Source organism: Gimesia sp., assembly GCF_040219335.1.
GTDB lineage: Bacteria > Planctomycetota > Planctomycetia > Planctomycetales > Planctomycetaceae > Gimesia.
Genome location: NZ_JAVJSQ010000010.1, coordinates 1 through 115,343, shown reverse-complemented (window position 1 = coordinate 115,343; position 115,343 = coordinate 1). Strand labels below are relative to the sequence as shown.

Genomic DNA, 115,343 nt, shown 5'->3' with positions numbered 1-115,343 from the left:
CAGTTTTGACAGCAACTATACGGACAGTATCGAAGGTATCTCACTTTCTGAATCGGGGTCCGGTCTGCCTGCTTATATCGCGCCGGGAGGAAAAATAAACAGTGCCTTGTGGATTGACTCCACCGGGACCACCTATCTCAGGAATACAAGTAACACCGATTTTGCCAAGTGGAACTACGACGTCGGATTTACCTGCGCGTTCTGGTTCAAGGCAGATTCCCTCAACACATGGAAACTCGTAGAGCGAAATGCAGCCTCTGCCACGGACTGGAGCGTCACACTAAATAGTGGCGGAACATTAACTTTCTATAGGCGTGACTCTTCCACAAGTTTTACGGTAACCTCATCTGGATCGGTCTCAGCAAACACCTGGAACCATGTGGCATGCGTCTACGACCCAGACAACAACCTGATCAAAATCAGCCTGAACGGCGCGGCTTTCGATACCGCTGCTGTCAGTGCAACAGGAGCCACACCTTCCGAGTCAAGCGCGGTATTCCGCCTCTACGGTGGTGGCGCATTGTACGCGGTCTGGTTCGACGAACTTGCTCTGTTCTCGGACGCCCTGTCAATCTCGGAATGTCAGGCTCTCTACAACAGCGGGGACGGAGATCAGTACCCATTTCCTGACGCCGGTGAAAACGAAGTCCAAACCCTCACTCTGGCAGGATCTCCCACATCTGGCAGCGTGAATGTCAGTTACCAGGGGGTCGGTGTCGACATCCCTTACGACGCAACCGCAGCGGAAGCAGAGGCTCTGCTTGAATCCATCTCAACCATCGGATCTGGCAATGTCAGTGTGACAGGCGGCGACTGGCCGGGAACGGCACTGGTGGTGGAATTCATCGGGGCTCTATCCGTGACGAATGTTGAACTGCTGGAGATCGACACTTCCAGCCTGGTGATGTCTGTTTCAGAAACCACTAAAGGTGTCACAGACCCGACAGGAACCGTAGAAACAACGGTCACCCCGCTGTCACAGTCCACCACAACCCCGAACTCAGGCCCGAACAACTGGGACGTCGCGGCCAACTGGAATACGAACACGGTGCCTGTCAATGGAGATACCCCTTACATCGCAGACAGCGACATTGACATCCTTTACGGCCTGGATCAGTCCGCCGTCACGCTGGCGGCGCTGCACATCGAGCAGACTTTCACCGGCACCATCGGCCTTCCCCGCATTAACACCGATGGTGGGACTGAAAGCTCTTACTACGAATACCGGGAAACCTATCTCAAGATCGGGGCGACAGAGCTGTTCATAGGCGAGAAAGAGGGCGACGGTTCGGAGCGAATCAAGATCAATCTCGGTTCGGTTCAATCCACGGTGCTGATCACCGATTCCGGGGAAAGCCCCGACGGCAATACCCCGCCGATCCTGCTGCTGGGGACCCACGCCAGCAACGTGATTAACGTCAACCGTGGTTCGCTCGGCGTCGCTTACTACCCGACCGAGGTCTCGACCGTCGCAACGCTCCGTCAGGCGTTCTTCGACGATGCGACCGACGATACGACGGTTTATCTCGGGGCCGGGGTGACCGTCACGAACATCACCAAAACAGGTGGGGTGCTCGACATCAACTCTGGAACCACATCATTCCAGCAGACTGCCGGCACCACCACCATTCACGACGGCGCACATACGGTGCTCAACATCCTTGCGGGGCTGGTGAATTACAACTCCACCGGCACGCTCGCAGCGGTCAATCTGTCCGGGGATGCGGTGCTGGTCTTCGATCAGGACGCCCGGCCTAAGACCGTCACTGTGATCAACAAGTACAGCGACGACTCGGAGGTCTACGACGAGTCCGGTAGCATCGCCAGCCCGGTGATCCAGCTCCATAACTGCGGTGACATGAGCACGCTCTTCATGGGTAAAGATTTCAAGCTGACCTTCAGCGCGACGACATAGGAACGTTATGAGCGAGATTCACCAAGGTGTCGGCTCGGTTTTCTATCCGGGCATTAAGCAGATCGTGAGTGCGAGTTATTCCCGCTCCCACGGCATTACGCCCGACGTCTGTCAAATCGAGATGGCACCGCAGTCGCTGGACCCAGCCGACGCGGACTACACCCCCATCGAGCCGGACGGGTTCCTCGTGTTTCAGTTCGACGCTGAGTCCGTCGAAGTTAACTCACTGGGCAACCGCTCGACGAAGACGACGCAGATCCTGCTGCAGGGGTGCCGCCCCGACAAAGCGGCGGTCCGGCGGACAGCGAGTTCGAGAACATGGTCGATACCGATCTACGACCGCCGCTGGAAGTGGAAGTTCGGCAGCTTTTCGGGCCACTGGAACGTCAAAAAGAACGGTATCATCGAAACTCGCAAAGAGCGGACGGCCCGACAACTTGCGGACATGTGCCTCGAAGCGATGGGCGAGCAGCGCTACGACACCACGGCCCTCGACCAGTTGGAAGATACGAAGGGTCTGCCATACCGCAAGCGAGTGAGACCTGAAGTCCATTGGGACCGCATCCCGCCGGCACAGGCTCTGAACGAACTGGTCACCCCTCTGGGGTATCGCGTCTGCCTGGGCTGGGATGACCGCGTGCGAATCTGTAAGTACGGCGAAGGGGCACTGCTGCCGGAAGAGGATCTGATGACGGCGGGCTTCGACGCCGCGCTCCCCGAAGTCCCCGACTCGATCACGGTTGTCGGAGGGATCACGTATCATGAAACGCTCTGGGAACTGGAAGCGGTGGGCCTGGATCTCGACGGCGAGTGGAAGCCCATCGACCACCTGAGCTATACGCCGTCGGAGAAATACGGATGGCTGCTCTCGGAGCCGCCGAACTTCCATGGCGTCGAGCAGAAGTACGACGAAGTCAAACAAAACAACGTGCCTGATGCCGACATCATCGAGTACCGCAAGCAGCAGCTGAAGCTCGCACAGGAGACGGTGTTCCGGTGCTATCGGCTCAAGTACCCTGCCGGGACACAGGAGAGCGAAACACTCCGTAAAAAGTACGACACGCTCGGAAAGAAAGTGGCAAAGGAGATCGACAAAGGTATCCGTCGCGGCGATAAAAAGTCCGTTGACAAACTGATTAGTGATTACGAGGAAGCCGCTCGCGAGCTGTTCAAGAAAGCCGAGCCGATACTCCCCGGACCGAAGCAGAAGAACCCGAAGACGGGGAAGCTCGAAGATTACAAGCTGACTGAGTTCAACCAGGTGCTGCCCTGCTTCGAGACGCGGTCCGGCCTCACTGTCGACCCAGTCACGGGGGATCTGAAGAGAAAGGATGTAATCGCACTCGGCGAACGTTGGAGCGAGCGTCGCGGCTACAACACGCCGCCGAACGTTTACTTCGACCGCAATCAGTTCTCGATTATCCCTGCTCAGGGAATCATCAGGTTCAACGAGCCGATCTACCGCCTCGCGGTCGGAAAGGTCCCCGTCGATAACAGCAACAAAAAAGAGAAGCGGAAACTCTTCGTTCCCGGCAACCTCTACGCGCTGATCGCGGTGCCGCTTAAGTCAGTTCTCGGTGAACCGGCCCGCTACGAATATCTGTACGAGGTTCCGAAGAAATACCGCACCACCCCCGCGAAGCTGCCGGACCTGCCGAACGGCGTGCGAAAGATCCCCGGCGGCACCGACACGAAAGTGATCATCGATAACCAGATTGTGCAGGCTTACCGGGCGGTGTTCGAGATCAAGAAAAGCAAAACGACCGGAGAGTACCGTGCCACCCGGAAGGATCTCCTCGACAACTCGAAAGCAGAGAAGTTCGAGGAACTCGCACTGGCTGACATTGACGTCGCACTGCTGAACGTCACCACCAGCGACGCAGGCTCCGGCCAGTACGCCGGACTGAAGCCGATAAACCTCGACGGAGCGATCCAGCAGGTGTCGATCAGAGTGACGACGCAAGGCGGTATGACGACAACGATCTCCCGGAACCGGGAAACGAGCACTTACGTTCCGAGCTTCGATGAGCGGCAGCGATCACAGGACCTGAAGCAGATCGTGAAAAATCATCGAAACACTGTCGACAAAACAGAGAAAGTGGACCCGAAGGGGGAATGATGCTCAACTCAGCACTGGAATCTCCGGGGCAGTGGTTCGACTGCCTGAACATCGGGGACGATTACGAAGCGAAGGACGACCGACGGAAAGATAAAGACCTCGTGATACCGGGGCACTCTCTCGTCGAGATCGTCGGCGTGCGAACCATTAACGAGGATCACTTCGTGTTCGAGGTGCGGCTGCCTGTCGGCAGTTACGCGCCGGGACAGACCAGCGGCGATGTGGAGTATGTCACCGAGCGACGGAATTACGCATTCACAGGTCCTGCCGACATCATCAAAGGATACCAGGGGCGACTGACGTTCCCGCCCTGCCTCTGCCGCTTCGAGGGAGAGTTGACCGACACGTCGAAGATTCATGGCAGGTACATCAGGCCGGAGAATTCCGACCTGTCGGACGCGACACTGGATCTGTATGAGAATCTGTTCGGCAAGGGTGTGCTGCAGCGGCTGATCGGCGACCCGAAGGGGCACCTGAAGCTCCCTGATGCTCAGGTCAGCCAGAGTCAGGCCCCAGCGTGGAACGCATCAGGGATCTACAAGTACCACACCGGCGAGAAGACTAAGGGGAAATCCGACGATAAAGACGTCACAAAAAACCTGCTCGCGATGATCACACCAGCCGAGCAGGATCCGTCGCCAAGTGTGATTTTCCTGACGAAAGAGGCGGTCACGAATCAGACGTTCCAGGAAGGCAGCGTGTCAGTCGATCTGCTGGAGTACGTCGACCCGGCCAGCCCCGACTGGAATCATAAGTTCCTGCTCGACTTCTCTGGGGTGTTCGGCCACGAATACGCTTTCTCGATCACGGACGGCTACGGCAACACGGTCGGGCCGTTCATCATCACGACAGACGGCAGTGATATCAAGGCGGCCCTTGAGGCCCTGTTCTGGGTGGGAGAGGGTAACGTCACGATCCACACACCGGGGCCGCTGACAGGTCGGTTCATTATCGAGTTTGTCGGCGATCTGGCAGGAATTCGCGTCCCCCCGCTCTACTGGCAGCGAGTGGTCACCGTGGGCACGCCGCCGGTGAATCTGCTGGGAGGTGTCCCAGAGATTCCGCCGATCACCCAACAGGACCTGATTGAGTACGACTATCGGATTCTCCCCGGCACGCACACGGTGCAGATAACACAGGCGTCCCGACCGCTGACGCGCGACCAGATGTGGTACGGTCATTCATTTGGGTACGCCGCCGGATTCTGGGGCTACGGCTGGGGATATTACCCCGGTGGCGGCTACAGCTATGGTGGCGGCTACGGTGGCGGCCCCTTCGGGTACTTCGGCGGCAACTACTGGGATGGTCTCGGGCGGGGTCGCGGCAGCATTTACGACGGATACTACGGCCCCTATGGGAATTACACCTACCTGCTGGACGGCCCCTTTGATCGGGATGACTCCGGCACCGTTGTTGGTGAATCGTTAGTAAATCCGGCCACGGGGCTCCCGTACGAAATCAGGTACAACCAGCACGGTTACAATCAGTACGGCTTCGATGTGGACGGTTATGACCCCGCCGGGTTCGACGCAAACGGCCTCAACGCGGACGGCGAAACGTGGGCCTACTATGGTGTGTGGGGGCATCTTCACTCGGGGCAGTCGCACGCGAATCATAAGAACGACCACGGCATTATCAATCAGGCGACTGCTAATGTTTTTCAGCACATCTCGGCGGGTTCGTTCGGCGTGGCGTCGTGGGTCAGAGGTGGCGACTACGTCGTGACCGAGATTGAAAACCGTGAATTCTGGCTCGACACGAACGGCGAGCCGGCACGAGCAGCTGCTTACTAAAATACATTTTGAAAAGAAACCCCAGACGATGCAACAAGACGCGGGCATCTTACATGCCCTGAATCAGTTTCGACGATTTGACAACAGTGAAGTAGCGGCGGCACAATTCATCGAGCGGATCTTCGCGTGTAATAATTGCCCCAGACGGAGTGGGCAGCGATGTCAGACGCACGGGTCGAATTGTGCCGACTTCGCAAAACCGCAGAGCAACAGCTGCCCGGTATGGGAGGGGAAGGCACTGCCGTCAGTGCCTGTTCAACCTGCCCCGGATCCGCAGCGACCGCAACGCTCTGAGAGACCCGAAGCCAGGCGACAGCAGGTTCAGAACCTCGTGATCATCTCCTGTTACTTCAACCCCCTGTCCGATCCCAGAGTGGCGGAAAATGCGCGTCGCTTCCGCGAATCGATCAATGTGCCGGTGCAGTTCTGCGAGTTGTCGTTTGATGGCGAGTTTCTGTTTGATGATTCGATCAAGGTCAGCGGCGATGAAGCCGCCCGTTTCATCTGGCAGAAGGAACGGCTGTTGAATATCGCAATCGAGCAACTACCGGAAACGGTTGATGCGGTAGCGGTGGTCGATGCCGACCTGATCTTTCCGAACCGCAACTGGTTTCGCGACACGCTCCGGAGACTGCAGACCGCCGATGTCGTGCAATGCTTCGATTCGGTCGAATATGAAACAGAGACAGGGAGCGTCGAGAAGTCTTACCCCAGTTTCGCGAAGTCGTCCAAAGACAGGCCGGGGATGCCGGGCGGTGCGGTGGCGTTTCGGCGGTCCATCCTTGGGAATGGCGGACTACACGAAGAGAACATTCTCGGCGGCGGCGACAGCGTGATGATGCGACGCTGGGAGAAAAGCGGACTCAAAATCGACAGCGTTCCCGGAGTGGTACGGCATCTTTATCACGGCGATCACGGTGACCGTCAGCAGGTGAGTCGATACGAGGCCTTGAAAAAGGCAGGCTTTGATTTTCAGAAGCACATCGACAGCACCCCGGGCAAGCCGCTCACCTGGTCTGCTGTCGCTGGGGTCTCCGAAGTCATGAGGGTCGCCCGGCGTTTTTTCGAGTCCCGAACTGGATGCAAAACAGAGGGCGATCCTGAGCCTGATCTTCAGGGGCGGGTTACCCCGAAACTGATCCCTACAATCACCGCGAGCATCGAACCGAAAAAGCAACGGGAGACATTCTCCTGTGATGTGATCCTGCCATACAACCTGCCGAACTACCATTATCTGGAAGACTCGATCAAGTCCGTGCTCAATCAGAACTTTGTTGAGACGACGATTCACCTGATCAATGACGGGATGGGTTCAGATCCTGTCGGCTGGGAATATTCCCGATTGAATAATGTCAGGCTTTATAAAAACGCCGACGGACCCGTGGGGCCATACGTCACATTAAACCGCCTGTTCGATCACCTGGAACACGATTACTTTGCAAACCAGGACTCGGACGATATCTCCCTCCCGATGCGGTTTTACAAGAGCTTTCAGACCATCGGTCAGGGCCACCAGATTGTCGGTGGTGCGATGGAGCAGTTCGTCACCTACGACGACAGCAGCGAGAGAATGAGAAAGTCCCTGTCGATGAAGCCCTATCATTATTCGGGGATCGTGCGGTTCGGCAGTCCTTCGGGAAACATCGTCAATTCAACAGCTCTGATCAGCAAGTCTGTCTACGAAAGTTGCAACGGCATGGCCCCCTGGAAAGCAGGGGCTGACAGTGAATTCTATGAGCGTGCGATTTTGGCAGGGTTCAAAGCGGCGGCCCTGAGCGACGTTGTCGCACTGAGAAGACTCCACAATCCGTCGCTTTCAAACGACCAGGTAACCAGCGGGCATGGATCAGATTTCCGCGAGCAGATCAAGCAATGGACCGTAGAGAGCATTGAACGGCAGAAGCTGAGGCCGGATCACTCTATCGGCGGTTTGGCCAAACATCGAAACGACAAAGCACTTGAAGTCCTGAAGGGGAAATGATGCCAAACGAGATCAATCACAGCAGAACCCGCAATTCGTCATTCTATGACCAGAAATACGGCTCCGGTAACGGCTGGAAGTACGACACGGACAAAGTGACGCGCTGGCTGCAGGAAAGCATCGTGTCCCGGTTCGGCCTGACTCCCGGCGACCGGGTGTTAGAGCTGGGTTGCGGTGAAGGCCACCATTCCGCTCTGCTGGCCTCGTTCGGCCTGGACGCGTACGGAGTCGACTTTTCCGAGAAAGGCATCGAGGCGGCGAAGGAGAGGGGCTCTGGTGCGACATTCATCGCTGCCAACGCTCTGGATCTCGGGAGGTTCTTCGATCACGGCTACTTCGACCTGATTTTCGTGCGGGGAATGAGCTGGTATCACTACGAGCTGAGCGGCGTTTCCCGCATGGGGATCGACATCGAAGAAGAAACCGGCAAGCTGTTTGAGTTCCTGAAGCCTGGAGGCACCTTTGTGCTTCAGATCCGGACAGACTTCTCCGGGAACAAGCCGGCGGACAGTGTGTTTGACTGTCGCCTGTCGGAGTTCAAAGGGCTGTTTTCTCAGTTCGGAAAGATCATCCACGCTTCGAACGTGGCGGGCGTGGAGCTGACTGACGATGACCAGGCTGCAGGGGTTAAAGGCGGAATTGTAATGGCCGTACGAAAGCACGGCCAGTTTCTACTATAAATCCCTGATTTCAGTCAGAAATATCATAGTGAAGACTCAGCCAGCTCTCGTACCAAAGTCTCTACTTTTTTCACATCCGGAATCGCCAAAAAACCAATGTCGGTCTGTTGCCGCTGTTGGTTATTGTCGACTGCGACCTGATGTTCAAAAATCAGATCCCCTGCACCGTCGTCCCATTGTGTACGTCGCAGGTTACGGAGTTGCTCCGGTTCGAAAGATCGAATTGCGGTAGCCAGTTTTTTCTCAAATATAATGGCGCGATCCGTGGTGAGCACGTAAGCTGTATTCCTGGCTTTCTTCATCATCCAGACAGGTGAAGTAAGCATCCCGATTCCAATCAGCACAAATGGAATTCCAAATAATGGAAAGAAATCGAACCCTTTGTTAAAGTCAGGCATTTTAAAACCGGACGCACCCGCGATCCAGAACAAGGCAAAAGCAGTCCAGGGAATTCCAAACAACACCATCGGCCAGGCACGCATGCCGAAGCGTTTTGGGTCTGGGTTACCGACCCAGGAAATCCGCTCTTTTTCATTGAGTTCGGCCTGGATCAGAGATTGCAATTTGACTGGTAATCCCCAGAGAGTTTCCGTTGGTGTCGGCATCTTACCTGACCTGTGAATTGGCATGCTGAAAAGTAACTCTGATTCGATCAGAGTGGCTACAGTCCCAAAGAATAGCAAATCAGACAGCGATTGGAATCACTGATGCATAGAAAAAAAGACTTACCTGAGAGTTACAAAAGGGCAGCTGCAATCTCCAGTTTCATTGATGTAATGCATGCCTTGTTTACACGCCGTTCGCACATCCAGACATAGCTGAGTTAACCATTTAGCAGAGACCTCACCTCGTGCGATCGCATATAAGGCAAATGCATATCCTAACATGTTCATACTCAAATATCCCTGACGTGACATACTCCAGCCGGACACGGGACCATCGTCCCAGTAGTTTTCCTGCATGACCATATTGGCAGGAAAGAGCCCCATTCCCTTATATACCGTGATTAGATCCGTCAACATTTCTTGATCTTCTTCATCAGGTGAAATCCGTCGCTCTCCCAGGAGGAGCACATGCCCGATTTCGTGTGCGAGCGTTGCGACTGCTCTGAGAGGGTCTTCCAGAGTATTCAATTCGAGCCCGATCTCATGCTTGTTTCCTACCTTGCCGTACAGACCAGCAGATCCCTCAGTCATCATCCCTTCGAACTCGGGTCGAGCTTCCTCGTAGAACCTGAATCTCAAGCCAACGGGATCGACGTCCATATACTCTGCGACCCGATTCATCAGGCTGCGAATACTTCCATGTGTGAGATCATAATCATCAGGAAAAAATTCAGCAGTGGGTAAAATGAAAGTCCCTTTCGTCAGACGTTGCATGCCAAACTCGTCAATAAGCCAGGTAAAGCGTTCTTCAATCCAGGATTTCTCCTCTGCAGTAACTGGACAAGTCGGCTTTGAACGGAACCAGCCAAACATGAAACAGCCCTTTCTACCAGATTGACAGAGACTCATTTACATGCGCTGTCTAATTCAGAAGCGTTGGTCAGTCTCCAATTTAATTGACATCCAGTCACACATGATAAAGCAGATCTGATCGCAGGACGTATTTGGTTCCCTCTCCAGCCACTGGTGTCCCAGAGTGCCACAACTTGTGTGCAAATAATAAACAGCAACCGGCCTGTGGTTTGACACGAATATCATTTTTCCGAAATACCGTTTCTCCCCCCTGCTCAACCGTATTGAGATAGATCAGAAAAGTAAAACGGGATTCATATCCTGGAAGCTGCTTTGTGCCGTCCTTATGCATGTTAAATTTTTGAGGCCCGCTGTATTTGTAGAAACGAATGAAAGGACTCAAACCCACGGCAGTTCCCAGGTCTGATTCTGGCAAGGTGTACTGCTGGAGCTTTTCCCATAGATCGTCAGCAGTCTTCTGGGATTCGATATCCGCCCGCTCATTGGTACGAATCTGATCCATCTGCTTTCTAACTCCGTAGACATCAACGTCTGCGGGCTCATAGCCGAGGTATTCACTATAATTGATATAGTCCTGGCACTCTGCTGCTGAAAAAAAATGCTCGATCCAGAAGATCTCCTGATCGAGCATTGTTACAGGTTGTTTCATAATGAGCCCTAAATCAGCTTCCACCCCTTGCGATATTCGCGACGGATGTACTGATCTGATTCCGGAGCGTTCGTGGCACGCATGGTCTGTGTATCCCAATGCAGCTTTTTCCCCGTGCGGTAAGCGACATTCCCCAGATGATTTGCCTCGGTTAGCAGACCTGCATATTCGAAATTGCAGGTCGTGGGCGTGCCGGTTTTACAGGCATGAATCCACTCAGCATGATGTCCCAGAGACTTGGGGATATACGGTTCAGGTGGTTTAAAGTCGGCATATTCATTCTCAGGCAGTAAAACATGTTTACTGTAGTCAGACAGCAACATCCCTTTTTCGCCGACAAAGAGAACCCCGTTTCCCCATTGGGGAATTTTTCCCTCTTCCCAGAGTTTGGGCTTATTGGTTCCCTGGTACCAGCCTACGGTGACGGGTGGCAGATCTCCACGTTGACCATACTCGTAAACCGCCTGCATAGAAGCAGGTGCGATCTCTTTCTGGATGGGTGGACCAGCGGCTTCAATGGTCAACGGGTAATCGAGTTTCAAAGCCCAGAAGGGTAGATCGATCCAGTGGCTGCCCAGGTCGGACATGGTCCCGTTCCCAAAATCCCACCATCGGTACCATTTGGGCCCCGGGAAATAGATATTGTTGAACGGCCGCTCCGGAGCGGGTCCCAACCAGAGATCCCAGTCCAGCCCCTTCGGAATCTCATCGCTGTGACTGGGACGTTTTTCGGAATAGACGAGATCTTTCGCAGCCCGGGCAGCTTCTTCTGAAGGATGCCAGCCCCAGGCACGGGAAACCCAGACATGTGCTTCCTGAACAGGACCAATGGCTCCGGTCTCAATTAACTCGACCACACGCCGATAGTTCTCGCCGGCATGAATCTGAGTTCCCATTTGTGTTGCCACACCTGCCTCACGCGCCGCATCCCGGATCACGCGCGCTTCCCAGACACTATGTGTCAATGGCTTTTCACAATAGACATGTTTTTTCATCTGCAGGGCCGGCAGTGTTGCAAAAGCATGGGTATGCTCGCACGTGCTGACCACGACTGCGTCGAACTGATCGGGGTGATCATAGACTTCCCGAAAATCTTTGAACTTCTTAGCCTTGGGGTGGCTCTGTGAGGCTCGAAACAGATTCTGTTCATTGACATCACAGAGCACGGTAATGTTTTCAGAGGAAACATTGCGCAGATTACTGCCCCCCCTGCCCCCGGATCCAATGATGGCGATATTCATTTTTTCATTCAAATTGGTCCCACGAACAATGGCGGGGGCACCAAAACCGATGGCGGCAGCCGCAGACGCAGAGGTTGCCAGAAATCGTCTGCGGTTCATGATAGAATGTGTCTTGTCTGTTTGGCTGGATTTATCTTGCACTGTAGGCTTCCCCCCTCTGAAGAATATGGCCATCCCGCTGGAAATACGTTTAATTAACTTACTTAAACTATCGCAAGATCGATCACGCATCGCAAGACAAATCGACTGGCTCACAGAATTTCTGCAGCAGTCTCAGTTCTGCGTCGAATCAATCACTGGCAGGCAATCCGGACAGGTCCCCTGTGCGTCCAGGTCGTCCTGTAACCAGTGGCTTCCACATTTCACGCAAACCGCGATCTGTCCGGGTGATTCTTCCAGCAGATTCAGATAGTCGATCACCTGCCCCTCGATCTCGGCATTTCCGATCAGACCACGACTAAGAACCAGTACTGCATTGAGGAGCGCTGCTGCTTGAGAGGGGAAAGACTGCGAACATCGGTCGAGGGAGACCCCACCACTCAAACGCTTTCCGATTCGAGCATCGGCTTCAACTGACCAGCGAGAACCAGAACACCAGTCCCCCGCTGAATTCTGCGCCAACAGAATTTCGATCCGATTCGTCTCTGGTCCGGTCACAGGAATACGGACGACCTCTGTCTCACCCTCAGTTCTGATTCTGGCAGGCTTCGGTTTCGGCTTCGGGACGGATCTTGTCTGCTCGCGACCTGAAACATCGGATGAAAGCTGCATTTGCTCAACATCCACTTCTTGAGAGTTCGATTCAAGTGCATGCGACAACTGTGAAAGCAACTGCTTGTGTTGCGATTTGGCTTGTCTCACTTTTCGGCGCAATTGACTCAATGAACGTTCTACCTTGACCAGTTCGGGTGCCAGTCGAATCAAGCTCTCTACATCAACATCAGTTTCTGTTGGCCCTTGATCAGTAACGGATGGTAACTCTTCATCTGAGAAATCCAGTGGCTCACCATGGTGCCAGCGACAATAAGCCTGACGCCAGAGATGCCAACCCGTGGTATCAAACAGATAAGGGTTCTCCGCAATCGGGGTCTGCGACTCACAGGCGTTGATGCCCTGCTCAATAATCGTTTCCCGGGGTTCCGTAGCCAGGATTCCCCTCATTTCCAGTAATTCGCTTTCCATGAATTCAGGTAACGCAGCGAACTCAGTCCGGCAGTCTTCGTCGGCATTCACACCGGCGTTGATCCAGGTTTGTAAATCACTCCGCTGTTCCGGGGTCAGATCAGCAACGCGATCGGGACTGAACTCGATGCCCCACTCAGCCAGTTGTCCACTGATGGTACGATAAGTGTTCGAAACATAATCAGGTTGGCTCAGGTATTGATTCATATACGTATTCTCCCTACAGAAAAAGGGTTATTGAAAATAAGAAGCCGTTATCGGCGTTGTGTGTTAATCAGGCGCAGTGCACCGTGTAAGTCGCGGTCCCGTCAGCGCACTGTTCCAGAGAAAGGCGGACGCCGTCTGTCTGGATTGAGACAGGTAGATAATCGCCCAACAGTTCGATAGAGATTTCATCAGGCAACATGCCTTCCTGTCTGGGAACCGTTGTTGATCCGTAGGGAGTATGAATCGTTTCATAGGTCGTCGCGGATTCGAGTTCCCTCAGAGCCTGCTGCTCGACATGCTGCAGGTCTTCCCAGGCCTGCTCGGCCAGCGAGAAACTGTGCTGCTGATTCAGAGACTCGCGTTGGAGTGCATCAAACGCATTGAGTGATTCTCTCCAGCCTGCCAGGGCTGCTTCATAGGACTGCGCCATCGAAAGACAGACCTCGGCCTCTTCCAGATCTCCCTGCAGACGCTTGAGCCGAGACTTTTCCTGATTCAGCTTTCGCATAAGCTGATTGATCTGCCGCTCCTGATCATTCAGTAAATCACGGCAATGCTGCACATCGGTGGTCGCCTCGATAGACGACAGACCATCGTACTCATCTTCAATCAGTACCAGGTTTGCGAAACTCTGTTTCAGCTGTGCGGGAAAATCTACCTGCGACATACAAGCATGATCCTGACCTGTTACTGCCGCCCCTTGTTCATTAATGCAATGGATTGAGAGAGCATGATCATTCTTTTCCGTTTCGTGTTTCATTCCTGCCTTATCCAAAATCAAAGGTCTCAAGTCCTGTTTTATTCATTCACGTTGACTCAGTTGACTGACTGTATTTCTCAGAGATCTTTCTGAACCTCTCCCATCGTGTCGGGAGCGATGAACTCGAGAGTCACACTGCGATCTTCGACTCCCACACAACCGACATAGACATCACCCAGGCACCCTGCTTCACCAGGAGTCAGTGTGAGAAACTGCGTGACGGGTTCTGCCACCAGCGTGATGCCGCGGGAAAGGTAGTAATCCCGTTTGATCCAGCCCTTCCGTTCCAAGGCACGCAGGTGACACATCACGCCATTGGAGGAGCGAATACCGAAGCGATCCGCAATTTCGCGCACGGTGGGTGAGAGTCGATGTTCGGTGATTTCCTGTTTAATGAAGGAATAGATCGCGTGCTGTTTCTCAGTCAGTTTCTGACGTGCAATGAGTGCTGCTGATTCCATGTGTCTGTCTCCCGTTTGAAGGTGATTGGATGTGCGTTACGTGAGGAATTATAGCGGTAAAAAAGCGATCTAATTTTTTCAGAGGAGGGCTCAAAACAGGTAAACGTCAGATCCCGCTATCTGCCGCCGATTGACGATTTCCGGTGAACTTTCCCGCCAATTTTCGCTCGGAAAAGATCCCAATTTTTTATTTTTTTTCGCGTACGAACTTCAGATCAAAAGGGGACATGAGAAATATTGTCATGCGGACTCACAAAATCACACGTTTACTCAAACAGAGAAATCAGGAAAACTTGGATTTCCTGTTTGTGAACATTCTTTACTTTGTTTACAATATCAACTCTTCTTGCTCTGACGTCTTAAACAACAGAGTGCGACCGTTTCATTCCTGCCTCGACTAAGGTGCCAGCCGTGACGATTCAACTGATTCGCATTTCCGTTCTAAGTTGTCTGTCTCTGATTGTGTTGTCCCTCAACGCAGTCACTCACGCCGAAGAAATGCCTCGTGTCCCCGCAGGCTTCACAATCGAACGCGTCACTAACAGTGAACTCACCAAATACCCGATGATGGCGGGCTTCGACGATCACGGTCGACTGTTCATTGCTGAGAGTTCGGGTGAAAATACGCGGGCCCCGCAGTTGATCAAAGAACCTAAAAGCATGATTCGCATGCTGGAAGATCTGGACGGCGATGGACGTTTTGACAAGAGCACCGTCTTTGCTGATAAGCTGACGCTACCCATGGGTGCGCTCTGGCATGATGGATCACTGTATGTCGCCAGCCCTCCTAACATCTGGAAACTCACTGACCATGACGACGATGGCGTTGCCGATGAGCGTAAGATCATCGTCGATTCGTTTGGCTTCTCCGGAAACGCTGCCAGCATTCATGGCTGCTTTCGCGGACCGGAAGGACGACTCTACTGGTGTGATGGCCGCCATGGTCACGAATTCAAAGACAAGTCGGGAAAAGTCACCAGCAAAGGACTGGCTGCCCGAATCTTCTCCTGCAATCCTGATGGTTCTGATATTGAAGTCCACTGCGGTGGTGGTATGGATAACCCGGTGGAAATTGACTTCACGCCAGAAGGGGAAATGATCGGCTCTGTCAATATCCTGCTCACACGTCCGCGGGTCGACTGTCTGGTTCACTGGTTGGAAGGGGGCGTGTATCCCCACTTTGAAGACTGTGTGGCTGAGTTCAAACGCACGGGGGACCTCTTGGGCCCGATCACCCGCTTTGGACACGTCGCAGTTTCGGGGATGCTGCGTTATCGATCGACTCAGTTCGGCCCTGAATACCAGGGAAACATCTTCACGTCCATCTTCAACACTCACAAGGTGATTCGTACGCAACTGGTGCGCAGTGGTGCCACCTTTGAAACGAAAGAGGAAGACTTTCTCGTCTCTGATGACCCCGACTTCCATCCCACCGATGTCATCGAAGACGCGGACGGCAGTCTGCTGGTGATCAATACCGGAGGCTGGTTCCGCATCGGCTGTCCGCAGTCGCAGATCTCTAAACCAGATATCCATGGCGCCATCTACCGCATTCGAAAATCGGATACTCCCCCGGTACAGGATCCCTACGGACTGGCGCTCGACTGGAACTCCTTGTCTCCCGAACGAAAAATTCAACTCCTGAATGACTCACGTCCATTTGTGCAACGAAAGGCCATCGATGAACTGACCAAAGCCGGCGATCATGCCGTTCCGATGCTGTCCAAAGTTGTTGCTGCTCCCGCAGGCTCTTTCTACAACGATACCAGTAAACGCAACGCGGTCTGGACCCTGACACGCATTGGCAGCGACAAAGCACGAACCGCGATTCAGAACGGTCTGAATTCCTCGGCTTCCGTGCAGATGACGGCGGCCAAGAGTCTCGGCACACTGCGGGATGCGAGTTCCGTCACCCAGTTGACTCAGCTCCTGAAATCTGAGAATCCGGCAATTCAACGAAACGCGGCTACCGCCCTGGGACGCATCTGTGAAGCGGGACAACGGGGCGATACGATCTCCAACGCAGAACTGAAAACCGTTGTCGAGTCGCTTTTCCAGGCGATCAAAGGAACTCCCGATCGTACGCTGGAACACGCCCTGATTTATGCACTGATCCGCATTGACCAACGTGATCTGATTCTGGCGGGCCTGAGTGACTCTAGCCCGGCTGTTCGTCGCGCGGCCTTGATCACCCTGGATCAGATGAACTCGGGTAACCTGACACGCGAACTTGTTACTCCCCTGCTCGACACCGACGATCCGGCACTGCAGAAAGAAGCGTTGACCATTATTGGCGAACATGAAGGCTGGGCTGGTGAAACACTGAGCCTGCTGAAGACCTGGCTGAGTGAAGATGCCCTGAGTGCAGAACGAGCCGCCGTCCTGCGAGGCTTCCTGATCGCGCAAGCCGCTGACCCGGAAGTCCAGACATTGATTGCCCAGGCTTTAACGAATTCAAACACGTCGCGTTCCGCGAAGGGCATCCTACTGGAAGTAATTCAACGTTCCGCGTTGAAAGAGTTCCCCGTAGCCTGGAGACAGGCATTGGAATCAACGCTGAAATCCCAGGACCCAGAACTGCAGATCCTGGTGATTCGTATTGCACAAACTAATGATCTACCAGAGTTAAGTGGTTTATTAACATCACTGGCACTCGACACTCAGCAGCCAGCCACACTCAGAATTGAAGCATTGTCGGCAGCCGGTTCTCAATTGAAATCTGTCGAGGCTGAACCCTTCGATTTTCTGATTGCACGCATGAGCGAAGAATATCCACCCCTGGATCGACTGGCAGCAGCCCGGGCTCTGGCTGGTCTGCCATTATCTGCGGGTCAACTGATTCAATTATCAAAACAGCTCGATGCCCCAGGTCCCCTGGCCTTGCCCGTGCTGTTAAGAGCCTACACCAAAAGTAACGCTGAACCGGTTGGGCTGGCACTGATCAATGCATTGAATGCTTCATCCGCTGCCACGAATCTCTCTGCAGATGAGCTGGCCAGTCTGCTCAAGAAGTATCCGGAACCGGTCCAGAAAGCAGCAGACCCCCTGCTGAAAAAACTGGGCGTCGACCTCGCTCAGCAGAAAGCACATCTGGAATCACTGAAACCGCTGCTGACTCAGGGGCAGATTGAGGAGGGGCGAAAAATCTTCTTTGGGAAGAAAGCGGCCTGCTCCGGCTGTCATGCTGTCGAGGATCAGGGGGGCAAAGTGGGCCCCGACCTGACGCGTATCGGAGCGATCCGCACCGGGACTGACCTGCTGGAAGCAATTGCGCTCCCCAGCGCCAGCTTTGCCCGCGGATATCGTTCTTACCTGGTGGTCACAGATTCCGGTCGAATTTATACCGGCGTCATCAGCCGCGAATCGACGGATACCGTTTACCTGCGCACTGCTGACCTCTCGGAAGTGCGCATCGCCCGCGATGAAATCGAAGTCATGAAGGAATCACCAACATCCATCATGCCCAAGGGCCTCGAACAGCGCCTGACCCCACAGGAAATCCGGGATTTACTTGCTTACCTCCAGAACCGCAAGTAAAGTGGAACTCAGAAACGTTTTCTGAATTCTTTACCGTTAAAGGTGCGCTATGTTTAATGGTTCTTTCTGGCTGCGTCTGCTGTTCTGTCTGACGCTGGCATTTAATCTGATTCCAACTTCCGCAGCTCAGTCTGCCGAAAAAGCGAAACGTCCTAATATTCTGTTTGCGATTGCCGACGACTGGGGTTGGCCTCATGCCGGCGCTTATGGCGACCCCGTCGTTAAAACTCCCACCTTCGATCGGCTCGCCCGCGAAGGAGTGTTGTTTCAGAATGCTTATGTTTCGTCCCCGTCCTGCACGCCTTCCCGTGGTGCCATTCTAACTGGTAAATATCACTGGCAACTCGCTGCGGGAGCGAACCTGCACTGTATTTTTCCGGATCGTCTCACGACCTATCCGGAGATTCTGAAGTCACACGGTTACACCGTAGGACATACAGGCAAAGCCTGGGGACCGGGGCGTACCGAAACCCGCTCTCGCGAACTGGCTGGAAAACGATTCAAAAATTTTCAGGACTTCCTCAACCAGCAGGACGGCGATGAGCCCTTCTGTTTCTGGTTAGGCAGTAGTGATCCCCACCGCCCGTACGCACCAGGGTCCGGAGTAGAAAGTGGCATGGATTTGAGCAAGATCAAGCTGCCCGCCTGCTTCCCTGACGCAGAGGAAGTCCGTAGCGACGTCGCCGACTATTACTTTGAAGTCCAGCGATTCGACCAGCTCGTGGGAGACGCGCTGAAACTGCTGGAAGAAAAAGGCGAACTGGACAATACCATCATCTTCATGACCGGCGACCACGGTATGCCTTTCCCCCGTGGCAAGAGCTGCCTGTACGATACCGGCACTCGCGTTCCCCTGGCGGCGCGCTGGCCCTCTCACATTAAGCCCAATCGGAGTGTGACGGACTTCGTCAGTCTGATTGACCTGGCCCCCACATTCTACGAAGCCGCTGGTGTCGAAATTCCCCAAGACGTCACCGGCAAGAGTCTGATGCCGGTTCTGGATGCATCCGGATCGGGACGCATCGTAGCTGACCACGATGAAATCTTCTTTGGCAAGGAGCGACACGTTCCCTCACAGGAAGAACCTGACATGGGAGGCTACCCCTGCCGTGCGATTCGGGCGGACGATTTTCTTTACATCCACAATTACCGGCCTGATCGCTGGCCCGCGGGAACACCCAACTACACCAAGGCAGCCATTCCGGGCACCTGGTATGGGGATTGTGACAATGGCCCGACCAAGACCTACATGGTTACCCATAAAGATAAGGATGCGGAACATCGCCGACTGTATGAACTGGCCTTCGGCAAGTTGCCTGCAGAAGAATTATATGATCTGCGGAATGACCCTGATCAGCAACAGAATGTGGCCCAGGATCCCATGTATCAGATGATCAAAGCCAGGCTCGCGAAGGAACTGCATCAAAAGTTGGTTGCAACTCATGATCCCCGCGAACTGGGACAGGGAGACGAACTGGAAAAGCATCCCTACCTGGGCGGCGGCCCGAAACACCCGAGCCTGGAAAAGAAACGCAAGAAAAAACCGCGAAAGAAAACTCCGAATCCTGAATAGCTTTTGGGGAACTGTCTGATTCACTGTCGTGACTCTAGCCTGGATCGCATCTGGTTCTGTTCTGTATCATCAATCAGATGTGAAGACCTTAAATAGTCGATAATTTCTGCACGCTGATGAAACGTCAGTGAATTTAACCAGTAGTAGTAACGGCGCTGACCGCGAAGAAACCAGAGAGATACCAGAGTTGAAGGAACCAAACAGACAAATCCCCAATTCTGAGTATAAAAGCCATAAGCGATTCCGGTTACCCCAACGAAAATGAAGAATAACAAGATCAGATTCATAAACAGATCACGTTTATCTGGATCTATGATCTCTTTGAATATCCTCTGACGTTCTTCCTGATATTCCTCCTCCGTCAACATAACTTCAAGTGCTCTCCTGAGATTCGTAAGCTTGGCTCGAAAGTATGCCCGAGAGTCACAATTCCGGACCTGTGGATACATCTGCTGAAACATCAGATGATATCCCATCTCCTCGCTATCCGCCTCATTTTGGAGATCATCACTTTGCGACATCGGGCTTTCTTTCAAACTGAATGCTGGACCTGATCAAAGATGTCGCCACTGTAGAATAGCAGCAATCAGATTTGACTCTTCTTCATCATGATCCAGATTTGTCATCTGCAGGGACCTCCCCCCTGCTCTTTGAAACGCACTGCAGTTAACCTCCAGGTCATCCAGCAGCAAGGTGTCCTCGAATTCAAGCGCATGCGCACTCAGCCAGCTGCCGTAAAACCGTTTTGGGTTTTCTCGTTTCAGCACACGTTGGCTACAGGAACAGAGCACTTCATCAAACAATTGAGCAGCTTGACGGAACGAGAGAGTTTCCTCTTCCACGGATTGAGTTGTTAACGGTCTCTGCGCGTTTGCGTCTTGAAGTGCCTCCTGAAAACAGTCCATATTGTCGGTCGCCAGGACGATTCCAATTCCCCGCTGCCGGATCTCACGCAACATCTGAACCAGCCGCTGATTGACCTGCATTAACTGACAGTCCTCTACCAGCTTGCGTCTCAGATAGTCAGGGGGAAACGAGTCATCCGGATCGATATCCAAGCTGTCTAAGATCTGGTGCGCAGAAACATCTCCCCGCATCCAGTCATGGATCAGTGACTCGTCTTGAAACAGGACTTCGGCTGCGTCCGTCAGTTGGGCGTGCAGGGGATGGTCGCTGTTATGGAGGATAGAGAGCCAGAAGGGGTCGCGGGACAGCACGCCATGCCAGTCTACAAAGATCACTTTGTCCCAGACTGGTTTACATCGTGGCGGCATGCTCTGTTTTCCTGGTTTGTGAGTCTAATCCAGTTTCTTAGGCTTCTGATTTGGGGGCTGATCGGTCTGAGCGGCCTGATAGAGTTGCTCGATGAACTCGTCAGTCATTCCCGTTTCCTTGCGTCCCTCACGATTGAAGGTATCTCCGACCGACAGGGCAGCTCTAACTGGCCAGTGCAGATGTTGTTCGTAGGTCTCCCAGTCAGAGAGGTGGTCGGGTTTTAGCTGACGTAGCCAGTGCAGACCAAAGGCGACGTGCTGAATCTCATCGCGATAGACGACCTTCATCAACGCGGCACTCCGTTGGTCGCCAGCATCGAGAAAATACTGTTCGAATTCCAGAGTATGATCCAGGTTACGACCTTCGAACGTGAGTGGCAGACCGGCCAGATAATCCAGCAGACTCTCGTAACTCAATGCTTTCTTCCAGATGTAACAGTTCACAGGCAGGCTGCCGAACTCCAGCCCCAGCACGGAGGCACGTTCCTTATGCATGCGCGTGTGTCGCTGCTCGTCTGCCATGATGTTGCACATTCCCTGGCGAAACTCTGCATGAGCATCGGGGAAGGCGCACAGAATATAGGCCATCACTTCCAGGGCCTGCAGTTCATGATTCGCCATGATGTGATGTGCCAGGGCCCGCTTGTCCTGCTCAAGTAGTGCGGAGGGTTTCGGCATACCGGGGGCGGTTCGCGGGGGAGCGAACTTCAGGTTCGCAGGTCGCCCTGGTTCCTGAATACGCAAAGGATCTCCTGGATGTTCGTCAGTCAGTACTTCAGGGGCGGGAAGCAGTTTTTCTTCCAGAGACTCGCTTAAGAGAACCCGTTCGGCGAAGGCGCGTATTTCCATGTCGATGATCGTTAGCCAGGTGAAGGTGTGCGGGCGCGAAAGAGGGCAACACAGCCAGTCACTTTCACTTCCACGTCAGTATAGCGACTTGCGAGTTGGGATTGTAACTCATCCAGACTGTCCGACGTATTTGTGAAGATCTTTTTCTGGTTATAAAAGTTCATCAGACGTCGGGCCGAAAAGCCACGCGGGACTCCCTGACTCAAAATCGTAGCTCCGGAGATGATGGCGCCCGGGTTTAACCAGGGCCCCAGATGATCGAACAGCTTTGCTTTTGATGTCAGATCGCCGGGTAGACAGTGCAGCAGATAATTCAGACTGACTGAATCGAAAGGGCGTGCCTGCGGGGGCAGGGGAGCCAGTACATCGGCCTGATAGACTTCCGGCTGGTAGCGTGCGCTCCGACTGGCGGCGGCCGCCAGACTGTTGGGATTCAAATCCAGAAGTCCCAGGCGGACTTCTGAACGCGGAAAGGTGCAATGCTCCAGATAATAACCGGTGCCCACACCGACATCGAGGTGATTGGCAGTCAGGCTCTGATTCATCCAGTTCAGAATCTGTTTAGTGCGACATTTCCAGATCAGGGAGTTTGAAATTCCCAGAACCCAGATATCGTAGATGGAAAGCATTTTTCTCGTGTAGACCGCCTGTCCGGGGGCGGTATCTGCAGAGTCCAGGTTCATAGAAGATGGCATTCGAAGCAAAGACAGAGTTCAGATCAGCCGGTGGCTCTGACAAGAAACCCACCCGGCAGACGTTTAACGACCTTCCGCATTTCCAGAACCGTCAAGGTGGAGAGAATACGGGACGAGTCGAGATTACTGGATTGCACGATTTCATTCAAATGCTGCGGCTCGAGTGTGACCAAATTCAGGACATCCCGTTCAAAATCGCTCAGGGAGAGTTCGCGCGGCGTATGCACTTCACGGTTTTCTGAGACCTTCACCGGAGTTTTAGCGGGACTCAATCCTTCCAGCACATCCTCCACGCTGCGGACAAGCATGGCGCCATCGCGAATCAGATCATGACAGCCGGCACTCGCCGGGTGATCTATTCGTCCCGGAACAGCGAATACGTCTCGCCCCTGTTCGTAAGCATGTCGGGCTGTATGCAGGGCCCCACTCTTACGCCCCGCTTCAATCAACAGTACGCCCATCGACAGTCCGCTGATAATCCGGTTACGTTGTGGAAACAATCCGGCCACGGGAGCCTGGTCGAGGGGGAACTCGGTCACCAGGGCTCCTTGTGCGGAGACCTGCTTGGATAGTTCGCGATGCTCGGGAGGATAAATATGCGAGAGCCCGGTTGCCATTACGGCGATCGTTCGGCCTCCGGCTTTGAGAGCGCCCCGATGGGCGGCCTGATCGATGCCTCGTGCCAGTCCACTCACCACTGTCACACCGGCGCGAGCCAGGGCGGCTGCCATTTTTTCGGCCTGCTGCAACCCATAATGCGTACACTTTCGTGAACCGACAATCGCAACCGCCAGTTCGTCTTCGGGCAGGATCTCTCCTTTGCAGTAGAGCAGGGCAGGGGGATCGGGCATCTCCCTTAAGAGGGATGGGTAATCATCAGACTCTTCAGACAGCAGCTGGTATCCTGCGGCTCGACAGCGCTGCAGTTCTTCTTCAGCCGTCGATTTGGAGGTACGATAGATGATGGCGTTGGCCAGCTTTGCGCCAATCCCCGGCACGTTCAGCAGATCCTGTCGAGGGGCATTTAAGATTTGACTCGGTGTTCCAAACTGGTCCAGCAGGGAACGCCGGATGCGCGGACCGACTCCCTGAATCAGATTAAGCTGGATCTGATCCAGCAGTAACTGGTCTGATTCAGAAGATTCGGCTGGCATATGCGGATCACACTCGATGAGAACAGGCAGAGATATTTATATTAACGTGCGTACATGCTCCCATAAAAGTCATGAAAAAACAACTAAGATCAATGCTCAATCTCAGGGAAGGGGAGTCTGACACTTGACAGCAACCGCTGTTTGCCTCTAAACACGAAGCACATCGTTTTGAATTTCCAGGAAGGCCAGGTACATGCTGGATAAGATTTTTTTTATCATCGCCTGCATCATTATCCCCGTGTTATGGGGAGTGATCGTGAACTGGATTTTCAATCAATGGCAAGATCGCTCGAACAATAACTCTGATGACGACTACATTTTCCCCGACTACCAGATTTGAGGCGGTGCGAAAATGAGCGTGGGATTGTTTGATTTTTTGCTGATTTCGCTGGCCGGGGGCGCGATCGGCTTCCTGGCAGGCATGTTCGGTGTCGGGGGCGGTTTTCTGCTCGTCCCGATTCTGAATATCGTCCTGGGTGTCCCCATGGAACTGGCTGTCGGCTCCAGTGCCTGCCAGATTCTGGGACCGGCGACCACCTCTCTGCTTGCTCGGAAGATCAAAATCCGGGACCTTGCTTTTCCCCTGGTCATCACGGGAGGACTGTTCCTCGGCGTAATCGCCGGGACCAGCATTCTGGAAAAAGCAAAGAATTCCGCCAAGATCCAGCTGAACGGACAGCCGATCATCGTAGCGGACCTGGTGGTGCTGGTTGTCTATTTTCTGATGCTGCTGACACTGGCCGTCATTTCCCTGAGAAGCGCACGTCGACCGGACTCGGAATTGAAGGACGCGATTTTCAAAAACCGCTTTCTCATCCCGCCGGTAGCGACTTTCCCCAACCTGTTCGAGGGGACGCTTTCCATTCCGGTGATCGCCTGGTTTGGCCTGGCGCTCGGACTGATTTCGGGCCTGCTGGGTATTAGTGGGGGAATCCTGCTGCTGCCCATGCTGATTTTTGGATTGGGAATTCCCACACATCGCGCCATCACCTGCAGCCTGGTGATTGTCTGGATTGTGGCCTTTCAATCGACGATTGCCCATGCCTTGCACGGCAATGTCAGTATCGAAATTGTAATCGCTCTCCTGCTGGGGGGGACCATCGGCGCTCGACTGGGCTCGGACCTGAACTCCCGTCTCAAAGGCCTGCAGTTGAGACAGCAGTTTGGCTGGTTATTACTTTCGGTGGCTCTTATGATTGGAATACGGCTGATCTATATGCTGGTCAGCTGAAATCGATTCGAACCTGATCTCACAGCATCAGACACCCTCAGACAGGAAAGGTACATTCCTGTTCGCAGGCACTGATCTGTTTTTTAAGAGGGAGACGCATTCATGGCTGCAAAATCAATTCTGTTTTTAGCCGGCGATTATGTCGAGGACTACGAAATCATGGTGCCTTTCCAGGCGCTGACGATGGTCGGTTACCAGGTCGACGTTGTCTGTCCGGATAAAAAAGCGGGGGACATCATCCGGACTTCGATCCACGACTTCGAAGGGGATCAGACGTATTCCGAAAAACGGGGGCACAACTTCACCCTGAATGCGACTTTCTCAGAAGTCCATCCCGATGATTACACCGGTCTCTTGATTCCCGGCGGACGGGCTCCCGAATACATTCGCCTTAACGAGCGCGTACTTGAAATCACGCGCAGCTTCTTCGAAGCCGGCAAACCGGTGGCCGCTGTCTGTCACGGGCTGCAGCTGCTGGCTGCAGCAGGAGTACTCAAAGATCGCAGCTGTACTGCGTATCCTGCCTGCGGCCCCGAAGTGAATCTGGCGGGTGGAACTTATGTGGAAACAGCCATTGATGGCGTGCACGTGGATGGGAACCTGGTTTCATCGCCTGCCTGGCCTGCCCATCCGCAGTGGCTGGCTGCTTTCCTGAAGGTACTGGGAACAAAAATCGAACTCTGATGTTCGTCAGCCGAACAGGCGATCCTACTAATTAACTCTGGAGACAAACTGATGTCCTGCTGCTCTCTTAACTGGTCGACAATTGGCGCGGCGCTGGGTGGACTGGCCGTCATTCTGGGTGCCTTCGCTGCGCATGGAATCGATGGTTACTTTGCAGAAAAATATGCGGGCCAGGTGAAAACGGTCACCGGCGTCGAAGTGCCCGCTGCCCAGAAATACCTGAACGACTTCAAAACCGGCGCGCAGTACCAGATGTATCATTCACTGGCGCTGCTGGCCGTTGGTTTTGCGGGTGTGACTTCGCGAAAACAGAAGCTGCTCAACATTGCCGGCTGGTGTTTTCTGCTGGGAATCATTTTTTTCTCTGGCAGTCTTTACGTTTTAACCTTAAGCGGTCAAACTTTCTGGGGAGCGATCGCGCCCATCGGGGGTACTTTGTTGATTGTGGGCTGGTTTTCACTCGCGGCAGGCGTCTGTGCCTGTGGCGGTGGCTCAACAATTGAAACAGACGGCCCTGAGACTCCTGCCTCGACCTGAAGCCGCCTCTGCGTGGCTCTGACTTATATTGATGACCGAACCCGGTCATCCCTACCTACATTCAGGATAGAACATTCATGCTGATTTTTGACGCCCACCTTGACATGGCCTGGAACGCCTGCGAATGGAACCGTGACCTGGAACTGCCGGTCAGCGAAATTCGTAAATTTGAACGACAGTTCGAAAATATTATTCCCGGCGAAGCCACCGTTTCCTGGCATGCGCTGCGCAAAGGGGGCGTGGGAATGACCATCTCTACGCTGCTGCCCCGCCTGCACCGCAAGGATGCAGCACTGACACATTATCAGTCCCGCGAAGCAGCCTATGGGGTCGCCATGGGACAGCTGGCCTATTATCGGGCTATGGTGGAGAAGGGGGTTCTGCGGGAAATTCCGGACGGTAAGACCCTGAAGAGTCACGTCGAGGAGTGGGAAGCCAACGAGGCAGCCGCCCGCGAAGAAGGCAGCACGATTCCCATTGGATTCATTCTGAGCATGGAAGGGGCTCCGCCGATTCTCTCACCCGGTCAGATCGAGCACTGGTTCGATGCCGGCCTGCGGATTCTGGGCCCCGCACATTATGGCCCCGGTCCGTACTGCTACGGAACGGGCAGTACCGGTGGTCTCAAAGAGGAAGGTCCCGCACTGTTGAAAGAGATGGATCGGGTCGGCATGTTACTGGATGTAACCCACTTGGCCGATCAGTCCTTCTGGGAAGCTCTAGAGATTTTCCAGGGGCCTGTACTGGCCAGTCACCATAACTGCCGTTCCCTGGTGGATGCGGATCGTCAGCTGACCGATGACCAGATCAAAGCCCTGATCGAACGTGGAGCCGTCATTGGTTGTGCTTTCGATAACTGGATGATCAAACCAGGCTGGACGATCGGCGTTTCTGATCCCAAGACGACCTCCGTCGAAGATATCGCCAACCATACCGACCACATCTGTCAGCTGGCTGGTAATGCGAAGCATTGTGGAATGGGAACCGACCTCGACGGTGGTTTCGGCAAGGAACAGACGCCACACGATCTGGATACGATTGCGGACCTGGAAATGTACGCCAGTATCCTGGAGAAGCGGGGCTACAGCGAGGCTGACATCAAAGGCATCATGTCGCAGAACTTTATCGATTTCTTCCTGAAAGCACTGCCAGCCGGCTAAATTTCGACATTAATCGAACAAAATAAGACGCCGTATCCCTCGATATTGTAGAGAGATACGGCTTTTTTCTTTTACCTCGTCAAAACTTTTGAAAAACGGTCAATAATCGATTTTCTCCAGCGAATCACTCTTTGTAACGTGGCCGATCGGTTTGGCCTACTGTTCCGAATCGAACATATCTTGGAGTGAGGGAGTCTGGACAATGTTATTTTTTGGCAAGAAAATCTTGATAGGTGCTGCAGTGCTGGCCACGCTGGGAACCTTCGTCTTTGGCCGTGATGTTGTGAGTTACATGAAGACGGCCGGCAATTCGGTACGGGAAGCTGTGAAATCGGAAGTTCCCGTCGATTTTGAAGTCGAACGTGCCCGTAAGATGGTAGAAGACCTGGTCCCGGATATCCGGCGTTGCATGCACGTGATCGCTGAGCAGCAAGTGGATGTAGAAACCCTGCAACAGGAAATGCATGACTCAGAGCTGGCGATGAAACAGCAGAAAGAGGCCATGTTCACGCTGCGGTCTGACCTGGAGTCGAACGATACAGAGTTCGTTTATGCAAGTCGGACTTATTCCAAGGATGACATTCGCAATGACCTGGCACAACGGTTTGATCGTTTTAAGGTCGCTTCCGAGACCCTGAAACGCAACCAGCAGATTTTGAAAGCCCGCGAAAAAGCACTGGATGCCAATCGCGAAAAGCTGGAAAACATGCTGTCTTCCAAGATGGACCTGGAAGTACAGATCGAGCAGCTGGAAGCTCGTCTCAAATCAGTTCAGGCTGCTGAAACGGTCAGCAATCTGCAGATCGACAACTCACAGCTCACGCGAGCCAAAGGTCTGATCCGCGATCTGAATAAGCAGCTGGACGTTAAAGAGAAGCTGCTGGATGCCGAAGGTAAGTTCACCGGTCTGATTCCCGTCGACACCAAAGTCGAAGAAAAACGGGATGTCGTAAAGCAGATGGATGAATACTTCAAACTGAAGTCCGGCGACAAGGTCGTTGCACAATAATCGCTGTGTGATCGTAGCGAACCATAGGCGCGAGGGGGTGGCAGGCAGGATTTGTTGTGAAACAAGGCTGCCTGCCCCCGTTGCCTGGTTTGAAAAACAGTGAATACCGCAGTAAAAACAGGATTCTTTCGCACAATTCGTTTTCTAATCCGTTAAAATGAGAGGGTAACCGGACCGCCGGTTCCTGACACATCCGCGTTTTCCCAGGGGAATTTCATTGGGCTTCTTTTCTCCCACATCCAGAGACGACCGGCAGTCTGCTGCCCCCACTGATGCGGGTACGAATTACCTGCTGTGGATTGACGGAGTCGGCACCTGGCTGGTTTATCTGCAGGAGACCCTGCGAATCGGGGGCCCGGGGAAACCAGGTTCCAGCAGCCCACTACGTTCTGAATGGGCTGATCTGGCCTTACTGTCGAACCTGTCGCGACACCACGCAACGATTACCCGTTCCGGAGAAAGTTACTATCTGGAAGCCCATGCCCCAGTGCTCTGCCAGGAACGCCCTGTCAATGATCGAGTCTTGCTGTCGGACCGGGCGACGCTTAAACTGAACCAGGACACCATCCTGTCATTTACCCAGCCAACCGCGCTCAGCACATCTGCCTGTCTGGAGTTCACCAGTTTCCATCAGCCTCAGCAACGGCTGGATGGAATCGTACTGATGGCCGACAACTGTCTGCTGGGCGCTACTGGAGAAAATCATATTGTCTGCAAGAACTGGCCGGGATCTGTCGTGATTTACCGCCAGGGAGACCAGGTATTCTGTCGTTCGCGACAGGAGATCTATGTGAATGAGGAGCCTGCCTCACAGGGAGCCGTTTTAACCCCGGGTTGCCTGGTGAGTGGTCCTGAACTTCGCTTTCGCTGGGAGGTTATTGTTTAATCTGCTTCGGGGTTGTCTCGCGCAACAACACAGTTTGTACTATGGAGATCGGCATGATGTTCTCAATCATAAGTCTCATCCTATTTTTATTCTCACTAGCCTTTACGATCCTTTATTTTGCGTTCTGGATCTGGATGCTGATTGACTGCCTGAAATACGAGCCCTCAGAGGGAAATGATAAAATTATCTGGGCCGTTGTGATTATTCTCCTGCAGGCACTGGGAGCCTTGCTGTACTACATTGTGCGTCGACCGGAACGAATTAAGCAGACGGGGCAGTAAAACTTACGAAAAACTATGAACCAGAATGACTTTGTGAACGTTATTCAAACACCGTCATTAGAAACAGTACCGTACGACAACAACGTTGTTTAACGGATGGAAGCGGCCATGAAATTCACCTTCGCACCAGAATCAAAGCCTCTTGAAGGATTTACGATCAAACGCGCCATCGATCGGGGCGGATTTGGTGAGGTGTACTACGCCCTGACCGATTCCGGTAAAGAGGTCGCCTTAAAACTGCTGCAGCAGAACATGGACGTCGAACTGCGGGGAGTCACACAGTGCCTGAATCTCAAACATCCCAACCTGGTCACCATCTTTGATGTCAAAACGGACCGGGACGGCGATCACTGGGTGGTGATGGAATACGTCTCGGGCCAGGGACTGGACAAGGCACTGCAGCAGTATCCCGACGGGATGCCGATGGAACAGGTCCGGTACTGGCTCTCCGGAATTTCTGAAGGTCTGTCGTATCTGCACAGCCGCGGTCTCGTACACCGTGATTTGAAACCGTCTAACGTTTTTCGGGATGGTGAGATCATCAAAGTCGGCGACGTGGGTCTGTCCAAGTTTATTACCCACAGTCGCCGCAGCGCAAATACGCAGAGCGTGGGCACAGTCCACTACATGGCGCCTGAAGTCGCACGCGGGCGTTACGGGAAGGAAGTCGATGTCTACGCGGCAGGTGTCCTGGTTTACGAGATGGTTACCGGCGTCGTTCCCTTCGACGGGGAATCGACGGCAGAGATTCTGATGAAACATCTCTCTGAGAAGCCGGATCTCAGTCGTCTGCCGGCTCACCTGAGAGCCGTTGTGGGACGGGCTCTGGAAAAAGATCCGCAGCAGCGAATCTCTGACATCAAACAATTCAAACGCGAATTCGAGCGGGCTCTGTTCCAACGCGACACTGTTACGGAAATTCCCAATGACTCTTTCGAATACGAAGCAGTCAAAGGGCAGCCTTCCAGAGGCACGGATTCTAACATAACGCAATCAGACAAACACTGGGCATACAGCCTGCTGTTACTGCCGGCCATTCTACTGATCGTGATGCTCGCTTTTGGACTGCTCATGGCCGTGGTGGGGGTTTTCGCCGGTGCGCCGCTCTTCGCGTCGGGAATTTTGATCTGTGCTTTTTGTGGCGGACTTCTGCTCACCGCGGGTTCAAGTCGAATGCTCTTTTCCGGACTGTTTAGCGCCATCGTGAAAGGGCCTCCTCCGATCAGCGATCTCTGGGATAAACAGCCCGCACAGCAGAACCAGGCCGAAGCCCAGGCTTATCGCGAACAGGTTCTGCAGGAGACACAGATCATCCGCGAGCGGGAACAGCAGAAGGCAGATGCAGAACGCCGTCGGGTCCGCGAACAGCACCGTCGTAAACCGCGTTTTTCCAGAAACCTGACGCCGCTGACGCCCCGTTCGGTGTCCCGGCGCGCTCGAACATATGATATCTGCAATTCCATCGTCAAAGCAGTCGTCTGCACACTGGTCATCGCGGCCGGCGTGGTCTGCTTCACCGATGGACGTATCGCCAACGGTTTCTGGAGCGGCACCGATCTGGCCCCCTTTGGACTGCTCACCTTCGGCACGTTGATCGCCGCCTGGGGTGCATTACTGGTAGCCAAACTCACGGAAGGCAAGTCGTTCGATCAGAGTACGCGTCGGATTATCTGGCTGGGTGCGGGCGTCGTCGTCGGCTCACTGATCTATCTGTTGCAGACCGAACTGTTACTGACCGACCTGCCGAGTTCTCGAGGAATGTATCTGGGATTAAAACCCCTGTTCAACGTGATTGGACCTTATTCCCTGGTGCTACCGAATGGACAACCTACGTTGATTTCCTACATCGTGTTCTTCGGGTTGCTGTTCTGTTTCCGTCGCTGGTGGTGGCACGCTGATGCCTTCCGCCCGCGAAAATTCAGAGTCCGCTCTGTCTTGCTGACGGTCTTCGTGGCATACGTCATCACAGCCATCTGGGCCTTCCCGGTTGTAATGGGGCTGACCTGGGCCGCGATTATTTCCAGTGTCGTTCAGTTGTCTGCTGCCTGGATCCATCCCGATCAGCGCACGATTGAAATGCAGGAGGTACAGGCATGAGTCCCCAAGACAGTGTATCCATGAGTTTTATGGCTCTGATTTCCATTGCTGTAATCGTTGCAGTTCTGAGTTTCCTGACGGTGAAATACAAAGCCCGGTTCCTTGCGATTGTGGGCGTTTGCCTCGTGGCATTTATTCCCGCTGTGCTGGCCGTGTCTTACGTCAGCATGGAAAGTAATTCACAAGCGACTGTGGTACAGGGGACAACAGCAGTTGCCGTCAAAGCACCTGATTTACTGGAAGAGGCGTCATCGATTCCACTGCCCGAACTGCCTTTAGTTGCACCTAAGCCGCATGACGCTCCCCAGGCTGACCAGCCTAAGAAAGCGGAACCGCTGCCCGAGTGGATCAGTTCCAGTCAGGAAGGTTCAGGAGGCATGAAGCAGGTCTTTCAGTCAGGACTGTTTGCTACTCCGGCCGAAGCATTTCAGGATGCACTGGGAAGAGCACGTGTGAAATTTGAAGAAACACTTAGTGCTGAGCATCCACAGTACTCGTCGGACGCCAGAACACTCAGCCCGGAACTGGTCAGACAGGTCGCCATGCGACGGAGCTATTACCAGACGATCGAGCATGATTTTGGTGATGTCTTGAAATCGGGTGAATCGTTTAAGCAGGATATGTACCGTGCTTATGTGGAAGTCGAACTCTCCCCCTCTGTGAAGCAGACGTTTTATACGAAATGGAAACTCCAGGCGGGAAATCAGCGGGTGATCTGGCTGGGGGGCGCTTTTGCATTTGTGACGCTGCTCTGTCTGGGAACAACCGTGTATTTGAGAGCCTCGCATCAATAGGCTACAATCCAGGCTGACTGAACTTTCTTCATTCCTGCGGAAACCGACGAAGCTCTCATGCCGATTGACGAAGCCGATCAACTCCTTGTGTCACAAATCAGGCAAGGCGACTCCGACGCCTGGGCCGAGCTGATCGCCCGTTTTGAAGGTCGACTGCTGGCATTCGTCGACAGCCGCCTGCGGAATCGTGCCAGCAGCGAAGATGTCGTCCAGGAAACCTTCATGGGCTTTCTGATCAGCATTCCCAACTACGATGCGAATACGCCGCTGGAATCGTTTCTGTTCGCCATCGCCTCGCATAAGCTGACAGACCTGCTGCGTAAACAGGGACGACGCCCGACGATCCCCCTGTTCCCCCACGAAAATGGTGAGCGGGAAAGCTACCGGGAACCGGCAGGACGGACCCGTGTGGCTTCCAGTCTGGCACGGAGCAAGGAGCGTAAAAGCAAAGAGGAGCAGGTCATCTGCGAAAGCCTGTCAGATCTGATTCAGGGCTGGATCAAGAACGGCGAATTCGAGCGACTGGAGTGCATGGAGCAGTTGTTCGTCTCGGGCAGAGCGAATAAAGAAGTCGCTGCCACGCTGCAGATTACTGAGCAGGCGGTTGCCAATCATAAGCATTTTGTGGTCGGCAAGTTGAAGGATGCCATCAAAACCGCCCAGATTCTCGATGCCGATTTGCAGGGACTGGGGCTGAATTGAATCTCGCTGGGCGCAGCAAAAAAACCTCATCCGAACATCCCGGACGAGGTTTTCATGTTTCTCGGATCCGCAACTAACGCTGCGACATCAACTTAAAACTTGATGTGCTTCCGTTTCGCCTTGCGTGCTTTGGCACTGGCAGGACGGCGACCGTGGTTTGCTTTTTTCAGTTTACGCTGTGTTTTAGCCATGACATTATCCTTCGATGGTCTTCAAATTATATGAATTAAGACCACACAATTACTGATGAGGTCTGCAGAATCTCTTTCGTAACGGGTCGGGTATTCTAGTCAAAGTATCGGATGAAAAAAAGCCATTCCACTGAAAATCAGAGACGCTTTACCGAAATCCTCCGGTTTTGACCCGTTATTTAACCCGAAATTGGCCGCATATCAGGCTGAGCATGTGGACTGGTGTTCCGTTTTCCGGTAGCATAGCTTGAATCAATTGAACACTGGACATAATAAAAGTAATCCCCATTGATGACAGAGACCGTATATGCTGGCCAAGCTTTATACCTATTCCCTGTTTGGCATCGATGCCAGGCCGGTGGAAGTCGAAGTCGATATCTCGCCCGGCGCGCTGCCCAAGACCATTCTGGTCGGGCTGGCGGAGGCAGCCGTCAAAGAAAGCACTCACCGGATCGAACGGGCTCTGGTCAACAGCGGATACAATCGTCCGATCGACCGGATTGTGATCAACCTCTCCCCGGCCGACCTCCCCAAAGACGCCGCTTCCTTTGATTTACCGATCGCCCTCGGTTTGTTAACGGCCAGCGGACAACTCTCTTCAGACCGATTTGAAGACTACGCCGCCGTGGGAGAACTGGCCCTGGATGGCACGATTCGCCCCATTCGGGGCGCCCTGTCGATGGCCTTATCTGCCCGTGAACAGGGGAAGCAGGGGCTGCTCGTCCCTGTCGAGAATGCCGATGAAGCAGCGGTCGTCGATGGTCTGGATGTCTACGCGGTTGGGACTCTGGCCGAAGCGGTCGGCTTTTATACGGGAACGCTGCCCATCGAACCGATCGAGTTCAGCTGGGAAAACGCCCTCGAAGAACACGGCCATTACGATATCGACTACAGCGATGTGAAAGGACAGGAATACGCCAAACGCGCCATCACCGTCGCTGCCGCCGGTATGCATCATCTGTTGGTGTGATATCATTATACCCCCTAGCAGGAGTTTCAGATATAATGTTCCAAATGTACTACTAATTAGGGGGGCATCAAAATGGTACGAAGGAAAATCGCATACTCTTACATTCGATTCTCACGCCCGGAACAGTTAAAGGGCGACAGCCTTAGACGGCAGAAAGAACTGTCAGATCGGTGGTGCGAGCGTAACGGATATTTTCTCGATGACAGTCTCAAATTAACTGATCGAGGTGTTTCTGCCTTCCGGGGCGACAATGCTTCACGAGGAAAATTAAAAGCTTTTATGGATGCTGTTGAAGATGGCAGAGTCAAAAAAGGCTCTGTTTTGATTGTCGAATCTTTGGACAGATTATCCAGACAGGCCGTTGGAACTGCTTTAGCCCAATTTATGGATATTCTGTCCAAAGGAATATCTATTGTTACCCTTGAGCCGGAAGAGAGATTTGATACTTCGAGCATGAACGACACAGTAAAACTGATTGTCGTTATTGTCATTATCTCACGTGCTTACGAGGAGTCTGCATTAAAATCGAAACGTTTAAGCGAAGCATGGAGCGAGAAAAGAGAGAAGCTTGCAGAGGGAATCAAAATCTCTGGCCGTGTTCCGGGATGGATTGAAAAACAGGGGAACAATTTCGTTTTCAATGAACACGCCAAAACCATTAAGAAGATTGTTAAGCTGTATCTTTCAGGGCACGGCACAAGCAGTATTGCTCGTAACCTAAATGCTGAGAAGGTGCCGACGATTGGGAGAGGTAAACAGCAAGCAAAATATTGGAGACAATCAAGCATAGTAAAAATTTTAAAGTCAAGATCTTTAATCGGGGAGTATCAGCCTCATTTGGGGAAATCAAATGAGGATCAAAGCAAACGTCAACCGATTGGTGATCCTATTACTGATTATTACCCACCTGTCATAAAAGAAATAGATTTCTACAAAGTTAAGAAGATAATCGAAGACAAGCGGACATCGGTCAAAGGCAGAACGGGCATAAATGGAACTATTTCAAATCTATTTCGTGGCATAATCTTTGACGTCAAAACAGAATCATCAATGATTATCGTAAACAAAGGCGTAAAGTCGGGAGGTAAACAACTCGTCTCTAGTCGTGCGAAATCAGATAAGAGCAGTGAATATATTTCATTTTCTTATTCAGCTTTCGAAGAGGCGATATTGAAAGTGGTGGCAAAAATATCCGCTGCTGATCTTCTGCCGGAGGGGGGAGAGAATCAGTACGAGGAATTAGAAGAGGCTGAATTGAAACTGGCAAAAATCGATGAGAAAATCTTGAAGCTCCAGACCCAAATTGAGAATGCAGAAAATGCTGATGAAATAGACATATTATTTCCGGTTGCAAAGAGACTGACAAAACAAAAACAAGGTGCAGAAAAGCTGATTGATGAACTAAAGCAGAAATTGCACAGTTCATCACCTACTAGTGAAGACTGTCATAATTTGGTTGAACTAATACAAAATGGTGGTGAGCCGTTAGATGATAATAGAAGACGTTTTAGGAACGTTTTTTTGAATATTGTGAAACGTGCTGATGTGCTGGTCTTAAAGGCCGGGCATTATCGACAGGCATTTATTCGATTGACCTTTGAGAATGGTAAAAAGCGAATGATACTCTGCAACACTCACAGATCTAGGTACATCTCATCTGGGGGTTATGATGGAGATTACCCCATTCATAAAAAAAACACTCAAAAGTATCTGCAATCCCGACTGATTGAGCTAAAAGCAAGGTCTGTTGAACAAACAGTGAAAAATCTTGAAACTCAATTGTTTAAAGCAGCAGTTGGAAAAACCGGTGTTATCGCCTTCGGTAATGACTCGATTAGCCACACAGATTTCGATGATTAAATGAGGCGATATCCAAAGACTAAATATTCTGATTGGTAAGAAAAAGAAGTGATTTGAAACCTCTTTATAAAACCAAATAAGGAAAAACCAATGCCAGTATTCGTTTGTAATTTTTGCGGCGGTGACCACGGCAGCGAAACATGCCAAGAGCCGGTTGTCTATCGCGGTGAAACATTATCAGCAGGTGAAGTGATTGACAGCATGCTTGAATCCTTAGATTTGACTGCTGAAACATGGGAGCAGGTTGAAGAGAATTATGATCATGATCAGCCAATCGAGATGTTGGCTTATATTGTCGCAAACTTCCCTGACGAAATTGACGATGATGAAATCAAAGCATTTTTCCCACCTGTGCCAGATGACGGAAAGATTTATAACGCAAGCAGGAAGCATGGTAATTGTTTTCAGTTTGCATTTGATGCTTTAATTGATGGTGCAGGAATAGATATTGATGATGGTGAGATATATCTAGTACATGGCTATGTGAGCACAAATCCGACAGAGCATACAGGGCACGCTTGGTTGGAATCTGACAATAAGGTTATTGATTGTGGAGCAATGCAAAGAGAAATTACTGTTTATGACAAGCAGGAATTTTATGAAAGAACCAAAGCTGCAAGCCCTGAAAAATTCAACAAGCAGGAAGCACTAGAAAAGCTGATTGAGCTGAATCATTATGGTAGCTGGTGTGAGGCTCCACCAGAAAACATTAAAATGTCTGATGATTGGACAGAACAATAATACAAAAAGAGGCAGGCACGTCGAAAAGCCTCTGTGAGTCAATCTGATTCACAGAGGCTTTGTTGTTTTTATACCTGATTTGCAAACCACTACTCTTGGATGCCCCTTTTATCTAAGGAATTTTTTGGGGACACAAAATCGATCATTCGAATTCTGTCAGAGGCTTAGTGATTTCGTTCCATTCATTTTCAGAATTTTTGATCCACAGACTTAAACTCTCAATTTCAATTTTTCTGTCTGTTTTCAAATCCTCAACTTCCATGATGAACACATCAGGTGAAGTTGTCTCTATTTTGTGCTTGTTGTACTGGGGGTGTGATTCAAGCCACTCGACGCCATCGTCCTCAGTCGCAAAAACAAATGCAGATAGGGTGCCTGTTGACGGTGATTTAACAGGCTCCACACTAAGAATCATGTTCCGAAATGGATGATTACCTTTTGATTCTGCTATACGGAATAAGTAACTGATTTCTTCTGGCAGTTGACCTACCTCGAATTGATCAAATATATCAGACATTTCTATCTCTCCGTTCTTCGATTTCTCTCTCAATATCACTACGTTTATAATGCCAGTCAGAGAAGTCTTTTCCTGTCGAAGTCTTCCACAGCAAAAAACCGTCATACAACTGCTCATCTGCAGCATCCATGGTTTTTCTGATTTCCTTCGGGTCTTCCAAGTCAATCATCTTGAGACAAGACTCAGCATCAAGGTCTTTCACTAGCTCAACATCTGGCAAAGAAAGATTTTGTTGACCTTCCAATACCCAAGACTTCCAATGATAAAATATCCCCTGCTCGAACACATGCATATAACAACGTTTGTTATCGGGACTCATTGTGATTACTGGATGATTTGCAGTTTCATACAAAACATAACATTGGCGTGGAAACGGGAATTCATAAGACATCTAATTGGCCTTTTCAAATGTTGTATGTTTTTGAAGAGACAATATTTTATGAATGTTGATATTCCGGTGCCTATTTAGACCAAATAAAAAGTCCTGAAATCCTACAAGCTTAATAGGAATGCTGAGATCACATTATTAATGTGAAAAAATGTAATTGATTCCAACCGATGGAATTTCTGCTGTTCACACTCAGTAGAAGATGTATTATTCAACAATCTCAGGCTGATATCTCTTCTTGATTTTGGTTTGCTGGAATGGTGTGGTTGAGGGATGGAGAGTTGAGTCAGGGTTGTTTCTTTGCCGCAACAGCATTTGATTTATGGCTGTGTGCGTAATGTCCCTGTTGAGCCATTCAAAAATGTGTGCTTTCTAAGAGTTGCTTTGTTGTTTACTACCTCTGGAGCTCACGGAGGCTGCTTGCCAGCCTCAAAATCATCAATCGGGGTTATTATTTCCGTTATCTTTATTACATAACCCTTATGCAAAGCAGAGTGATTGACACTCTGTTGTGTGGGATAGGAATAGTCCTTTTCTCCAACTAAAGCTTCTGTCTTGACCCAGATTCCTTTACATTGGCCCCGACCATCAGGAACATACTGATATCTATCGTGATCTATGCCGATGATGCCTGATCTATGAAGCACAGACCGTGCTGCTGTGTATGTATAAACTGACCATTCAGGCATAATGCTTTCAACTGCCAATTCTTCCCACCAGCCTTGGATGCTGTCACGTGAGCAGTCTCTGTTTGGTTTTGATGCTGTCTGGATAATTGAAGCCAGTCCTACCAAAATAGAGCGGTCAACTTTAACGGCCTGATTACCACAATACCCAATAGACGTTTTACAAAACTTGTGTTGTTTACCTCTCCACTCTTTCAGAGCAGCATCAAGTATTGGACGTTGTGATGGCTTCCCGCATTTTTCAGGATCAAAACCGCGAGCGGCAAAGGGAGCAATATCATTGTATCTTTTGATTCGCTCTTGCAGTCCGTCTTCCCAATCACCATTAAAAATGTTGTGTCGACGATCTAACTCAAGCAGTTCTGCTGCTGAGTGAGGTCTTCCTGCAGTTGTGTTACACCAAAAAGTAAATGTGCGATTTTTGACAAAGGCATTTGGGATGTTACTGATTTCTTCCAAAGATCCAATTGCCGTAGGCTCATTACATACGTCTGACGGCCCCGCCGTCAGCGTGCCTGCGTCAGCAGGCAACACGTCAGTTGAAACATCACTTGCTTTCTCTGATGCCTGTAATGTTGACGGTTTTAATTGTTGTTTAAGCTTTTCAATTCCTGTCTCAAATGATGCAAATACTGCCTCATTGATTGATTTAAACGCTTCGAGTCTTTCGAAGTCCCAGCAATCATCGGGTGATTTTTTATTACAGGGGTATTTGTGATTCCAATAAGGCAGCTTCGCCAAATGAGACCGTCGATCTGTCCATTGTTCGACACGGCCCCAGACAGCCCTGCCTTTGATCTCAATTGAGGTCTTGATGTTTTCCTGAGTAAAAACTGCTCTCAATACCTGTTCTGTGTTTGCCAATACTGAATTGTATTCTTTGGCTGTGGGAGCATCATTAAATTTGAGCCAGCCATTATATCCGCGATGCGAAGGGCGATAATACAGGACATCCCCAAACAATTTTTTTAGCAGTTCCACTGCGTCGTCTAAATCATCTTGAAACGCATCATGAGCATCTAAATCAAAGTAAGCCATTTTACGACCAACCCGAGTGGGCGACATGTAATAGTGTAATTCATCGCCATTGATGCAGGGATTTATCTTGTCGGCTCCCCAGAGCTTTGATTGGTAATTGATGAAGGGGTTGTAATGGGTTAGTTTGCCCGTGCGGTAATTGTGCCATGCAGAACCATCAGTGTTACGAATTACAACTTTTGGTTTTACAACTCCTTCAGTTTTTAATTGATAATATTGAGTACAGGCAACCCACTCTGCTTTCGTGATCCTGTGTCGTTTGTCGATACCCCAATGTTGATGTGAGATATATGGGGCCATAGCATCAGCCGTTGCAACCGCTAATTGATTTTCGATTGCTTCGTAGTCAAAGTCATATTTCTGTGTTTTGGGTTTTTCGTTAATTTTACTCATCGTTCATCACCATAAGTATAATAGTGCTTTGCTCTATTTTTTAGGATGAGAATTTTGCCAAATGAGCATAAAATCTGTGACCATTTCATAAAAATGTCATTCACTATTTTGAGTTGAACGGCTTTTATTTTTTCCAGTAAAAAATCACATTCGGCACACTACTATATAGTAGGTTCGTTTTCTGTGTTCCTCATCGAAATCACCAAGAGACACGTTTGAATAACGACAATAAAGCCCTGCTGAGCAATCAGCAGGGCTTTTGCATTCAAAAAACAGTTTTAATTTTTGGTCCAAAAATCGTGATTCCAACTCCTCTGGATTGAAAATATCATTTCTGCTAATATTCGCTCTCCGAATTACCAAGAATTACATTGATTTACTTTCTTCTACAGGCACGCTTCTGCTCAAATGTTTGAGCTATAAAGCGTCCGCCAAATCTCGCTTGATTTGGCACCACCAACATTTGTTCTTTTCTGGGCTCAAATTACGCCCACATGTTATGAAGAAGGTAGAAATACAGAAATGAAAATTCAATCTACAACATTATGGACAATCGAGAAGGATGGCGTCAGTATCGATTTAACTCTGGAGGATATAACAGAACTGCTTCAAGACATGATTATAATGGAAAATCTGATTCTATTTGATTCTGAGTCAGGACGATGTGTCGAGTCACTTGATGATATCGGAATCACAACAGAAGGATTCGCAGTGCAGTTGACGATACGCTCGTAAGTCTGGGGAGCCCATTCATAAAAACTGAACTGTCAGCCCTATAGAGAGAACAAAAAATGACAGAAGGAATGCCAGATGACTATCAGGCGATCTTAGATCAGATACACTCGAATGTGTTTTGGGAGCGTCTGAAACATCATTTAGATCAAGACAGTAGAAGTGATTTGGATGAAAATAGTGCGTCCGAACTAAAAGATTTGGTTCGCCGCCTACAGGTGCAAGATGAATCTCCATCTATTGATAGTGAAGTGATTCAAAAGTTTCTGGAAGATAGTGAGATTCGTGATAATCTTTTGAAAGCAACTCGTAATATTATGAATTCTAGCACTGAGGAATCAGAAGAATAAGATTAAAACGTTCGGTCATCATGGTCATGAAAGGGCATGTGGCAATATTCTATTTCAAGACTTAATCTTTACCATCGCCACGAATGACTCATTACACGATCTGCCTAATGATGAAGATTTACTTATATACATATTAAGTGTTTGAAGAATCTGTCAGATTGGGAAGGGACTCCAGACAGACTCTAATGCCATCTAAATGTGTATTATGAAACCTAATTCTATTGTCCTTTCCATCTCGTCGTTTATCTCGATCACAAATAATGAAATTATCCTCATGGTCTTCCAGCAAGTAGTTATATAATTGTTTTTGTGCTTCGAGATCCTTATGGATGTATTGTTTGTATATTTCACTACAGACGGGACACAAGACTGTTTTGAGATCTGTATCCACAGGGATTATCACACCAACACTGTCAGCCCACCTTTTTCCAAGAACATCGACATACTCAACGTAAATTTCTCCCCTCTGATTTACAAAAGGGAAATCATGACAGCATATTTGGCAAAAGGGTTGATCTACTTCTTCATCAAAATAATAAGCTAGAAGAGCATGATGGTCATACTCAGATCGAGAATAGACACGGACTGAACGGACCCTCTCGACGGTTTCTTTAGATGGTGCCACTTTCAAGCGTTCAATTTTTCTTTGTTTACGGCGTTCTGGGTTTCTGGACTTAGAGTTAGAAATGGTATTTTTATTTGCAGCTTCTCTTTTAGTTTCTTCTTTTAGCTGCTGAAACCTTTCTGGGTTGTTCTTGATAAACTGAATGTCTTCCAAAGAAACACCTAATCTTTTCGCAAAATCCTGCTCTCTTTGTTTCTTGGCAAGTCTGATTCGGCCATTGACTCCAAAATCTATGGCCTCAAGCCATTCTTGACCGGAATCATACGGAAAACCATCGGGTAATAATTCAATTGCTGCATCCGAGGGTTTAACAAATGTATCATTTGTTTGTGGAACCCAACATGCATCTTTAAGTGTATGAACCAACTGTGAATCTGCACGTCTTGCACCGTTGGTTGCGTTCTTTTGGTAACATGCTTTCAAATAATTATCATATTCTGGCAACGAACACATCGTTCTCCAGATTAGATGAGAAAGTTCCAGAGTCGGTTTTTTAAGGATTATTTTTAACCCTCGAATATCGTAATCAACATTATAACCAGAAGACGTGTACCTCTCACCTTGGACACTTTCAAGCCAGTTCCATCTTGGGTTTAAAAAACAAGTCTTTTTATGTGGATATATTTTAGTTTTTGCTCCTGCAGCAATTGCAAATGTTGCTATTCTCCCAACGCTGATCTCCAGATTTTCATATTTGTTGGAAAGAGGATAATGACGGGGTGATAAACGGATTCTAGTTTTCTCAAGTGCATCATAGTAACTGGATAGACCAGTCGCTTTGAATGGCGAGTCAATATAAACGTCAGATGGCTGAACCCAATTATCATTACAGTTAAAAATGTAATATTCACTGAATATGCGACTCCATCTTGGAGATTCTTCTACAAGCCTGATGAATCTTTCCAAATGACTAACATAAGTTTTGAAGTCAATTTCATCAGGAGTATTTTCATCGGCGTATCGTTCATCTAGGATTAACTTAATTAGATCAGACTCTCCGACCTCGGTAACACCAATTTCTACAAGAAATTCTTTGGCCTTCTTTTGTTCCTTTTTGTTTTTTCCAGAACAATAAACACTTTCTTTAATACGGGGGAATATGGTATCGCCTTGTTTTTTATCATCAGGAAAATATGAGCGTAAACCTGTCCCTAGCGAATCATCATTCATCCTTACTATCAACAGTCTATCAAGATGATGAAATAAGTATGTATCTTCTAATTCTGAATAAAAGAATGCATACAATGACTGCATCCATTTATCAGATTTCGATTTCAACCAACACAGTAACTCTTCACTCGGTCTCATCCAGCCTTCAGGTTCACTTGCATAATTTTTTAAAAGCCTTATGAAGTCATCAACGTCCCAATCGGCCATGTCGAGGGAGGTGAGAAAGTGGTCTAATCGAGAATTCCTTTGTGAAATACCAATCGCCCACTCTCGTCTTTCATTATCAAGTTCAGAAAACTCTGATAAGAATTTGATGTCTGTTTTTGTCAGCAATCGTTTTAAGGATGCTTTACTTTGAACCAGAGTTTTAGCGGGGGCATAGCCTTTGTTATACGTAGGCGTAAGCGGTTGTTCATTCATCGTATCTAAAATGTCTTCAAGAATTTTGGCGTATGGCTCCTTTAAGCGATCATTTTTGTTTGGTAATACTGCTAGAAACTCTGCTGTAAGAAGGCTGGAGTCTTTGATATGAAATAGTGAATCAGAAACAAGTCGTGATAATTGCTCGAAAAGGGGGCCGTTGTCCTTGTGGTTTGTTTTAACAGACTCTCGACTTCGCCCAGTGATGAAAGGTGCATGCAAGTGAAAGTTGAGCCCAGAAGTCTCTTTAATCGCGGGAAATGATACAAACACTGTTCCCGTATCGGCTGCTGTTATTTTAAATTGGTCAGACAACGATATTTGAGGATCGAATTGTTTTATTTCCTCTGAAAGAGAGAGGGGGAAGGCAACACTTGTGTATTGCGAATTGAGTCCACTCACCAGCTCTGAATATCGCAAAAAGTGTTGTGAATTTACAATTTTATTCTTCTGTGTTTTTCGAACCTCATAATGATATTTTGAGTGACGAATTCTTTGAAACCGTAAATCACGCCATTGAATTTCTTCAAGGTGAGATAGAAAAAGCAGCGTAAGTTCTGATAGCTCACTTAGCCATTTGTAAATATCCTCATATGCTTCTTCGGGGGTCTTGTCTTCACTTCCTAGCTGAAAAACGAATCGAGTGTTCCCCCCAATGGAATCGTCTCTAGGTAATTCAACAGGTAAAACTCTTTCTTCTAATTTAAAACTATAAGTCGGTGAATAAATGCAAGGCGAACTTGTAAAGGCAAATACAGATTTGAAGCCAACTCCGAAGCGGCCAATCTTTTCCTCATCTTCCCTTTTTGCCCCCCTTCCAATATCTGTAATTCCCCAAACATCTTCTTCACTAAATGGCTCGCCATTATGCTCAAAAATAAACAGGTCATTTTCTAACGAAAAAGAAACCAATGTAGCATTTTCATCCTCAGCATTTTGCAATAGTTCATAAATGAAATGTGCATCGTCTGGATAAAAGTCTTCGAAGTGTTCCCAAATGCCCGGATAATCCTTTAAAGTAGATGCTAGATTATTTCTATGATCTCTTACTTCCTTTAGAACGTTATGCTCTTTGTTCATTTGGCTGTTCCATTTCTGGTTTCAATCGTTCCAACTAAAATCCGCTCATATCTGATATCTGGATTCTCAGCACTGCTGCTCAATTCAGCGGATCTTTCCTCATACTCAAGGTTCGCCCTGTTAATCTCTGCCTCTCTCATTCTTTGAATCTTCTCGTCAGTTGCTGACCGCAGGCGATCATTCAGCATTGCGATACGACCCTCATGGCTGGCCTTAAGACTCTGCCGTTTAAATTCTGCCAGTTTACCAACCTTTGCTCGATGGATTTCGAGGGCAGACTTCCAACTGATGTAATGGAGTGACTCAAGTGTGCTTAAATCTTTTTCTGAAATGTTATCGCCCGAATTCGAATCAGTAGCATTCTTTAATAGCTCGAAGAAATGACTGGAAATGGTTTCATGTTCTGAAATGACTTTGAGTTCCAGATCTTTTCGTATGCCAAAGTAATCCCATTGATAAATGGTAAAAGGGTAAACTCCTTTCGGGAGTCTTTTATCGGCTACCGTGAGGTGTATTTCAGGATCTGATTGTAATTCAAATGAATGGGCGGCCTGACGTATCAATGGATGTACTGGACTTAATAGCTGGACCGTACGGTCTTCATTAGCTGATTCTCCATCGAACGTGATTGGTAAATGAGGATCGTTTCCTTTCAGCCATTTTTCCCATTGGCGTTGGTGGATATCGGATTTATTGGAAAGATCACGAGCATCCTGTAGCATTTTCTTACGTGCATTTTCATTTAGACGCAATGATTTGATTTCACCTTTTCCAAGGATTGCTGCTGAATCACTGACCGACTCCAGATATGAACTGAGCATGTTTTGAATTGCTTCTGGCTCTAACCAGTAACTCGAAGCATTTTCGACATCCTTCTTGAAACGATCCTGCGACGGAACTGAAATCCCGAAGAACTCGTGTTGTTGATCTTCCAGCTTCTCTTCTTCCAGAAGCTTCCGTATTTCATTGTCTTCCAGTTGCCGAAGACGTTCCTGTCGTTCAGTGGGAGTCAGCTCTGATTTAATCGCAATCTCATTTAATTCTTTGGTGATTTTCCCAAGGATGTCTTCGCTGGCACCAACAGCCTGTTCAAATATTCCGATTCGCATTAAACACCGCTCGTAAATGTCAGCATCGACAGTCCCCGGTGTGATCAGATTATAGATACTGACGAACTGGCTCTTTTGACCGTTTCGGTCAATTCGTCCAATACGCTGCTCAACACGCATGGGATTCCAAGGAATGTCGTAATTAATGATGCAATCACAGAACTGGTAGTCGAGACCTTCACATCCCACCTCAGAAAACAGGACTACATCAAGGGCTTCTGATTCAGATTTCGGCTGCTCGAATCGATGTCGAATCGCAGTACGATCTTCGTCGGGGACATTGCCATGAACGAGACCAACTCTAATACCGGCGTCCATCAGTCCCTGTTGAAGGTAATGCAATGTGTGCCTGAAAGAGCTGAAAATCATTACTCTATGGTTTGGATACTTTTTCGGAATCTGTTTCTGTTTTACCAGTTCAATCACTTTCTCAAGTTTGGGGTCTTTCGTATCGAGCATCTTGGCCATGGAAATGACGGACTGAACTTTCTTTGCGATTGTATTAAGCTCATCTGATTCGACCTCATAGTCTTCTATGTCTACCTCTGATAGCTCTTCTTCACTGATATGGCGTGTGAGGATGTCTTCAATGAAGGGGGCCAAACCATACAGGCAACTGGCTGCCTGTCGGCGAATCGTTGACATCATGAAGTTGACACATCTGGAGCCATGTAAATCCGCAAGAATGTCGGATTGCACTTTCAATAGAGCTTCATGCAAGGACTTTTGAGCCTCAGTAAACGGGACTTCCACAGTATTGGATCGTCTCGTAGTGAATTCCCCAATATCACGTCTACGGGTACGGTTTATTATTCCAGAAAAGGAATGTAAGTTTTCAAGCTGATCAATGATCTTAACACGATCCTGTTCTGTGATTTCAGCAGACGATAGCTTATCGGTGATTTCATCAACTCCGGGATTATTGATAAGCATCGAGGCCCCCCAAGATGTTGATTGTGCTTTTTTCAGACAGTCGAGGGCCCTGATCTGCCATTCCGCAGAGGCACTACGGGCATGTCTCACTGCCTCATTAATCATCGGATTCGGCTCTGACATGTGTTCGAAGCTATCTCGATCAATAACCACATCTGGTCTCAACAGATTTAAGATTGAGAAGAGATCGCCATTGTCAAGCTGGAGGGGAGTGGCAGTCAAGAAAATTGCCGCTTCTGCATTATCGCAAAAATATTTAACAGCCTCGTGACCATAAGTGTTGGGATTTGATATCCGGTGGGCTTCATCCACAATAACAAGGTCAAAATGAGGTGCTGGATCGAGATCCAGTAAGCATGGCTTCTTTGAATTCTTACCTTTTTTAGTACCAGTGATAATTTCTTCATTCAGAATCGAATAGGGAATGATCCCAAACTGGTGTCTTTCCGGCCATACTCCATCAAGATCACATTCGGAAATACAATGACGAAGCATCTTACCATCGAAATGTTCGAAATCCTGATCGAACCGCTTCATTTCTGTCTGCCACTTTTTCTCCGTGATGAGTGGTCGGGGACATATGATTAATACAGAGTTGATATCTTGGCGGGCTTGTAGTTCCCGAAGGATCAGGCCTGCTTCAATCGTTTTACCGACACCAACCCCATCGGCGATCAGAAGGCGAGGGCGGTCTGCCCGGATAAAACGAAGCACAGGGCGGTATTGATATGGGACATAATCAACCCGGGCTGCATTTAATGAGTAGAGAGTTGATGTGCTTGGATGGTTGATCAACCGGGCAGTGAGAAGAGCCTTACATTCTGCTACTGACAGAATCTGTTTACTTTGACTGGATTCTTTGTCAGCAATTAGTTGTGAAGCAAAATAGCTTGATAGCTTTCCATCTATAAAAACGGTGTATTGATATTCCGGGTCTGACTCTTTTACTTCTACAACTGCACCGATTTTATCAGGCTGGGATTTCAGTCGAACGATCTGTCCCAGATGGAAAGGTTGTGAGTCCGGCATTTACTGTTCATTCTTGGCAATTAGCTTCTAACAATATTTTATTATACTGGTTCGAAAATATGATGGATTTCTTCGCATGAATGACCAGTAGTATGAATATCATTACATTTCATGAAAATGAGACTTAATAATTACTCATTCATCATCCATGATTTGTCTTGTATCTGATCTTGTAGAATTGTGTCTAACCATCGCAAACCACTTGCATTTACCCGATATGGCATAACAAGAAGCATCGTCAAATAATGAAGAGGATATTCTTTTAGAAGAAATGGTATTTCGTCACCGTTAGACTCCTCTGATTTACGCCTCAAATCTTCCCATTTATGTGGTGGAACAAGAAATTTAGTTATGTCTGTGCCACAATCCTCGTTTCGATACATAAAGTATCTCCACATGTCCCCCGGATCAAAATACCGGAATCCAATTTGAGTAATATCAGGGAATAAACTCTTCATTTCCTGCTTGTAATTTCCTCGAATGAATAGATGCATTAAACTTTCGAGGTAGTGTGAATATCTGCTAAAAGAATCGTTTAGTGGTTTGTTTGCTAACCCCAACTCATAGGGAAGGATTGCCTCTGCATCGTAGTAAGCATTAGGGAGCGTGTTTTTGCTATCGATGTTATTCTTTCGACAAATCGTTTTGATTAAAGTTGAGTAAAAAAAATCACCTTTTGGTGTGGCATCGTACGTTTTACGAAAGTAATTCCAAGCGAGAAATTGTGGTATCGCATACTCTCCCCAGAGTAAAAGCTTATTCTTATGCATCTCACAAAACTTTATTGCAAAATCTAAGTGTTGTCTGTCAGTCTCCCCTTCATTGGTTCGAAGTTTATTTTGTAAAAGTAAACCATAAAGGCCCATTAAACCCAAAAGCTGAGTCATTCTTACACCATAGACGGGGCGATCAAGAAGAGGGTCACCTTCAAAATAATGTTCCCGAGTAATTAATTCGTCGCACAATCGCCCAAGCGAAGAAAATATAGAATCAGAGGCTAAATTAGCCGCAAATTCTATGGTTTTAAATGGAGTCTTCCATTTTTCTGCAAGGCCCATTGTATAACACCAGAAGATTGTCCATGCCTCAAACTCTGCTACATGATTCTCAGCAAGGGTGAATGATGAAATAGCCGCAGAACAGATAACCGCTGCTCCAACTAAGGAACGTGCCGATTCATTATTTGAAGGACGTTTTTTATTTGCTGGCTCCAAGGGAAGAGCGTCATGTAAGAGAGAAGCTAGCTTTTGCTTAGGGAGGGGGCCAGATCCATCTTCGAGAAACAGTTCTAAATAAGTTTTCAAATCATTAAGATTTGTCGCCCAAAATTCTGACTGTAATTCATTGAAGGCTTGAAATAGTTCACCTTTGACTATAGTGGTAACAACTCTTTCTGGTTGACCCGCATCAATCATACCTCGATTAAAGTCATCGATTTCTCTCTGGACAACTTCATGAAAATCACCATTGACTACAATATACGATCGATGGTGCTGTGAAGTGTTCAATGAAGGGTGTACTATCTTCGCATGAACGAGTGGATGAAGTTGTTTTCCCAGATCGTCCCGCCACTTGGATAGAGTCATCATTCCACCATCCAATCCCTTTAGCTGATACGCACAAGGAACGCCGTCGGGAGCTATTGCTATTACGTCTTTCCCAATCTCCATCGCACAATGGCGTGATACGTGCAGCACCGTGTATCCCTTGAATGCCAACCAGTGAGCAAACGGAATTTGAAAGGACCGTTCGTTGGCCTTATCCAACCAAGTTTCGAGAAGCCTCTCTATCACGCCATTCCAGCCTTTTCTTTTCGATTAAATTATCAAAACGCACTCGAAGCATTGGATCAGATTCAATTTGGGATAGTGTTTCTTCAATTTTCTTTCTTGTTTCATCTGAACCAACTAAGAATTGGGGCATAATCGGTATTCCATTGACATCAAAATCTAAATCTATTTTTTGCACTGAATCAAAGAATTGCTCAAGAAATGGAAGATCAGAATTTGCAATATTGCCCGTTTCATGAACAGCTTTATCTAACTCCTGAATTATTAGACTGACCTGCTCACCAGCAAGCTGTTCTCCCAGATTATCAAGTAAATCGGCAACTTTCTCGACGTCCATGTTTTCAAGATCCTGAATATTCTGTTCAAGGCTGACGGATGCTTGAATTTGCTTTAACTCAATGTCCTCAAATGACCCATCATCGCGATACAAATGGCATTTTATGCCTTCGTGTAGCTGTGTAGGATTGATTTGAGAAAATAGTCCTAGTTTTTGATATTGAACTGTCTTTACTCGCTCATGAAACATTTCAGACAACAACTCTTTTGTTTTTGGATAATCTGGAAGCATCAGGTTCCTTCGTTAGTAAATGATTTTATTAAATCCAAGGCATGCTCATTTCTTTCTGAACGATCTAGGTACATGAGTCGTGCTTGGTTATATGCAGCAATAGCTTCCTGTTCTGAATCAAAAGTCAACGGAGGTAATAATTCATTGTCAGGTTCATCAATCCAGCCATTGTCAAGTAAATCACACCAGTAACTGTCATCTTCTTTTATGACCCAACGTTGACCTGCCTTCACGGCTGATACATCGGAAAGTAATGGTTCGTCAGGCGAAGTGTCCGATTTGATAGTAAAAGCCGTCACTGGAAGATCAGAAGAGAATAATTTTACCCATTCATCATATTTACAATCCCATTCTGGATGAACAAGATCTCTGAATGAAATCCAAGGGTGATCATTCCATTGCGATTCATGTTCTTCACAAATTCTCCCAACTGAGATGTCGTGGAAATGATCGTAGAGGATCGGGTAAAGACCATCATCATTGGGAATGGGCAATGAAAGTAATTTTGCCAAAATCTGACGTGCTTTTATCAAACTTGATTCAGTCGGCTCTTCTGGAATAAACAAAAAATAATCTGGATCTATACCAGACATAGCCAATAGCTTCTTTGCTTCCTCGCGTGGATGGTCAAGGAAAGCATCTTCGTTTGCATGGTCGTTATCCCATAATATCCGATCCTCTATTTCCTCAAATAACCACATCCATTCTGTGGGATCGCCTTCCCTCAAGTCAGGCAGTTCATCATCTTTGTCGTCTTCTTCTGCAGAAGCTTTCAATATCGCTTCTCTTGTGTGAAATAATTCATCTACCAAATCATCCTTGGCTGTATCAATCTCATAAAGGAGTTCATTCCTGACAGTATTGAACACAGCCTTTACAGTCCCTTCGCTGACCGCCGTTAGCTTAGGTTCCGGAACCGTCTTGTCACGAAGTGCTATCCCCACTTTGGCGAGTTGGCAGAGCTTTTGTTCTGGAGTGAGTCTGTCGAAAGCAGTTACTCCAGTTTCTGTATCATCAGTTTCGTAGCTTATGTCGTCTTCGACCATCACCCGTAGTTCATCAAGGCCAATTTCAAATAAAGGCCACTCGGAATCAGTTAAAACACGAGTTCCTGAACTAGCACGCCACATTCGTAATCCTCAAGGTAAAATCAGATCTGTTAATATTTAATGACATCGATACGCTGAATAACTCATTCTGTGTGATCACCCATCTGCCCCCTTGTCAATTTCATTCATCATCCATATTCACTGGCATTAAATTACTCGAAGTCAAACCGGGCTCTAATTTCTGAAATATCTCATGAAGTGCAGGATCAGTGATCCACCCTTCAAGTTCAATCTGTCGTTTTACGGGATCATCAGCATCAAAATATGGTACGCCATAACCAGACTCTTTTTTCTTATAAGCCCAAGAAGCCTGAACCGCACAGAGAACAGAATCAAGTAGGTCTGCTTTTGTATCTGCAATGCATCGCTTCTTGTTTGTTTCATCAGAGAAAACTACACGCACACCATATGGGTTATCGGACTCGTTAAGCCCATCAATGATCATTTGGCGGTTGTCTCTTGCTAACTCATCTTCACCGGCTTCTTTGTATCGCAACATTCTTCTCGCTCTGACTGATAGCTCCTTGATTTCATTGTTGATATTCTTTTTTGTTTCTAATTCGTCAGGCGAAAGATTTTTTTGATCCTCTTTTCTAATATTCTTTTTCTGTAGTAACTCTTGGAATTGCTCTTTCTCTGGAATAAATTGCAACGCTACAAGTTTTGGGTAGGCTTCGACAACAACTTTCTTATTGTTTTTGCCACTTCGCACTGGCGGGATTGAGATATCCGCTTCGACTAATTCTTTACAGCCCATGTAGAACATGGCCCCGGGGTATGGATTGTCCTTCACCTTCATCGGACTTTGAGAGCGAGATACTTGGTCCGTGATTCGCTTCGCCTGCACTTTGACCGGATTCCCTGCCTCACTCATCTCATTTGGATAGGTCCAGTCTGTAACCTCTTTACAAAATTTAGAGAACGTCGGATGAGCAATATAGATTTTTTTAACATAATCCTCCCAAGAACATTTTGATAAATCATCGGCCCATCCAAAATAGGCTATTGCAAGCTGGGGCATGCCAAATGGAAAATCTATTCCTGCAATCCACTCCCTTTCATTCCATTTCTCTCCACGGCTATTGATCCAATCGCCATAGTCTTCAAATGGGGACTGAGAATCTGATCCGAATTCATGGAAGTTTTCGATTGTGAGTAAAGAATCTATCAACGTACATTTCACGAGGGTTAGTGGCTTGTTTTTTTGGGGAGAACTTGTGAAATCTAGTCCGTAAATCCTCAAAACTCTCCCTCCCGGTCAGAATCATCTATTTTGATAACGGGACGCGGTATATATTTAAAAAGAGCATCATTACCTTGGAGTGCATCAATGATAGTTTCGGAAATCTCTTCCTTACACTTAGAGGATGCATCCACCTGCAAACTCTCATAAAGATCGGTTGGCTCTATTTCAATTTCTGCAACATAGAAGTTAAGAGAATTCGGTTTACCTAAGAGATTCCATAATTCCTTGAGTTTCTTGGAGATCTCATCAGTCGTTGCTCCTTTGGTGAGCGATTTCATTTTGAATAAGAAGTAAGCAATGGATGGTTTTTTACCTGCTTCGACCGCCGATGCAGCTCTATGGATCATCTGATAAATAGAAGTGAGGAAATCATCGGGATCAAATGGTTCTCCAAGATGTTGGTTAAAACAAGTCAGCCATCCATTTAACACATCTATTCTGTTCTGTTTATTTATTCCCTGCTTTATCCAATCGCTCACAGTCGGATACATTTCCTCTGTCCATTTTGCTTCAATGGCGAGTGACGAGTTCCCAGCTATCAACATAGCATCTGTATGGGAGGCCTTCCCTCTACCTAGTCTCGGAGAAATAGTATATTCAAGGTAGGTATGATAGTTAGAAGAAAATTCAATTTCAGAAATCAAGGAGTCAAAGGTGTCTTGATCGTGAGCGAGTAAGGACAGCAGTGGAATGGTAGAACGGGTGATTGAATAAAACTCCGATCTTTTGTAATGACTTATTACATTTTGTATAGATTTAGAATTATTAGGTATTCCGAAATGAAAACTCATGTAATTGCTTTCTCATGCTTCTATATTATTTGCAACTCAACGGCAACTTAAAATTGACACTTTGGCATTCCGTATTCCCATAATTCGATAGCAATTTAAGTACCTGCTCCAAATGCCAATCGTTTTGCCAGCTTCTCTCGCTCTCTTCGAGCTACAGCCGTACTAGAAGATACCAGCTCTTCGATTTGAGTTAGATTGACCGGCCTCAAACACACTTGACCAAGGTGTTTACCGTAAACAGGATCAGAAACATTAATCCTTGCTTCCTTTGCGTGCAGATTTTCTGTTGGATACAGAATACTACTCTGTAATTGCTGCCGATTACTAATCGCATATACAACTAGCTGATAAAGCATCTCACGTGGGAGTGACTTTTCCCAAAGATCTCGATATTTAGCATCCAATAATGACACTAGCTTCCCTTGTCGCATGATCGCATAGTCTGGTCGAGGGGTAGGGGACTGCTTACTTTGTGGATTGTATTTAGGATTGTATCGCATCATCCCTTTTAGCCCGTGTTCATCCTGAATAGTATGATCCACCAAATTCTCTTTTAGGAATCGGGATAGAAGAGCTTGAAAGAACAAATTCATATCGAACAGGAATCCCGGCAAGGTGGTCTTTAAAGTATGGCCTTCTAAAACAATCCCTTGAGATTCGACCAAAAGACGTATGATCGATAAAGCCGGGGTATATGAAGTCGAAAGGCGAGTTAGTCTTGTGACAGCTTGATTTAGGACTGTAGCATCAAGATTGATTCGTGACACTTGTTCTTCCATCAATGATGCCAAGCGTCTCGACTCACGCCGTAGATCAAGAAGACTTGCGATTGATCCTGCAAGCCTCAATCCGGCCAGCAAGACACGATTTAGAAGAGTGTCTTCAATTCGTGGAAAATGCTGACATGGGAGCGTAGCAGTGGCTGTTCCGATGTCTAAAGCTAAACGATCGATATTGATTCGTCCTCGGGGGGAAGCCAGTCGCTCATCTTGCCGAAGATATGTTTTTTGTAGCCCTCGGGAAATAAGCTCCTGCCCCTCGGCGTTTAGCTGACTGATTAGTAGGTCTTCAAAGCCGCACTGGTCAAATAGGTGAGTGGAATCGTTGAACAATTCCAGACGCCGAAACCCGTAGGCGTAGCGAAGTAATCTTAGTAGAGAAGCCGTCTTCAATTTTGGAAGGATTGTGATGTTCAAGTCGCCAATACGGACTCGTCCAACGTGAGAAAAAGATGAGACCTCTGTCCCATTTTTCAATTCAGTGAGTCGTAACATTCGACTTCTATTTAAGGCATCGACCACTCGCTGACTACTGGGGGAACTGTCCAGAAATGAACCGACCAAATCCGTACTTATCGCAGGTGATTGAGTTTCCCATTCAGATAGAGATATTGAAACGACATCTTTACTCATCATCTATTATCCCATCCTCGTCTTCATCTACTTCTGAATCATATGTAGATTCCTCCGAAGACACCGCTTCGGAAGATGTAGAGATTTCAGGGCAGGGTGACAAAAGTGCTTGAATGAGGTCGCTCTCTTGGCCGTCGTCAAACAAATCAGAACAGATTCGTTGTTCCATGGAATCTACAAGCTGATCTCCAAGAATTGTGGCGAGTGTTGTGTAGTCCTCGTAGCAATATTCTTCAAGCAGGGGAATGATGTCATCTCGAATGGCACGCTTGAAGGATGCAAAGTCTTTGAGAGGACTACCTCCTTGCATTAAATAAGAGTGTCCAATCTGGAGGTTTCTAGCATCACGACCAACATGTTCCCGAATTCGAGTATTAAGGGCATCAAACCATGCTCTTAAAGGGATTCCTGAAACAGAAGAGTCTTTGAGAACTCTCCCATCGGGCATCATCTCGACAAAGCCGAACCTGCGACGAAGAGCTGCGTCGAGCAGCGAAATCGACCGATCTGCTGTGTTCATGGTGCCTATCAGGAATACATTGCGAGGCACGGAAAATATTTCTTGACTGACAGGTAAAGCAATTCTCTTGCCACGTTTATCTTTTTCCATTGTGGTGAGCAGCTCACCGAAAATTCGTGGAATATCACCTCGATTGATTTCATCTACAATCAGATAGAATTTTTGTCCGGGAGAGTCAGTGGCATCCCGACACATTTTCTTAAACACCCCATCTCTAAGTTTAAAGGAAACCTGTCCATTAATGGTCTCGGGGCGATATCCCTCAATAAAATCTTCGTATCCATAGGCAGGATGGAAGCAGCAAAGACGTACCAGTCCAGATTCCTGACCATCACCAATAACGGACTTTCTTTCAGTCTCGCTGAGTGATTCGAATAGCTTTCCAAAGGAAGAGATTGCGGCAAGGTCGTTCGCAGTCTTTTCAGCCCAATAAGTTTTTCCAGTTCCGGGAGGACCATAAAGAATTATTTGGCCTTTTCGATCCAAGACAGACTGTATGCGACCGGGAATCCCTGAAAGACGAATTGTCTTTTTTGGTGGAGCTTCCTCAACTCCACTTCTGCTTCTTAGCTTGGCTTGATAAATTATAAGTTCTATTTGCAAAAGGTTATCATTAAACTTTCGAAGTTCACGAACTGTTGATCGTAGTCCCTCACTAGATTCAGGCATCTGCCATTCATCAACGGACAGCCACTCAACTTTTCTCTGGTGGGGAAAATCGAATTCAGCTTCGAATTCGTATTCCCCTACTACGCGACCTATCCCAAGAATTTTCATCCCATTAGCCGCTAAAACAATATCGCCCTCTGCAATCTCAGCGGCAAACTGAACAAATTGAGAGCACTCACGTCCTACTTTTGTATGATGACTCGGATATTTTTCTTCTATGAGTTCTTTTAATTGCTGACGTGACTCCTTCTTGGCTTCAACCCAAGAAAGGTCGCCCAGCTTTGGCCACCCCACAGCCACACAGCTACGCTCACGCATCATCTGCCAGTAACTTGTCCCAGTCGTTCCTGATGTTGTACCGATCCGCCAATAGCGATGAAATCTACCGTGAACAGCGTTCAATGTGGATGTTAAATGATTCATACTGAGACCGACTTCGTTGGCAGCAGCAACAAAACGTCCACCACAGATATACCTACCTGTGCCTTCCGGGGGTAATTGAAGTAATTTCAAGAGATGAAAGTGTTGATAATCAGGGCGATGATAATCGTCGAGCTTATCAGGAAATAATAGGCTGAAATACTTATGCCCCCATGCCAAACGACTCACGTCTGGGGCATACTCGTCCATCTGGTCTTGAAACTCTGCATAATCGTCGTCCGTTGCATTTATGGGCAATTCATTGAGCAGTTCGCACCCCTTGATTAGCTGATCACGATGAATACGAGCATAAACGATTGCTTCTTCAATCGAGATGTCTTCTGGACGATTTCCCTGTTTGCTTCCTGCTTGCCAATTTCCAGTTTCTTTTCGACGAAAGATTCGAAATTTCAGTGCACTCCCACCAGCAATACTGCCAAACCTTCGGGTTTCAAATTCCTCATCGTTTTTGAATTCGAGCCAGTAAACGAGGCTGTCACGATCACTGTGATCGTGAATTAAGTTCAAAAGTACCTCACCATCGAGCCCTTGTAAGACCGACGGACCAAATCGTTCACTAAATAGTGCGTACTCTTTATCAAGCTGCTGATTGGTTCTAAGTTTTCCTTCGTCTTCAAGTTGTCGGTGACGTTCGATGATCTGTTTACGACTCGCTTCATAAAGAAGTGGAGTTGTATTGTCTCTTGTAATTCGTTTGACCTCACTCAATGATTGCCCATCAGCTCGCTTCCATTCTTTCCAACCGTTTGCCGAACGGCCTAGAATAGCGGCGGCAGCCCCACTGGGGGAATTAAACAAATGATCTTTGACAAAAAGAAGATTATCACCTTGTTCCTCTAGCACACCCTCAGTAATGAGACGCTGGTGAACTGGTGGGACAGTGTCTTGTGCAGAAGGAACAATTTCTCGCCGTGCTATCGAGCCCTTCTTCACGATAAATCCCTCATCGGTAAAGATACCTTTACCCTCTGAATCTTTGCCTTTGATTTCGTATTCATCTGTAGTCGATGTCACAGAAATAATTCCTTCGTATGACTGGTTAATTCACCACACAAGCATTCAACCGCTCTCTTCGCTGTTCCCAGTCCGGCATGTTCTTTTTCAGTAATCGGTAGAATTTTGGACTATGGTTATATTCTTGAAGGTGGCAGAGTTCATGAACGATTACATATTCAATGCACATTTTGGGGGCAATGATCAGGTCTGGATTTAACAGAATTCGACCTTCTCTCGTACAACTACCCCAGCGATTTCTCATTCGCCGGATCTCGAAGTCATCGGCTTCAATCCCATACCGAACGGCTTTAGCCACCACTGATTCAAATATTTCCCGAAATACGATCTCAGAACGCTGGCGGAACCAGTTAACCACAAGAGGCTTGATGCGGATTTTGTCTTTTGGATTGGTGAGGTAGACATTGATCTGGCCCCGTGCCATTTTCACAGTGTCTTCATCTCCCTTATGGACACGTAGACGGTACTGCCTCCCCAGATATCGATGTGACTCACCACTGACATATCGACGGGGAGGAATGGTTGGGAGATAGTTTTCAAAGAATCTCTGTTGTTTAATGATCCAAGACGCTCGTTTCTGCATCTTTTCTTTCACAGCAGAATCAGCAGTATCTTTCGGAGCAGTTACAACAACCGACAGATCTGGATGAACGTCGATTGCTAATGTTTTGCGAGATGAATAAGAAAGATCGTAATTGATCTTCTTACGACCATACTGGATTGCCAGTCGCCGTGGTTGTAGGGTGGTGTTTCCGTTCCGGGGAGTCATTTCTGAACCTCCCGCCGTTTGGCTACTCGAATGATACCGTCAAGAATTTCATCGATGTCATCACCGGTCAGGGGCAAATCGTAGCGACCTTTTGCGGCAAACATCAGATCATCAAGATCATTCAGAATAGCGTTTTCAACATCCCGGTTATCGGTCCAGTCACGAATTTTCTTTTCATCAATGATCTTCTTGGCTTTTAACGCTGTTTCAGCAGCGATTCCAGCCAGATCGTCTCTGCCTTCGCCAACAGATTTCTCAAATCCATCCTGAAACAACCGGAAATATGCTTTGGCTTCTGGATCACTTCGCAGTTCTGCTGGAACATTAGAGGAACCTTGATCCTTTGCTTCATTCCATACATCGAACATTTTCTGGAAGTAGGCTTCCTCACTCATTCGTATTTCGATGTATTCCTGTATCGCCTCATCGATGACTTCTGATAGCCTCTGGTAAAGAACCGGATCTTCTTCCATTTTCTCGTGGCAGGTCTTCTTGACCCTTGAAGCAATGTAATCCGCCTTAGCAGCCGTGCCATCAATTCCTTCTAATTCTTCGTCTAAGTTATCCACTTCAAAGATATTGACTGGCTCGGCAATGCGTTTGACTTCATCGGCACCGATATATTTATCGACCATGTTCCGAATCTGGTCTTCATATTCTTTGTAATCAATGGACTCGTTGTACCGCTGCTTGACGGCTGCCCGCAAATTTCGGAAATACTTCATGTCACTCAGATAATTCTGAACAATTTCCTTTGGGGTATCCTCATGGAATTTAGCTGATGACATCGCCAGTTGGAGCGTTTTTGAGAATTCATTTAAGGCATCGTAGAAATCCTGCCTCACATCTTCGGGTCGAAGATGCTGCTGCATTGCCTCCAAGTCCTGTCTATTCTGGACTCCTTTAAAGACAGACCATACATTTGTGTGTCGTTCTTTCAGGTTGGAGATTTCTTCGTCGATGTTTGTGAATGTACCCTCAAGATCTTCCTCATCAAATCCACTCAAAGAGTCGTACTGCTTTACGGCTTCATCCAGTGCCCCGAAAATCCCCCGATAATCAACGACCAAGCCAAAGTCTTTTCCGTCAAACAGGCGGTTCACACGAGCGATGGCTTGGAGAATATTGTGATCTCGCAGTCGCTTATCGATATAAAGAACTGTGTTGCATGGGGCATCGAAACCAGTCAGGAGTTTATCCACACAGATGATGATTTCTGGGGTCGGTTTATTTTCGAAGTCGTCAATAGTTCGTTCGAGGTACTTCTTCTCCGAACCGAATTCATCCATCATCTCTTTCCAGAACTGCTGAATTTCCGGCACATCTTCTTCTTCGATGGTCTCATTGTCCTCCCGTGTGTCTGGTGGCGAAATAATCACACGAGACGAAACCTTCCTGTCTGGGTATTCCTTCCCGATTTCTTCAAATAACTGATGGTATTTCAGGGCCATCGCTTTGCTGCTGACCGCAAACTGGCCCTTGAACTTCGTTCCTTTGTAGTTTTCGCAGAAATGAGTCAGCAGATCGAAAGCAATTTCATACAACCGTTCGGAGGTCTTCGTTAGTTCCTCTTCCCGACGGAACTTCTTTTTGAGATCAGCTTTTTGTTCATCAGATAAATCTTTGGTGATTCTGTCGAACCACTTATCAATGGCTTTCTGGTCACCATGAAGTTCTGACATCCGCCCTTCGTATAGAATTGGAGTGACCGCCTTATCTTCGACAGCCTTTCGCATCGGGTAAGAATGAATAAAACCGCCAAATTTTGTGGCGGTACTTTTTTCCTTCTTGAGCAATGGTGTGCCGGTGAATCCGATGTAACAGGCGTTGGGAAAAACCTGTTTCATCTTGGCATGGGCCAGTCCGTATTGGCTACGATGACTTTCATCCACCAGAACAAAGACATTATTGCTCTCGTCTTTTAGCTCATGGGAAGACGCCGCAGTTTCGAACTTGTCGATGATCGTGGTGATGATGTCGGCTTTGCCCTGTGACACCAGTCCCACTAGATGCTTCCCGCTGTTTGCTCTCTCAACCGATTTACGGCAGGCGAGAAACGTCTTCCAGATTTGTCGATCAAGATCCACTCGGTCCGTGACGATTACAACTTTTGGATTCCTTATCGATGGTTCCATCGACAACGCCTTTGCCAGCATCACCATCGTTAAAGATTTTCCAGATCCCGTCGTGTGCCAGATCACTCCGCCCGGTCTCTGTTCATCACCCTTTGTTTTAGTGACACGGCCCAGTGTCTCGCCAATCGCAAAATACTGCTGGTAACGAGCAACCTTCTTTTGATTCTTATCAAAGACAATGTACCGTAGCGTCATCTCCAGCAGTCGTTCGGGCCGGAACAGACAGTAGAGCAATCGGTCTTGCGGTGAAGGGAATCTCTCTCCAGCAGCCAGAGTCTCCCTCATCTTGGAGACAATCAATGGTTTACGGCTTTCGAACAGTCGACCAAGCTGTTCCTGAGAAAGTGGAGTATTGATCAGCTTTGCCAGCTTTACATCAAGATCGCCAGCATACTCTTCTTTCCACGTAGACCAAAACTTTTTGGGAGTTCCGGCTGTAGCATATTTGCCTGCATTCTGGCAGATCGAACCGAGTAGTTGGGAATAAACGAACAAACCGGGAATCTCGCCCTGTCGCTGATTACGAAGATGCTGGCTGATTCCGACCTCAACGGCATCATGTTCATCAGGTCGCTTGCACTCGATCACAGCCAACGGAATCCCGTTTACGAACAACACGATGTCAGGACGCCGCAATTCGTGGGAGGCAGTTCGCTCAACTTCGAACTCATCGGCTATGTGATAGACATTGTTCTCGGGATGCTCCCAATCGATGTACTGGAGAGTATAACTCCGCTTGTTTCCGTCGATTGTCTGTTCTTGAGCCTTACCCAATGTCAGTAGATCGAACACCTGCTCGTTGGTTTTCACCAACCCATCAAAGGGAATGTTGGTCAGAGCATCGACGGCGTTCTTGAGATTGGATTCAGTGAAGTCGTGTGTCTGGCCCTTGAAATTGATCTGGTTCAATTTGCGGAGTTGATCGAGCAGAATTGATTCCAATATGACTCGGTTGCGTTTGCCGCCCCGGAGATCGAGTGCCTCAGTCGGTGTGAGATACTGGTAGCCGATCTGTTGCAAAAGCTGTAACGCAGGCAGGTGCGAAACCAAATCTTCAAGGAATTCTGAGACAGCCATTACGTCACTCCACGCTCACTGGTTCTAGTTTTCCGGTTAACAACTGCTGAGCAAGGCCGAGTTTCCGTTTCTTTAACAATTGGGTTCGCTGGGCGAGCAACTCAATTTCTTCATCATAGGTTTGAAGCAAAGACGCAATCTTCTTCTGAGTTGACAGTGGTGGTAATGGGATAGCCATCTTTGAAATCATCTCCATTCGTACTGAATCGACAGATGTTTTAGCGGTATAGCGGACAACCTGACGAATGAAGTGTCTGCGGAAAAACTCGTAGAAATAGCGGGGCCAGACGTGTTCGGCGAAATCACTGACCTTGTAAACACGCTGATGAAAGTCGAAGCGACCTTCGACAAAGTGAAAGACTTTTCCTGTTCCAACTCCGTCTCCAGCAGTCAGCACGGCTACTCCGTCGTATGAATAACTGTTTATCCTCTCCACCGTTTGCGAACGAACGTAAAACGGATACTTCCCGTCAGGCACTTTGTCTTGGGTATCCCGCCCACCTGTTCCAATCTGAGCAAACTCACCGACATGCTCTACTGTCCAGCCGGTCGGCAGTTCTTCAATTCCGTATGTGCGAAGCTCTTTAATCACAATCCAAACTCCTTCAGGCATGATAACATGCGTGATCGAACTTTATTTAAGTCGGAGTCTACGGCGTCCAACTCGGCCTGTACCTTTTGGATATCCACGAGTTCTTCCTCTTCAAAAGTGTCAACATAACGTGGGATATTGAGATTGAAATCGTTCTCAGCGATTTCTTGGTACTCTGCTAGGTACGAATATTTGTCAATCGTTGCTCGCTCTTTGTACGTGTCAACAATCTTCTCAATATGATTTTCAAGAATTCTATTCTGATTTTTACCCTCTTCGTATTCACTACTCGCATCCACAAACATAATAGTTTGATCCGACTTGTGCTTGCGGAAAATCAGTATTGCAGCGGCAATTCCAGCACCGTAGAACAGATTCGTGGGTAATCCAATGACGCCGTCGATCAAATTAGCCTCAACAAGTTGCTTGCGAATTTTCGCCTCACTTCCCCCACGAAACAAAACACCAAGAGGGACAACAACAGCGACTCGCCCGCTCGTCTCGGTAATTGTCTCAACCATATGAATGATAAATGCGTAATCTCCACGTTTCTCAGGTGGATGTCCCCAATGAAACCTCTCATACGGATCGGCTTTAACTTCATCGCTGCCCCATTTCTCAAGTGAAAACGGCGGATTGGCGACCACCACTTCAAACTTCATGAGTTTGTCATCAGAAAGTAACTTCGGGTTGCGGATCGTATCGCCCCATTCGATGCGGGCATTGTCCATGCCATGCAGAAACATATTCATCTTAGCGAGTGCCCATGTCGCCCCGATGTTCTCCTGTCCCCACAAGGAGAAGTCTTTTGAGCCGACCTGCTGACCACATTTGATGAGCAGAGAACCTGAGCCACAAGCTGGGTCGCAAATACGCTCTCCCGGTTGAGGATCGACCAGTCGAGCAATCAGTTGTGAGACTTCTGGAGGTGTGTAGAACTCACCTGCCTTTTTGCCGGCACCTGCTGCAAATCGCCCAATCAAATACTCGTAGGCATTGCCGATAACATCCATGCTCCCAACCCGACTCGGACGAAGATCGAGTCGGGAATCGCTAAAATCTTCAAGCAATGACTTGAGCCGATTATTTCGTTCCTTCGTCTGTCCAAGGCTGGCTTCCGAGTTGAAGTCGATATTACGGAAGACACCTTCGAGCTTCTCTTTGTTCGAATCTTCTATTTCGTCCAAAGCCGTATTGATGATCTCACCAATGTTGGCTTCGTTCCGTTGATCATACAATGCGGTAAATGTGCAATGTGCAGGGAGTACAAATCGCTCCCGCTTGAGCCGCCTCTCGATACGCTCTTTAGCCGTTTTGCTTTTGGGATCACCATATTCAGCAACAAGGGCCTCATAATGATCTTGCCAGACATCAGAGATGTATTTGACGAATAACATCACAAGGATGTAGTTCTTGTATTCTGATGGATCGACGGCCCCCCGGAATGTATCGCACGCCTTCCAGAGAATGCCGTTGATCTCAGACTGGGAGACTGTTTCTGATTGTTTACCGTTTCCGTTCGCCATTTTTGGGTTAACTATTATTCCTAAGAAAATTGTAAATTCTATTACGAAGATTTGAATCAAGAACCCAATCTAATACCTTGAGCCTTAGCAACCTAAGATCATATTTTAATTGGAGATAGGTGGTATGTTTTGTGATAATAAATTCTCTATAAAAGGCATATATCATTTGTTACCAGAGTACCATATGATGCAATTATGTTCAATAATTGAGCCCATGTGGATTTAGACGGTTTAAAGGACATTCTTGAACTCTGATCAGGTAGAAAAACGGTCATAAAGAGATGTGGGCGGACTTTTCATTAATTCTAATTCCCTTACTACTTTCAATTCTTAGTATGGGGGTAGCAGTTGCCATTATTTATTGCTGGCTTCGAAAGCAAAACAGGCATTATCGAGAATCCCCACTAACCCAAGATCTAATGAGGCCCCCCGGTTATTCGCTCCAATTAAAAGTAAATGAACTGGGTGATGAGGTCACACTCTATTTGATGTTCATGCTGGGAGCACCGATTCTTCTCTATTCATTTCATCTAAGTGAATCATATTTTGGAGGTGAGCCGGAGTCGGCCCTTCGTACTGCGATATCATTCGCCATGGGGATGGGAGTTGTGGGATTTTTGGGTTATCGACTTTCAAAGACCTTAGACGAAAAGAAAAAATATGCCCTTGGCTTACAAGGCGAGATGTTTACAGGGGAAGAACTAAACCAATTAATGCTTGATGGCTGTAGAGTATTTCATGACATCCAATTTCCTTATGGAAATATAGATCATGTGGTGGTGAGTCCAAGCGGAGTATTTTCAATCAACACTAAAATGCGAGGCAAACCAAAACACGGTGACGGCAGAGCAGAACTAATCGTTGATTACCAGAACAATGTCTTACGATTTCCTGACTATGAGCATCCGATCCCTCATAACCAACTGGAAGCAGAATCTAATTGGCTTTCAAAACATTTAACATCAGCAATTGGCAATCAAGTCAAAGTACAACCGATTCTTGCACTCCCCGGATGGTTTATCAAAGAACGCATTGGACGTGGCTTAGTTACTGTCATCAATCCTACGAAGCCCAATCGCTTCTTTGTGAATAATCATATCACTCTTAGTGCTACCGAGATGCAACAGATCGCCCACCAGTTAGAACAACTGTGTCGTAATCTTAAGCCTTCCTATCGTGCCAAGAAAAAATGAAGTTGTCATAAAGTTCAGTGAGATTGAACATGGCGAAGAAGAAATCCAAATCCAGCATTAAGAGAAATGGCACCCCGAAATACCAGCCAATGCCTGATCTTTCGCCAGATGAATTCGATCTTCTGAAAGCTGATATCGCTGAGAATGGTCTGCAATACCCGATTGTCCAAGATGAAGATGGGATTACACTTGATGGACATCAACGCGAGCGAGCGTTAAGAGAACTGAAAATCAAGAATTACCCAGTCCAAGTCATTGGTGGCCTAAGCGAGGAAGAGAAGTGGCAATATGCCTTGAGTGTCAATGTTAAGCGTAGGCACTTAACATCAGCTCAAAAACGTGAGTTGATCAAACAAGAACTCAAACGCACACCTGACATCGCCAATAATTGGTTGGCGGAAATCATTGGGGCCGATGTAAAAACAGTTCAAGTAGTACGTCGAAAATTGGTCTCAACTTTGGAAATTCCAGAGTTGAAAAAGCTAAGGGGTAAGGACGGTAAGCATCGTAGTGCACGTTACAATCAGATCATCGCGAATACCCCAAAAGAATTAGAAATTGCTCGGTCAGTAATTTCAGATTTGCCTTCTGAAAATGGGAGAATTCTCGACACGATCTCAGCACAAAGACGAGCCAGACGAAACGTTAAATCACTCGCACGGAACATCAACAGCGTTGTTAAGCCATCATCTACTAAGGACATTCGACTGTATAATTGTCGGTTTCAGAATCTTGAGAAACAGGCAAAACTAAAACCAAATAGTGTTTCTCTCGTGCTGACCGACTTTCCATACAATAAAGAATTCCTTCCACAACTTTCCGAACTGAGTGAGTTCTGTGATAGGGTCTTAAAACCCGGTGGTCTGCTAGTAACCTACAGCGGCCAATATCATCTACCAGAGGTGCTGGAGCGTCTGGGAGAACACCTTACGTACCGATGGCAGATGGCCTCAATCTGGAGTGGCGATTCTAACATGATTCATCCGCTCCAGATTGCGAGCCAATGGAAACCGATCTTGATTTTTTCAAAAGGAAAATGGAAGAAAAAGAAACGTTGGTCAGATGTGTCGCTGGTTCAGGGGAAGGACAAATCACTTCATGACTGGCAGCAACATGAAACTGAGGTTGAGATGCTGGTCCAATATTTTTCTGAGCCTAAAAATCTCGTATGCGATTGTATGGCTGGCAGTTTCACAACGGCTGTAGCCTGTCGTCGAAATGGGAGAATGTTCGTGGGATGTGATATCGATGCTGAGTGCGTTGAGATTGGTTATTCGAGATTGGAGAGTAGCTGATGCCCGACACTCCCAAACCCAAACAAAAATGGTCTGAAAAAGAAGTCCAGCTCATCATCAATGATTATTTTGCGATGCTCTTTGCAGAGATACAGAATTGGTCATACGATAAAACAGAGCATAGAAACCTACTGATTCCTCAGCTATCAGATCGTTCGAAAGGCTCAGTTGAATTCAAACACCAAAATATTAGTGCTGTTCTGGTCGAACAGGGATTGCCGTACATCGATGGTTATAAACCACGGGGCAATTATCAGAAGCTTCTAGCAGAGAGTGTTGAGGAGTATTTAAACAATAACCCACAGTTGGTGAAACTTTTCGATACTTCACCAGTTCTGAATCCAACACAACCTAAGAAGATAGAATCTTCTAAAATTAAAAACATTATCGAAGCTCCACCAGATAAAATCATTTCCCCTAAACCATCCGTTAAGCCTTGGCTTTCCCGGAAGGATAAGAGAATCAATTTCGCAGAACGTGATGCAGTGAATCGCAAGCTTGGTAGTCTTGGCGAGAAGTTCGTTTTCGAATTGGAACAACATAGACTGAAACTGGCTGGTAGAGATGATCTAGCTCAGAAAGTCGTGTGGGCATCTAAAGAATATGGCGATGGTTTGGGTTTTGATATTCTTTCGTTCGATGAGCAGACAGATTCAGAAAGAATGTTGGAAGTGAAATCTACCGGTCTTGGGAAATACTTCCCATTCTTTTTGACACAGAATGAACTTCTCTGTTCGGAAGACATTCCTGATCAATTTCATCTTTATCGGGTATTTGATTTTGGAAGATCACCACGGATCTTCATCCTGAATGGATCGCTCAGAAGTCTTTGCAATCTCGATCCTGTTCTTTATCGGGCTACACTATAAGGAAATGGTATGCGATACATCACAACCATCGTGACTCTACTCATCCTTGACCTAGCCGCCAACGCAAAGATGATTCAGGACGGTTGAGCGTGAGAAATTAAATCAGCTGCTGATCGCGGACGGTCACATGTTGAATAATTCCTTGGCACTGTGTTCAACAATTTCTCAAAGATACCGATCAGTCAGATTGATGAAGCTGAGATCACATTACTCAGCCCAGAGCTTCGCCAGTAATATGACAGTAAAGTTCATCTCTTCGAAAAGCGATGTAAGAATCGTCAGGTAGATCTTAATGTCGCTCCTACTCACTTTTCCGCTAGTGGAACTCCATCAATTAATGAAGTGAGCGGCTTCTTTCGAGAATATACTGCACTTCTAGCTGTCTTGGCGATTGTTTTTTGGGAATGGCAGTATCTACTTGGGGAAAAGCTGGACCTAAAAAGGATATCTCGAATCAATAGGTTGTGGAACTATTGAGCGAGAACCTTTATTTAGAGCTTTTTAAGCCCACTGGCATTTTGTGCCCCAAATGTGGTACATTGATTCAGGCATATCGTTATTCTTGATTTATTAAGGGCCACTATCTTGAGTAAGAAACGATCTAATACCGAATCGCACAATTTCAATCCTTATCATAAATGGCTGGGTATTCCAGAAAAGAAATGCCCTCCTACTCATTATGAATTGTTAGGTATATCTCTGGACGAAGATGATCTAGGAGTAATCAGATCTGCTGCGAAGCGACAGAAATCGCATGTCGAACAGTTTTTGGGAACTAAATACAATAATCATGCCAACAAACTCATCAGCCAGATTGATGAAGCAGAAATCACGCTCGTAAGCCCTGAACTTCGTAGGGAATATGACCGCAAAGTTCATCTCTTCAAAAAACGAAGAAAGAATCGTCAGATCGATCCCAATGTATCTCCATCTTCAATTTCATCGAAAGGTGGACGTTCAGTTGGTGAAGGAGGTGTTTTTTTTCGGGAGTATGCCGGAATCGTTGCTATATTGGCAGTTGCCTTCTTTGGTATGGCGGCTGCATCATTCTGGTTGCCGTGGCATAAACTAACAGGCTCTGAAAAAGAAACTAATATCGAAGTCGCACATCAAGAAAACACAGAAACGGTTTCAGATAAGAAAGAACCTGAGAAGCAAGTTGAAGCCTCCTCAGTAGCTATGCAGGAGATACCAGAGCCTGTTGTAGACTCAGGCCAAACTGACCAAGCCCCTTCGAATGCTAATCCTGAACCAGAAGACAAGGTCGATATTGTTGAAAATGATTCGCCATCTGAACCTCAATTAATCGTCCACAATGAATTGAATGGTGATCCCCCTAATTTTGCCCCATGGATCTCTCAAGATGGTCTTTCAATCTACTGGACGAGAGGTGATTCTATTTGGCAGGCTCATCGTAAAAACACCAGTGAAGCTTTCGGAAATCAAGCACGTCTCTTCGAAGGCTTTATGCCAACTGTTACTCAAGATGGCTTGAGTATGGTCCTAAGTCGCCAAATGAAGATTGGAAACAAAGATCTGGGGCGACGGCTATTCTTCACAAATCGGAACTCTACTCAGGATAGATTTACCGCACCAATTGAGATTCGGGAACTTCGAGACATGGGAGTCGTAATGGCTCCATGTCTTTCCCCAGACGGTCTGTCATTATATATGTCCTGTTATGGTATAAATGAAAACCAAAAAGGACATTGGGTTGTTACACGCAAAAACAGATCTTCAAAATGGGACATAAATTCAAAGCATCGCATTCTCCCCTATCCCAATCCCATACCGTCAACAACTCCTTTTGTAACGTCAGATGGCTTATCTCTATTCCTCACCAATCGCACAAATACCAGCAACGGAGCATTTGGTGAAATGATCAAGATATCACGAGAATCAGTGAATGATCCGTTATTCTCGAAGTCTAATACTCCAATCAAAATTGGAGACAAAACGTTGATTGGCAGATTCCCAAGATACTGCTCGTCCACGAAGGAATTATTTTTCTCTGCTCCACTTTCCGGGAGTAGAGAAAGCGAGGGAATTTTCAGCATCAGTATTGAAAACTTTTTCAAAGGTAAAAGCGATTTAAAGAAATCAGTGTTGGTTCACCTAAATGGGACATATTCCCATGATGGAGGTCTCCATAAAGTAACCATAGAAAAGCTTGCAGATTCGATCTACGCTGTGACTTTGGCTGATGGTAAAACAGTGAGTTGCAAATTAAATGATAATATTCTGAGCGGTAATCTCGGCAGTGAGAGTGTCACTATTGCTATTGATGGCCCTGAGTTAACAATCATCGCTTTTGGAGATAAAAACAAATTCAGGAAGATTTCCAATGAAATCAGGAACATCCCTTTGGCCACTGCAGATTCTTCTCAAAGAATGAACGAGCAAACACCTCTATCACTGAATGGAAACTGGATCGCTGTTGCTGAGGAAAATGCTGGAAAATCACTGACAGAAAAAGAGATCCAAATCATGGGGAAGACTCTTTATGTGAAAGATGATCAATTCCATCTCACATGGTCAAATAAAGAAATATCCGGGAGCGTAGAGTATTTGCCAAATCAGAAACCTAGTGCAGTAAATCTGTCAGGCAGATTAGGTAATAGATCTATTGTTTTGCGAGGTATATATGAAATCGAAACTGATGTGATGCGGTTTTGCTACACGGCTAGTATGGAGGGAACTTCCAATAATCAACGCCCCAAAACATTCAACACCAAAGAAGTACCTAATGCTGTATGCGTAACATATCAGCGTGCTCATACACTCGTTCCGTCTCAGAAAAATATGGCTGATAATTTCGAACCGTCTGGTGGAAAGCAGATTTCACTTTTTGATGGCGAGACCCTAAAAGGTTGGAAAGTCGTTCCGGGTTGGGAGGTCCGTAACGGAACAATTATCAATACGATTCCCGGAAAAAACCTAATGACGATAAACGAATTCCGTGAATTTGAACTCGATTTGGAATTTCGACTATCAGATAAAGGTAATTCTGGTGTTCTGCTCGCTAATGGCGATGAAGTTCAACTGATTGACGATGCCATCGTTGCAGAGAGTTCAAAAAAATTAGAGAAAATCGGGAAATCATTTGAACCGGAAAAGTTATGTGGTGCTATTTTTAATAGGGTAGCACCCAATAGTGTTTCTTATAAGGGAGCAAACGAATGGAATCAGTTAAAAATTCAGGTAAGTAATGGAAAAGTATCGGTTCAAATGAATGGGGTAGAGGTGATATCAAAGGCCCCCATTGTCCTAAGAAAAGGAAGTATTGGTCTGATGACAGATAAAGCAGGTACTGCAAGGTTCCGAAACATTCAGATCCAACAGCTCGACTGACTCACTAAGGGCTAGAGCGAAATCTACGGCATACTTCCTCCATTAAACGGCTTTATTCCTTCAACGGTTGCTATTAAATATGCGTTACCTCACAGCCATCGTGACTCTGCTCATCGTTGGAATCGTCCTTGCGGCACCACCAAAGGTTGTCAGCACTCTCACTGGAAAAGTCATTGGAGTCACTGACGGTGATACCATCAAGGTTCTGGTCAACCGCCAGACAGTCAAAGTGAGGCTGGAAGGAATTGATGCACCAGAATCGAGTCAGAGCTTCGGGACAAAATCCAAGCAAGCATTGTCAAAGATGGTCTTCGGCAAAACCGTGACGGTCAAGAAGACGGGAGAGGATCGCTATGGTCGTACACTCGTTATCATCATGGTGGGAGACGTAGACGCCAATGCAAAAATGATTGAAGATGGCTGGGCATGGCATTACAAAAAATATAATGATGAGAAACGTCTGGCTGAATTAGAGTTAAGAGCACGCAAGGCGAAGCGTGGTCTCTGGACTGATGCCAATCCACTGCCTCCGTGGGAATATAGAGCCAGAAAGAGAAAACCAAATAATACACCCGCTACAATGTTTTGGTTGAACACCTCGTCCAATGTGCGACACAACGAAAACTGTGAGTATTTCAAGAACACAAAGCGTGGGCGGTTATGTGGGCCTAATGATGGAAAAGCATGTGGAAGATGTGGGGGGGGGAAGGCTAGTTTTATAAAAAGCAATTAACTAAACGGTGTGCGATTTACATAATTGAGCAAAAGCTTCTGTATTCGGTCCATCTCATTTTTCACAAGAACGATATGCTATGAAGATTGTCAACACTTTCATTTTTCTTCTGTTGTGCAGTGGTTGTGGTAACACGGATGAACCTGCTACCAGTATGGAAACTGTCACCAACACGGACTCTCCGATCAAATCAGGTTCTACCACCAAGCCAGAGTCTGATATCGATTCTGAGTATAAGGCAATCGAAGCGATCAAGTCATTTGGTGGAATAATTACTCTTGATGACACGGGTAATGTTATTCAGGTCGATCATTCTTTTAGTGAGACCAGTGACGCAGGACTCGTTCATCTTAAAGAGCTAACCAAACTGGCCAGATTGAATCTTGATTATACCAAAGTCAGTGACGCAGGTCTTGAACGTCTTAAAGGGCTGACAAATCTGACCGCATTACACCTTGTATACACCGACATTACAGATGCAGGACTTCAGAATCTCAAGGAACTTCACAATCTCACGACATTAGACATTTCTGCTACCAGAATCAGTGATGCAGGACTGGAGCATCTTAAAGGGTTAACCAATCTAACCACATTGAATCTTACCGGCAACAAGATCACAAACACAGGAATTATGCATTTGAAAGGACTGTCAAATCTGAAGACATTGGAACTTGCACGCTGCAACATCAGTGACGCAGGACTTGTGCATCTAAAAGGGTTGACCGATGTAACTGCATTGAACCTTGATAGCACCAAGATTACTAATGCGGGACTTGTGACTCTTCAAGAGTTGCCCAACCTGACCAACTTGAACCTCAAAGGCACCAATATCAGTGATAAGGGACTTCTGCACCTCAAGGGGCTGACCACATTGCACATTTCAGGTAGCGACATCACTGATGCAGGACTGGAGCATCTTGAAAAGTTGACCAATCTCACTACATTGGACCTTAAAGACACCAACATTAGTGACGCAGGACTTGTGCATCTGAAGGGGCTAACCACATTGCACATTTCAGGTAGCGACATCACTGACGCAGGACTTGAGCATCTGAAAAGGTTAACAAATCTGACGACATTGAACCTTAAGGACACCAACATTAGTGACGCAGGACTTGTGCATCTAAAAGAGATGCCGAACCTGACGATATTGAAACTTTCACCCAGTCACATTAGTGACGTAGGACTCGTGCATCTTGAAGAACTGTCCAAACTGACCACATTGAGTCTGTATGGAACCAACATCACCGATGTAGGATTCGTTCATCTCAAAGGACTGTCAAATTTGACCGAATTGCACCTTGGGTTCAACTACGATATCAAAGACGCAGGACTTGAATATCTTAAAGAACTGACCAAACTGACGGCATTGGACCTTTCATACACCAACGTCACAGATGCAGGACTTCTACATCTTAATGGGCTGACAAGACTGACCAAATTGGATTTGACAAAAACAAATGTCACGAAAGAGGGGGTGATGAAATTGAAGGTATCAATACCCGATTGCAAGATTTCATATTAGAAATGCAATATTTCAAATCAAACCAGATGATCTCATTGCTCAAATACTCAATTGTCTTGTCTTCCATAGATTTAAAAAGCCTCACTTCACAGATTCAATCAGCTCTTCTTTCAACTTGCGTGACATCGCCTTGATTTCCAGTTCACGCTTTAAAGCTAAACTTCGGTTGGCTTGAATTTCATGATACACCATACTGACTGGAAGACGACTACGGGTATAGCGTGAAGCAGTACCAGCGTTGTGCTGCTCATACCTCCGGTTCAAATCAGTAGTGATGCCAGTATAAAATGATTCATCTGCACATCTGAGAATATAAATAAACCATATTGTGGGATTGTCCGCTGCATCATCTTCTTTCAGATCTGATTCAGCTATTTCTATTTTCCTCGATTCCGCCATTCTCCGAAACGCATCTTCTGGTCTGCCATATCCATCTGACTTTTTCTCAGCAATAGATGACAACAGAAAATCATTCAGCTTAAAGCCCACTTCATGAGGTGACATCTGACATTCAGTCAGCAATCCTTGAGCACAATCTACTAATTGATTCATTGAGCTTGTTACGGATCGATTCAACGCTTTAGCAAACTGAGCTTTTCCAATTTCTGGAGAAATGAATGCCCTGTACGCCCATTGATTAGCGTCATCGGCTGTAAAATCCCTGATACAGTTCAAAGCATTTTCAGCGAACCGGTGCTGATTTGTAACACCTTTAGCTGGCATCACGCAGGAATAAAGTGATTTGGTATTACTCAGCAAAATGTACTGACGGCGATTTGCTGGGAAAATGTGACACGACCAGTCAGCAAATGGGTTCTGGTGTAAGGGAAGGGCTTCTAACATACCTGTTTTGATTTTCTGATTGAGTTTTTGGGAGAGGCGGAAGATCATGGTGGTTCGCCAATATCAAGATCATGTTTGAAGAACTGGAGTTGGTGGTGTGATCGGCTTTCAGGACAAGGGCATGTTCAATACAAGAAGCCGACGAATTGCGTCGGCTTCTTGGTTTCCTGAATCGTTTTCAATGTTTAGACCGGCTTGACGTTCTCCGCCATCGGCCCCTTCTGCCCACGTCCTTCGGTGAACGATACTCGTTGTCCTTCATAGAGATCATCGTAGCTTACCCCTTCGACGTTTGACGAGTGGAAGAATAGGTCCTTGCCGCTCCCCGTGTCGATAAAGCCAAAACCTTTGTCCGTCAGTCTCTTAATTGTACCTTCTGCCATCTTCAATCCGATTCATAAAAAAAGTCTTTGTGGATCGTCTGACACAACGGGTTCAGTCTGCTCAACCACAGGAAATTAGTCTATACAGAAATATGGACAAAACCAAGGAAACGACCACCATAAACAGTTACTGATGGCTGTCGTCGTTTAAATCATGTTCTTTTATCCTCTGAACAGGATGATTATGAGTATGTTTCGGGCTTCGCAAGCGAGTTGTACCATTCCTATTCGCCAGTAAAGGTAATACCGGAATTATATTGGTGGTCGAAATTGTCATTATTGTGAAGAAGCCCGCTTTCGCAGGTACGCCTTCGCAGAATCCGCCATCGTAACCAACGCCGCTCCCATCATGATAGCATCCTTAATGACGAGCCGACCTCTACCGCTGAGATAGGGGAACCCGTGCTGGGCATCTCCAAGGTTGGGCACCCAAGACTCGGGTGTCGTGATGAGAAATGATAAGGTGACTATTGACATCACGAACACCAGAAAGCTCCCCACGGTCGCCGCTTGTGGCAGCCACGGATGCAGGCAGAGCAACAGTCCGTAAAGCACGATCACCGCTCCGAGTCCGTAGGAAAATTCGTAGGTGTGGTTTGCTTCGTGCCACGCACGGTTCTCCGTGTTCAGCACACCTTCCGGGTTCATATGGGCTTTGTAATTGTCGCCATCGGCGAAGAAGAAACTCATGAAGGGGCTGTTGGCGACGAAAGGAACAATCCCATCTGCTTCGTACGGAAACGCCTTCAACCCGCCGATCCACAGCAGCACCACGATCAACCCCACTCGAGTCACGGCCACACCCACTTTGTCCATCCGGGCCGCCAGTTCAAACAACTTCACCATGCCGATACTCCTCTCGTTGGAAAGACCGAGAGTTTTTCACACCCCGGTCGGTTTCGATTTCTTTTTCGTCTGAGAGTCATTATCGACAACTGCATCGGAATCGAGAATGGACGCATGGGACGAAAGCATGGACAGATTGCTTCCGCCTCGGATTTCCGTCTCGAATTCACGAAAGAACGTGGGGGAATAGCCCGTGGCTTTCTTGAACAGGCGACTGAAGTAGAGTTCGTCGCTGTACCCGACCTCCTTTGCAACCTCCTTCACCGGCTTCAGGGTGTGCAGCAATTGCCACTTGGTATGGGTTAGAATGCGGGCACGGATCAGTTCGGTCGGCGTGGTACCGAGATTCTCCCGCACGATCCGCCCCAGTGTCTTGGGAGTGACATGGAGCAGTTTGGCATAATCTGAGGGGGAATGCAGAATGTGATAGTTTTTCTCAATCAATTCTCTGAGTTCGATCAGGACAGGGTGTTGAGGATCGTGTGTCGTGGGACCGCAGAGAACTGTGTCCGAGGATTTGAGCCGTGTGGCAAGAATAAGCAGCACCTTGAGATGGGCCAGCATTACCTCACTGAATGCAAGAGCCCGCTCTGTCTGTTCCCTCCGCAGATCGTCAATCAGGCTTAGCACCTTGATTTTGACATCTTCGTCCAGTTGAACGACTGGAATGCCGTAGGGGTCGTTGAACAGTATGCCGCTACACCCAACCTCGGCATGAAAGGTTTCAACACAGAGGAAGTTGGCATGGAACTGAATCACTTTCCCTTGAACCGGCGAGTCGGGGATGATACGGATGTGTTGATACGGGACGAAAAACAGAAGAGAACTCGCACCAAATGCAAACTGAGAAGCGTCAGCCCACGCCGTCCCCGAACCGCTCTCGATCAGATAGATCGTGAAATAGTTTGTCCGGGCTGGATCGAACGCCTTGCCGCTGACCTGCAAGTCGCTGAGGCGAATGGCCTGCCCATCGTGGCGAGGATCGTACAAATTATTGGTAGTCTTACGCATTGCCATGTCTCACTATACACCGTAAAGTGAGTTTCTTCATCTACTGTAAACAACGAATAAAATACATACTACTTCTTGTCAACATTTTCCGCAGAGATCAGATCAATAACCTCACCTGCACATTTCCAAGTTCCGGGACTGTTCTTGGTGAAGGATTTATTTTCCCTGATTTTCTGGAGCGGTGGGAGAGCGTCAGGACAGCGTAACCATTCATGATCTTTCATCGCAGTTACGATGGAAGACTTTACCAATTCAGATCGATCTTTAAGTCTTTCCACTAACGGACCAATCGTTCGTTTGTGTTTTCGCTGAATCAAGGCTTCAACACACAGCCATCGCAACATTGATTCTTGCTCGGACAACCCATTAATCAAAACATCTATTGATCGCTCACTTGTTGCATTTCCAAGTGCCGAATAACACCAAGTTTTGCCGAGTCTTCCCTCAAGCATTGCATCGATCAGGTGATCTGAATTGTCCCTTGCCAGTGCCCAGAATATTTCTGAGATCGCATCCACCAAGTCATGTGAGGAAAGTGAGGTGGTTGGTGGATATTCTAATGCGAATATCATGGCATCTATCCCTTTTTCGCCATGTAGAGACAGTTCTTCGATGGATCGAATTCCTGACTGTGACTGGACTCCATCTACATAGATTTCCTGAATGAGTTCTTCTGGTGTCTGTTTACTTGTCATTGACTTTTGCCTCCCTGAAAACTCATCGGTAATTTTAGTTCATTACCCTCTTTGATCGAAGGCTAGGTCTAATCTGTTGCCCACATGGATGCCAATGTCATAAAAACCGCCGGTCACATACTTTAAGGTGACGAATCAGTTGGTCGTTTGGATAAATCATAAAAGTATGAATATTTGATTTGTTGATGTGTCCGGTAATAGTTTGTGATATCTGAATCGAATGTCATTTTGAGAGGTTGAACAGGTCGTATATTCAACCAATAATCGAAAGTACCACTTCATGAAATTGCACCAAATGCTCATTTTGTTTTCGGATTGAAAGTGTGACAGGATTGGGGCACAAAAAGCATAGCAACAATCATTGCTGAATCTGTGGATCGATCACAGAATGCCTCAATGCGTCAGGCTTACAATTCACGACAGATTTATCTCCAACAAAAAGTCTCATAATCTGAGCCACACAATAGCTGGATAAGTTCTTTTTGACAGTAATTTTGCTCAATAACGATTATCTAATATGGAGGTAGAACAATATGCAATACTTCTATATCACGGACGATAATACTCTGGTGCTGATACACACTTTCGAAATACAGAAAGGACTGAGCAAAGCGTTCCGAAAACCATCTCGTGGTGGTGATGCTTTCTCTCGGGGACGAGTGCTGCCTGACACATTCATTCTGTCTGCAAATGTATTAGCACAAGAAGGTCATACCATCACAATTTCTGATGAAGACTTTAATGTTTACGAGTGCATCGTATGTGATGTATTTGTCTCAGAAGGTATGGCGAATATAAAAGGCTATGTTTTTGATCATTGGGTTGTCGAGCCACAAGATCATACTGAGGCGAAAGAAAAAATGGAGCAGGCTATAAGAACTGGGGTCCAAAGCATTCGTGTTTGACAATTCTCCCTGCAATCGAGGAAACCATGCCAGATAAAAAACTCGAATTTGATCTGGAAGGAATCGACTACGACAATCTAAACACGGAGGCAGATTTCAAGAAAGAAGCAAAGCGGCTCTTACCTGCCGCAATGAAGATGGCTGGAAGAAGGGTGGCAGAGACCTTCTGGAAAGATACCCACAAATCGCTTGGGCTAACGAATTCGCAAAAAAAGGAATTCATCAAAGAGGCAGAAAGCGAATTTGCTCAAAGCCCCAAGGAGTTTGTACGTGTTGAAAAAATGCTCATCTCCAAACTTAAAGAAAGAAAAAGAAATCACAGCTCGAAGAAATAAGGAGGTAAATGAATGGTGGTATTTGTTTACCTCATTCACTTCGGGTTATGGAAAATCAACTTTTAGATTTCTTAGTCCATAATTTAGCCCGTACATAAAAACCTGAATGATCCAAGTCGTCAGTTCATAGATCCATAACATCAGAGAACACATCTTTGTTCTCTGATGTTTTTTTCATGAAATCAATACAAATGAGCGTGTTATACTTCTGATATAGAAATGTATGACAACACAAACTGGCACCCACTAGAAAAGCACTTATTTAACACCATATTTCTTCAATCGAAAGGGCCATCGTATAAAAACATACCCGCAATGAAGTGAGTCTACGAGCATGAGAAACAAACTTGGATTACCACCGGATTATAATCCGTGTGTTTATATTATAGATGATGATGAGTCCGTTCGATCCTCAGTTGAAAGCTTGGTTGAATGTATGGGATTCACATCCAATTCATTTGAATCGGCTGAATCATTTTTAGATCAGACTGATCCCGATATCTGTGGTTGCATCTTCACAGATTTACGGCTGCTAGGCATGAACGGTCTGGAGCTTATCAAACAGTTGAAGGTATCTGGGTATCATGCTCCAGCGATTCTAGTTTCCGGTTTTTTGGAAGTACCGCTTACTGTTGATGCAATTTCCGCAGGAGCCTTGTCGGTTCTTTCCAAGCCTTATCCAGAACAGGATCTCTGGGACAATATCATTGCCGCTATCAAACACGATTCGGATAATTACATAGCTCGAAAATGGCTTGATGAAACCGAAAAGAAAATGGCAACATTATCTGAGGAAGAAAAGATTGTCATGGACCTTTTACTGGAAGGACATGCGAATAAGAAAATAGCTCATTCTCTTGATGTATCGGAACGAACAATTTCAATGCGTCGGAAGACGTTGTTGGAGAAGCTTGGAGTCGACAACATTGTTGAACTGGCAAAACAGAAAACGAAATTAGAGCTTCTTGAAAGCCAGTTGAATTCGAGTGTGATAATTGATCCAAACACAGAGTTAGAAAGTGAGAGAAATTAAAGACGGATGAATAAAAACAGAGATGTCATCTAAAACAAAATAAGGTACAATGACAGCCGTCTGGAGCAGGCACACAGACGGCTCATTATTTAATTCAAGTGATCCATTCAGCCATGCTCAAATTAGCTCACTGTGCCTCCATCTTCTTATGCCTGCACCTCCCAGCATCTGCATCCTTTTGCGATGATCCCAACCTCATCACCCAACTCCGCAAACTCCCCAGCGTCTATTCAGTCACATCTAAACCAACAAAACCCAAGCCAAAACAGATCGTCATTCATCTGCTGAATTGGCACTATGTGTCCAAGGAAGATTTTGCCGCTGACCTTTCAGATTTATCAGATGGCAAATTATCAGAGGCCGAAATCGATAAGCGGTATCTTGAATTTCTAAATGATGTGGAGTCGGTTCAGAAAGAACAGAAACAGATCCTGAGATATCTGATCAAGCACCACAAAGTTCGATCAGTATATATGGAAGGGCTAACAGAGAAGAATCTGAGTGCTTTCAACAGCTTCATAAAAACGCTTCGGGAATTCGAAGTTCCAGAAGGTGATGGTACTTTTGATCTGTTCTTTAAAGAGCAGTATCGGCGAGATTTGCTGCAGATGGGAGCTCCTGCTCAGTTATTGATAAATCGACAGTTAAAGTCAGTCTTGCCTCTCGAAAATGCTGAGGCTTTTGAAGCTGCAAATCCAGTTGGAAAAGATGGCAAGATTCAAATAGATGAAAAGGCAGAAGAGAAACGGGAAGATGAAATGATCAAGATCTTATTGAAGGGGCAGGGGATCAAAGTGATTGTTCTTGGGGGAGGGCACGATTTGTCAGATTGTTTGAAGCGGATGAAGTTGGATTCGGTTCAGTATCTTCGGTTGAGTTCGAAGGGGTATCAGAGGATTGTGAAGGACAACTAGAAGTTAAAGAGCTGTAGGGATAATAAATTTTTATTTCTGATGTATCACCAATGAGCTGAAAGGAAATCATCATGTATAGTTTTCTACTGATCGCAGAAGAGGTGATCAAGGAGATAGCTGACAAAGGAGAGAAAGCGGATTGGACAGAGGTATGGATACCAATTATTGGAGCTTTAACAGCAGTAGTTACTTTATTGTGGGGGATTTATATATATTGGCATGCTGGTTTACAAAAACTGAAAAGTCAACTTTCCGTTATCGATGAGCCTAGGGGTTTAAAACTCATATTAACAAATATCGGTAGAAGACGAGTATTTGTAAAAAACGCACGTTTATTTTACATGCTTGGGGGACAGGAACTAGATATCCTAATGCAAAAACAAACTGACCCTGATCAAGTTCGTATTCTCGAACCCCATGGCGACGCTGAAACTTTTCGATTACTCCTGAATTCTCAAAATGTGATGCAGTTTAGACTTGGATTCCGAGAAAACCCAGAGTCACTTTATATTAAAATATTCTCAGATGGTGGCGAAATACATCATATTCCAAACGGGCAGGTGATAAATAAGGTTCGCTCACTCCTCAATGAATTTGACCCTGAGATACCCTGATTAATTTTTCTTTTATAGTAGAAATAGTTGGTTAAGGAGTCATTGAGCAACTCTGATTGGGAAAATAAAAAAGCTGTACTCAGTGAAGGCCACTGGCACAGCTTTTTATATTTTTCCGCAAGAGATTAAGTGTTAGTCAACAGTAGGCCCCCCGTCATCTGTCATCATGTCCAACTGCAACCTGTCGTAGTCATCATATTCTATTGGAGTGGCTGGTTTCTCAACCTCTGAATTTTTCTCATCCTTCTCATGCATGAATATCGAATCTGCATTCAAAGGAGAAAATAATCTCTGGAGTAACACACTCAAAAATATGAATATCGAAATTGGATTCATAGCTGCTACATAGACAGCCTGTTGTCCACATTCGATAAACAAACATGGGAGCATATTACTAATTAATTGATAAATACCTCCGAAGAGACAGAGCAGCTCCAATATTCGTAAAAAAGAATCAACAAATACCCTTTGATCTAATTTACGACACTGCTGAACAGAAAAGAGAAATGCTGTTCGAAGAACATCGCTGACTCTCTTGACGATACGAACCGTTGACTCTTTGATTAAACGTTTCATCTTCACACCTCCAAAAGTTTTAAAGTTAGAAAAACTTACTGGAAGCGGTTGTAATGGGTAGTGGTCAGGAGAGAGTCAGCGATATGAACGGAAATTAATTCCTAGTCATTTATGCGTCAGTTTTGCGTCAGAATTTGAATCAAATCTCAGTATAACAATGAGACGGTGGCACGTAAGCATTTTATCTCAATAGGGATAAGCCAACAGGGGGGGCGTCAGCATTTTTATTCAGCAATATTTTGTTTTTCGCTGAGACCATTCGTTGGTTTCAGGACGATTTCCAAGAGATTTTCATTTTGAAGCTGCTCGATAGTAAACTCAACTCCGTCTTTCTTTAGCTTCTCAAGCTTTTTATTAAGAGAATTGAGTCGAGAACTTTTGACGCTGATCAGTTTATTAGGATGTGCCGAGTAATACTCTTCACAAGAATCGTAGATCTTTACCACTTCATGCTCTTTGCCAGTGACTGGGTTGGTCTTTTTCACTTTCGCTTTAAAATCTTTCCCGCATCTTGTGTCTCTATTTTTTATACAGTCGTTGCACTTGGAATAAAAATATCCATATTTTTCTAGCTTCGCTGGGTTTATACTATTTTTGAAAAGACCATCCTTTAATGAATCGTAATCTTTCTTTTTCATTTCTTCGAGACAGGCCCGAAGCAAAATCCCTGAAAGCGTACTTCGTTTTATTTGTAGTTTGAAAACATTATTTTTATAGATTCTTCCTGTCTCTGTATCGTACCGGAAATCACCAAAACAAATTTCGTTTTCATTAGATTGATCTGAACTACGTTTCGCAGGTGGAGCTACTCTCGGTGCTGCAGAAGGCACCATGCTTTCAAAGCCGTTTACGTTTTGAATTAATTTATCACGCTCATTCCAGTGCTCTTTGTCGTAACAGGCTCTGAGGTCTTTTTCTAAATCCCTCCGACAGTCCCTGATTACATCGGGATCGGAATCACCAATATAAAACACAATCCGAGGCTGATAACTTTGATCCGCGTATGGTTCGTAAACAGCAGCCACTTCTATCTTCTTGTTTACATCATGTGGATGCTCATACCAAAAACGTATCGTATTTCTGAAACAATTATCTTTTCTATCCTCAACTGGAATGTGAGGATATTGGCGAGCGAGAAATGTAAAGAAAATGCGTTCAGGAAGATACTCATAAGAGATTGTAAAAGGTGCATCGATATTATCGAGACCTGAAACGACTCGTTCTGGATGATCAGTTGATTTCAGTAGATCGGGTATAAGGAATCCATCCTCATCTTGCTTATAATGAATTACTCGCATTGTAGCGAGTAATTGGCAGATAGCATTTCGTTCATGTTCTTCGTATTGTTTTTTCTGGTCTGGTGTAGGGGAGCCTTCTGTTCTGGGGCTACTTAACAATGACTTGAATTGATCAAGTGTAAGCCAACCTGTCTGGTGTATTTCTTCTGTTCCCCATAACAGACGGTGATAGACAGGTTCGTTCAGCCATTTCGGGTTAAAAACCCATTGCTTTGCTTCCGTGAAAAAGGTTTGCTGGGTATAGGGCAAGTCCCCTACAAAGTAAATTAGTCCAAGATTTCTCAGAATCTGTAGATAGAGAGTTCTACTATCAATCAATACTCCTACAGAATTCCTTTTTCCATCATTTTCAGGAATTGATTCTGCTTCACACAGCATTCGAAAGGCATTGTTTTTTTTGTAGTCAAAGTAGGGAACACCTCTTTTGAACTCTTCCGTAATCCATTTTTTTAAGTTAAAGAAATTAGGCGGATATCCATCAGATGTTCCCGGAATCTCTGTGATGTTCTGGCTGATCATTTTCTTGAGTTGCTGTATAGCGTCGTAGTTTCTTTCACGAAGTTGATTCTTGAATTGCTGATCGTCAAGAGAAAGTTCACTGTCGTATCCTAGCCCACCAATAGTACCTACTACGTTTGCCCCGTAGTGCTTGCACTCAGGGGCAGACACTCGTTTGAGATCTTCTAGCAATCGGTCATAATTTTTTAGAATTGCCTCTGGATCCCAATCGTTGTATCCAGTGCTTTTATGTAATTTGACGTCCTGTTTGGCTAAATCCACTCGGTCGGTTTGGGTGATCAGAATCAGTACAGGCGACTTGCCTTTCGTACCTGCATCGCTGTGCAATGCAATCGTGCGAAGCCAGTAATCAAGCCTGTTTTTTTCTGGGGGCCAGTCGGCACGAATAACAAGCAGATAAAAACAATGCTCTGCTCCAAGGTAAAACCGATGCGTGTGATGCATTAACCCCTGTCCCCCGAAATCACAAAGTAGCATTTCGAAATTGGAATCACCTTTTGTTGGCCATTCATGTGGAATGCTTACAATTTCATGAGTCTCTGGTTCGTTGTGGTTGGTGCGTTCCGGGTCTTTCGTCAAACGTTTTCTGAGATGAGTCTTGCCAACTCTCCCCATACCAACTAATAGTAACTTGAAGGCTTGAAGAGGTTGTTTATCCTCGTTATTTAACCATTCAAAGATCTGTTGAGGATTCTTAGACCCCAATACTTCCGATGGAATCGAAATCGAAGTCCCAACTAAATAAAGACTCTTTAAGTTTTTCAGATCTAGCAGATACTTTAGCCCGTCATTTGTGAGCTGATTACATCCACTCAAATCGAGGAACTCTAAATTTTTCAGCTCTTGCAGATACTTCAGACCGTCATTCGTGAGTTGATAGCAATCCCGCAGATCAAGACACTTTAAGTTTTTCAGATTCCGCAAATACTTCAACCCGTCAGCTGCAACTCCAGAGCATTCACTTAGATCTAGCAACTCTAAGTTTTTCAGGCTCTGCAGGTACTTCAGTCCATCATCTGTGAGTTCATAGCAACCACTATGATCAAGCCACTCTAGGCTTTTCAGATCCTGCAGATACTGCAATCCGCGATCCGTGAGTTGATAGCAATCTCTCAGTTCGAGACGCTTCAAGTTTTTCAGATTCTGCAGATATTTCAATCCGAAGTCCGTAAGTCGATTGCCCCCCCTCAAATTGAGTCGCTCTAAATATTTCAAATTCTGCAGGTACTTCAGTCCTCCGTCCGTGACATGAAAGCAACCACTTAGATCAAGACACTCTAAGTTTTTCAAATTCTGCAGATATTTCAATCCGTCGTCCGTGAGTTTATTGCAACCACTTAGATCAAGCCGCTCTAAATTTTTCAGATCTTGCAGGTGCTTCAGTCCCTCGTCTGTAATATCAAAGCAACTCCGGAGATCAAGCCACTCTAAGTATTTTAGATCTTGAATAAACTTCAATCCATCATTGATGGATTGATCGTATCTCATGAAATCGAGTCGCTTCAAGTTTTTCAGATTCTGCTGATTCCTCAATCCGTTATATGTGATTTGATTGCAACCTCTCAAAATGAGATACTCTAGGTTCTTCAGATTCTGCAGATATTTCAATCCGTCGTCCGTGAGTTTATTGCAACCACTTAGATCAAGCCACTCTAAATATTTCAGATCTTGCAGGTGCTTCAATCCCTCGTCCGTAATTTGATCGCACCTCTGTAGATCTAGTCGCTTCAAGTTTTTTAGATCCTCCAGATGCATCAATCCGTCATTTGTGAGTTGTATGTTCGCAGTCAGAATGAGAGTGTCCAAATTCTGTAATTTACTTATCTCAATTGGTACTTCAGAAAGGTTATTAGTAGAACCATTATAACGAGTCCCAATCCATGAATTCTTTTGCTCATGCCAAAAATATTCACCGAGGTTAAGTCCTTTTAAAGACTCCACCTCAGATAGTTCCAAAGGAAGTTCTGTAATTCCAGAATTACCAAGATCGAGAAAAGTCCAACCCTCTTCTTTAGCCCGTTGAATCGTTGGTAGTACCCAGTTTTCCATCACAACTCTCTATCTACAATCTTTTAAAACGTGTTCTTGATCGTTTAACTTTTCGGCTTAATGACTTTTATAGAAGACGAAATTCTAATATGTGCCTACTAGCATCCATGCCGTCTAATTCATTTAGGCGAAACCTGACCTCAAGATGGCTAGTGTACCAAATGCCAATACTTGTTGTCACAATATCAAATGCACAAGAATAGATTTTTTTCTACCTACAGGTATTCTGATTTGTCGATCGCATTGAAATTTGAGACTCTCTTACCACAGCCCTCAAGCAAATCGCAATAAATGACTGTTATACAAGGCTTTTTAGCTGCGTACACTTTGGGCTTAAACCAGTCTCATTTTCCCCATCTCATATCTCACGAGATAATCAGAGAACGCCCCACAATTCTCAGCGACACCCGCAAAGTATGCCGTCTAATCAACCTCACTAAGGAGACGGCCAGTGTCACGCAATCAAAAGATCCGCGAAGAAATTACAAATCAAATCATTACCGCTCTGGAGAGTGATTCACTCCCGCCGTGGAGGCGTCCTTGGATTTTTCATCGAACTGGGATGCCGAAGAACGTTGTGTCAGGTGATTTATATACCGGCGTTAACCCTTTGCTTTTAGGGCTTGCCAGTGAGAGACATGGCTTCCAGTCTCGCCACTGGGGGACGTTTAAACAATGGCAGGACCTCGGTGGCAAAGTCATGCGGCGACCATCGCATGTACCCAGCGGCCATTGGGGAACTAAGATTGTGTTCTGCAAAGCCGTCACCAAGAGGAAAGATCATGACGAAGAAGAGACCTATTTCCTACTCAAGACCTATACCGTCTTCTGCATCGACCAGATTGAAGGCGATCATTTGGACTATCTACGTGTCGGTCACGGTAATGACACCCGCAATTCAGAGAGCGTTGCTTATGAAGAAGCAGACGCCCTGATCGAAGCTACCGAAGCTGACATTCGCCATGGAGGCAACCAAGCTTTTTACGATCTCGCACAAGACTATATCCAAGTTCCAAATCGTGATCAGTTTTCAGGAACAAGCTATTATCAAGTGCTGTTTCATGAGTACGTTCATTGGACTGAGAATTCCGACCGTCTCAATTGGGATCGTGAAGGTAATGGCTACGCTCTGGGAGAATTAATCGCGGAGATCGGAGCGTGCTATCTGTGTTCTGAACTTGGAATTCCCACCAATGACGAAAACCATCATGCGTATCTAAATAGCTGGCTTCAAAAAATGAAGCAGGATTCGTCATTCATCTTTCAAGCTTCTTCACAAGCCTCTAAGGCTGCTGACTACATCATGTCATTCAGCAAAAAGCCTGTCGAAGTCGCTGGCTGACACCCGCAATTGGAGTGATCGCCGTCACTGATCATTACAGATCTCAGTGGTTTTTCGATTGAATTGAAGACCACTGTCAGTGCTGGATCAGGGCGGCGATCACTTCTTTATGACACCCGTAGTTAAAGTGAAAGGAATAGAAAATGGATACACCTACTACAATGACATCTCTTGAGAAAAAACAGGAGCTCTTGGCTCACCATGTTCGTTTACTGGCAAAGAAAATGAGTCATGCGTTGTTCGTATTTGGCAGTCAAGGTGGACTCGGAAAAAGTCGAACAATTCTCCAAGTGCTTGATGAACATGGCGTTGATCCCATCATCATTAATTCCCACATAACGCCCCTCGCTCTGTACGGAACACTGTTTCAACATCGTGATGATGCCGTTCTGTTTTTTGATGATGTAGACAGCATGTATTCTTCAATGCCGCATTTGGGCTTATTGAGGTCTGCATTGTGGGGAAATCCTCGCATTGTGACATATGGGAGCTCACAGCTCAGCGACCTTCCATCCAGTTTTGAATTTACGTCTCGATGCGTCTTTGCTGCCAACGTAATCCCCAAAAACGACGCTTTCAAAGCTGTCTTGTCTCGATGCGATCAGTTCGAATTAAGTGCCACAAACGGCGAAGTAATTGAGATGATGAGAAATCTCTCTTCGCAGGGCTTTCATGGTGTGACACCAGCTGAATGTGAATCGGTCATCGACTACATCGACGCAAATGCAGAAGACCGTCAGTTGTCGTTGAGGCTTCTTGGGCCAAGTCTGCGAAAGCTGAAATATGCTCGGGAGGAGGGCATAGATTGGCGACCATTAATCAAAAGTCAGCTCATGTCGCTTGGAAGAAAACAGGTCGCCACAAAACGACTCGATAATAAATCCGCAGATGCAAAAGTCATCAAACAAGCGATGGAGAAGCATCCTGAATCCCCGTCTGATCAACAGACTTTCTTTTGCAATACGACGGGAAAAAGTCGTGCGAGTTTTTTTAGAGCTCGTCAACGATATCTGAAAATGCTGGAAGATGCTGAGTGACACCTGCCATCTTCCTGTTACCACAGACATCCAGCAAGGAGCATATAATGAAACCACATATAGCCACATCAGACGGCAATAATGAGTGCCTCATGAAAGCTGCCAGCGATGCCATCGCAGTTCAAGATGCGGTCAATATGATCGCTGTTGCTGGGGCTTTCCATCGACACCTCAAGGCAATGCGAAAAACAGGTATGTCAGGGAATGAACTCAACAATCATCCAGTCACGATCTGCTTCGCCAGTAAGATTTCCAGTTTGTGCAGGATGACACCAAGCAGAGAAGCCAATGCCTTTTTGGCCAGCCAAAAGATGGCTAATGGCGAAACGGTTCAGTATGCGGTTATCCCCATCTGATACCCTGAGAATGATCATTCGCAACAGTTACTTCTTTCCCTTGGGTTTTTCGTCATCTTTGAATGTGGATAAAACATATCTCCGATTCAGTGGGTGCGGAAAACGGGCCTCTGCTTTGAATAGTTCCAGCATCTTTGCCAGCTTTGTTTTGTTCATTTCGAATGGGTTTTTGATGACCACCCAACTGACATTTTCACTATAAGGTGGCGTTGTCAGCGACCCTTCATACCTGTAATGCTTTTCCCAATCACTGGGTAAGAAGTCTTGTGGATTAAAAGAGACATGATAATCAGGCCCATTACTTGATCCAGTAGAGGTGAGAGAGGCGATCTGGTTGAATAGTGAGTGCAAAGGATCTTTTGTTTTACCGGGCTCAATAAAGATTCCAATCACAGCCAGTGATCCATCATGAGAGTTTTGATGCACTACGTGTAATTCCATCGTATGCTGATTCCCATCCACCCAGTGCTCACTGGGGTGATGAAAATGAAATTGTCTCAGGTGATACTGTTTCCCTGACAGCTCAATGTATTGGCGACAGTCCGAAGCGAATACGACCTGTAGGCCATGATCTCCCTGATGAATGTGACCATGAACATCTCCGTTCCACACAATCTTTAATCTGCCATCTCCAAAGTCTGCATAAATCGAATTTCTGATATCGATAGGGGACTGCTGGTCCATGGTGTGCTCTTTCTGTTCTCAAATAATGAATTAACTGTTGTCCAGATTCTCCCAAATAAGATTAAGTAAGACAAGAAAATTCTTTTTCGAGGAAATTCCGACACCCATCAGGTGATTGTCCAAGAAACCAACAATCATATTTTGAAGGGAACAGAATGATCCAGAAAAGTAAACCGCTCTTTCAGCTCGGTCGAACCGTCGCCACGCATGGTGCTCTTGATGCACTGCAAAGAAACAATCAGTCACCGCTTGAATATTTCGAGCGACATCAACATGGAGACTGGTCTGAGCTTTGTGATGAGGATCGCCAGACCAATGAACAAGCCCTTAAATTTGGCGACCGCATTTTTAGTGTCTATCACCTGAAAGACCGCACAAAGATCTGGGTAATTACCGAAGCTGATCGCAGTGCCACAACAATTCTACTGCCAGAAGAATATTGAAATCGACACTCTCAATCGAAGCGTACTCAACATCAATATTCTTTGGGGAGATAAACATGATGGACGATCATTTGAACGGCAACTATGGCGACATTCTGGATGAACAAGCGGCTGATGAGTTCGCCCAAAAGTACGACGAAGAATATCCGTATGACGAACCTTGGGACGAGATTCTTGAACAGCAGGAACTCGAAGATTTTGAACAAGCCGATGAATATTTCGGCTACTTCGGCTACGACGAATTCTAATCTCTAAGTTCCAGAAATCAGACACCCACAAGACTGATGCAAGAATCACTGCGATTCTTGCATCAGTTTTTTTCTTTTAAGGGGAGATCATTTTATGGGGTGGACCTATCCGACAGGCGTTTCAAGAAAAGAACTCATTCAACAGCGAACAAGATCATGGGAGGGTGAGAGCAATAGTGTTCTTGTTAAATCTAATTGTCTCGCTCATTGCTTCCGGGGCGGCAGGTTTAGTGGCGTGCTATGGGCGGTATGGGAACGAACTTTTGAGAGGGATGGGAAGCAGGTTGAAAGGACTCAACGCTGGATCACGTGCGACTTGATTCGCTGTCATGCCGGGGACTGGGGTTATAAAGATATGCAGGAGGCTGAGCATCCCTACTATTACTCCTGCCCGATAAAGTATCTCGATCTCGTGCCAATCGAACAATACGGAGGTCATCCAGACTGGAGACAGGAAGTGAGATTCCGCCATCAGGAAAGACTGGAAAAGAGGCGAAAAATAAGTCTCAAAGTCTCACCCAATGACACCCGCAAGTGATCTGTAACAAACATTATTCACTTTTTCAGGAGTTTTAGATGACTGATCGCACAGAAGCAGAAACCATCCGTCGGGTGATGACTCAAAGCATTAATGCTGTTGAGGGGAGCAGAGAGTACCTCGAAGCGAAGCACGGGCAGGTCTGGAATACCAGTGAACTGCAGCAGGAATTTTCTGTCGAATCTTTTCTATCCCCCTTCGTGCTGGCAAAAAGAAAATGTGATGGAATTCGGGGCACGCTTAAATTTCAGCACAGCCCCCGGTTCTATTTCAGTTTTGAGCCTGAGTGATCTACTTCTTGTGTCCGGGAGTCCTCCATGACTCCCGGACACCTTCTCAATATATGCTGGAGATCTGAATGTTATGAACAAAAAACGCAGACCTAAATTCCGGGTCATAATAAAACTCAAGCCCCTCGTTCTTCCAAGAGAACCTACTATGGAAAAGGCGTCTGCCGTCAGATGCGATGCTGAGATGAAGACATCCAAACTCAACTTGTCAGAATGACAATTAGAGTTGTTTCATTTCAGAACTCTGGAACGCCTTATTTTGTAGGACTTCCCGTTTATTCATTGAGTGCCAAAATGGCTGTAATCCATTTGTCATTAATCTATCTCAAGGATATTTCTCATGATCGCCTGCTATTGTCGCTGTAGTACCAGCAAACAAAAGACAGACAGCCAAGAGGCGGAGATCAAGAAATGGATTGCTGCCAATGGTTATGATGAGAAACAGATCGAGTGGTACATCGATCACGAGAGTGGAAAGACCTTGAAGCGTCCTGAGTTCGAGCGGTTACAGGCAGATATCTTTAATGGCAAGATCAAAACAGTTGTGTGTTGGAAGCTGGACCGCCTGTCACGCCGCTTGAAAGATGGTGTGACTTTGCTGGCTGACTGGTGTGAACGAGGAATCAAAGTGGTTGTGATTACCCAGATGATCGAACTGAATGGGGCGGTTGGAAGGATGATCGCTGCCGTGATGCTCGGGCTTGCCGAAATCGAGCTGGAATACCGTCAGGAGCGACAGCAGGCGGGCATCGAAGTGGCTAAGAAGAAAGGAGTCTACACTGGAAGAAAGAAAGGGACGTATAAAGCAAAACCGGAGCGAGCACAGGAACTCAGATCTCGTGGCCTAAAGATTGAAGAGATTGCCACAGCATTGGGAACGAGTAAGCGAACTGTTCTTCGTTATCTGAAAGCATAAAGATCAAGAATCTAAAACAAATCAGACACCTCGTATAATATCAGTAGATTCATTGATGATCATTTAGCGATTGAGTTTTAGCAGAGGCACTTGTGTTGCAAAAAATGTTTAAGCGAATTGTGGGGTAGTTTATGTAATAAAGTTACCCCCGGAGGGGGCTTATAATGGACTAAACCCCCTATGGGTTTTATATGACCTTCATGGGACAAAGAATCGTCTATGGAAAGTTGGTAACAAAAATTGGATTTTCTGGCAGGCTGATTCTGGGGAAATAATCTTGAAAACTATTAAACAAGCGGCGTCTTATAAATACCGGCGACAGGAAAATTTCATCAATCCTAAGAGTTTTCTGGCTGATCAATGACTCCCGTTTTCCAGATAACGTCTCTTTACCATTTGCTTGAAGCATCTGTAATCATTACTGGAAATGAGATCGTTGGTATCGATCCCAGTGAGTAACGTTCTACGCTCTCGCTTCGGTAGGAACTATAAAAAATGGGGTTCTTCCTGAATTTCAAATAACAAGACTTGACCCTGTAGTATGGTGCAAGGTGTATGATGGGGCAATGAAAGGAAGATTCAACATGAAATCACTCACGATTGGTCAGGTTGCGGAACGTTCTGGTGTCGGCGTCGAAACTGTGCGGTTTTATGAACGGGAAGGATTAATCCCTAAGCCTGACCGGTCGTCTTCCGGTTATCGCCAATTCGATGACCAAACAATTGCCCGTTTGCAGTTTATCAGGCGGGCCAAAGAACTCGGTTTCACGCTCACTGAAATTAAAGAACTGATGTCTCTGCGGCTTGATGTAACAACAAGTTGTGCCGACATAAAAAGCCGAACCGAAGCAAAGATCACAGACATCGACGAAAAGATTCGCACACTCAAACGAATTAAGAGGGCATTGAAGAAATTGACCAGCGAATGCAGTGGTCGAGGTTCAATCAGTGAATGTTCGATTCTTGATGCTCTTGATTCCAAGCAAAGAAAATAACGGATACTTCCATTCTTTTGACCACGGGTATCAGCCTGTGATGGAAGCCTAGAACAGATTCCGACTCGTGTGTGAGTCAGGTGTGTCGCCTGCCTCAACACCGGCAGTATCCTTCTGGAAAGGAGACAATCATGCCACTCAAGAAAGGTGAAAAGTACCGCTGTCCCGACTCGAAGTGCGGTTGCGAAATCAAAGTGACTCAGGGGGCTGCTCCTGATTGCGGCGGCAATGAAAATCCTCACTGTTGCTGCGGTAAGGAGATGGTCCGAGTCGAGGGATGAAAAACTATCTTGTTCAGTCTGTGAGCAGGTATGTCGCCTGTTAAATGACTGAACGTACTCAAGTAAAGGAGATTATCATGCGTAAGAACTGGATTTGGGCAACTATGCTGGCGTTACCGCTGGCTGTGGGAGGCTGGGTTTACGCCGGCGTACAGACTAACCCAGACACATCAAGCATTGAAGGCAGTTTCGTTTGCCCGGTCACGGGTGAGGAACTTCCCTGTTCCAAGTGTTGTCCGCTCAAGTAAGCCAATAAACTTAGCTGAGCACACGCCCGTCAAAGAAGTTAGTTCTTCGACGGGCGTTTTCTACTTCTTCGCTGCTGCTTCTAATGTTTTGAGAACGTGACAACACTCGACTGATTGAAACTCTCGACATTGGTTGAGACTTGTTTGCAGCACACGCTGAACGTGTCGCAAATCCTTCAATTTCTGTTTGATGTCGGAAAGACGCTTTTCAATCAGACGCTGCACGTCCTTACAGGCTGAATTCTGATCGTCGGGCCTGTCAAGCAAAGCCTTGATGTCATCGAGTGTGAATCCGACGGCTTGAGCCGCCCGGATGAATTTCAGTTTCCGTAATGACTCTTCGCTGTACAGCCGGTAATTGCCAGCACTGCGGTCGTCGGGCTCGACCAGTCCGACCCGCTCGTAGTAACGCACGGTTGTCGTGGGAAGTTTAGCGGATTTCGCCACTTGGCTGATCGTGAACTGTCTTGCCATTGCTGCTCCGAAAACTATCTGCTTGTGAGTATTTGCGTCCCCAAAGACGAAACTTAAAATATTATCCTCAAATCAGCTTGACCTTGCACTTAGGTACAACGTCGATAATAGGCGTAGAACGAAGATTCGACAAGAGTTCTTGCATCATGACTTCTACGGAAAGGTGATTCGATGACCGCAGAAACAACGACGGATAAACGACTTCATTGCCCGTCCTGCAATAAGAAAGCGAAGCGGGTATCACCGGTGACTTTGCGAGCGTTGCTCAAGGATCCGTTCGCTACCAAGATCGTCAGTAACGATCGTTCGTGCTGCGATTCCCACAGTGGATGCACGTCCCTCACTGAGGACACCGGCTGGCGGTATTGCGATTCATCCGATTGCGATGTGGTTTACTTCTCCGAAACAGGCGACATCAGTTTTACGAAGTCACAACTCAATGTTCCTGTCGGTGTGAAGGAAACCAGCGGCGAACGGCCCCTGTGTTATTGTTTCGGCCATTCGGTCGCCAGTATCAAGGAAGAACTGCGTACGAAGGAACATTCTGATGCTCTGGAAGACATCCGGGCCAAAATGAAAGAACCCGGCTGCCACTGCGAAACTTCCAACCCCAGTGGTTACTGTTGTCTGGGAAGCGTGTCCAAAGGTATTCGGATCGCTCAGAAGGAATTAGAAATGAATGGCTCAAACATGACGCCTACATCAATAGTGAAACCATCGACCGGACGTGTCGAGAAGTTCGCCCAGATCGGCACGGTCTTCTCGGCGATCATGGCATCGGCATGTTGCTGGCTCCCACTACTTCTGCTGGCAGTGGGCGTATCTGGGGCCAGAATTGCAGCCACACTGGAAACATATCGCCCGCTGTTCATAGTTGTAACGATTGGATTTCTTGGCTCGGCATTCTATTTTACCTACCGTTCCAAGAAGTTTGCTGCGGGAACGGGACACGGCTGCTGTCCCACGGAAACTACGGAGGCAGAGGACTGCTGTACCCCGACAGACAAACGTCGTTTCAACATGATGTCCTTGAACAAGGTGATGCTGTGGGGCGTGACGGTGTTGGCGGTCGCCTTCCTGTTCTTCCCCAGCTACGTCGGCTTATTATTCGGCACCGGCAATAATTCCGCCGTGACCGAGAATATGCATCGAGCAGTCTTTCAGATCGAAGGCATGGCCTGCGAGGGCTGTGCTACGACGGTTGCTCAAGCGATCCGTCAGGTACCCGGTGTGGTGGCCGTAGAAATCAGCTATGAAAAAAGACAAGCTGCTATCGGTGTGGAACCGGGCAGCCCAATCCCCAAGAAAGAAATTCTGGCAGCCTTGAAGAAGGCTGGATACAGCGGGAAACTTCTCAGCACGGAAGAGACATCCGAAGCAAGCGATCACACCATTACGGCACCACCACCATCCATCGATGGTGACGACGAACAGTCAAGCAATTACCTGAACGAGCCACTGCTTCAAACAGTATTGAATATCGAAGGTATGGCCTGCGAAGAATGGGATCGCTGCCAGATACTCACTCTCCGATGACTTACGGTCTGATGATTATCGGATGATTCCCGCTGTATCTTCACCGATTCACAAGTCACTGTTGTTCGGCATGACGGAAGAAGAAGCGATTGTCGCAGGCCATCAGTGCTGGTACAATACGATCTTTATGTCGCATGTACCTCGTGCCGGAGCCATTCGAGACACAAAAGGCATCACCAAAATGGTGGCCGACGCCAATACGCATGAAGTGCTAGGAGTGTCGATGGTTGCCGTCGATGCAGGAGAAGTCAATCTCGAAGCGACGGCGGCGTTGCAGTTTCGTGCGACGATCTACCACTTTATCGACCTACTTCATCTGTATCCCACGATGGCCGAGGCTCTCAAGATCGTTGCATCTCGAAGTTCAAAGATCCCACCAAACTCTCCTGCTGTGCGAAATAGTTTCGTAAACTTCGAGAAAGCATTCAAATCATTAGAGAACGATCGATATGAAGACGATAATTCTGTTTTTGGTCACGGCATTTTTTGAGATCGCAGGCTGTTTTGCGTTTTGGGCATGGCTGAGAATGAGCCGTTCTGTGTTATGGACAGTTCTGGGAACAATTTCACTGATCGTTTTTGCTTTATTACTTTCAAGAGCAGAGTCAGACTTTGCTGGTCGATCCTATGCTGCATATGGAGGGGTCTATGTTGCTTCTTCACTAATCTGGTTGTGGGTGATAGAATCGCAAACTCCAGATCGTTGGGATGTTATAGGTGCCATCATCTGTTTGGGAGGAGCGTCACTTATCTTGTTTGGACCTCGACCAATAATACAGTAAGGCGGTGAAAATATTGAGGCAGACCATACTCCCCACTAGAACCGATCGGTCTGGCGTTTAGATATTTTCCAAGGATACATTGAAGAATAATCGCCTAGACGAATTGACGAGCGGGAGCAGTAGGCTCTCAAATACTATTCCCCAACTCTTTCGACCATCGTCTCCGGCGATAATTCTTGATCAACAACAATTTTCGGTCGCCACTATCATCAATCGTGCCAGCATAGAACAGCTCATTTGAGTCCGGCAGGTATCGGGCAAATGCACCACCCTTGGACGCATTCACCTTCAATTCCTCAGAGTCCACAACTCCAAGATATTCAAACCGATCCTGTGGAGTTCCCCTCGAATAAATCAGCAGATTTGGTTTCCCTTCTTCTGCATCCATGGCATTACAAAACAGATATTTATCGTCAGAAGATAGAGTCATGAAACGCATTTTATAGCCACTTGGAGGCAACTGCAGTGGTCTGGGGGAACTCCATTTACCGCTCTTAGTCGAGCGAGTGGAATAATGAAACTGAATTCCTTTACCTTTCACTATGCGTCCGTAATACAAAGTCAGGGCGTCAGGAGAAATAGTCGGAGCTGCAATGAAACCATACTTCTTATTTAGCTCAGTTATTGTTTTCGGTCTGCTGAAATTACTTTCGAGATCATCTCTGGTAGCACTGGCCAGAGAACCATTGTTTTGCAACATGATGATTTCAAGACCATCAGATGTAACTGTAAAATCTGCTGCTGGAATCAACTTCTTTTTGTTCTCAAATAAAGAATTCTGATCTTTCCGAGTCGCTGTCCAGACCCATTTCAAGGAATCTGATGGACCTTTGATGTTCCAGAATATCGTGAGACCATCTTTCGTGAGAACTGGGTTACCCTCAAAACCTTCTGCATCGAGTTCTTGGAGAACGATGAGTTCAGGAGATTTAGAATCCGATTTAACTTCCGGTGATTCGATTTTCAACACGGTTTCCAGATCAAGATGGTAACTCAGTGTGACTTTCTGACCGGCTTTGAGTTTAGAGAGGTCTGAGTTCTTACTGACATCAAACTCTGTGGTTTTCCCTTTTCGTTCGACTGTGATTTTGTTGTTTTGAGGATCAACTGATTTAACGGTTGCTTCAATCGAAACAACTTCTGCTTGAGCAATACTTGTTGCCAGAAACAAGATCATGGCAAAGCATGTTATGGTCATAATGCGGTACATTCTTTTTACCTTTAATTATGAGTAATATTTGAATCAGTGAATTCACTAGCAGTGGTCATCACTTCAAACCGGGAATCACTTTCTCAGGATCGAAATTCTTCAACACCATCAACTTCAATTCACCATTTCCATTTTCTGGCTCACCAGCAAAAAACAATTCCTTTGTTGCCTCGACATATCGAGGAAATATCCCACGCAGCGTAATTCCATCAATGTTCAACACACTAGCACTATGAAACCCACCATCATCATCTTTCCCAGAATGTATGATGATATTTGATCCTTGAGAAATATCTTTGCCGGTGCAGAACAGGTACTTTCCATCGCGTGAGATGTATGGATATTTCATTTTGCCGATGGGAGTTAATTGCAGAGGCTCAGGTTTATTCCAGTTTGAAGATTTGGTTTTTCGTGACATGACCTGAATCTGCGGTCCTACCCCTTTTCGCATACTGTCGCAGTACAAAGTGAGGCCATCTGAGGAAAGACAAGGCCCTGCCAAGAATCCATTATTGATAACAGCAGAAGCGATTCTCGATGGACGCTTGAAGTTGTCCTCGACTGTATCTCTGGTTGTCTGATAAAGCCCTCTATTCAGAAACAGAATCATTTCAAGTCCATCATCGGAAACTGTAAAGTCCATCGCCGGAATCAGTCGCTTTGGATTCTCGAACAGAGACTCCGCATCTTTTCTTTTGGCAGTCCAAATCCATCTTGTTTGTTGGGATAGTTCTTTTACCGTATAAAAAATTGTCATGCCATCGCTGGATACCCAAGGGTTGCTTTCCTCTCCATTTGTGTCCAGTTCGCTCAACAAAACCAGTTCTGGTTTCTTTGGGATTGGTGACAATACATCGATTTCAAGGACAATCCCCAACCCATCATGATATTTCAGTCTGATGGACTGTCCTGACTGCAATGAACTTACATTTAATGGTTTGTCCTTCGCTGTAATCTTTGTGTTTTTACTGAGTTCGAGATCCAGTGTTTTATCTTTGTCGATCACCGATATTGTGCGTTTAGTCGCATCGACAGATTTGATCTTGCCGTCGATGGTTTTCTCCGCAGCTTGAATTGAAGTGGCTGCGAAGAACATCATCAAGAACGCAAAAACTGATAAGTGAAATCGAAACATTATTGTCTCCTTTGAAAGGGGTTATGCTCTAATTAAAGAATTGCACTGGGGACAAATCACACCTGTGGTTTCAAAAGCTCCGAATGAAGGCTCTCTCACCAACAAGCCACATCCGTGACACTGTTGGGTGTCATTTCCATTCCCGCAGTTCCAGCACACATCGATTTCGTGTTCGACGCGAGCACCACATCTCTGGCATTGATACTGCCAATGGTCAGGCGGGACAAAATCTGTGACAGGTTCTCTTAGGCCACCAATACGTTGAGTCCATGAATCATTATTGAAGGGAGGCGGCAGCCCATCGAAATATGGATCACCGCCCTCAGCAATGTATTGCTGGTAGGCTGGATCATCACCAGCGAGCAACCATCCTATAAAACGGATGATTGCCCACATCACGAAGACGAATACACCGATGCCAAAAACCGCTCCAGTCCAGATTGGAGAAATAGCAACGCTTAATCCTAAAGCAGTAAGCAGGTAGAAAAACGTCGTCCCAAGAGACGCTCCCAGTGCTCCGATGCGACCGAGAATCATCAATTTAGAAGTGCGAGGCTGTCCGCTCATGAGTGCACCTCACCATCATACGCAATTCCAAGAGGCGGTTCAGAATCATCAAAATCGAGAATTATTCCATCTGGATCTAGTCCATGCTTCCGGGCAGTTTCATTTAGCCTTTCGATTTTCTCGTCGATTGCTTTGTTGTATTTCTCGATCTGTTTTTTGTCGTATGCAGCAGATAATGCATACGCGATTGGAATCCAGAAAAAACCATACATCGCCCAAGCTATGACCTGTAGCATTAGGCTGGTCGGAGGAAAGACGAATAAGAACCCAAGAACTGGAATCTCCCTGAAATTCCTGAGCCGATTGGAATACCAGATCCCGAAATTCAAGGGAGGTTTCTGTTCCTTCTTGAGTTCGACAACTTTGGCATTGTACTTTTTCAGCAACTCCTGTTGTCTTTGACGCTCCTTATTCGCACGCTTTCTCTCAGCAAGAGCACGTCGATTCTCCTTCTCCGCCCATTCAATTGCCTCTTTCACTTCTGCAATTTCGCTCAACTTGGAGAGCATCTTATTGATCTTGGCAACGACATTATCAAAGGCTTTTTTGTTTTCACGACCTTTGATGATCGCTGTGGAGATCCCATCATTATGGATTGAGTGAATCAGACCTTGGAGTAGAAAATATCGGGAAGAGTAGGGGATGTCCGTGTCCCGGCAGAAACACTTTTCGACGAGTTTCTCGGCTTGGTAGAGAAACTCTTCAATGCGATCTTGAAGGGCTTCGCGTTGCAAGAGTTCCTGTTGGGCGGCCAATCCCTCAGCATGGAGTTGACGAACTTCTGCCATTTCGGAGTGAATAGAGCCCATGACTCCGTTCAGACTTGTCAGAACGCCAGTCTGGATCGTTTGAAAAGCGAGATTGTTTTCGCTGGCTGCTCGGATGCGTGCGAGTTCTTGGTAGGTGGGATTATTTGTCGCCATCGTTAGCCCTTTTTAAATTGCAGTGCGGTTAGTTACGCTCAGCAACTTCTGGGTGTCAGTGGCGACAAAAAGGTGGGAGCGAACGAAGCACACAATGCATCCGCTCCAGATACCCTCGCCAAAGGGCACTAACGAACAGAGATCATGCGTCCGAACGCCCCCATAAAGGGGACGCCGGCCAATCTCTGTCTCGTTAGTTCAAGAGCGATTAAGCTCAGGTTGGCGATTTATCTGGAAACAGAATGTTGACTTAACGTCATTTCAAATTGTCAAAATATGGCCTCAAAAGGCCGCTAAAATTCTCCTTTAAACTTTGTAAGTTGGGCTTCGACTGAGACGAAGCTACTGCACATATAGTACAGTCGTGTGATACTACAATCCACTCCAATGAGTTGAAAATTATGTCCCGGATTAACATCCCGGTCTGGAGTAAATAGTGGTTTGGTATGAAAGAAGCTTTGCCATATCAATATTAAAGCAGCCTTACTCTTACCATTTTGTAAGTGAAGGGCCGTAACGAAAATGACTCATTAGATTGTTTTCTGTTTTGAACTTGGCATACTGAATAAAAATCCAGATCCATATTCAGGAGCAATCTAGTATGTCAGAAAAGAAAGATGAATCATTAAACGAAGATAATCCCAACAACACAGAAATTAATTCACCTCCAATATGTATATTTTGGCTTGGACTTTTTGGAGTGATAGGATTTGCAATAGGTAACTATTTCTTTTTATCTAGCTCTTATTGCAGCATGGCAGCAAGAGGTCAATTTGGTGATATGTATGGTGCATTAAACAGCATTTTTTCTGGCTTAGCCTTTGTTGCAGTCGCATTTACACTTTGGGAACAACGCGTAGATTTGAAACGACAACATCAACAAAACAACATCAACCAAGAATTCATCAAAGCTGCCGCAAGAAGAGAAGAACGCAGATATCGAAACGATGTCCTACCTAAATTTTTGCAGATGGACAGTGGAAGAGAATCAGGGGAGACAAAAGAAGGTTTTATCAAAGTAATTCTTGTTATAGAAAATGTTGGGAACGAAATCAGTGACGCAAAATTCATTCAGCTCAGAGATGAAATTCCACTTGGCATTAAAATGAACCTTCAGGAGCTTGGTTTTATAGATAAAAATGAAGTTGTTGAGATTGATGTATGGTATCCTGAAAATGAACCATCAAAACAAAAAATTGACATGTCATTTGAGACTAATGACAATGTGATGTGGAACAATGAAATTATTCTTCACATCGATGATAATCAGATTCAGCATTTCACTTATGGAAATGCTCGTGAATATGATAAGCAAAATATCTGATGATTCACAAAAAGAGAGATTATCGATCTGGTAAGAGAAGGGGCACTAGAAAAACAATCAAGTGCCTAGATAGTACTTGCCGTACTCGTGCATACACATAGAATCTTTTTCATTCTGATATGGTTAGGTGCTTCTATCTTTAGGAGAATGAAAAATGAGTGATGAATTTATGATTACTTACCCTTGTTACTTTCCATTAGGAAAGACCGGATATTGCATAACAACGTGCAATGGAGATCGATGCTTTAATTTATTGACTGACAAAGATTTGGTTGAAAAGTTCTATAAGCAAAAGTATCACAACTTAGAATCAATCGAAGTTAAAGTGCATACGATTCCTGACCAAGAATCTTTGATCGGGCAACTTCGACTCATGGAACAATCAAGAATTGAGGGCAGTCATGATGTAACTCATATAGCTTTTGACGTTACATCATCTGGCTTGCATCCCAGAACGACCATGAAAGAATTTATTGAATACTTAGAAACACAGGAACGCTAGATTTTTCTAGCGTTCCTGCTGATTGGTTCAATATTGTTCTAAGTCAATCAAATCAATATCAACATCATCAGAAGCGAATTCAACCTCATCAAAAGTGCAGACATAGTTATATCTGACTGATTTACTGCTTTGACTCAGGATATTGATTTTTGATATCTCAACTTTTGCAAAGTTCACTGGTCTGAATAACTCAATCAGGAATTTGTGAATCCGATACTTGATATCAATCGTATCCCTGTAATCTAACTTTTTTCTTTGCATGTGTTTTGCCCCCTAAATCAGGAAATAATAAGTAGGCAGAGACTGTTTCTGCCTGAATTCCCAGAGAGGGTAAGGCTGACCCAAACCGTGTCAACACGGGAATGAGTTGGAGAATAAAAAGCCCTCAATCTGTCTGAGAGCTTTTTGCAATTGAGCTTTTTTTCACTGGGGTTCAGGCTGAGTGCCTATTTGAAAAGCACCATCTTCTCTCATCTTGTTTCTGGCAGCCTCAAACCTTACCCTCTGAAAACTTTCGTTCTGTTTATGTTCTCCCGTTTCTTCCTGATCATCTTCACTAAGCTGATACCTCAAACTCTCTACCTCTTGACACAATGCCATAACGCTAAACGATAGACATGTAATGCTTGCACGTAGCGTTTCGTCTTCAACACTTTTTAAGTTGGGGTTAAGCCAAGTCGATTCAGCTAAATTAAAGACCTCTTGCAGTTCTTTTTTCATTGTTCATCTTTCAGATATCTAATCTTCATTGAGGCATAGAACAGGTGAACCGCATTATAGCGGCAGTAGACCATGCCCCAAATGGAAAAACCTGAACAACTCAATGCTGCACAGGTTTTATAATTTCCCTTTGTGTTCCGAAATTGTCCCAAATGTTGCTCCCCAAGATTTGCCGCTGAGAGCGACTCCTGATGAAGGGGGGGCATTTGAAGCTGCTCATTCTGTCTGGATTAAAGAGATCCCAAAACCGGACTTTTTGAGATTTGTGTAGAGAGGAATTGGGGGTTTTTGAGAGGGTTTGCACTTGTGGATAGAACGAGGTTGTAGGTAGTGTAACAGATGAAAATATTTTTCCACCTAATGACTCTGTATAGATAAAACCCTATGAAATACGTTTGTTTTTAATTGAAAAATCAAACAATTCCATTGCAGGGTTTATTTACATCATCTGTTGATGATCGGTTCGCCCGGGACCGGCAAGACACTGCTCGCTTCGCGGATCAGCACAATCCTGCCGCGTCTGTCCCAGGAAGAGAGTCTGGAAACGACGCGGATCTACAGTGCGATGGGGCGTCTCTCGCGAGACCAGTCGCTGGTGATGTTGCGCCAGTTCCGTACGCCCCACCACACCATCAGTGAAGCCGGCCTGGTGGGAGGGGGTTCCACTCCCGCACCGGGTGAAATCAGTCTGGCGCATAACGGTCTGCTGTTTCTGGACGAGCTGCCCGAATTCAATCGCCGCACACTGGAAGTATTACGACAGCCTTTAGAGGGTGGGGAAGTCACCATCTCCCGTGCGATCGGCAGCGTTACGTTTCCTGCAAACGTGATGCTGATCTCCGCGATGAATCCCTGCCCCTGCGGCTACCTGTCTGATCCGAGACGAAAATGTTCCTGCAATCCGATGCAGATCGAACGCTATCTTTCGAAAATCAGTGGACCGCTGCTGGATCGAATCGATATTCACATCGAAGTTCCCCCGGTCCCCTTTCGTGAACTGTCCAACCAGACTTCAGGCACCAACAGTCAGACCATGCGTGAGCAGGTGTCGGCGGCCCGTGAGATTCAGGCGCGCCGCTTCGCAAATGAAAAGACGTCGCATAACGGTCGAATGACACCCCGCCAGTTGAGGAAATTTAGCCAGCTGGCCTCGGATGCTGAGGGCCTGTTGAAAACTGCGATGGAGGAGATGGGCCTGTCTGCCCGGGCACACGATAAAATTTTACGCATCAGTCGCACGATTGCAGATCTCGACCAGAGCGATCAGATTACTGCAGCTCATGTCAGCGAAGCTATCAACTACCGCACTCTGGATCGTCAGTTCTGGTCGTGAAACTCAGTCTGCCGGTTCTGATGCCTGCGGCTCTGCCAGATGTGAGATGGTCTCCAGCAGCTTCTGTTTATTCACCGGCTTCGTCGCGTACGCATCACAGCCAGCGTTCAGACATTTTTCCATATCGTTTTTCATCGCGTGGGCCGTCAGTGCGATAATCGGACGCTTATAGCCCGCCTCTCTGAGTTTGCGGGTGGCCGTGTAACCATCCATGACCGGCATCTGCATATCCATCAGCACGAAATCATAGGGCTGCCCGGCTTCCTGGGCAGCCAGTGCCTGTTCGGAACCAAGCTTTCCATTATCTGCCAGTTCGACTTCCATGCCCTCTTTCTTCAGCAGAAACGAGATCAGTCGCTGATTGTCGAGGCCGTCTTCCACGATCAGTACACGCTGGGAGGAAACACTACGACCAGACTCAATAGGATGCTCCTGGTTCTGTTCCTCTGCAGCTTTGCGGAAGGAACTTTCATCCAGTTTCAATAGTCGCACTCCTTCGAGAGAGCCGGTATTGACGGTGATGGTGAAGGTACTTCCCACGCCGACTTTACTCAAGACCTGGATATGTCCACCCAGCATTTCGACCAGGCGTTTGGAAATGGCCAGCCCCAGACCGGTGCCGCCATATTTCCGGGTCGTTGAATTGTCGGCCTGTGTAAACGGTTGATAAATCTGGGAGAGTGCTGCTTCCGAGATGCCGATGCCTGTATCAATGACGTCGAATTGGAGTTGCGCACAGGAGTCTTCCAGGTTGATGGTCTGGATGCGGAGTTTTACGTAACCGGTCTCGGTGAATTTGATCGCATTTCCCAGCAGATTGATCAACACCTGACGCAGTCGCGTTGGATCGGTGACGATTGTTTCCGGAATCGGATTCTCAAATTCAATCTGCAGTTTGAGCTGCTTCAAGTCAGCCTTGACCTGCATCAGAGCAACAATGTCCCGCACGATCTCTTGAATATTGACCCGCACCTGCTCGAGTTCGATCTTGCGGGCTTCGATCTTGGAGAGGTCCAGAATGTCATTGATCACGCCGATCAGATACTCACCATTGCGTTTGACAATGTGAGCTGCCTCGATGTCTTCTTTCTCTTTCAGATTACCGAGCAGGATATCAGTGAACCCCAGAATGGCCGTCATCGGAGTGCGGATTTCATGACTCATATTGGCCAGGAATTCACTCTTGGCATCACTGGCAGCCTCGGCCCGTTTCCGTGCTTCGTTCAATGAGCGTTCGTATTCTTTGCGTTCGCTGATGTCCTGGATAATTCCGGTGAAGATTTCCCGGTCCGCCAGTACAACCGAACTCACCGCCAGTTCGGCGGGGAACGTTGATCCATCCTGTCGCTGAGCCACGATTTCCTGTCGCGAACCGATCGCGCGAACCAGTTGCGGGTTCAAGTCTCCTTCGGAGTATTTGTGCTGCAGATTCTGGTGCAGGGGCGGAATCAGCAGGTTGATGTTCTGCCCGATCACCTCGTGATTCAGATAGCCAAACAGGTGCTCCGCTCCCAGGTTGAATTCTTCGATTCTGCCTTCCAGGTTAATCGTGATGATGGCATCCATCACGTTGTCCATGATCGAGCGGTAACGCAGCTCTCGGTCTTTGACATCCGATAACAGGACTTCCTGGGCGTCCAGCACACGGTTGTATTGATATCCCACAATCCCGGCTTCGGTAAAATCGTCGACCTCGGCCCGGGAGGAGTTGTCCCCCTTTTCGTGGGCGATCATTGTTTCCAGCAGACTGTGCAGTTCGGTAGAAGCACCATGTTCGGCCACGTTGAGACCAATTTTTTCGTCACCCGCGGAAACCCGGATCGGTAGAAAGCGATTCAGCGTCCACATACAAGCCCAGATAAAACCGAAGCTCCAGACGAAGCAGACAGCCGCCCCCAGAGCCTGAATCCCCAAGAGGTACATGCGTGTGATACCGTGCGGTACGTGCTGCATTTCAGCAAAGAGGGCGACAGCCAGGGTCCCCCAGACACCCGCGAATCCATGCACGGGAATCGCTCCCACGACATCATCCACTCGCATGCATTTTTCGAGCAGATACGTTGCTCCCAGCATGACCGCGCCGGCGATCAAGCCAATCAGAATCGCGCTGGGATAAGAAATAACGTTACAACCCGCCGTCACAGCCACCAGCCCTGCCAGTGATCCGTTGAAGATATTTTCTACTGAAATTTGTTTAGATGAGAACATTTCCCAGAGAAGCGCAAAGCCCCCCCCTGCGATTCCGGCCAGAATCGTATTTAATATGATAGAGGGAACCTGTCCGTTTAATGCCAGCGTGCTCCCGCCGTTAAAACCAAACCAGCCAAACCACAGAATCAAAAATCCAAGTGCCGCCAGGGGCAGGTTACTTGCTGAGAAGCGGGATTTATCAGCGCCCGCGCCAAAGCGTCCCGTGCGTGGTCCCAGTATCAACACTGCTGCCAGCGCAGACCAGGCTCCGACGGAATGCACGACACTGGAACCCGCAAAGTCCATGAAACCGAGTTTTCCCAGCCAGCCTGCTGGAGCACCTGCTGCATCCCGTGCCCAGGCCCAGTGACCGAACACAGGATAGGCGACCGCACCAATGGCACAAGCCAGAATCACATAGGAGCGAAATCGCATCCGCTCTGCGACCGCGCCCGAAGAGATCGTCATCGCGGTACTGCAGAACACAAGTTGGAACAGAAAGACGACGGTTGCCCAGTGAGTGGTGCTGTTATCAGCAAAGGCGAAACCGGTCGTTCCGATCAGACCCTGAAAGGACTCGCCAAACATGAGTCCGTAACCAAAGAGCCAGAACAGGAACGATCCGATAAAGAAATCGACGACATTCTTGGTCGCAACATTAATACTGTTTTTCGAGCGTGACAGTCCTGACTCCAGGCAACAGAAACCTGCCTGCATCAGAAAAACCAGGCTGGTACAGATTAATACCCAGATCGTATTCGTGGTTAACTCATAAGACATTGAGTGAGGGGCCTTCAAGTCGTGCAACCACAATCATTTCGAAGCACAAAATGATTGTCATATGAGGGAAATAGAGTTGTTAAAATCTAGATCCACTTCAGAGACAGTCAAAAGAATTCTGAGTGGAACACCTCATATTTCGACCCGCCAGTCCGATTTGTCAGACATCCGAGTCCAACCCAGACAATCGCCCCTTTCGTCCCAGGCATCAATACCCGAACAATCAAAACGGGATCATTTATGGAAGGTCGCTGCGTTCAAGCAGCCTGCCGGCGTGCCCTGGATCAGTGCGTCTCATCACTGGCTGCAGCAGCCGCCTCAAGCGAAAGCGGGTTTGGCGCTTCGACCGGGGGAAAGCAACCCGGTGCATTGTTTTGATACCATTGTTCCAGAACCGCCAGCCACTGGTCTGAGGTTTTGACGGCGATAAACGCATCGCGAACTGCTTTGCGCTGCGGATGCAGCTCTGAATAGAAGATGCCAAACTTGCGCAACGTGTTGCAGACTTTTTTCTCGCCGTAGAATTCACGGGCGAGTGCAAAATGCTCTGCGATCACGGTCCGTTGTTCATGGACATCGGGAGGCGTAATCGATTCCCCCCGCAGCAGGCGTTCGGTCTGTTGAAAGATCCAGGGATTCCCGATGGCCCCCCGGGCAATCGAAACGCCGTCTACTCCAGTCACACGGAGCATGTCCAGGCAGGCCTGGGGAGAGAAGAGATCGCCACTCCCCACCACTATTCTGTCGCCCGCCTGTTGCTTGACCTGTCTGAGAAATTCCCACTTGCTGGAGCCCACATATTTTTGTTCGACCGTGCGGCCATGCACGGTGATCGCCGCCAGTCCCCGCGCATAGGCACCTTCAAAGATGCGAAAGAAGTTTTCTTCCGATTTAGAACTGTCATCGATGCCGCGTCGCATTTTGAGCGTCACCGGAATCGAGTCGGGAACGGTATCCCGGACCCGGGAGATAATTTCGAGCGCCACTTCAGGCTGTCCCAGATGATAGCCACCCCGACAGCGGCTCATTACTTTTTTCACCGGGCAGCCAAAATTAATATCAATCACATGAAAGCCGGCGTCAACGAGTTTCTGTGCCGCCGGCCCGAACTCTTCCGGTTCGGAGCCCATCAACTGTCCGCCCACCGGATATTCATCCGGATGACAGTACATCATTGAAAGCTGTTTCCCCTGACGTGTCTGATTAATCAAGCGGTCAATCATCACTTCACAGAGTGTATAAGCCGCCCCCAGTCGCGCCGCAATCACCCGCATCGGATAATCGCTGTAGCCACTCAATGCCGCCTGACACAGGGGAGATTTGAGCTGGTAAGGCCCCAGGCTGACCGGTTTTATTTTCGTTTCAGACGTCATCTTCAGCTTTGTGCTTTCACAGAATAATCAATGGGTAAACTGGTCTAATAAATCTCGCGTGATCTGCCCCGGCTGCTCATGCCTGCAGATCACACCACTGACAGCAACACGCGTCGCTCCGGCCTGCAGAACTTCCGGAAGGTTCTCTGCGTTGATGCCGCCGATCGCAAACCAGGGCAGGGTGATCTCGGCAGCAACCTGCTTTACGAAATCCAGTCCCGCATATTCTTCTTCAGCAAATTGTTTCGTAGCCGTGGTAAAGGTGGGACCGACGCCAATATAGTCGGCTCCATCCAGCACGGCCTGTCGTGCCTGTTCGATATTATGCGTCGAGACACCAATCAGGCGACGGGAGCCGACGATCTGTCTGACTTCACGCACCGGCAGTTCGTCCTGTCCCACATGCACGCCATCGGCGTCTATCGCAACTGCAAGGTCCGGACGGTCATTCATGATCAGAATGGCTCCTGCTTCCCGCGTCCATTCCCGGGCCCGCCTGCCATGTTCGAGCAGTTGACGATCTGACATTTCTTTTTCGCGGATCTGCACGATGCGGACACCGGCTGCGACAGCCTCACGAATTGCAGGTCCGCAACCATGATGGCACATCGATTCTGTCGCCAGCAGATAGAGTTGACAGTCCTCAAGCCGGTGTTGGCTCGAGACACTGGTCAGCACGCTCTTTTCCAGAGTATAGAGTGAGTACCGCATCTGTTTAAAGATAGCGGCTGCCTCTACGGAGATCAGTTTCCCAAACTCCTCCAGCGTTCGCGCTGCTTCCTGCACCCGCTTGAGGTTGGCCTGAACCAGATGTTCCAGGGAAGGGCGGTCAAACTCGGAGGTCGAGCTGATCGCGGTTCCCACATCATTGAGCGTGTCGCGGCTGGCGATCAGGGATTCCTGGCCGATGAACTGCAGGGCTTCAGTCAACTGATGCCGGGTGGTTTTCAGCAATCGCGTCAGATGCGCATCGTCCAGCGTAAACCGCAGAAAGTCTTCCACCACCCGCAGTCCTTCCCGCAGACGATTCGCGGCGGCATCGATGGTACGGAATGTATTCGTCTGATCGCTGACAGTCGCGGGAACCGTGCGAAAAGCGAAATCGACATCGATCGGATCGCCTGCCTGCTGATGTTCGCCCGGAAATGAGGCTGCCAGCGAATCCGAAGAAATGGCCCCCTGATTCACCAGCCAATCCGTGTGAGGTCCTTCGGTCTTCAAGACGCCCCACAACAGATGCTCGCTGCCGATTTCGACCGGCAGACTGGTCTGACTGGCCTGTTCCAGCGCTCGATTAAGAACATCCTTTAACTGAGGAAACCGAAACAGGGCCTGGGAGAGTTCCAGAGGAACTTCTGTCGCGAACAGATCGGATTTGGCCTCTGAGTCCGGCAGAGTCAGCTTAAATTCCTGCAATATCTGGCTTTGCTCGATTCCATGCGACTGCAGAATCTCGGCAGCCCGGGACTCTTCATGCGCCAGAGCCGCCAGCAGATGCCGGGGATTCGTTACCTGATCATTTGAATTATTGGCGATCAGTTCTGCCAGCGCCAGGGCACGCTGTGCGCCGGCGGTAAGTAAATGTTGCATCGGTCTCAGGTATTTTCTCAAAACGGGAGAGGTAAGTAGACTTCGAAAGACGTCCCGACAGGCAATCGTAACTTATTTAGCTTAACCGATTGAATGCTTATCTTGCTACATTTGGGTATGGGTACTAGAATTAACTTTACCGGGCCTGTCGAATTTGCGGATTTTGCAGGTTTCGTACGATGAAAAACTCCGTTAACCCTCATCAGGGAAGAGAGGGGGTATTTCCAATGTGACACCCGCTGAAAGACGACGTGTTAAGATAGACAGCTTATTTTAGTAAGTTGTGATTATTCAGTTACTTCCTATGATGAACTGACAGTAGTTTGGGGAAATTCCTCGACGTTTTTTTGTGAGTGACGTATTATTCTCTGGGAACCATTCCTGAATCACTGTCAGCAACGAATCCATTCAGTGCGTTGTTTGTTGTTTAACGCCGTTCGGGTTAAATAAACAGCGTTTTTGAATTTTAAAAGACAAGAAACAATCGAATTAGCATTATAGTTTGGGAGAAATGCTCCCTGCGACTGAACCCGCCGGTTTCCAGTCAGGGGAGTCAGTGTTCATCCAACAGCGCCCGCAATGGTACTGGGCCATAGGAGAAACGAGTTATGTACGAGCGGTTTACAGATCGAGCTCGAAAGGTGATGCAGCTGGCCAATCAGGAGGCCCAGCGGTTCAATCACGAATATATCGGGACCGAACATATCCTTCTGGGTTTAGTCAAGGAAGGCTCAGGAGTCGCAGCCAATGTATTGAAAAATCTCGATGTGGATCTGCGCAAGATCCGTCTGGAAGTTGAGAAGATTGTCCAGTCCGGACCAGACATGGTCACCATGGGCAAACTCCCCCAGACGCCCCGCGCCAAGAAGGTCATCGAATACGCGATGGAAGAGGCCCGCAACCTGAATCACAACTACGTAGGTACAGAGCACCTGCTGCTCGGCCTGCTGCGTGAACAGGACGGCGTCGCCGCTCAGGTCCTGATGAACCTGGGTCTGAAACTGGAAGAAGTCCGCGAAGAAGTTCTCAACCTGCTGGGCCACGGCCTGGAAGGGGGTGAGGCTGGCGAACGGACTCCCGGTACCGGCAGCCAGAAAGCCGGCAAGAGCAAGACCCCCGCTCTGGACAGCTTTGGTCGCGACCTGACCGAACTGGCCAAGCAGAAGAAGCTCGATCCGGTCATCGGTCGTTCTAAGGAAATCGAACGCGTCATTCAGATCCTCTGCCGCCGTCAGAAAAACAACCCCGTTCTGCTGGGTGAAGCAGGCGTTGGTAAAACCGCGATCGTCGAAGGGTTCGCCCAGATGGTCGTCGACGGCGAAGTTCCGGACCTGCTCCGCGATCGTCGCATCGTCGTACTCGACCTCGCCATGATGGTCGCCGGTACCAAGTACCGCGGTCAGTTCGAAGAACGCATCAAAGCCGTCATGAACGAAGTCCGTCGTGCCAAGAACACGATTCTGTTCATCGACGAGTTGCACACCCTCGTTGGCGCTGGTGGTGCAGAGGGAGCGATCGACGCTTCTAACGTACTGAAACCTGCTCTGAGTCGTGGCGAACTGCAGTGTATCGGTGCTACCACCCTGGACGAATATCGTAAATACATCGAGAAAGACAGCGCCCTGGAACGTCGCTTCCAGAACGTAATGGTCGAGCCTCCCACAGACGAACAGACCGTCGAAATTTTGCGTGGTCTGCGGGAACGCTACGAAGAGCATCACAAGGTGCAGATTACTGACGACGCGCTCGAAAAAGCAGTCGAACTCTCTTCGCGTTACATCACCGGTCGTTGTCTACCTGATAAAGCCATCGATGTGATCGACGAAGCCGGCGCCCGGATCCGTCTGAAATCAATGGTGCGGCCTCCCGACCTCAAAGAACTCGAAGAAGAATCAGAACGCCTCAACCAGTCCAAGGAAGAAGCAGTCGCTAACCAGGACTTCGAACTGGCAGCCAACCTGCGTGATCAGGCTGACAAGCTGAAGAAACGGAAAGAGACCCTGACCCAGGAATGGCGTGAAAAATCCAAAGAAGTCGACGGCGTCGTCGATGCAGAAGTCGTTGCCGAAGTGGTCGCCAAGATTACCGGCGTTCCACTGACCCGGCTCTCCAGCGAAGACACCGTGCGTCTGCTCAACATGGAAGACGAACTGCACAGACGCGTCATCAGCCAGGACGAAGCCATCAAGCAGGTTTCCAAGGCCGTCCGACGCAGTCGCAGTGGTCTGAAAGATCCCAAACGACCGATGGGGGCCTTCCTCTTCTCCGGTCCGACCGGGGTTGGTAAAACCCTGCTGGCCAAGACGCTGGCTGAATTCATGTTCGGCGACGAAACCGCTCTGATTCAGATCGACATGAGCGAATACATGGAGAAGCACAACGTCAGCCGTCTGATCGGTGCTCCTCCGGGATATGTCGGTTTCGAAGAAGGGGGTCAGCTGACCGAAAAGATTCGGCGTCGCCCCTACGCAGTCGTGCTGCTTGACGAAATCGAAAAAGCACACCCCGACGTCTTCAATATGCTTCTGCAGATCATGGAAGAAGGCCACCTGACCGACAGCTTCGGTCGCAAGGTCGACTTCAAAAACGTCGTTCTCATCATGACCACCAACGCCGGTGCTCAGGGTATGGCTCACGGGGATGCCTTCGGGTTCCGTAAAGCCGACGATGACACCAGCTACGATGCCATGAAACGAAATCTGATGCACGACCTGCAGAAAGAGTTCAAACCGGAATTCCTGGGACGTCTCGACGAAGTCGTCGTCTTCCGGAAACTGACCCGCGAAGAACTCAAGCAGATCGTCGATATCGAACTGGCTAAGGTTCGCAAACGTCTCAAGGAACAGGGCGTTGTCCTGGAACTGACCGACCAGACCCGCGAGTTCATCATCGACAAAGGCTCCGAAGGGGGCGAACTCGACTACGGTGCACGTCCGCTGCGTCGTTCTGTCGAACGCTACATCGAAGATCCGCTGGCAGAAGAGCTGCTGCGGGGTGCCTTTGAAGGCAAGAACAAAGTGCTTGTTACCGTCGCTGAAGTTGGCGATGAAAAACGGCTCGAGTTCGAAGGTTCTTACGAAGCCGAAACCGAAGAGCTGGCAACCGTCGGTTCCAGCGAAGGCGGTTCTTCAGAAGGCGAAGGTTAAACTTTCCTCTCTGAGTAACGCTTAAGATAAAATTTCAGAGCCCTCACTATCACGTTGAGGGCTCTTTTTGTATCTGCATTCAACCGGAAGGAGCTGGACCATGCTTTCCCGTCGACTCGAACCCGAAGTCATGGACACCCGCGAAGAGGCCCTCGGCTACAACACCATGGACAATCGCGAAGTTAATCGGCGCTTCGCAGATGAAGTCCTCGCGCTCATCGCAGGTTCGGAAATAGATAGCTCGCAGCCGCTCACACTGCTCGATCCCGGCACCGGGACCGCGCTGATCCCCATAGAAATCTGTCAGCGTAGCGCGCAGATTCAGATCATCGCTGCCGACCTCGCTACCGAAATGCTGAAAGTCGCCGCAGACAACCTGCGCAGCGTTCAACTCTCAGACCGCATCTCACTGGAACTCGCTGACGCCAGACAGCTGCCCTGCCCGGATAGCTCCGTGGACGGCGTCATCGCCAACAGCCTGATTCATCACATCGCGGATCCCTTGCCCATCCTGCAGGAAATGCTGCGCGTGATCAAACCGGGTGGCTTCCTGTTTCTCCGCGATCTTGCCCGACCCAACTCGCTGGTCGATCTCGAATCGCTCGTCAGACAGTACGCCGCGAATGACACACCGCACCAGCGTCAGATGCTGACCGACTCCCTGCACGCCGCGCTCACCCTCTCAGAAATTCAGGATCTGCTGCAGACCTGCGGCCTGCCCCCTGAAGCGGCACAGCTGACTTCCGATCGGCACTGGACCGTCTCACATCGACTTGCGCAAACATAAAAACAGGGGAAAGACTGACTTCGTATCAGTCTTTCCCCTGTGGCGTATTCAATTAGTCTTTAATTGAAATCAATCCCTGATCCGCCTGGCGAACGTCTTTGTTCAAAGCCGATCACTCGCTGGCATTTTTGGATGACGACTGAGATGGGGTACGCTGCGCTTCCGCTTCTTTCATCGCGTTTTCACGCTGAATCGCATCATACACTTCCTGACGGTGTACTGGAATTTCTGTAGGGGCCTGGATTCCTAACCGTACTTTATCACCCCGGATATCGACAATAGTAATGACAATATTGTCACCGATGATGATGCTCTCGTCGCGTTGTCTCGACAATACAAGCATCGTAGTAACTCCTTCCGTAGATCTATTATTTCTGGGCCAATGAGGTGATATCTGAAGAGGCGACAAACCTCTTATCGATTTGACTAAAAGCTTGTCACCTGTTGTCATTTCGTAAGTAAGTAAAAACAATTCAGTCCGGTCGGAAGGGACTCCATCTTGGAGAACCGTGCGGTTCCTGCACAAAACTCCCGATCCGGCAATGACCCACATCCCTGCATCTGAGTAATGAGTTCCGCGGGGGTACTAACTACATCGACCTTTCCACACAGAAGATTCCTTTTAAGATAGGATAAATGAGCACATTAAGAAAAGATGCATGCTGCTCTGCCGAATAGCCCAACCGTACCGCCTGTAACGATTTTGACGCCCGGCTGGTCATTAATGATGAATTTTTGCACACATACGGACATAAACAGGACCTCGAGGGGCTAATCTGAATTGCCAATTCCCCTGCAGATGTATAACCTTGTAGGTAGCGCTCTGATTTGACGCACATCGCATCCCACCTTGATTTACTGCGGCGAAAATCAGAACCTGCCTCGTGTTTCACCCTCTGATTAAGCAGACCTTCCGGATCAAATCCGGTCCTGACCCCCACTTTCGGGACAAACGCTGGAGTAAATGACCAATGGCCACACTGTTGATTGCTGCGGGAGCCTTTATCGGTTACATCATCGCTTACCACACTTATGGTAAGTGGCTCTCCCAGAAAATCTTTAACGTCGACGCAGATGCGGAAGTTCCCAGTAAACAGCTGCGTGACGATATCGACTTCGTTCCTACTAAAAAAGAAGTCATCTTCGGTCACCACTTCACCAGCATCGCCGGCACCGGACCGATCGTTGGTCCCGCGATCGCCGTCTTCTGGGGCTGGCTGCCTGCACTCCTCTGGGTGCTCTTTGGATCTATTTTCGTTGGTGCCGTCCACGACTTCGGCGCGCTGATGGTGTCGCTTCGCAACCGGGGACAAACCGTCGGTGAAGTGGCCGGCAGACTGATTGCCCCCCGCACCCGTATCCTGTTCCTGCTGATCCTGTTGCTCGCTTTGACCGTGGTGCTTGCTATCTTCGGCCTGGTGATTGCCATCATCTTCTCGCTTTATCCCGAGACGGTCATCCCCGTCTGGATTACCATGCCCATCGCCATCGTCATCGGCCTGATGGTCTATAAACAGAATGCAGAACTGCTCATCCCCTCGCTCGTCGCGCTTGTCATTGTTTACGCTTCGATCTACATGGGTGCCTACTACTGGCCCATCAATATCGCCACACTGTTCGGCATCCCCGACATGGGACCGTTTCCCAACGCAGTCATCCTCTGGACCTTCGTCCTGCTGGCTTACTGTGCCGTCGCCTCGGTCATGCCGGTCTGGCTGCTGCTCCAGCCGCGCGATTTCATCAACAGCCACCAGCTCGTCCTCGCACTGGGACTGCTGCTCATCGGAGCCCTGGTCGCCGGTGCCACCGGAAAAGCAGACCTCGTCGGGTCTGCTCCCGCGGTTGCCACGAACATCCCCGCTGATGCACCACCCATCTGGCCCTTCCTGTTTATTACCATCGCCTGCGGTGCCTGCAGTGGTTTCCACTGCCTGGTCAGCAGCGGTACCAGCAGTAAACAGGTCGAATCCGAAATGGACGCCCAGTACGTCGGCTACGGTGCCATGCTCCTCGAAGGGGGCCTGGCCGTCATCGTGATCCTCGCCTGCTGTGCCGGCGTGGGCATGGGTGATTTCACCCGCGTCGGAGAAGGAGCCGCCTACAGCTATCAACCCACACTCGCCACAGGGACCGACACCCAGCTGGCCGGACTGGCTGCCTGGGAAACCCGTTACGACGCCAGCAAAGGCTGGGGCGCGTTCGGCCTGAAAGACAAAATCGGTGCCTTCATTCACGGCGGTGCCAACTTCCTGGGTGCCATCGGCATCCCGATGAAACTCGGCATCAGCATCATTGCCGTTCTCGTGGCCAGCTTCGCTGCCACCACACTCGACACCGCTACGCGTCTGCAGCGATACGTCATCCAGGAACTCGCGGCGACCGTACACATCAAACCGCTTACCAACAAATATGCAGCCACCGGACTGGCGGTCGCCCTGGGTGGTATGGTCGCGATGATGCCCGCCAGCGCCACCGCTGGTCCCGGTAGTGGCGGTCTTATTCTCTGGCCTCTCTTCGGTGCCACCAACCAGCTGCTTGCCGGCCTGGCCTTCATGGTCATCGTCTTCTACCTCCGTCGTCGCAACAAACCCATCATCTTCGCCCTGGTTCCCATGATCGTCATGCTGATCATGCCCGCCTGGGCCATGCTCTGGAACATGTTCAACGGCCAAACCGGCTGGTTCTTTAACCCGGAAAAACAACACCTGTTCCTCTTCGGCGTCGCTGTCATCGGCCTCCAGGTCTGGATGATGATCGAAGGCCTGCTCGTCTGGTCCAAGTCCAAGGGGCACCTCGAAGAACAGCTGCCGGAACTCTCCACAATTCGCCCCGCGGTCGCTACCACCTCCGCCGGCGGATCGAACTGAGCGTAACCAGTACAGCACAAACCGCTTAACCGACGGACGCTCCGCCCGTCGGTTAATTACTTTCCCGGGTGTGCCCGAATGCAATTCGGGCCGTGCGCAGCGAGCAGGAAATTGACAGAGCAATACTACGAGCGGTGCACCCAGCGAGCCACGCTCTAAGCGAAAACGTTCGTGCCTGATAGTCACAAGTAGACTCCTACATTCACGACCGGCGACTGGTGCCCATTCCTGAATCAAGCTCCTGCGACCAGTGATCGACGAACCACTCCACTGAACTTCGCCTGCACTTTCCTGAACAGACTGACCTTGATTCGCACTTCCCGAATCGTAAAGTGTCGCAATTGTGCTTCGCGTGCGAGGCGGACGATGCGTGCACCGGAACACGCGACACAAGTCACGTAAAAGCACCTGAATCGCCGTCGATTTTTGGCGTTTTTCACCGGAACAGACAGCACCGGTTCGATCTGTCTCGTACAATTTCAACGCATTTCGGAGCATACTCAGAGCACTTCGGAGCACAATCGCCGTGAACTCAAAGAAATTCACAACGATCTCACTCCCCGGATTCTGCTTGACGCCTGCGTGCCGATCGAAATAATCTCGATTCCACATGACGAACTTTCTCAGGAATTGACTGAGTGAAAAAACAGCACCGGCAACACGCTCCCCCACCACCGGCACTGGTCAAGATACTTCCCACTTGATACAAGAGGAGCGCGCACTCATCCTACAGATCGGCACCAACAGGAAAAGCTGCACATCAGCCAGCACACAAAACTGAGCGGCAAGGCGCTAGCTGCCGGTAATTTTTAACCGCGTTGTATATATCACCGGTGGCTAGCGCCATTCCGCTCACGGTGGGTTTGCCTATTCCTGGTTCGATTATGCAGCAAGGATCTTCATCGGTAGTGGTCGTGTT

At 47.6% G+C, this 115,343-nt stretch carries 100 protein-coding genes and 2 pseudogenes (1 of these 102 running past the window's edge); 53 read left to right on the top strand and 49 right to left on the bottom strand.

All coding sequences use genetic code 11. The features are described from left to right. The 6 genes from RID21_RS09585 to RID21_RS09560 all read left to right on the top strand — a co-directional run. Positions 1–1,915 carry the 3' portion of a LamG-like jellyroll fold domain-containing protein gene (locus tag RID21_RS09585; protein WP_350188410.1) on the top strand. The gene continues 935 nt to the left of window position 1, outside the view, so the window shows 1,915 of its 2,850 coding nt (coding positions 936–2,850); its start codon lies off the left edge, out of view; the stop codon is at positions 1,913–1,915. Between the two features lie 187 nt (positions 1,916–2,102). Continuing rightward, on the top strand, positions 2,103–4,034 hold the full coding sequence (locus RID21_RS09580) for a hypothetical protein (RefSeq protein WP_350188409.1): 1,932 nt from the start codon (positions 2,103–2,105) through the stop codon (positions 4,032–4,034). After that, a complete protein-coding gene (locus tag RID21_RS09575) occupies positions 4,031–5,827 on the top strand; it encodes a hypothetical protein (protein ID WP_350188408.1) in 1,797 nt (598 codons plus the stop codon). The genes RID21_RS09580 and RID21_RS09575 overlap by 4 nt, the downstream gene beginning before the upstream one ends. A gap of 159 nt (positions 5,828–5,986) precedes the next feature. Further along, on the top strand, positions 5,987–6,121 hold the full coding sequence (locus RID21_RS09570) for a hypothetical protein (protein WP_350188407.1): 135 nt from the start codon (positions 5,987–5,989) through the stop codon (positions 6,119–6,121). Then, complete coding sequence (locus RID21_RS09565) at positions 6,075–7,808, top strand: glycosyltransferase (protein WP_350188406.1); 1,734 nt, start codon at positions 6,075–6,077, stop codon at positions 7,806–7,808. Before RID21_RS09570 ends, RID21_RS09565 begins: the two co-directional genes overlap by 47 nt. Then, on the top strand, positions 7,808–8,488 hold the full coding sequence (locus RID21_RS09560) for a class I SAM-dependent methyltransferase (protein ID WP_350188405.1): 681 nt from the start codon (positions 7,808–7,810) through the stop codon (positions 8,486–8,488). The genes RID21_RS09565 and RID21_RS09560 overlap by 1 nt, the downstream gene beginning before the upstream one ends. A gap of 23 nt (positions 8,489–8,511) precedes the next feature. Here the strand turns inward: RID21_RS09560 and RID21_RS09555 are convergent, their stop codons facing one another. From RID21_RS09555 to RID21_RS09525, 7 genes are all read right to left on the bottom strand, one after another. Beyond that, a complete protein-coding gene (locus RID21_RS09555) occupies positions 8,512–9,093 on the bottom strand; it encodes a hypothetical protein (RefSeq protein WP_350188404.1) in 582 nt (193 codons plus the stop codon). 120 nt (positions 9,094–9,213) lie between these two features. Beyond that, positions 9,214–9,966, bottom strand: a complete 753-nt coding sequence (locus tag RID21_RS09550; RefSeq protein ID WP_350188403.1) for a hypothetical protein — start codon at positions 9,964–9,966, stop codon at positions 9,214–9,216. 94 nt (positions 9,967–10,060) lie between these two features. Further along, on the bottom strand, positions 10,061–10,639 hold the full coding sequence (locus tag RID21_RS09545; RefSeq protein WP_350188402.1) for a 2OG-Fe(II) oxygenase: 579 nt from the start codon (positions 10,637–10,639) through the stop codon (positions 10,061–10,063). Beyond that, a complete protein-coding gene (locus tag RID21_RS09540) occupies positions 10,624–11,955 on the bottom strand; it encodes a Gfo/Idh/MocA family protein (RefSeq protein ID WP_350188401.1) in 1,332 nt (443 codons plus the stop codon). The genes RID21_RS09545 and RID21_RS09540 overlap by 16 nt, the downstream gene beginning before the upstream one ends. A 174-nt stretch (positions 11,956–12,129) precedes the next feature. Then, entirely contained in the window at positions 12,130–13,245 is a 1,116-nt protein-coding gene (locus RID21_RS09535; protein WP_350188400.1) for a hypothetical protein, read from the bottom strand. A gap of 67 nt (positions 13,246–13,312) precedes the next feature. After that, positions 13,313–13,912 (bottom strand): hypothetical protein, encoded by a 600-nt coding sequence (locus tag RID21_RS09530; RefSeq protein ID WP_350188399.1) that lies wholly within the window; start codon positions 13,910–13,912, stop codon positions 13,313–13,315. A 170-nt stretch (positions 13,913–14,082) separates the two neighbouring features. After that, positions 14,083–14,466, bottom strand: a complete 384-nt coding sequence (locus RID21_RS09525; RefSeq protein ID WP_350188398.1) for a LexA family protein — start codon at positions 14,464–14,466, stop codon at positions 14,083–14,085. Positions 14,467–14,877: 411 nt separating this feature from the next. On the opposite strand from RID21_RS09525, the gene RID21_RS09520 reads away from it, so the two are divergent. Beyond that, positions 14,878–18,003, top strand: coding sequence for a PVC-type heme-binding CxxCH protein (locus tag RID21_RS09520; RefSeq protein WP_350188397.1), 3,126 nt, complete (start codon positions 14,878–14,880; stop codon positions 18,001–18,003). A 49-nt stretch (positions 18,004–18,052) separates the two neighbouring features. Next, a complete protein-coding gene (locus RID21_RS09515; protein WP_350188396.1) occupies positions 18,053–19,576 on the top strand; it encodes a sulfatase family protein in 1,524 nt (507 codons plus the stop codon). A 20-nt stretch (positions 19,577–19,596) separates the two neighbouring features. Here the strand turns inward: RID21_RS09515 and RID21_RS09510 are convergent, their stop codons facing one another. From RID21_RS09510 to dprA, 5 genes are read right to left on the bottom strand one after another with little or no spacing between them, the layout of a single operon-like run. Continuing rightward, positions 19,597–20,097 (bottom strand): hypothetical protein, encoded by a 501-nt coding sequence (locus tag RID21_RS09510; protein ID WP_350188395.1) that lies wholly within the window; start codon positions 20,095–20,097, stop codon positions 19,597–19,599. A gap of 33 nt (positions 20,098–20,130) precedes the next feature. After that, complete coding sequence (locus RID21_RS09505) at positions 20,131–20,850, bottom strand: HAD family hydrolase (RefSeq protein WP_350188394.1); 720 nt, start codon at positions 20,848–20,850, stop codon at positions 20,131–20,133. 24 nt (positions 20,851–20,874) lie between these two features. After that, positions 20,875–21,699, bottom strand: coding sequence for a ferritin-like domain-containing protein (locus RID21_RS09500; protein WP_350188393.1), 825 nt, complete (start codon positions 21,697–21,699; stop codon positions 20,875–20,877). An 11-nt stretch (positions 21,700–21,710) separates the two neighbouring features. After that, a complete protein-coding gene (locus RID21_RS09495; RefSeq protein WP_350188392.1) occupies positions 21,711–22,382 on the bottom strand; it encodes a class I SAM-dependent methyltransferase in 672 nt (223 codons plus the stop codon). Between the two features lie 35 nt (positions 22,383–22,417). Beyond that, positions 22,418–23,548 (bottom strand): DNA-processing protein DprA, encoded by a 1,131-nt coding sequence (gene dprA, locus RID21_RS09490; RefSeq protein ID WP_350188391.1) that lies wholly within the window; start codon positions 23,546–23,548, stop codon positions 22,418–22,420. Positions 23,549–23,741: 193 nt separating this feature from the next. Here dprA and RID21_RS09485 point away from each other — a divergent pair, with 193 nt between their 5' ends. The 11 genes from RID21_RS09485 to RID21_RS09435 all read left to right on the top strand — a co-directional run bounded on the left by RID21_RS09485 (position 23,742) and on the right by RID21_RS09435 (position 32,929). Next, positions 23,742–23,888, top strand: a complete 147-nt coding sequence (locus RID21_RS09485) for a hypothetical protein (protein WP_187781903.1) — start codon at positions 23,742–23,744, stop codon at positions 23,886–23,888. 12 nt (positions 23,889–23,900) lie between these two features. Next, positions 23,901–24,779 carry a sulfite exporter TauE/SafE family protein gene (locus tag RID21_RS09480; protein ID WP_145045416.1) on the top strand — a complete coding sequence of 293 codons (879 nt, stop codon included), beginning with the start codon at positions 23,901–23,903 and terminating at the stop codon, positions 24,777–24,779. A 102-nt stretch (positions 24,780–24,881) separates the two neighbouring features. Beyond that, positions 24,882–25,463 (top strand): DJ-1/PfpI family protein, encoded by a 582-nt coding sequence (locus RID21_RS09475; RefSeq protein ID WP_350188390.1) that lies wholly within the window; start codon positions 24,882–24,884, stop codon positions 25,461–25,463. A gap of 51 nt (positions 25,464–25,514) precedes the next feature. Further along, the gene (locus tag RID21_RS09470; protein WP_145192909.1) at positions 25,515–26,000 is read left to right on the top strand and encodes a DUF423 domain-containing protein; all 486 of its coding nucleotides are present in this window, start codon (positions 25,515–25,517) and stop codon (positions 25,998–26,000) included. 77 nt (positions 26,001–26,077) lie between these two features. Beyond that, positions 26,078–27,160, top strand: a complete 1,083-nt coding sequence (locus tag RID21_RS09465) for a dipeptidase (RefSeq protein WP_350188389.1) — start codon at positions 26,078–26,080, stop codon at positions 27,158–27,160. 202 nt (positions 27,161–27,362) lie between these two features. Continuing rightward, the gene (locus RID21_RS09460; protein ID WP_145045424.1) at positions 27,363–28,169 is read left to right on the top strand and encodes a hypothetical protein; all 807 of its coding nucleotides are present in this window, start codon (positions 27,363–27,365) and stop codon (positions 28,167–28,169) included. A gap of 217 nt (positions 28,170–28,386) precedes the next feature. Further along, the gene (locus tag RID21_RS09455; protein ID WP_350188388.1) at positions 28,387–29,055 is read left to right on the top strand and encodes an FHA domain-containing protein; all 669 of its coding nucleotides are present in this window, start codon (positions 28,387–28,389) and stop codon (positions 29,053–29,055) included. Between the two features lie 41 nt (positions 29,056–29,096). Continuing rightward, positions 29,097–29,336 (top strand): PLDc N-terminal domain-containing protein, encoded by a 240-nt coding sequence (locus RID21_RS09450; RefSeq protein WP_350188387.1) that lies wholly within the window; start codon positions 29,097–29,099, stop codon positions 29,334–29,336. Between the two features lie 108 nt (positions 29,337–29,444). Continuing rightward, the gene (locus RID21_RS09445) at positions 29,445–31,433 is read left to right on the top strand and encodes a serine/threonine protein kinase (protein WP_350188386.1); all 1,989 of its coding nucleotides are present in this window, start codon (positions 29,445–29,447) and stop codon (positions 31,431–31,433) included. After that, complete coding sequence (locus RID21_RS09440) at positions 31,430–32,227, top strand: hypothetical protein (protein WP_350188385.1); 798 nt, start codon at positions 31,430–31,432, stop codon at positions 32,225–32,227. Before RID21_RS09445 ends, RID21_RS09440 begins: the two co-directional genes overlap by 4 nt. A 57-nt stretch (positions 32,228–32,284) precedes the next feature. Beyond that, positions 32,285–32,929 carry an RNA polymerase sigma factor gene (locus RID21_RS09435; RefSeq protein WP_145192921.1) on the top strand — a complete coding sequence of 215 codons (645 nt, stop codon included), beginning with the start codon at positions 32,285–32,287 and terminating at the stop codon, positions 32,927–32,929. Positions 32,930–33,021: 92 nt separating this feature from the next. Here RID21_RS09435 and RID21_RS30695 read toward each other — a convergent pair whose 3' ends face one another. Further along, positions 33,022–33,120 carry a 50S ribosomal protein bL37 gene (locus RID21_RS30695; protein WP_002645378.1) on the bottom strand — a complete coding sequence of 33 codons (99 nt, stop codon included), beginning with the start codon at positions 33,118–33,120 and terminating at the stop codon, positions 33,022–33,024. Positions 33,121–33,427: 307 nt separating this feature from the next. Here RID21_RS30695 and RID21_RS09430 point away from each other — a divergent pair. From RID21_RS09430 to RID21_RS09420, 3 genes and pseudogenes are all read left to right on the top strand, one after another. Then, positions 33,428–34,087: pseudogene (locus tag RID21_RS09430) on the top strand (magnesium chelatase domain-containing protein); the annotation flags it as partial. A 75-nt stretch (positions 34,088–34,162) separates the two neighbouring features. Next, the gene (locus tag RID21_RS09425; RefSeq protein WP_350188384.1) at positions 34,163–35,950 is read left to right on the top strand and encodes a recombinase family protein; all 1,788 of its coding nucleotides are present in this window, start codon (positions 34,163–34,165) and stop codon (positions 35,948–35,950) included. A 90-nt stretch (positions 35,951–36,040) separates the two neighbouring features. Beyond that, a complete protein-coding gene (locus RID21_RS09420; protein ID WP_350188383.1) occupies positions 36,041–36,691 on the top strand; it encodes a hypothetical protein in 651 nt (216 codons plus the stop codon). A gap of 142 nt (positions 36,692–36,833) precedes the next feature. On the opposite strand, the gene RID21_RS09415 is transcribed toward RID21_RS09420, so the two are convergent. The 3 genes from RID21_RS09415 to RID21_RS09405 all read right to left on the bottom strand — a co-directional run bounded on the left by RID21_RS09415 (position 36,834) and on the right by RID21_RS09405 (position 39,713). Beyond that, complete coding sequence (locus RID21_RS09415) at positions 36,834–37,208, bottom strand: hypothetical protein (protein ID WP_350188382.1); 375 nt, start codon at positions 37,206–37,208, stop codon at positions 36,834–36,836. Beyond that, positions 37,201–37,599, bottom strand: a complete 399-nt coding sequence (locus RID21_RS09410) for a hypothetical protein (protein ID WP_350188381.1) — start codon at positions 37,597–37,599, stop codon at positions 37,201–37,203. Before RID21_RS09410 ends, RID21_RS09415 begins: the two co-directional genes overlap by 8 nt. Positions 37,600–38,003: 404 nt before the next feature. Next, entirely contained in the window at positions 38,004–39,713 is a 1,710-nt protein-coding gene (locus tag RID21_RS09405; RefSeq protein ID WP_350188380.1) for a hypothetical protein, read from the bottom strand. 791 nt (positions 39,714–40,504) lie between these two features. On the opposite strand from RID21_RS09405, the gene RID21_RS09400 reads away from it, so the two are divergent. Further along, positions 40,505–40,795, top strand: a complete 291-nt coding sequence (locus tag RID21_RS09400) for a hypothetical protein (protein WP_350188379.1) — start codon at positions 40,505–40,507, stop codon at positions 40,793–40,795. Between the two features lie 133 nt (positions 40,796–40,928). Here RID21_RS09400 and RID21_RS09395 read toward each other — a convergent pair whose 3' ends face one another. From RID21_RS09395 to RID21_RS09335, 13 genes are all read right to left on the bottom strand, one after another. Then, positions 40,929–44,090: a sacsin N-terminal ATP-binding-like domain-containing protein gene (locus RID21_RS09395; protein WP_350188378.1), complete on the bottom strand. Its 3,162-nt coding sequence runs from the start codon at positions 44,088–44,090 to the stop codon at positions 40,929–40,931. Continuing rightward, entirely contained in the window at positions 44,087–47,161 is a 3,075-nt protein-coding gene (locus tag RID21_RS09390; RefSeq protein ID WP_350188377.1) for a DEAD/DEAH box helicase, read from the bottom strand. The genes RID21_RS09395 and RID21_RS09390 overlap by 4 nt, the downstream gene beginning before the upstream one ends. 131 nt (positions 47,162–47,292) lie before the next feature. Further along, a complete protein-coding gene (locus RID21_RS09385; RefSeq protein ID WP_350188376.1) occupies positions 47,293–48,858 on the bottom strand; it encodes a hypothetical protein in 1,566 nt (521 codons plus the stop codon). A gap of 61 nt (positions 48,859–48,919) precedes the next feature. Then, positions 48,920–49,519, bottom strand: coding sequence for a hypothetical protein (locus RID21_RS09380; protein WP_350188375.1), 600 nt, complete (start codon positions 49,517–49,519; stop codon positions 48,920–48,922). After that, a complete protein-coding gene (locus RID21_RS09375; RefSeq protein ID WP_350188374.1) occupies positions 49,519–50,649 on the bottom strand; it encodes a hypothetical protein in 1,131 nt (376 codons plus the stop codon). The genes RID21_RS09380 and RID21_RS09375 overlap by 1 nt, the downstream gene beginning before the upstream one ends. Before the next feature lie 100 nt (positions 50,650–50,749). Continuing rightward, entirely contained in the window at positions 50,750–51,799 is a 1,050-nt protein-coding gene (locus tag RID21_RS09370; protein WP_350188373.1) for a hypothetical protein, read from the bottom strand. A gap of 68 nt (positions 51,800–51,867) precedes the next feature. Further along, positions 51,868–52,665, bottom strand: a complete 798-nt coding sequence (locus RID21_RS09365) for a DUF6946 family protein (protein WP_350188372.1) — start codon at positions 52,663–52,665, stop codon at positions 51,868–51,870. A gap of 95 nt (positions 52,666–52,760) precedes the next feature. After that, positions 52,761–54,080: an McrC family protein gene (locus tag RID21_RS09360; protein ID WP_350188371.1), complete on the bottom strand. Its 1,320-nt coding sequence runs from the start codon at positions 54,078–54,080 to the stop codon at positions 52,761–52,763. After that, a complete protein-coding gene (locus tag RID21_RS09355) occupies positions 54,070–56,721 on the bottom strand; it encodes a DUF4357 domain-containing protein (protein WP_350188370.1) in 2,652 nt (883 codons plus the stop codon). The genes RID21_RS09360 and RID21_RS09355 overlap by 11 nt, the downstream gene beginning before the upstream one ends. 25 nt (positions 56,722–56,746) lie before the next feature. Continuing rightward, positions 56,747–57,490, bottom strand: coding sequence for a M48 family metallopeptidase (locus tag RID21_RS09350; protein ID WP_350188369.1), 744 nt, complete (start codon positions 57,488–57,490; stop codon positions 56,747–56,749). Continuing rightward, positions 57,487–60,702 (bottom strand): type I restriction endonuclease subunit R, encoded by a 3,216-nt coding sequence (locus RID21_RS09345; protein ID WP_350188368.1) that lies wholly within the window; start codon positions 60,700–60,702, stop codon positions 57,487–57,489. Before RID21_RS09345 ends, RID21_RS09350 begins: the two co-directional genes overlap by 4 nt. Before the next feature lie 4 nt (positions 60,703–60,706). Continuing rightward, positions 60,707–61,294, bottom strand: a complete 588-nt coding sequence (locus RID21_RS09340) for a restriction endonuclease subunit S (protein ID WP_350188367.1) — start codon at positions 61,292–61,294, stop codon at positions 60,707–60,709. Beyond that, complete coding sequence (locus tag RID21_RS09335; protein ID WP_350188366.1) at positions 61,291–62,820, bottom strand: type I restriction-modification system subunit M; 1,530 nt, start codon at positions 62,818–62,820, stop codon at positions 61,291–61,293. The genes RID21_RS09340 and RID21_RS09335 overlap by 4 nt, the downstream gene beginning before the upstream one ends. A 281-nt stretch (positions 62,821–63,101) precedes the next feature. Here RID21_RS09335 and RID21_RS09330 point away from each other — a divergent pair, with 281 nt between their 5' ends. From RID21_RS09330 to RID21_RS09305, 6 genes are all read left to right on the top strand, one after another. Next, the gene (locus RID21_RS09330; RefSeq protein ID WP_350188365.1) at positions 63,102–64,013 is read left to right on the top strand and encodes a nuclease-related domain-containing protein; all 912 of its coding nucleotides are present in this window, start codon (positions 63,102–63,104) and stop codon (positions 64,011–64,013) included. Between the two features lie 29 nt (positions 64,014–64,042). Beyond that, positions 64,043–65,308, top strand: a complete 1,266-nt coding sequence (locus RID21_RS09325; protein WP_350188364.1) for a DNA methyltransferase — start codon at positions 64,043–64,045, stop codon at positions 65,306–65,308. After that, positions 65,308–66,177, top strand: a complete 870-nt coding sequence (locus RID21_RS09320; protein ID WP_350188363.1) for a protein NO VEIN domain-containing protein — start codon at positions 65,308–65,310, stop codon at positions 66,175–66,177. Before RID21_RS09325 ends, RID21_RS09320 begins: the two co-directional genes overlap by 1 nt. Before the next feature lie 585 nt (positions 66,178–66,762). Then, on the top strand, positions 66,763–69,528 hold the full coding sequence (locus RID21_RS09315) for a 3-keto-alpha-glucoside-1,2-lyase-like domain-containing protein (RefSeq protein ID WP_350188362.1): 2,766 nt from the start codon (positions 66,763–66,765) through the stop codon (positions 69,526–69,528). Between the two features lie 79 nt (positions 69,529–69,607). After that, the gene (locus tag RID21_RS09310) at positions 69,608–70,261 is read left to right on the top strand and encodes a thermonuclease family protein (protein ID WP_350188361.1); all 654 of its coding nucleotides are present in this window, start codon (positions 69,608–69,610) and stop codon (positions 70,259–70,261) included. A gap of 79 nt (positions 70,262–70,340) precedes the next feature. Next, the gene (locus RID21_RS09305; protein WP_350188360.1) at positions 70,341–71,786 is read left to right on the top strand and encodes a leucine-rich repeat domain-containing protein; all 1,446 of its coding nucleotides are present in this window, start codon (positions 70,341–70,343) and stop codon (positions 71,784–71,786) included. A gap of 81 nt (positions 71,787–71,867) precedes the next feature. Here the strand turns inward: RID21_RS09305 and RID21_RS09300 are convergent, their stop codons facing one another. From RID21_RS09300 to RID21_RS09280, 5 genes are all read right to left on the bottom strand, one after another. After that, entirely contained in the window at positions 71,868–72,677 is an 810-nt protein-coding gene (locus RID21_RS09300; RefSeq protein ID WP_350188359.1) for a GIY-YIG nuclease family protein, read from the bottom strand. Between the two features lie 137 nt (positions 72,678–72,814). Continuing rightward, entirely contained in the window at positions 72,815–73,012 is a 198-nt protein-coding gene (locus RID21_RS09295) for a cold-shock protein (protein ID WP_291167771.1), read from the bottom strand. A 276-nt stretch (positions 73,013–73,288) separates the two neighbouring features. Next, on the bottom strand, positions 73,289–73,858 hold the full coding sequence (locus RID21_RS09290) for a DUF417 family protein (protein ID WP_350188358.1): 570 nt from the start codon (positions 73,856–73,858) through the stop codon (positions 73,289–73,291). Positions 73,859–73,894: 36 nt separating this feature from the next. Next, positions 73,895–74,869 carry a helix-turn-helix domain-containing protein gene (locus RID21_RS09285; RefSeq protein WP_350188357.1) on the bottom strand — a complete coding sequence of 325 codons (975 nt, stop codon included), beginning with the start codon at positions 74,867–74,869 and terminating at the stop codon, positions 73,895–73,897. Between the two features lie 68 nt (positions 74,870–74,937). Next, positions 74,938–75,564, bottom strand: a complete 627-nt coding sequence (locus RID21_RS09280; RefSeq protein WP_350188356.1) for a HEAT repeat domain-containing protein — start codon at positions 75,562–75,564, stop codon at positions 74,938–74,940. Positions 75,565–76,097: 533 nt separating this feature from the next. Here RID21_RS09280 and RID21_RS09275 point away from each other — a divergent pair. From RID21_RS09275 to RID21_RS09255, 5 genes are all read left to right on the top strand, one after another. Then, positions 76,098–76,469 carry a hypothetical protein gene (locus RID21_RS09275; RefSeq protein WP_350188355.1) on the top strand — a complete coding sequence of 124 codons (372 nt, stop codon included), beginning with the start codon at positions 76,098–76,100 and terminating at the stop codon, positions 76,467–76,469. A 26-nt stretch (positions 76,470–76,495) separates the two neighbouring features. Beyond that, complete coding sequence (locus RID21_RS09270) at positions 76,496–76,804, top strand: hypothetical protein (protein WP_350188354.1); 309 nt, start codon at positions 76,496–76,498, stop codon at positions 76,802–76,804. A 334-nt stretch (positions 76,805–77,138) separates the two neighbouring features. Then, positions 77,139–77,837 carry a response regulator transcription factor gene (locus RID21_RS09265; RefSeq protein ID WP_350188353.1) on the top strand — a complete coding sequence of 233 codons (699 nt, stop codon included), beginning with the start codon at positions 77,139–77,141 and terminating at the stop codon, positions 77,835–77,837. A 113-nt stretch (positions 77,838–77,950) separates the two neighbouring features. After that, positions 77,951–78,751, top strand: coding sequence for a hypothetical protein (locus RID21_RS09260; RefSeq protein ID WP_350188352.1), 801 nt, complete (start codon positions 77,951–77,953; stop codon positions 78,749–78,751). A gap of 71 nt (positions 78,752–78,822) precedes the next feature. Further along, entirely contained in the window at positions 78,823–79,365 is a 543-nt protein-coding gene (locus RID21_RS09255) for a hypothetical protein (RefSeq protein ID WP_350188351.1), read from the top strand. Positions 79,366–79,497: 132 nt separating this feature from the next. Here RID21_RS09255 and RID21_RS09250 read toward each other — a convergent pair whose 3' ends face one another. Further along, positions 79,498–79,941 (bottom strand): hypothetical protein, encoded by a 444-nt coding sequence (locus RID21_RS09250; protein WP_350188350.1) that lies wholly within the window; start codon positions 79,939–79,941, stop codon positions 79,498–79,500. A gap of 224 nt (positions 79,942–80,165) precedes the next feature. Then, entirely contained in the window at positions 80,166–83,807 is a 3,642-nt protein-coding gene (locus tag RID21_RS09245) for a hypothetical protein (protein ID WP_350188349.1), read from the bottom strand. 451 nt (positions 83,808–84,258) lie between these two features. On the opposite strand from RID21_RS09245, the gene RID21_RS09240 reads away from it, so the two are divergent. From RID21_RS09240 to RID21_RS09230, 3 genes are all read left to right on the top strand, one after another. Next, on the top strand, positions 84,259–85,149 hold the full coding sequence (locus tag RID21_RS09240) for an ArdC family protein (RefSeq protein ID WP_350188348.1): 891 nt from the start codon (positions 84,259–84,261) through the stop codon (positions 85,147–85,149). 143 nt (positions 85,150–85,292) lie between these two features. Further along, complete coding sequence (locus RID21_RS09235) at positions 85,293–86,186, top strand: hypothetical protein (protein WP_350188347.1); 894 nt, start codon at positions 85,293–85,295, stop codon at positions 86,184–86,186. Positions 86,187–86,233: 47 nt separating this feature from the next. Further along, positions 86,234–86,542, top strand: coding sequence for a hypothetical protein (locus RID21_RS09230; protein ID WP_350188346.1), 309 nt, complete (start codon positions 86,234–86,236; stop codon positions 86,540–86,542). A 27-nt stretch (positions 86,543–86,569) separates the two neighbouring features. On the opposite strand, the gene RID21_RS09225 is transcribed toward RID21_RS09230, so the two are convergent. Then, positions 86,570–87,226 (bottom strand): carbonic anhydrase family protein, encoded by a 657-nt coding sequence (locus RID21_RS09225; RefSeq protein WP_350188345.1) that lies wholly within the window; start codon positions 87,224–87,226, stop codon positions 86,570–86,572. Positions 87,227–87,381: 155 nt separating this feature from the next. Here RID21_RS09225 and RID21_RS09220 point away from each other — a divergent pair, with 155 nt between their 5' ends. From RID21_RS09220 to RID21_RS09190, 7 genes are all read left to right on the top strand, one after another. Continuing rightward, positions 87,382–87,669 (top strand): hypothetical protein, encoded by a 288-nt coding sequence (locus tag RID21_RS09220; protein WP_350188344.1) that lies wholly within the window; start codon positions 87,382–87,384, stop codon positions 87,667–87,669. A 56-nt stretch (positions 87,670–87,725) separates the two neighbouring features. After that, on the top strand, positions 87,726–87,917 hold the full coding sequence (locus RID21_RS09215; RefSeq protein ID WP_350188343.1) for a hypothetical protein: 192 nt from the start codon (positions 87,726–87,728) through the stop codon (positions 87,915–87,917). Between the two features lie 576 nt (positions 87,918–88,493). Beyond that, positions 88,494–88,745, top strand: coding sequence for a hypothetical protein (locus RID21_RS09210; RefSeq protein WP_350188342.1), 252 nt, complete (start codon positions 88,494–88,496; stop codon positions 88,743–88,745). Positions 88,746–89,085: 340 nt separating this feature from the next. After that, positions 89,086–89,661 (top strand): recombinase family protein, encoded by a 576-nt coding sequence (locus RID21_RS09205; RefSeq protein ID WP_350188341.1) that lies wholly within the window; start codon positions 89,086–89,088, stop codon positions 89,659–89,661. A gap of 584 nt (positions 89,662–90,245) precedes the next feature. Then, positions 90,246–90,656, top strand: a complete 411-nt coding sequence (locus tag RID21_RS09200; RefSeq protein WP_350188340.1) for a MerR family transcriptional regulator — start codon at positions 90,246–90,248, stop codon at positions 90,654–90,656. Between the two features lie 131 nt (positions 90,657–90,787). Continuing rightward, on the top strand, positions 90,788–90,937 hold the full coding sequence (locus RID21_RS09195; protein WP_197997039.1) for a hypothetical protein: 150 nt from the start codon (positions 90,788–90,790) through the stop codon (positions 90,935–90,937). Between the two features lie 77 nt (positions 90,938–91,014). Then, on the top strand, positions 91,015–91,185 hold the full coding sequence (locus tag RID21_RS09190; RefSeq protein WP_350188339.1) for a hypothetical protein: 171 nt from the start codon (positions 91,015–91,017) through the stop codon (positions 91,183–91,185). A 60-nt stretch (positions 91,186–91,245) separates the two neighbouring features. On the opposite strand, the gene RID21_RS09185 is transcribed toward RID21_RS09190, so the two are convergent. Next, a complete protein-coding gene (locus RID21_RS09185; RefSeq protein WP_350188338.1) occupies positions 91,246–91,659 on the bottom strand; it encodes a MerR family transcriptional regulator in 414 nt (137 codons plus the stop codon). A gap of 171 nt (positions 91,660–91,830) precedes the next feature. Here RID21_RS09185 and RID21_RS09180 point away from each other — a divergent pair, with 171 nt between their 5' ends. Genes RID21_RS09180 through RID21_RS09170 form a run of 3 tightly spaced genes read left to right on the top strand, consistent with a single transcriptional unit; the run spans position 91,831 to position 93,977 of the window. Then, positions 91,831–93,195: a mercuric transporter MerT family protein gene (locus RID21_RS09180; protein WP_350188337.1), complete on the top strand. Its 1,365-nt coding sequence runs from the start codon at positions 91,831–91,833 to the stop codon at positions 93,193–93,195. 22 nt (positions 93,196–93,217) lie between these two features. Beyond that, on the top strand, positions 93,218–93,685 hold the full coding sequence (locus RID21_RS09175) for an oxidoreductase dimerization domain-containing protein (RefSeq protein ID WP_350188336.1): 468 nt from the start codon (positions 93,218–93,220) through the stop codon (positions 93,683–93,685). Then, positions 93,645–93,977 carry a YnfA family protein gene (locus tag RID21_RS09170; RefSeq protein WP_350188335.1) on the top strand — a complete coding sequence of 111 codons (333 nt, stop codon included), beginning with the start codon at positions 93,645–93,647 and terminating at the stop codon, positions 93,975–93,977. Before RID21_RS09175 ends, RID21_RS09170 begins: the two co-directional genes overlap by 41 nt. 127 nt (positions 93,978–94,104) lie before the next feature. Here RID21_RS09170 and RID21_RS09165 read toward each other — a convergent pair whose 3' ends face one another. From RID21_RS09165 to RID21_RS09150, 4 genes are read right to left on the bottom strand one after another with little or no spacing between them, the layout of a single operon-like run. Further along, positions 94,105–95,187: a copper-binding protein gene (locus RID21_RS09165; RefSeq protein ID WP_350188334.1), complete on the bottom strand. Its 1,083-nt coding sequence runs from the start codon at positions 95,185–95,187 to the stop codon at positions 94,105–94,107. A gap of 58 nt (positions 95,188–95,245) precedes the next feature. Then, entirely contained in the window at positions 95,246–96,322 is a 1,077-nt protein-coding gene (locus RID21_RS09160) for a TolB-like translocation protein (RefSeq protein WP_350188333.1), read from the bottom strand. Positions 96,323–96,343: 21 nt separating this feature from the next. Further along, positions 96,344–96,889, bottom strand: a complete 546-nt coding sequence (locus RID21_RS09155; RefSeq protein WP_350188332.1) for a hypothetical protein — start codon at positions 96,887–96,889, stop codon at positions 96,344–96,346. Then, a complete protein-coding gene (locus tag RID21_RS09150; RefSeq protein WP_350188331.1) occupies positions 96,886–97,812 on the bottom strand; it encodes a hypothetical protein in 927 nt (308 codons plus the stop codon). Before RID21_RS09150 ends, RID21_RS09155 begins: the two co-directional genes overlap by 4 nt. Positions 97,813–98,413: 601 nt before the next feature. Between RID21_RS09150 and RID21_RS09145 the strand changes: the two genes are divergently transcribed. Both RID21_RS09145 and RID21_RS09140 read left to right on the top strand, forming a co-directional pair. After that, positions 98,414–99,136: a hypothetical protein gene (locus RID21_RS09145; RefSeq protein WP_350188330.1), complete on the top strand. Its 723-nt coding sequence runs from the start codon at positions 98,414–98,416 to the stop codon at positions 99,134–99,136. A 154-nt stretch (positions 99,137–99,290) separates the two neighbouring features. Continuing rightward, positions 99,291–99,638, top strand: coding sequence for a hypothetical protein (locus RID21_RS09140; RefSeq protein WP_350188329.1), 348 nt, complete (start codon positions 99,291–99,293; stop codon positions 99,636–99,638). A 27-nt stretch (positions 99,639–99,665) separates the two neighbouring features. Here RID21_RS09140 and RID21_RS09135 read toward each other — a convergent pair whose 3' ends face one another. Beyond that, positions 99,666–99,899 (bottom strand): hypothetical protein, encoded by a 234-nt coding sequence (locus RID21_RS09135; protein ID WP_350188328.1) that lies wholly within the window; start codon positions 99,897–99,899, stop codon positions 99,666–99,668. A 162-nt stretch (positions 99,900–100,061) separates the two neighbouring features. Next, the gene (locus RID21_RS09130) at positions 100,062–100,358 is read right to left on the bottom strand and encodes a hypothetical protein (RefSeq protein ID WP_350188327.1); all 297 of its coding nucleotides are present in this window, start codon (positions 100,356–100,358) and stop codon (positions 100,062–100,064) included. 442 nt (positions 100,359–100,800) lie between these two features. Between RID21_RS09130 and RID21_RS09125 the strand changes: the two are divergent. Then, a pseudogene (locus RID21_RS09125) lies at positions 100,801–101,691 on the top strand (YifB family Mg chelatase-like AAA ATPase); the annotation flags it as partial. 3 nt (positions 101,692–101,694) lie between these two features. Here RID21_RS09125 and amt read toward each other — a convergent pair. From amt to RID21_RS09110, 3 genes are all read right to left on the bottom strand, one after another. Then, positions 101,695–104,661 (bottom strand): ammonium transporter, encoded by a 2,967-nt coding sequence (gene amt / locus RID21_RS09120; RefSeq protein WP_350188326.1) that lies wholly within the window; start codon positions 104,659–104,661, stop codon positions 101,695–101,697. Positions 104,662–104,945: 284 nt separating this feature from the next. Then, positions 104,946–106,034, bottom strand: a complete 1,089-nt coding sequence (locus RID21_RS09115; protein ID WP_350188325.1) for a tRNA dihydrouridine synthase — start codon at positions 106,032–106,034, stop codon at positions 104,946–104,948. Between the two features lie 27 nt (positions 106,035–106,061). Next, positions 106,062–107,624, bottom strand: a complete 1,563-nt coding sequence (locus RID21_RS09110; protein WP_350188324.1) for a thiamine phosphate synthase — start codon at positions 107,622–107,624, stop codon at positions 106,062–106,064. A gap of 608 nt (positions 107,625–108,232) precedes the next feature. Here RID21_RS09110 and RID21_RS09105 point away from each other — a divergent pair. Continuing rightward, positions 108,233–110,770 (top strand): ATP-dependent Clp protease ATP-binding subunit, encoded by a 2,538-nt coding sequence (locus RID21_RS09105; RefSeq protein WP_145045445.1) that lies wholly within the window; start codon positions 108,233–108,235, stop codon positions 110,768–110,770. Between the two features lie 100 nt (positions 110,771–110,870). Next, a complete protein-coding gene (locus RID21_RS09100) occupies positions 110,871–111,557 on the top strand; it encodes a class I SAM-dependent methyltransferase (protein ID WP_350188323.1) in 687 nt (228 codons plus the stop codon). A 112-nt stretch (positions 111,558–111,669) separates the two neighbouring features. Here RID21_RS09100 and csrA read toward each other — a convergent pair whose 3' ends face one another. Further along, the gene (gene csrA, locus RID21_RS09095) at positions 111,670–111,900 is read right to left on the bottom strand and encodes a carbon storage regulator CsrA (protein WP_350188322.1); all 231 of its coding nucleotides are present in this window, start codon (positions 111,898–111,900) and stop codon (positions 111,670–111,672) included. Between the two features lie 628 nt (positions 111,901–112,528). On the opposite strand from csrA, the gene RID21_RS09090 reads away from it, so the two are divergent. Further along, positions 112,529–114,424, top strand: a complete 1,896-nt coding sequence (locus RID21_RS09090) for a carbon starvation CstA family protein (RefSeq protein ID WP_350188321.1) — start codon at positions 112,529–112,531, stop codon at positions 114,422–114,424. 233 nt (positions 114,425–114,657) lie between these two features. Here the strand turns inward: RID21_RS09090 and RID21_RS09085 are convergent, their stop codons facing one another. After that, positions 114,658–114,822 (bottom strand): hypothetical protein, encoded by a 165-nt coding sequence (locus tag RID21_RS09085; RefSeq protein ID WP_350188320.1) that lies wholly within the window; start codon positions 114,820–114,822, stop codon positions 114,658–114,660. Positions 114,823–115,343: the final 521 nt, after the last annotated feature.

Bases quoted from the DNA above. Each gene is read 5' to 3' on its own strand.
- RID21_RS30695 (WP_002645378.1), bottom strand. From the start codon at position 33,120: ATGGCTAAAACACAGCGTAAACTGAAAAAAGCAAACCACGGTCGCCGT.
- dprA (WP_350188391.1), bottom strand. From the start codon at position 23,548: ATGCCAGCCGAATCTTCTGAATCAGACCAGTTACTGCTGGATCAGATC.
- RID21_RS09215 (WP_350188343.1), top strand. From the start codon at position 87,726: ATGATGGACGATCATTTGAACGGCAACTATGGCGACATTCTGGATGAA.
- RID21_RS09440 (WP_350188385.1), top strand. From the start codon at position 31,430: ATGAGTCCCCAAGACAGTGTATCCATGAGTTTTATGGCTCTGATTTCC.
- RID21_RS09150 (WP_350188331.1), bottom strand. From the start codon at position 97,812: ATGGCGACAAATAATCCCACCTACCAAGAACTCGCACGCATCCGAGCA.
- RID21_RS09270 (WP_350188354.1), top strand. From the start codon at position 76,496: ATGCCAGATAAAAAACTCGAATTTGATCTGGAAGGAATCGACTACGAC.
- RID21_RS09480 (WP_145045416.1), top strand. From the start codon at position 23,901: ATGAGCGTGGGATTGTTTGATTTTTTGCTGATTTCGCTGGCCGGGGGC.
- RID21_RS09100 (WP_350188323.1), top strand. From the start codon at position 110,871: ATGCTTTCCCGTCGACTCGAACCCGAAGTCATGGACACCCGCGAAGAG.
- RID21_RS09400 (WP_350188379.1), top strand. From the start codon at position 40,505: ATGACAGAAGGAATGCCAGATGACTATCAGGCGATCTTAGATCAGATA.
- RID21_RS09290 (WP_350188358.1), bottom strand. From the start codon at position 73,858: ATGGTGAAGTTGTTTGAACTGGCGGCCCGGATGGACAAAGTGGGTGTG.
- RID21_RS09180 (WP_350188337.1), top strand. From the start codon at position 91,831: ATGACCGCAGAAACAACGACGGATAAACGACTTCATTGCCCGTCCTGC.
- RID21_RS09330 (WP_350188365.1), top strand. From the start codon at position 63,102: ATGTGGGCGGACTTTTCATTAATTCTAATTCCCTTACTACTTTCAATT.
- amt (WP_350188326.1), bottom strand. From the start codon at position 104,661: ATGTCTTATGAGTTAACCACGAATACGATCTGGGTATTAATCTGTACC.
- RID21_RS09425 (WP_350188384.1), top strand. From the start codon at position 34,163: ATGGTACGAAGGAAAATCGCATACTCTTACATTCGATTCTCACGCCCG.
- RID21_RS09380 (WP_350188375.1), bottom strand. From the start codon at position 49,519: ATGCTTCCAGATTATCCAAAAACAAAAGAGTTGTTGTCTGAAATGTTT.
- RID21_RS09575 (WP_350188408.1), top strand. From the start codon at position 4,031: ATGATGCTCAACTCAGCACTGGAATCTCCGGGGCAGTGGTTCGACTGC.
- RID21_RS09500 (WP_350188393.1), bottom strand. From the start codon at position 21,699: ATGGAAATACGCGCCTTCGCCGAACGGGTTCTCTTAAGCGAGTCTCTG.
- RID21_RS09510 (WP_350188395.1), bottom strand. From the start codon at position 20,097: ATGTCGCAAAGTGATGATCTCCAAAATGAGGCGGATAGCGAGGAGATG.
- RID21_RS09295 (WP_291167771.1), bottom strand. From the start codon at position 73,012: ATGGCAGAAGGTACAATTAAGAGACTGACGGACAAAGGTTTTGGCTTT.
- RID21_RS09210 (WP_350188342.1), top strand. From the start codon at position 88,494: ATGACTGATCGCACAGAAGCAGAAACCATCCGTCGGGTGATGACTCAA.
- RID21_RS09495 (WP_350188392.1), bottom strand. From the start codon at position 22,382: ATGAACCTGGACTCTGCAGATACCGCCCCCGGACAGGCGGTCTACACG.
- RID21_RS09390 (WP_350188377.1), bottom strand. From the start codon at position 47,161: ATGCCGGACTCACAACCTTTCCATCTGGGACAGATCGTTCGACTGAAA.
- RID21_RS09160 (WP_350188333.1), bottom strand. From the start codon at position 96,322: ATGTTTCGATTTCACTTATCAGTTTTTGCGTTCTTGATGATGTTCTTC.
- csrA (WP_350188322.1), bottom strand. From the start codon at position 111,900: ATGCTTGTATTGTCGAGACAACGCGACGAGAGCATCATCATCGGTGAC.
- RID21_RS09220 (WP_350188344.1), top strand. From the start codon at position 87,382: ATGATCCAGAAAAGTAAACCGCTCTTTCAGCTCGGTCGAACCGTCGCC.
- RID21_RS09090 (WP_350188321.1), top strand. From the start codon at position 112,529: ATGGCCACACTGTTGATTGCTGCGGGAGCCTTTATCGGTTACATCATC.
- RID21_RS09280 (WP_350188356.1), bottom strand. From the start codon at position 75,564: ATGACAAGTAAACAGACACCAGAAGAACTCATTCAGGAAATCTATGTA.
- RID21_RS09550 (WP_350188403.1), bottom strand. From the start codon at position 9,966: ATGTTTGGCTGGTTCCGTTCAAAGCCGACTTGTCCAGTTACTGCAGAG.
- RID21_RS09540 (WP_350188401.1), bottom strand. From the start codon at position 11,955: ATGAACCGCAGACGATTTCTGGCAACCTCTGCGTCTGCGGCTGCCGCC.
- RID21_RS09175 (WP_350188336.1), top strand. From the start codon at position 93,218: ATGATTCCCGCTGTATCTTCACCGATTCACAAGTCACTGTTGTTCGGC.
- RID21_RS09435 (WP_145192921.1), top strand. From the start codon at position 32,285: ATGCCGATTGACGAAGCCGATCAACTCCTTGTGTCACAAATCAGGCAA.
- RID21_RS09555 (WP_350188404.1), bottom strand. From the start codon at position 9,093: ATGCCGACACCAACGGAAACTCTCTGGGGATTACCAGTCAAATTGCAA.
- RID21_RS09570 (WP_350188407.1), top strand. From the start codon at position 5,987: ATGTCAGACGCACGGGTCGAATTGTGCCGACTTCGCAAAACCGCAGAG.
- RID21_RS09395 (WP_350188378.1), bottom strand. From the start codon at position 44,090: ATGAACAAAGAGCATAACGTTCTAAAGGAAGTAAGAGATCATAGAAAT.
- RID21_RS09190 (WP_350188339.1), top strand. From the start codon at position 91,015: ATGCGTAAGAACTGGATTTGGGCAACTATGCTGGCGTTACCGCTGGCT.
- RID21_RS09195 (WP_197997039.1), top strand. From the start codon at position 90,788: ATGCCACTCAAGAAAGGTGAAAAGTACCGCTGTCCCGACTCGAAGTGC.
- RID21_RS09505 (WP_350188394.1), bottom strand. From the start codon at position 20,850: ATGCCGCCACGATGTAAACCAGTCTGGGACAAAGTGATCTTTGTAGAC.
- RID21_RS09420 (WP_350188383.1), top strand. From the start codon at position 36,041: ATGCCAGTATTCGTTTGTAATTTTTGCGGCGGTGACCACGGCAGCGAA.
- RID21_RS09450 (WP_350188387.1), top strand. From the start codon at position 29,097: ATGGAGATCGGCATGATGTTCTCAATCATAAGTCTCATCCTATTTTTA.
- RID21_RS09110 (WP_350188324.1), bottom strand. From the start codon at position 107,624: ATGCAACATTTACTTACCGCCGGCGCACAGCGTGCCCTGGCGCTGGCA.
- RID21_RS09305 (WP_350188360.1), top strand. From the start codon at position 70,341: ATGAAGATTGTCAACACTTTCATTTTTCTTCTGTTGTGCAGTGGTTGT.
- RID21_RS09485 (WP_187781903.1), top strand. From the start codon at position 23,742: ATGCTGGATAAGATTTTTTTTATCATCGCCTGCATCATTATCCCCGTG.
- RID21_RS09470 (WP_145192909.1), top strand. From the start codon at position 25,515: ATGTCCTGCTGCTCTCTTAACTGGTCGACAATTGGCGCGGCGCTGGGT.
- RID21_RS09130 (WP_350188327.1), bottom strand. From the start codon at position 100,358: ATGAAAAAAGAACTGCAAGAGGTCTTTAATTTAGCTGAATCGACTTGG.
- RID21_RS09365 (WP_350188372.1), bottom strand. From the start codon at position 52,665: ATGAGTTTTCATTTCGGAATACCTAATAATTCTAAATCTATACAAAAT.
- RID21_RS09460 (WP_145045424.1), top strand. From the start codon at position 27,363: ATGTTATTTTTTGGCAAGAAAATCTTGATAGGTGCTGCAGTGCTGGCC.
- RID21_RS09325 (WP_350188364.1), top strand. From the start codon at position 64,043: ATGGCGAAGAAGAAATCCAAATCCAGCATTAAGAGAAATGGCACCCCG.
- RID21_RS09525 (WP_350188398.1), bottom strand. From the start codon at position 14,466: ATGGAATCAGCAGCACTCATTGCACGTCAGAAACTGACTGAGAAACAG.
- RID21_RS09535 (WP_350188400.1), bottom strand. From the start codon at position 13,245: ATGAATCAATACCTGAGCCAACCTGATTATGTTTCGAACACTTATCGT.
- RID21_RS09105 (WP_145045445.1), top strand. From the start codon at position 108,233: ATGTACGAGCGGTTTACAGATCGAGCTCGAAAGGTGATGCAGCTGGCC.
- RID21_RS09165 (WP_350188334.1), bottom strand. From the start codon at position 95,187: ATGTACCGCATTATGACCATAACATGCTTTGCCATGATCTTGTTTCTG.
- RID21_RS09230 (WP_350188346.1), top strand. From the start codon at position 86,234: ATGAAACCACATATAGCCACATCAGACGGCAATAATGAGTGCCTCATG.
- RID21_RS09170 (WP_350188335.1), top strand. From the start codon at position 93,645: ATGAAGACGATAATTCTGTTTTTGGTCACGGCATTTTTTGAGATCGCA.
- RID21_RS09260 (WP_350188352.1), top strand. From the start codon at position 77,951: ATGCTCAAATTAGCTCACTGTGCCTCCATCTTCTTATGCCTGCACCTC.
- RID21_RS09405 (WP_350188380.1), bottom strand. From the start codon at position 39,713: ATGAGTAAAATTAACGAAAAACCCAAAACACAGAAATATGACTTTGAC.
- RID21_RS09300 (WP_350188359.1), bottom strand. From the start codon at position 72,677: ATGATCTTCCGCCTCTCCCAAAAACTCAATCAGAAAATCAAAACAGGT.
- RID21_RS09115 (WP_350188325.1), bottom strand. From the start codon at position 106,034: ATGACGTCTGAAACGAAAATAAAACCGGTCAGCCTGGGGCCTTACCAG.
- RID21_RS09320 (WP_350188363.1), top strand. From the start codon at position 65,308: ATGCCCGACACTCCCAAACCCAAACAAAAATGGTCTGAAAAAGAAGTC.
- RID21_RS09360 (WP_350188371.1), bottom strand. From the start codon at position 54,080: ATGATGAGTAAAGATGTCGTTTCAATATCTCTATCTGAATGGGAAACT.
- RID21_RS09265 (WP_350188353.1), top strand. From the start codon at position 77,139: ATGAGAAACAAACTTGGATTACCACCGGATTATAATCCGTGTGTTTAT.
- RID21_RS09275 (WP_350188355.1), top strand. From the start codon at position 76,098: ATGCAATACTTCTATATCACGGACGATAATACTCTGGTGCTGATACAC.
- RID21_RS09515 (WP_350188396.1), top strand. From the start codon at position 18,053: ATGTTTAATGGTTCTTTCTGGCTGCGTCTGCTGTTCTGTCTGACGCTG.
- RID21_RS09285 (WP_350188357.1), bottom strand. From the start codon at position 74,869: ATGCGTAAGACTACCAATAATTTGTACGATCCTCGCCACGATGGGCAG.
- RID21_RS09155 (WP_350188332.1), bottom strand. From the start codon at position 96,889: ATGAGCGGACAGCCTCGCACTTCTAAATTGATGATTCTCGGTCGCATC.
- RID21_RS09345 (WP_350188368.1), bottom strand. From the start codon at position 60,702: ATGGCTGTCTCAGAATTCCTTGAAGATTTGGTTTCGCACCTGCCTGCG.
- RID21_RS09445 (WP_350188386.1), top strand. From the start codon at position 29,445: ATGAAATTCACCTTCGCACCAGAATCAAAGCCTCTTGAAGGATTTACG.
- RID21_RS09140 (WP_350188329.1), top strand. From the start codon at position 99,291: ATGAGTGATGAATTTATGATTACTTACCCTTGTTACTTTCCATTAGGA.
- RID21_RS09415 (WP_350188382.1), bottom strand. From the start codon at position 37,208: ATGTCTGATATATTTGATCAATTCGAGGTAGGTCAACTGCCAGAAGAA.
- RID21_RS09235 (WP_350188347.1), top strand. From the start codon at position 85,293: ATGGATACACCTACTACAATGACATCTCTTGAGAAAAAACAGGAGCTC.
- RID21_RS09310 (WP_350188361.1), top strand. From the start codon at position 69,608: ATGCGTTACCTCACAGCCATCGTGACTCTGCTCATCGTTGGAATCGTC.
- RID21_RS09375 (WP_350188374.1), bottom strand. From the start codon at position 50,649: ATGTGGCGTGCTAGTTCAGGAACTCGTGTTTTAACTGATTCCGAGTGG.
- RID21_RS09475 (WP_350188390.1), top strand. From the start codon at position 24,882: ATGGCTGCAAAATCAATTCTGTTTTTAGCCGGCGATTATGTCGAGGAC.
- RID21_RS09465 (WP_350188389.1), top strand. From the start codon at position 26,078: ATGCTGATTTTTGACGCCCACCTTGACATGGCCTGGAACGCCTGCGAA.
- RID21_RS09225 (WP_350188345.1), bottom strand. From the start codon at position 87,226: ATGGACCAGCAGTCCCCTATCGATATCAGAAATTCGATTTATGCAGAC.
- RID21_RS09350 (WP_350188369.1), bottom strand. From the start codon at position 57,490: ATGACTCCCCGGAACGGAAACACCACCCTACAACCACGGCGACTGGCA.
- RID21_RS09250 (WP_350188350.1), bottom strand. From the start codon at position 79,941: ATGAAACGTTTAATCAAAGAGTCAACGGTTCGTATCGTCAAGAGAGTC.
- RID21_RS09410 (WP_350188381.1), bottom strand. From the start codon at position 37,599: ATGTCTTATGAATTCCCGTTTCCACGCCAATGTTATGTTTTGTATGAA.
- RID21_RS09145 (WP_350188330.1), top strand. From the start codon at position 98,414: ATGTCAGAAAAGAAAGATGAATCATTAAACGAAGATAATCCCAACAAC.
- RID21_RS09185 (WP_350188338.1), bottom strand. From the start codon at position 91,659: ATGGCAAGACAGTTCACGATCAGCCAAGTGGCGAAATCCGCTAAACTT.
- RID21_RS09200 (WP_350188340.1), top strand. From the start codon at position 90,246: ATGAAATCACTCACGATTGGTCAGGTTGCGGAACGTTCTGGTGTCGGC.
- RID21_RS09255 (WP_350188351.1), top strand. From the start codon at position 78,823: ATGTATAGTTTTCTACTGATCGCAGAAGAGGTGATCAAGGAGATAGCT.
- RID21_RS09335 (WP_350188366.1), bottom strand. From the start codon at position 62,820: ATGGCGAACGGAAACGGTAAACAATCAGAAACAGTCTCCCAGTCTGAG.
- RID21_RS09530 (WP_350188399.1), bottom strand. From the start codon at position 13,912: ATGTCGCAGGTAGATTTTCCCGCACAGCTGAAACAGAGTTTCGCAAAC.
- RID21_RS09135 (WP_350188328.1), bottom strand. From the start codon at position 99,899: ATGCAAAGAAAAAAGTTAGATTACAGGGATACGATTGATATCAAGTAT.
- RID21_RS09560 (WP_350188405.1), top strand. From the start codon at position 7,808: ATGCCAAACGAGATCAATCACAGCAGAACCCGCAATTCGTCATTCTAT.
- RID21_RS09205 (WP_350188341.1), top strand. From the start codon at position 89,086: ATGATCGCCTGCTATTGTCGCTGTAGTACCAGCAAACAAAAGACAGAC.
- RID21_RS09245 (WP_350188349.1), bottom strand. From the start codon at position 83,807: ATGGAAAACTGGGTACTACCAACGATTCAACGGGCTAAAGAAGAGGGT.